Genomic DNA, 106,226 nt, shown 5'->3' with positions numbered 1-106,226 from the left:
GCGGATGCGGGTCAGGTGGTCGGCCTGGAAGCGGCGATAGGCGGCGATGTCGGCGGCGACGACGCGCAACAGCAGGTCGCAGTCGCCGAGCATGACGTAGCACTCGACCACCTCGGGCATCTTGTCGATCTCGGCGACGAAGTGCTCGACGGCGTCCTCGTTCTGCGAGTTCAGCCAGATGCGCGTAAAGAAGGTCTGGCCCCGGCCCACCTTGGCCGCGTCGATCACCGCCACGTAGCGCTCGATGATCCCAGACTCCTCCAGGATCCGCACCCGCCGCAGGCAGGGCGAGGGCGACAGGCCGACGCGCTTGGCCAGCTCGGCGTTCTGGATGCGGCCGTCCTTCTGCAGTTCGCGCAGGATGCGGCGGTCGATGTCGTCGAGCTTCATGGAATCTGCTGCCAGGATCTGGCGATCAGCATCGCCTAGATGCCAATCATTGATCATATGGGAGCATGATCGCAACCCGATTGCGCGAGGTTTGCGCTAGGCTGCCAATCCTTCCCGCAACCGCTCCTCCCCCGGTCGCCCATGACAATCGAAACCTGCGCTCCCGCCGCCATGCCTGGCGACGGGCCCTCCGAACTGCGTTCTGAACTCTGGCCCGAGTTCCGGCGGGGCGTGGTCGCCTCGCTGCCGGTGACGGCCGGCTTCGTACCCTTCGCCCTGGTGCTGGGCGCCCAGGCCGCCCAAAAGGGGCTGAGCGTCGCCGAGACGCCGCTGATGACGGGCCTGAACTTCGCCGGCGGCTCGGAGTTCGCGGCCATCGGCCTGTGGACCTCGCCGCCGCACCTGCTGCTGATCGCCGCCGTGACCCTGATGATCAACAGCCGCCACCTGCTGATGGGCGCGGCGCTGACGCCCTTTTTGAAGGAACTCCCAAAGCGCCGGGTGCTGCCGGCCCTGTTCCTGATGTGCGACGAGAGCTGGGCCATGGCCCTGGCGGATGCGAAAGCGCGCGGGACCTTCAGCCTGGCGCACTACATGGGCGTGGCCCTGCCGATGTGGCTGGCCTGGATCGTCTTCACCGCCCTGGGCGCGATGGTGGGGCCAGTGCTGGGAAACGTCGAGACCCTGGGCTTCGACATGGCCTTCCCCGCGATCTTCCTCGTGCTGCTGCGCGGCATGTGGAAGAGCTTTTCGGCCGCCCGGCCGTGGCTGGTCAGCCTGGCGGTCGCCGCCTGCGGCCACCTGCTGGCGCCGGGGGCCTGGACTGTGGCGGCCGGCGCCCTGGCCGGACTGCTGAGCGCCTGGCTGTGGGCCGGCGGCGAGCAGCGGGAAGAAGAAGGTGCGGCCGCATGATCTCCCTGCCCGTCCTTGCGACCATCCTGGCCATGGCCGGCGTCACCTACCTGACCCGGATCGGCGGCTATCTGGTGCTGCGCAACCGCACGCTTGGGCCGCGCGCCACGGCGGTGATGGAGGCCGCCCCCGGCTGCGTGCTGATCGCGGTGATCGCCCCGCACTTCGTCTCGCCCCGCCCGGCCGACCTGCTGGCCCTGGCGATCACCTTCGTCGCGGCCCTGCGCCTGCCGATGCTGGCCGTGGTGCCGATCGGCATCGTCGCGGCGGGCGGGCTACGGTGGCTGCTGGGGTAGGCGAGGTCGACATTCACCGGCCTGAGCTCATTTTTCGCCGAGTATCCCCGCGAAGGCGGGGATCCAAGCCGAGGTCGCAATCGACCCACGGCCGCGCCTCATCCTGAAATCCAGCTTGGGTCCCCGCCTTCGCGGGGATGCGCGGATTTGAAGGTCGCGAATAGCTGAATGTCGATACGCCCTAGGCGGGGATCAGGCGTCCGGACGCCAGGCGGCCTCGAACGCGGCCGCCTCGATCTGGATCAGCGACATCCGCTCGTCGCCCTCGACGGCCTCGTAGCCGGCCCGCAGGTTTTCGGTGCTCTCGTAGAAGTCGCCGTCGGTCAGGTTGTCGGCCTCGGGGCCGAAATAGTTGGCGACGCTGTCGCGCTCGCGGCGGCCGTCGCGGAAGACATCGACCATGCGCAGCACGCGGCCGTCCTCGTCGACCTCGTAGAACAGGGTGACGGGCTCGTCGGCGTGGTCGTGGGTCCAGTCGCAGCGGTAGTGGGAAAGGCTCATGGCCGCTCCTTTCCCTCGCCGCGCCGCGCGGGGCAAGGCCCGCCCTTGCCATGCCCCCTTCGCACGGCCATCTCTTTGATCATGACCACGCCCGCCGAAGACCTGCTCGACCGCGCGGCCGCCGCGGCCCTGTCGCTGGCCGCCGACCGTCCCTGGCCGCAGATCGCCCTGCGCGACATCGCCGTCGCCGCCGGCGCGCCGTTCGCCGAGCTCTATGCGCGGGCCGACAGCAAGGCCAAGGTGCTCAGCCACCTGTCGCGCCGCTTCGACCAGGCGGCGCTGAACGCCGACGCCGGCGAGGGCGCGGCCGCCCACGACCGCCTGTTCGACGCCGCCATGGCCCGCATCGAGGCCATGGAGCCCCACCGCCACGCCCTGATCGCCATCGCCAAGGCCGAAGGCCTGCCCCGCTCGGCCGCCCGCTTCCCCAAGACCGCCCGGGCGATCCTCGAGGCGGCGAGCATCGACGCCACGCCGGTGCGCCTGGCCGCCATGACCGCCGTCTGGGCCCGCGCCCTGCAGGTCTGGCGCGACGACGAAGGCGCCCTGAACCGCACCATGGCCGAACTCGACAAGCGCCTGAAACAGATGGCCGAGCAGTTGGGCAAGGTCGGCGCGGGGTTCTAGAGGCGCAATCTATGGGCGCAGCATTGCCCTACAAATCCCGCCAAGGTTAAGCTTGTTCGTCGACGAGCGGTCGTAGCGCACCGCGCTACATTCTGCTCGACATTCGTAGCGCGTTACGCTACACATGATGGCGGACATCGATGATCCAAAGCTGGAAGAGCGTTGCCGCCAAAGCCGTCTTCCTGGGACATTCGCCTAAGGGCTTTCCCGCCGATCTGGTGCGGCGAGCCCGTCGGGTGCTGACCCAGCTAAACGCGGTCACCGAGACGGCGCAGATGCGCATACCGCCCGGCAACCGCCTGCACGCCCTGGACGGGGACCGGGCCGGCGAGTGGTCGGTCAGCGTCAACGACCAGTTCCGGATCACCTTCCGGTGGGGCGACGACGGACCGGAAGACGTCTGGTTCGGCGACTATCACTGAGCGCATGAGTGCGAAGGACACGAACGATGAGCGACACCTTCCTCGATCTCGACTTCGTCTCGCCCCTGCCGCACCCCGGCGAGATCCTGCGCGAGGACTTCATGGCGCCGATGGGCCTGACCGCCGGCGCGCTGGCCAAGGCCATGGGGCTGAAGGACCGTACGCGGATCGAGCGCCTGACCCGCGAGACCCAGCCCGTGACACCCGACACGGCCCTGCGGCTGGAGCGGGTGTTTTCCATGGACGCGCGGTTCTGGATGAACCTGCAGGCCCAGCACGACCTGTCGCGGACGGTGATCGAGCGCCGCGCCGACCTGGAAGCGATCCAGCCGCTGGTCGCGGCCTAGGTCGGATCGACATTCAGCTATTTGCGATCTTCAAATCCGCGCATCCCCGCGAAGGCGGGGACCCAAGCTGGATTTCAGGATGAGGCGCGACCGTGGATCGACCGCCACCTCGGCTTGGATCCCCGCCTTCGCGGGGATGCTCGGTGAAAAATGAGCTCAGGCCGGTGAATGTCTCTCCGCCCTAAGCCTCGTTCCAGGACAGGCTGCTGTTGCGGGCCACCTTGATCGCGCGGGCGACGGGGGGCGGCACGGTGGCGGGCCAGCGGGCGGCGACGAAGCGTTCCTTGGTCAGCCAGGCCAGGGAGACGCTGTCGGACTGGTTGCCGCCGAGGATGCGATAGGCCCCGTCGTCCTCGCCGGCGTAGAAGCCGACATGGCCCTTGCCGCTGCCACGGCCGTCGCGCCAGAACACCATCACCGCGCCCGGGGTCGGGGCGGTGGGGATGCCGAAACGCTCCCAGGCGCGGGCCGACAGCAGGCCGGCCGGGGTCGGTTCGCGGTCGAGGGTGGCCGAGACGCAGTGGCCGACGAAGAGGCCGCACCAGGGCACGTCGTCGCCGGTGTAGATGCTCTTGAGCCCCTGGTCGGAAGCCCAGTCGATGATCTCGGGATTGTCGCCCCGGCCGGGCTTCTCGCGGGTGCCGATCAGGCGGCGGGCCTCCTGGAACCAGACCAGGCTCGGATCGTCGAAATCGGCCAGGGTCAGGGGCGTGGGGGCGTTGACCGCCGGGGCGCCCTGGAACAGGGCCGCCAGGGTCAGGGGGCCGACCACCCCGTCGGGCTCGAGCCCGTGCTTGAGCTGGAAGCGGCGGACGGCGGCCACCGTGGCCCGTCCCCACACCCCGTCGATCGGCCCGGGCGTATAGCCGCGCGCCGCCAGCTGCTGCTGGATGTCCTTGATTTTCATGACCGCAACTCCGTCGCGTAGCGGCGTTATCCGAACGACAAGCCGCGCCATGAGTCAATCATGGAGTGTATTTCACGGATTGCCCGTAATCCTTACATCGCCGCTGCGTCGGAAACGGTCGCGCCCCCAGCCGGATCCCCCTTCCCCAATCCGTCCTTCCCCGCGAAGGCGGGGACCCAAGCTGACTTTCAGGATGAGGCGCGTCTGCGGGCGATCCGCGGATTCGGCTTGGGTCCCCGCCTTCGCGGGGATGCTCGGTGAAGAGGGTCCCGATGGCGCCAGGACCATGCGAGGCCCCGGAAGTCCGATCCGCCCTACCCCGGCAGCCGCATCACCGCCCGCAGCCCGCCCATCGGCGAGCGCTCCAGGACAAGGTCGCCGCCGAGGCCGCGGGCCATGTCGCGGGCCAGCGCCAGGCCGAGGCCGACGCCCTTCTCGTTCTGGTTCCGCGACTCGTCGAGGCGGTTGAAGGGCTTGAAGGCCTCTTCGTAGCGGTCCTCGGGAATGCCGGGGCCGTCGTCGTCGACCATGATCAGCACCCCGCCGGTCAGGCGCGGCTCCAGGGTGACGCGGACGGCCTCGCCGTGGGCGGCGGCGTTGTCCACCAGGTTGGTCAGGGCCCGCTTGAAGGCGCTGGGGCGCAGATTGGCGCTCAGCCCCTGCTCCAGCACCGTCTCGACCCTGGCCCCGCCGCGCTCGGCCCCGGCGCAGACCCCGGCGATCAGCGGCGCCAGTTCCACGCCCTGAAGGGCCTCGCCGCCCTCCCCCCGGGCGAAGGCCAGGTACTCGTCGATCATGTGCTCCATTTCGGAGAGATCGCGCTTGATGGCCTCGACCTGCGGGCCGGGCTCGGCCAGGGCCATCTCCAGCTTCAGGCGGGTGAGCGGGGTGCGCAGGTCGTGGCTGACGCTGGCCAGCAGGGCCGTGCGCTGCTCGATATGGCGCTGGATGCGGGCCTTCATGGACAGGAAGGCCTGGGCCGCCTGGCGCACCTCGCGCGCGCCGTGCGGCTTGAACTCGTGCTCGGCCCCGCGTCCGAAGGCGTCGGCGGCGTCGGCCAGGCGCTCGATGGCCCGCACCTGGTTGCGGATGAAGAGGATGGCGATGGCCGTCAGCAGCATGGTCGCCACCACCATCCACAGGATGAAGATGTGGCCTTGGGTGGCGAAGGCGCGGTCGCGCGGGGCGAAGATCCGCAGGGTGCCTTCCTTGACCTTCACCCGGATCTCGACGTGGGCGGCGTAGCGGTTGGAGGCGTCGAACCAGAAGGGCTCGTCCAGCCGCTCCTCCAGCGCCCGCTGCATCGAGCGGTCGAGCGAGGCGAACATCGCCGGCCGCTTGCCCGTCGGCAGTTCGCGGCCCTTCAGCAGGGCGATCGACAGGTCCATGGTCTGCTCGGCCCGCTCGGCCATCGCCTTGACGGCGGCGGGGCTGGGATCGTCCTGATAGGTGGCCACGGCCCAGGCGATGTCGCCGGCCAGCCCCTCGGACAGCCGGCTGTTCACCGTCTCCCAGTGGGCGTCGAAGAAGCCCCAGGTGACGGCGATCTGCATCACCGCCACGGGCAGGACGATGATCAGCAGGGAGCGGCCGAACAGCGAGGTCGGCAGCCAGCGCTTGATCTGGCGCGGAATGAACAGGCGGGTGCGCAGGCGCATTCTAACCCCCTCTCCCCTTGCGGGAGAGGGTGGCCTCCGAAGGAGGTCGGGTGAGGGGTCGATAGACGGCGCCGCCGCGACGGCGTTGAGGCCGAGCGGAGCGTCGGGGTTCTGAGAGACCCCTCATCCGTCGGCTTTCGCCGACACCTTCTCCCGCAAGGGGAGAAGGATTTGGCTGCATCCCCATCAATCCGGCGCCAGCCGATAGCCCACCCCGCGCACGGTCTGCAGGTAGCGGGGGTTCTTGGGGTCGGGTTCGATCTTGCGGCGCAGGCGGGTGACCTGGACGTCGACGGCGCGGCCGGTGGCGTCGGCGGTGTCGCGGGCCAGTTCCAGGCGGTCGACGGGCTCGTGCAGGGCGCGGGCCAGGCGGCGCAGCAGGGCGACCTCGGCCTCGGTCAGGCGCACGGGGACGCCGGCTCTGGTCAGCTCGCCGCGATCGGGGGCGAAGGCGCAGTCGCCCATGACGATCTCGCGCGGGCCGATCGGCTTGGGCGCGGCCCGGCGCAGGATCGACTCGATGCGCAGCAGCAGTTCCTGCGGCTCGAACGGCTTGGCCAGGTAGTCGTCGGCGCCGTGGGTCAGGCCCTCGATGCGGTCGCCGGTCTGGTCGCGGGCGGTCAGCATCAGGATCGGCACCTTGCCGATCTCGCCGCCCTTGGCCCGCAGGCGCTTGGTGAACGAGAACCCGTCCTCGCCCGGCATCATCACGTCGAGCACCAGCAGGTCGAAGTCCATCACCGCCACCAGCCGGTCGGCGTGGGCGGCGTCGGCCGCGGCGCTGACCCTGAAGCCGGCGCGGCTGAGGAACTGCTTGAGCAGGTCGCGGATGCGGTCGTCGTCATCGACCACCAGGAGATGACGCTCGCGTCTTTCCTCGGGGCTCACAGGGCCTCCCTCCGATTGACGCCGACGCCCTGGCGCGGGCCGGCCAGGGCCGCCAGGATGCGCCGCGCGCCGGGCACGCCATCGAGCCCCCCCGTGCGGTACGCACGACCCAGGAGCGCCCGCAAGCGCTCGCTGACCCGGGCCTCGAAGGCCTTGCCGGCCTCGGTCAGCACGGCGGGCCGGCGACGGGCGTCGAGATCACCGGCGGCCTTCTCGGCCAGGCCCAGCTTCTGCAGGTCGCTCAGGGTCTTGCTGGCGGCCTGTTTCGACAGGCTGGTCAGCTTGGAAAGGTCCTGCACGCCGATGCCCGGACGCCGGCGCAGCAGGAAGGCCGCGCGCCAGTGCGAGCGCCCCAGGCCCGGCCCTTCGGTCTCCAGCACCCCGTCGACCGCCGCCCACAGCGCCGCCTCGGCCAGGAGAATCAACTCCAGGCCTCCATCGAGCTCCTCCTCGCGCAGGATCAGGCGGGGATCGGCGTGCGGCGTCATGCGGGCGCGTCCATTTTGTTTGACCTTCCGGCTCCTCGGGCGTCTAAGGACCGGGTTCCAAATAAGGAGGTCTTGGACCGATGTCTCTCGTTCCCTTCGATGATCGCGACGGATGGATCTGGCTGGACGGCCAGTTCGTTCCCTGGCGCGAGGCGAAGGTGCACGTATTGACGCACGGCCTGCACTACGCCTCGTCGGTGTTCGAGGGCGAACGCATGTACGGCGGCGAGATCTTCAAGCTGACCGAGCATACCGAGCGCCTGTTCAAGTCGGCCGAAATCCTCGACTTCGAAATCCCCTACACGGTGGCCGAGATCGACGAGGCCTGCAAGGCGACGGCCGCCAAGAACGGCCTGTCGGACTGCTATGTGCGCCCGATCGCCTGGCGCGGCAGCGAGATGATCGGCGTCTCGGCCCAGCAGACCAAGATCCACGTGGCCATCGCCGTGTGGGACTGGCCCAGCTATTTCGACCCGGCGCTGAAGGCCAAGGGCATCCGCCTGACCTGGGCCAAGTACAACCGCCCGGACCCGAAGACCGCCCCCGTCGCCGCCAAGGCCGCCGGCCTCTACATGATCTGCACCATCTCCAAGCACGCCGCGGAGAAGGACGGCTACACCGACGCGATGATGCTGGACTACCGCGGCTACGTGGCCGAGGCGACCGGCGCCAACGTGTTCTTCGTCAAGGACGGCGTGCTGCACACGCCCAAGCCCGACTGCTTCCTCGATGGCATCACCCGCCGCACGGTGATCGACATCGCCAAGGGCAAGGGGATCGAGGTGGTCGAGCGCCACATCGAAAAGGAAGAGCTCTCGGGCTTCACCGAGTGCTTCATCGTCGGCACCGCCGCCGAGGTGACCCCGGTCGCCGAGATCGGCGAGTTCACCTTCACCCCCGGCAAGTTGTCGCTGAGCCTGATGGACGCCTATGCGGCCCTCGTGCGCCGCGAAGAGGTCGTGCCGGCGTAAGGCTGGGTCGCGAGCTTTGAAATCGAGAACCCCGGGGCGGCGACGCCTCGGGGTTTTTCTTTGGCCGGGGAAGACCCCCTCAGTCGCTTCGCGACAGCTCCCCCAGAGGGGGAGCATCTGTCTTGCTAGATCCTCCCCCTCTGGGGGAGGTGGCCCGGAGGGCCGGAGGGGGCCCGCGAAGCGGGTCTACTCCCCCCTCGCCTCCTCGCCCAGGAACCGCACCTTGGCTCCCTTCTCCACCGCCGCCCCCAGCTGCTGCGCGTCCCAGTTGGTCAGGCGCACGCAGCCGTGCGAGGCGCGCTTGTTGACCAGTTTCGGATCGGGCGTGCCGTGGATGCCGTAGGTGTCCTTGGTCAGGTCGATCCAGGTCGAGCCGACCGGATTGTTCGGCCCGGCCTTGATGGTCAGCTTGCCCTTGGGCTTGCCGAAGGTCAGGCGCGAGGGGTCGTAGGTGTAGGTCGGGCGCGGCGCCACGGTGCGCACCGCCCACTCGCCGCTGGGGGCCGGACGCTCGGTGCTGCCCACCGTGGCCGGATAGACCGCCAGCAGGTTGTCCTGACCGTCATAGGCCCGCACCTGGCCGACGCCCTTGTCGATGTCGATCCGCGTCACCTTGGCCGGCAGCTCGCGCGGCCCCAGGGCCGCCACGGCGATGCGGGTCCCGGCCTTGCCGAAGTCGGCGCCGGGATTGAGGGCCTGCAGCAGCGCCTCGTCCATGTGGAAGCGCTCGGCCAGGGCCTCCAGCGGGCTGGTGTAGGAAAGCGCCGGCAGCCTGGCCATCGCCTCGTAGTCGTCCTTGGGGATCATCTTGGCGTACGGCCCGTCGGCGTCCTCCTGGGTGATCACGTAGTCGGTCAGCACCTGGCCGCCGTCGGCCTCGATCAGCGCCTTCCACAGGTCGGGCGTCACCTCGCCGTCGACGCTCAGGCCCTGCGCCTGCTGGAAGGCCTCGATGGCCAGCCTCAGGTTCGTGCCGGTGACCCCGTCGATGGACCCCGGCGAGAAGCGGGCGCGGTCGAGCAGCACCTGCACCCGCACCAGGGAAGGCGCGATCATCGACGGATCGGCCGGCGGCGCGGTCTGCGGGCCGGCCGCCTCGACGGCCTGAGCCAGGGGCGAACGGTCGGCCGAAGCGACCTTCGACGACTGGGGGGCCTGAGCCGTTGCGGGCGGCGGCGGCGCCTCGGCCTTCCGCTCCCCACGCGAGCAGGCCGCCGCCAGGACGCATCCGGCCAGCAGGGCCGCGAGACGAAGGGTCGAAGGCATCGCATACTCCACGCACGAGGAACGTCTTGCAGGTCTCAAGCCTTGAGCCATGGCGAAGTTCCGGAGGCGGTGCGCTTGGCGGCTCGATGGCGAAGGGGGACGAGGGAACGGCGGCGCGGCCGGCGGCTGGGCTCGATCCTGCTCGTCCTGCTGCTGGCCGGCTGCGTCGGGACGGGCGCCTGGCTGCTCTGGCCGACGGGCGCCCCGCCGGCCCCGGAGACCCCGACCGGCGACGGCGCCGACGAGCCGGTCGCGGCCGCCCCGCAATACGTGCCGTCCAACGATCCGCCGGCCGCGCCCCTGGCGCCCCTGCCGCTGGACGAGACCTGCGAAGGCTCCGCCCCGCCCGGCGCGGCCCAGGCCAACGCCGACAGCCTCAACACCATGAGCTGGGCGCCGTTCGGCCGGCAGGAGGTCGGCTGGACCATCTACGCCCCGCGCATCGGCGCCGAGCTGGCCACCGCCTGCGGCCCCGGCACGACCCGCTTCGCCGGCGCCCTGGCCGGCTGGCAGGCGGCCCATCGCCTGGCGCCCACCGGCGTGCTCGATGCGGCCACCTTCGACGTCATGAAGACCCGCTGGACCCTGGCCCGCCCCTTCGCGGCCATCAACGCCCGCGGCGAATGCCCCAACGCGCCCGCACAGTCAGGCCTCTCGGCCGCCCGTTCCGACGAGGTCTATGGGAGCAAGCCGGCCTATCTGCGGCCCGGCGCGCTGGACGCCTATCGCCGGCTGGTCGAGGCTGCCCGCAAGGACGGCGTGGTCTCGGCCCGCGACCCGCGCGTGCTGACCATCTTCTCCAGCTTCCGCGACCCGGCCGCCGACGCCGCCCGCTGCGCCCGCGACAACAACTGCCAGGGCGTCAGCCGCACCATCTGCTCGGCCCACCGCACGGGCCTCGCCGTCGACCTCTTCGTCGCCGCCGCCCCGGGCTACGGCCCCGACTCCAGCGCCGACGACAACCGCCGCTTCATGGCCCGGTCGGACGTCTATCGCTGGCTGGTGGTCAACGCCGGCCGCTTCGGCTTCGTCAACTACGTGTTCGAGCCCTGGCACTGGGAATGGACGGGCGAGCCGCCCCTGCCCGGCGTGCCGATCTCAAGCCTGCCTCAAGAAGGATCACAACCTCTCGATCAGGGGGCGCCTGCGCCTCAACCCGGCCAGAAAGCCTCCCCAAGTAAGACGCATGAAGTTCGCTGACGCTCACATGCCCGGCCGGCGCGAGATCTTGGCCGGCCTCTTCGCCCTCCCCGCCAGTTCGGTCCTGGCGGCGCCGCGCGTGGCCGCGCCGCCGCGCCCGCCGATCGTCACCGTGCTGGGCGACTCGATCACCGCCGGCCTGGGCGTGCGTCCCGGCGAGGCGATGCCGGCCCGCTTGCAGGCGGCCCTGGCGGCGCGGGGCGTCAGCGTCCAGGTGCGCGCCGCCGGCCGCAACGGCGACACCAGCGCCGGCGGTCTCTCCCGCCTCGAAGGGGCGTTGGGCGCCGACACCACCCTCTGCGTCGTGGCCCTGGGCGGCAACGACCTGCTGCAAGGCCTGCGCCCCGAGGCGACGCGGGCCAATCTCCGCGCCATCCTCACCCGCCTGCGCGAGCGGCGCATCCCCGCCGTCCTGGCCGGCGTCAACGCCCCGGCCCTGCTCGGCGCCGACTACGCCCGCCGCTTCAACGCCGTCTACACCGATCTCGCCCGCGACTTCGCCGTCCCCCTGCTGCCCAACCTCCTGGCCGGCATCGGCGGCTCGCGCCGCTACATGCAGAACGACGGCATCCACCCGAACGCGGAAGGCGCGAGGGTGATCGCGGCCAACCTGGCGCCGGTCGTGGCCCAGGCCCTGGCGCGGGGGACGGTGGTGGCGGTGCGCTGACCCCCTCAGTCGGCTTCGCCGACAGCTCCCCCAGAGGGGGAGCATCTTGGCGCTCAGATCCTCCCCCTCTGGGGGAGGTGGCCCGGAGGGCCGGAGGGGGTCGCCGTCAGGCGATCAAAGGAAGAACTCCACCGCCACCAGCACCACCCCGGCGATCCAGGCCGTCTCCACGACCATCAGCGCCACGGGCCTCCAGCCGGCGGTCATCACGTCCTTGAACGAGGTCTTCATGCCCAGGCCCGCGATCGCCGTGACCAGGCACCAGCGGCTGATCTCGGCCGCGCCGTCGACCGCGATCTTCGGCAGCCAGCCCAGGCTGTTCACCACTACCAAGGCCGCGAAGGCCACCAGGAACAGCGGCAGCTGCGGCCTGGCCCCCGTCCCGCCGCCCGGCAGCATCCGCGCCGCCAGGAAGGCGATGGCGAACACCACCGGCAGCAGCATCGAGACGCGCAGCAGCTTCACATAGGTCGCCACGTCGCCGGTGTGGGGCGAGATCATGTAGCCGGCCCCGACCACCTGGGCGACGTCGTGGATCGTGCCCCCCAGGAACACCCCGGCCTTGGTCTGGTCCAGATGCAGGGCCGCCGTCAGCAGCGGATAGGTGATCATCGCGATGGTCGACAGGGTGGTGACCACCACCACGGTCAGGATGGTGTCACGCTCGCCGTCCTTGTCGCGCGGCAAGACGGACGCGATGGCCAGCGCCGCCGAGGCCCCGCAGATGCCCACCGCCCCGCCCGACAGCACGCCGAAGCCCTGCCGCAGGCCCATCCGCTTGGACAGGAACGCCCCCAGCAGGATCGTCGAGACCACCGCCACGATCACTGTCACGATCGGGGTCAGGCCCAGGCTCAGGATCTGCCCCGCCGTGATCCGGGCGCCCAGCAGGGCAACGCCGAACCGCAGTATGGCCTTGGACGAGAACTCGATGCCCGGAACGCAGCGCCCCTCCTGGTGCAGAAAGTGGAACGTCATGCCCAGCAGCAGCGAGAACAGCATCACCGGCGCGCCGTAGTGCTGGGCCAGCCAGGTCGAGGCCAGGGCGATGGTCCCGGCCACCAGCACGCCTGGATAGAGCTTGATCAGCGCCGCCTGGCCGGGGAACCGCGCCTTGGCGGCGGTCGCGGGCTCGGGGCGCGACAGGCCCTCCATGCCTTCCAGCGATTGGAACAGCGCCCGCGCGGCGGCCGCGTCGGTGTCGAGATCGGAATTCATCGCCAGGCCCTTTGACGAGTCGCCATGCCGACGACGCCTTTCGTCTGGGCTCTGATGGCCGGGATGGCAAGATCACCCTCCAGCCCTTCTCCCCTTGCGGGAGAAGGTGTCGCCGAAAGGCGACGGATGAGGGGTCTCTCAAACGGCTGTCGCCTCGCCCAGCCTATCCGCCGTACGCGCTTTGAGTTTGGAGAGACCCCTCACCCGACCTCCCTCCGGGAGGCCACCCTCTCCCGCAAGGGGAGAGGGATCAGTTGCGCTTCACCGCCACCAGCGCCGAGATATAGGCCTCCATCAACCGCACCAGTTCGTCCTCCAGGGCCTGCGGATCCAGCGCCAGGCCCGGCTCGGCCGCCGCCGCGCGCAGCAGGCCGACGGCGGCGTGGGTCAGGACGAAGGCCGACTCCGGGGTCAGGTCGATCTGCAGCCGGGCCTTGCCGGCGATCGAGGCGAGGAAGGCCTGGTGATGCTGCTCCAGCACCGCGTCGCCGCGATGGAACATGGCCCCCAGCAGAGCCTGGCGCGTGGCCGGCGAGCCCTCGAAGCCGTTCATCAGCGCCCGCACGATCGGCCGCACGCTGCCCAGGTCCGGCCGTTCGATCAGGGTCTGCGCGATCGCGTCGCGCACCGCGCTGGTCCGCCGCTGGGCCAGGGCCGCCAGGATATCCTGCTTGTCGGCGAAGTACTGGTAGACCGTGCCGACGCTGACCCCCGCCCGTTCGGCCACGTGATTGGTGGTCAAACGCTCGGGTCCGCCGCTCTCCAGAAGCTGAAAGGCCGCGTCGAGAATGGCGTCCACCGTGGCCTGGGCGCGCCCCTGGCTGGGTGATCGGCGTTGCTTTTCAGGCACTTGCAGAGCCTCCTCACACGCGCGCCCCGCCTTCGGACAAGGCGAGTAGGAACATGAGCAATGCTTACATACGCTTGAGCCCGAGAACAGGTCCGCCGGTATCGACGGATCGGAAGGAGCCCCGATGATCCGTCCCATCGAAGACGTCCGCGCCCGCGTCGCCTCGCAGAAGACCCGCCTGCCGGGCTTCTACGGCCAGATCGATTTCGACCGCACGCCCGAGCGCTTCACCGAGGATCCGAGCTTCGCCGTCGCCCGCGACCGCAACCCGCTGGGCGTCAGCGTCACCCAGGACGACCTCGACCGCGTCCGCGCCTACACCATGCTGGGCGACATCGTCGCCGACGCCTACGCCGCCCTGATCCCGCAGTACGGCTTTCGCCGGCTGATCGACATGCTGACCACCGCCTGCGACCAGGGGATCGAGGCCGTGCCGGACGCGCCCCCCGAACTGGCCGCCTTCGTCGCCGAGATGGCCGCGACGCCCGACTGGATAGACATGGACCTGGTGCGCGAGGGCCAGCGGCTGGAGCGCACCGCCGCCGCGTTCCTCGCCCCCTTCGCCATCCGCGGGGCGTTCGTGGCCACCTTTCTCAACAAGTACTCGGCCCTGCCCATGGCCCTGACCGGAACCCTGGGCGCCGAGACCGCCGCCAAGCGGGTCAACGAGACGGCCGCCTTCTTCGCCACCACCATCCTGCCCGGCGCGCTGGAGCCGCACGGCGAGGGCTTCAAGGCCGCCGCCATGGTGCGGCTGATGCACTCGATGGTGCGCTTCAACGCCCTGCGCTCGGGCCGCTGGAACTCGGAGGTCTACGGCGTGCCGATCCCGCAGGTCGACCAGATGCCGGCCGGCCTGATCCCGGTGTTCCTGATGTCGTTCCAGATGCTGCGCAAGGGCCGCCGCCAGTTCACGCCGGCCGAGCGGGCCAAGGTGGAACTGAGCCGCTACCGCTGCTTCCTGCTGGGCCTGCCGGAAGACCTGCTGGCCGACACGCCCGAGGGCGTGGTGCGGATGATGACCGCCCGCGACAGCACCCTGCGCCAGGGCTTCGACGACGAGACCTGCGGCGCGCTGATCCGCGCCACCCTGGGCGCCTATCTGCCGCCCGACGAAAGCCCGGCCAACCGCCTGCACGACCGCATCGAGCGCCGCTTCGCCAAGGCCTTCTTCCTGCGCCACTTCCTGCGCGGCGACCGCAAGCGCGCGGCGAGCATGGGGATCGAGGTGGGTCCGGCCGACGAGGTCGTTTTCATCATCGTGGCCCTGCTGGTCACCCTGCAGATGAAGGCCTTCGAGCTGGCGGATCATGTGCCGGGGGTGAGGGAATTGGCCGACGCCGCGCTGGTCCGCCGGATGCGCAGCCTGCTCAAGCGCTACGGCCACGCCGAGTTCACCACCGATGCGGCGAACTACCGGCCGACCAATGCGCGGGCGGCGGCGGCCTGACCGCTGCGCGGCTCCCTCAGTCGCTCCGCGACAGCTCCCCCAAAGGGGGAGCATCTGCTCGGACTAGATCCTCCCCCTCTGGGGGAGGTGGCCCGAAGGGCCGGAGGGGGCTCGCCGTCAGGCGAGCTAATCCGCGTCGTCGAAGTCGCCTTCGCCCGCCGTCTCCTCATCGCCCGTCAGCGCGGTGTCCAGGCTGTCGATGATCTCGTCCATCTGCTCGGAGGTGATCGAGACGTAGATGGCGTCGCCGCCGACGGCCGAGACCAGCAGGCGGTAGCCGTCTTCGGTTTCCTGCAGGGAGAAGGTTTCCAGGGGCTGCAGCTTGGCCATCGAGGCGTCTTTCGTCGGGAGAGATCGGGAGCCCGCCGATGTAGGCCCGCACCCGCCTCAGTTCAACGGACGTCTTTCAAGGTTCCCCGCCGCAGCAGGGCGATGTGGCAGGCGATCAGCACCTCGCGCTCGACCCACGGGAAGTCGGCGCGGGCGATCAGCAGCGAAACGAGGCCGTGCAGGCCCGCCCACAGGGTCTGGGTCATGCTCTGGATGTCGTCGTCATGGGTCAGGCCCGCGTCGCGCATCTCGCCCACGATCTCAGCGAAACGCTGGAAGGCGCCGATGCCCGCCATCATCGGCCGGTCGCCGACCCGCTCCTTGTAGGAGCCGTCCAGGCCCTTCTCGACCATGAAGGCCACGCGATAGGCGTCGGGCTCCTCCAGGCCGAAATCGACATAGACCCGCAACGCCCGCTCGAAGCATTCGGCCGTGGGCTTGAAGCTGGCCCGCGCCTCCTCCATCCGCGACACCAGGGTGGCGAAGGCCCGCACGCACAGTTCGGCGGTGATGTCGTCCTTGGTGGCGAAATAGGCGTAGAGGGCCGGCTGCGAGACGCCGGTGGCCTCGGCGATCTGGCGGGTCGAGACCGCGTGCAGGCCCTTCTCGCTGAACAGCCGCAGGGCCGCGTCCAGGATCTCCTCGCGTCGTTCGGCGCCCTGTCCCTTGGGTTTGCGGGGGGAACGGATCTTCGGCGCGGTCATCGTCCCTCCTTTCCGCAGCGGGGCCGGCTTGACAACCCACAATAATCGATCAGTGATTACTTATCACCGATCGATGATAGGGGCGAGGGCATGGACGGGGCGCGTGCTGGATATGGAGGCGTCGTCCTGCTCACGGCGCTGGCGACGGCCTCGGCCCTCGCTTTGGCGGCCTGCGGCGGCAAGGCGGCCGCCCCCGAAGCCGCCCCGCCCCCGGCGGTCGAGGCCGTCAGCGTCGGCGCGCCCGGCGCGGCCTCCGACCTCACCGCGTCGGGAACCCTGGAACGCCGCCGCGAGATGGCCCTGTCGTTCCGCATCCCCGGCGTCCTGACTCGCGTGGCCGTCGAGGCCGGCGACAGCATCGCCGCCGGCCAGACCCTCGCCAGCATCGATCCGGCCGGGGTCGACGCCCGCCAGACCCAGGCCGGCGCCGACCTGGAACGCGCCCGCCGCGACGCCGATCGGGCCCGCAAGCTCTACGCCTCCGGCTTCGTCGCCAAGGCCCGGCTGGACGACGCCGAAAGCGCGCTGAAGGCGGCCCAGGCGGCCAACGCCGGCGCGGCCTTCGACCGGCGCTGGGCGCGGCTGGCCTCGCCGGTCTCGGGCGTCGTCCTGGCCCGCACCGCCCAGGCCGGCGAGGTGGTGGCGGCCGGCCAGACGGTGCTGACCGTCGCCGATCTCTCCAGCCCGCTCGTCCTGCGCCTGCCCCTCCCCGCCCGCGACGCCGCGCGGGTCAGGGTCGGCTCCAGCGCCGCCATCACCGCCGACGCCCTGCCCGGCCAAACCCTGACCGGCGTCGTCACCCGCCTGGGCCAGGCCGCCGACGCCCGCACCGGCGCGGTCACGGTCGAGATCGAAGTCCAGGCCCGCCCCGAACTGAAAAGCGGCCAGATCGCCTCGGCCCGCCTCAGCGCGCCGGCCGCCGACGCCTCGGCCCGCGCCGAATTCGCCCGCATCCCGGCCGAGGCCCTGCTGGAGGCCTCGGGCGACAAGGCCGCCGTGCTGCGCCTCGACGGAACCACCGCCCGCCGCACGCCGGTGCGCTTCGGCGGCTTCGACGGCGACGACGCCCTGGTCGCCGGCCTGCCCGCCGGCAGCCGGGTGATCACGGCCGGCGCCGGCTTCGTCTCCGACGGCGAAAAGGTCAGCGTCGTCGATCCGCGCGCCCTGGCGGCCCCGACCCGCAAGGGCGCCGCCCCCCAGAGCGCTGCACGATGAACCTCAACCTCGCCGCCTTCGCCGTACGGCGCTGGCAGTTCACCATCGTGGCCTTCGGCCTGCTGGTGATGCTGGGCGTCAACGCCCTGATGACCGTGCCCCGGTCCGAGGATCCGCACTTCCCGATCCCCATCGTGCTGATCCGCGCGGTGCTCCCCGGCGCCGAACCGGCCGAAATGGAGCAGCTGGTCGCCGACCCGATCGAGACGGCGGTCTATGGCCTGGACAGCATCGACAAGGTCGAGAGCACCAGCCTCGACGGCGCGGCCGTGGTCCGCGTCTTCTTCACCTGGGACGTCGACCCCGAGCGCAAGTTCGATCAGGTCGTGCGAGAGGTGAACGCCATCCGGGGCAGCCTGCCCGCCGGCCTGCAACGGCTGGACATCGAGCGGGTGCGCACCACCGAGGTGGCCATCGTCCAGGTGGCCCTGGTCAGCGACAGCCTGCCGATGCGTCGCCTGGAGAAGGTCGCCGACCGGCTGTCCGAACGGCTCGACCGCGTCTCCGGCGTGCGCCAGACCCGCTACTACGGCGCCCCGGCCTCGGAGGTGCGGGTGTCGCTGGACCTGGCCCGCCTGGCCGCCCTGAAGCTTCCAGCGTCGAGCGTCGCCGACGCCCTGAAGTCGGCGGGGATCGAGGCCCCGATCGGCGCGGTCCAGGCCGGCGGGCGGCGCTTCAACGTCAAGTCCGGCGGGGCCTTCCGCTCGCTGGACACCGTCAAGAACACGCCCGTCCGCTCGCTCGGCGGCCAGGTCGTGCGGGTGCGCGACGTCGCCGACGTCGCCTGGGCCCAGGAGGAGCCGACGCACCTGACCCGCTTCGACGGCAAGCGCGCCGTCTTCGTCGCCGTCACCCAGAAGGACGGCCAGGACGTCGGCCGGATCACCAAGTCGGTCGAGAAGGTGCTGGACGACTACGAGAAGGTGCTGCCGGCCGGGGTGAAGCTGGAGCGCGGCTTCGTCCAGGCCCACAATGTCGACCACCGCCTGAAGAACCTGTTCCGCGACTTCGCCGTCGCCCTCGTTTTGGTGCTGATCACCCTGCTGCCGCTGGGGCCGCGCGCGGGCCTGGTGGTGATGGTGTCAATCCCGCTGTCACTGCTGATCGGCCTGTCGCTGATCCAGGCCTTCGGCTTCACCCTCAACCAGCTGACCATCGCCGGCTTCGTGCTGGCGCTGGGCCTGCTGGTCGACGACAGTATCGTCATCACCGAGAACATCGCCCGCCGGATCCGCGAGGGCGAGGAGCGCACCTCTGCGGCGATCAACGGCTCGGGCCAGATCGCCCTGGCGGTGATCGGCTGCACCGCCACCCTGATGCTGGCCTTCCTGCCGCTGATGGCCCTGCCGGCCGGCTCGGGCGCCTATATCCGTTCCCTGCCGGTGACGGTGCTGTGCACGGTGGGCGCGTCGCTCTTCGTGTCGCTGACCATCATCCCGTTCCTGGCCAGCCGGGTGCTCGACAAGCATTCCGACCCCGAGGGCAACCGTCTGCTGCAAGCCGTCAACGGCGTGATCCACACCGTCTATCGGCCCGTGCTGCACCGCGCCCTCGCCCGGCCCTGGCTGGCTCTGGCCATCATGCTGGCCCTCTGCGCCACCGCCGTGCCGATGCTGAAGGCGGCCGGCTCCAGCCTGTTTCCGGCCGCCGAGACGCCGCAGTTCGTGGTGCGGGTGTTCACCCCCGACGGCTCGTCCCTGGCCCGCACCGACGCGGCGCTGCGCTATGTTGACCAGCGCCTCGCGCGCGAGCCCGACATCGTCTGGCGCGCCGCCAACCTGGGGCGCGGCAATCCGCAGGTATTCTACAACCAGTCCCAGCGCGAGAGCGCGGTGACCTATGGCGAGATGTTCGCCAGCCTGAAGGCCTGGGAGCCGGGCAAGAGCGAGGAACTGCTCGACCGCCTGCGCGCCGACTTCGCCCGCTATCCCGGCGCGCGGATCAGCGTCGAGGTGTTCGAGAACGGCCCGCCGATCGAGGCCCCGGTCGCCGTGCGGGTCACCGGCCGCGATCTGGGCGTGCTGAAGGCCCTGGCCGCCCGCGCCGAAGCGATCCTCAAGAGCACGCCCGGCACGCGCGACGTCGGCAACCCGGTGCGCCTGGACCGCACCGATCTCGACCTCGGCGTCGACGAGGCCAAGGCCGCCGCCCTGGGCGTGCCGGCCGGCGCCGCCCGCCGCGTGGCGCGCCTGGCGCTGTCCGGCGAGGAGACCGCCCGCTTCCGCGACGCCGACGGCGACGACTACGCCGTCAAGGTGCGCCTGCCGATGGAGGCCGTCGACGGCGCCGACCGCAACGCCTTGTCGGCCCTGTCGAGCGTCTACGTGCCCACCGCCGACGGCGAGGCGGCGCCGCTGTCGGCGATCGCCGCGCCGAACCTGAAGTCCAGCCCCGCCCGCATCGACCGCTTCGACCGCGAGCGCACGGTGACGGTCACCGCCTTCGTCCGCACCGGCTACCTGACCGACAACGTCACCAAGGACGTGCTGGCACGCCTGCAGAAGGCGCTGCCCATGCCGCCGGGCTACGCCCTGAGCCTGGGCGGCCAGGCCGAGGCGCAGTCGGAAAGCTTCGCCGGCTTGGGCGCTGCGGTCATGGTGGCGGTGTTCGGGATCCTGGCGGTGCTGGTTCTGGAGTTCCGCAAGTTCAAGACCGCCCTGGTCGTGGCCGGCATCATCCCGTTCGGGGTGTTCGGCGCAGCGGCGGCCCTGTGGCTGACCGGCAATTCCCTGTCGTTCACCGCCACCATCGGCCTGATCGCCCTCATCGGCATCGAGATCAAGAACTCGATCCTGCTGGTCGACTTCACCGAACAGCTGCGCCGCGACGGCATGAGCCTGCACGACGCCATCGAGAAGGCCGGCGAGGTGCGTTTCCTGCCCGTGCTGCTGACCTCGGCCACGGCGATCGGCGGGCTCATGCCCCTGGCGCTCGAACGCTCGGGCCTCTATTCGCCCCTGGCCATCGCCATCATCGGCGGGCTGGTGACCTCGACCGTGCTGTCGCGGGTGGCGACGCCGGTGATGTACTGGCTGACGGCGCGGGGGGAGGAGCACTGATCCTTCTCCCCTTGCGGGAGAAGGTGGCGGCCGAAGGCCGACGGATGAGGGGTCGAAAGGCCTGTCCGCGGATTTCTGAGAGACCCCTCACCCGACCCGCTTCGCGGGCCACCCTCTCCCGCAAGGGGAGAGGGATGATTTAAGGCTTGCTACCGGTGTCATGTTTCGTGCTAGCCGTTGCGGCAAGCTCGCCAGAAGCGCCGGAGGAAGACCAAGATGGATCGTCGCAGCCTGCTGCTGACCGCCGGAGCGGCGGCCGCCGCCAGCGCCCTTCCGGCTCACGCCAAGCCCACCGCCCCGGCCCGCTCGCCGATCGTGACCACCGCCGCAGGCAAGGTGCGGGGCGCGACCACCGCCGACGGCGTCCACGTGTTCAAGGGCCTGCGCTACGGCGCCGACACCGGCGGGGCCAACCGCTTTTCCCCGCCCCGCAAGCCCCAGCCCTGGACCGGCGTCGCCGACGCCCTGGCCTATGGCGCGGCCTCGATGCAGACAGGCAAGGGCGAGGACGGCGAGACCCTCTCCGAGGACTGCCTGTTCCTCAACGTCTGGACCCCCGCCAAGGCTGGCAAGGCGGGCCTCGCCGACGGCGGCAAGCGGCCGGTGATGTTCTACATCCACGGCGGCGCCTACAACGGCGGCTCGGGGGGCAGTCCCTGGTACGAGGGCGCCAAGCTGGCCAGGCGTGGCGACGTCGTGGTGGTTACCGTCAACCACCGCCTCAACGCCTTCGGCTATCTCTATCTGGCCCGCCTGTTCGACGATCCCAGCGTCGCCGACAGCGGCAATGTCGGCCAGCTCGACCTTGTTCTGGCCCTGCAATGGGTGCGGGACAACATCGCGCAGTTCGGCGGCGATCCGAACCGGGTCATGCTGTTCGGCCAATCGGGCGGCGGGGCCAAGATCGCCACCCTGTTGGCCATGCCCGCCGCCAAGGGCCTGTTCCATCGCGCCGTCACCATGAGCGGCCAGCAGGTCACCGCCGGCGGCCCGTTCAATGCGACCAAGCGCGCCAAGCTGTTCCTGGAGAAGCTGGGGATCAGCGACCTGGCGACCCTGCGCGCCCTGCCCGCCGACCAGCTGCTGAACGGCCTGAAGGCCGTGGATCCGGTCGCAGGCTCCGGCGGCGTCTACATGGGTCCCGTTCTCGACGAGCGGTCGCTGACCCGCCACCCGTTCTTCCCTGACGCCTCGCCGCTGGGTCTGGACGTGCCGCTGATCTGCGGCAACACCCACGACGAGACGCGCGGCTTCGCCGGCTGGGACCGCAAGGTGTTCGACATGACCTGGGAGCAGGTGGTCGAGAAGCTGCCCGGCCAGTTCAACGCCCGCATCGACATCGACCCGGCCACGGTGGTGGCGGCCTATCGCAAGATGTACCCGGCCTATTCGCCGTCGGACGTCTATTTCGCCGCCTCGACCGCCGGCCGTTCGTGGAAGGCGGCGATCCTGCAGGCCGAGGCCCGCGCGGTCACCGCTGCGCCGGCGTGGGTCTATCAGGTCGACTGGAAGTCGCCCAAGGACGGCGGCGTCTGGGGCGCGCCCCACACCATCGACATCGGCCTGGTCTTCGGCACGCTGGACGCCAAGGACTCGATCGTCGGAACCGGCCCGCGCAGCGAGGCGATGTCCAACACCCTGATGGACGCCTTCGTCGCCTTCGCCCGCACCGGCGATCCCAACTGCGCGGCCATTCCCAAGTGGGAGCCCTACACCCTGCCCCGCCGCCAGACCCTGGTGTTCGACGAGACGACGCGCATGCAGGACGACCCGCGCGGCGGCGAGCGCGAGCTGTTCAACAAGGTCCCGTTCACGCAGTTCGGGACCTAAAGTCCCTCTCCCCTTGCGGGAGAGGGTGGCCTCCCGGAGGGAGGTCGGGTGAGGGGTCTCTCAAACCTCAAAGCTTCGTGCAGCGGTTAGGCCGGGCGAGGTGTCTCATGTTTGAGAGACCCCTCATCCGTCGGCTTCGCCGACACCTTCTCCCACAAGGGGAGAAGGATCAGGCCGCGACCTCGCCCTCTTCGTCGCCGTCCTCGTCGTCGAACTCGTCCTCGTCGGGACCCAGGGACTCATCCCGCAGGAGCTCGATCTGGTCGGCGACGTCGGCGATGGTCTCGTCGTCGACGCCGGCCGCTTCCAGGCCGGCGGCCAGGTGCCCGATGACGAGGTCGAGCTCGTCGTCCTCGAGGCTGTTGGCGCCCAGCCAGACGAAGGCCAGGTCCTGGTCGCCGCGCGCTTCGGCGGCGTCGGGATCCAGGGCGGCGGCCACGAAGGCGCGGGCGCCGGGGGCGATCTCGCCGCCGAACAGGTCCTTCAGGCGCTCGTCGGCCTGGGCGCGGGCGAAGAAGTCGGAGATCACCGACTGGGCGGCGGCCTCGCCGCCGATGCGTTCATAGGCCGTCATGCCGTCCTCGCGGGAATTGGGGAACGGCGAAAACGTTAACACGGGCCGCGAAGGCCGTGCGTGAACCCTGGGCGATGGTTTCGTGACAACCTGGCCGTGAGCGGCCGAAACGAAAAACGCCCCGCCTTTCGGCGGGGCGTCTGTCTCTTACTTCGCGCCGTTTATTTCGCCTTGTCCATCAGGCCGGCGAAGCGCTCGAAGATGTAGAGGCTGTCGGTCGGGCCGGGCGAGGCTTCCGGGTGGTGCTGGACGCTGAACACCGGCTTGTCCTTCAGGGCGATGCCGGCGTTGGTGCCGTCGAACAGCGAGACGTGGGTCTCCTGCACCGGCTCGGGCAGGCTTTCGCTGTCCACGGTGAAGCCGTGGTTCATCGACACGATCTCGACCTTGCCCGTGGTCAGGTCCTTGACCGGGTGGTTGGCGCCGTGGTGGCCCTGTTCCATCTTCACGGTCTTGGCGCCCAGGGCCAGGGCCAGCATCTGGTGGCCAAGGCAGATGCCGAACACCGGCTTGCCGCTCTGCACCAGCTTCTGGATTTCCGGCACGGCGTATTCACCGGTCGCGGCCGGGTCGCCCGGACCGTTGGACAGCAGCACGCCGTCGGGGTTGCGGGCCAGGATGTCCTCGGCCGAGGTGCTGGCCGGCACCACCGTGGCGCGGGCGCCGACATGGGCCAGGGCGCGCAGGATGTTGCGCTTCACGCCGTAGTCGATGACGACCACTTCGTACTTGGGCTTGTCGAGCTTGGCGTAACCCGCCGGCCACGACCACAGCCCCTCGTCCCAGGTGAAGGTCTGGGTGGTGGAGGCGTCCTTGGCCAGGTCCAGGCCGACCACGCCCGACCAGTCGCGGGCCTTGGCCTTCAGGGCCTCCAGGTCGAACTTGCCTTCGGGCGAGTGGGCGATCACGCCGTGCGGCATGCCGGTCTCGCGGATCTTGCGGGTCAGGGCGCGGGTGTCGACGCCGGCCAGACCGACGACGCCGCGGCGCTGCATCCAGCCGTCGAAGTCGCTGTTGGCGCGCCAGTTGGCCGGATCGGTCGGGACGTCGCGGAAGATCGCGCCGCGGGCGGCCGTCTCGGCCACGCCGGTGACCTGCTCGACGTCTTCGGCGTTCGTGCCGACATTGCCGACGTGCGGGAAGGTGAAGGCCACGATCTGGGCCATGTAGGACGGGTCGGTCAGGATTTCCTGATAGCCGGTCATGGCGGTGTTGAAGCACACCTCGCCGACCGCATCGCCGACCGCGCCGCAGCCGACGCCTTGCAGGACGGTGCCGTCAGCCAGGACCAGAACGCCAGTAACGCCGGGGAGAAGGTCTTGGGACATCTCGAAAAGCGCCTCCAGAACGCATGGTCATTTTCGCAAAAAGGCGGGCCGGGGAGAACCCCGCCCGCCTGCGCAAACGGCGGCGTGTTTAGGGACCTTGGGAGGGGGGGTCAACCCCTTGGATCACGCGTTTCCCCGCCGCCCGCCACATTACCGTGATCGACGAAGACGCCCCCTCGCGCGCGCGGCCCTCAAGCCCTTATGGTGCGGGGCTTCAACGCATAAGAACACGGGAGGACGGCCCATGCTCGAACTGCGCCCCAATTGCGAATGCTGCGACCGCGACCTGCCGCCCCAGAGCGACCAGGCCCGTATCTGCACCTTCGAGTGCACCTTCTGCGCCGATTGCGCCGACGCCCGATTCCAGGGCGTCTGCCCCAATTGCGAGGGCGACCTGGTCGCCCGGCCAATTCGGCCCGACGGCAAGCTGCACCGCTTTCCCGCCTCGCTGCGGCGGATCAACAAGGCCCACTCGGCCTGTCCGCAGCCGCCCCCTCGCCCCGCTCCCGGACCGGCTCCGGACGGCCGGGGTGTGGCGCTTTAAGCGCACACTGGATCAATCGGTCGCACGTCTGGATCGTTCGGCGGTTCACGGTCGTTAACTCGTCAGGCCCCACAAGCTTGGGCGTAAACGAGGAGACCAGAGCCATGACCGTCGCCGTCCACGATCGCACCGTCGCCGCCCCGCGCGCGTCGAAGATCGCCTGGTCGCGCCTCCCCGGTCAGAGCCTGGCGGGTCAGGCCCTCGGCCTGGTGCTGAGCGCCGGCATCGTCGCCAGCGGCGCCCTATTCGTAATCCTCAGCTTCTGAACTTAAACGGGTCCGACCGATTGCCTTCGGGCTCTGGTCGTGCACCGTGCGGGCGCCTCTCAGTTGCGAAGGAGCCCGCGCGATGTGCGACGACGACATCCACCAAGGCCTTGTCCATAACCCCCGCGTCTCGCGCCGCACGTTCGGCCTGATGACCGCCGCCGTCGTGGGGGCCGCCGCAGGCTCGGCCCAGGCCAACATCGCCCTGACCGCCTCGGAGGACGTGACCATCAAGACGCCCGACGGCGAGGCCGATGCGGCGCTGTTCTATCCCGCCCGCAAGGGGTCCTGGCCGGCCGTGCTGATCTGGCCCGACGTCATGAGCTTGCGGCCGGTGTTCCGCGACATGGGCTTGCGCCTGGCCTCCGAGGGCTATGTGGTCTTGGTCCCCAACCTCTATTACCGGGCCAAGAAGGCGCCGGTGGTCGAGGGGGCGTTCAACTTCGCCAACCCGGACGACCGCGCCAAGCTGACCCCGCTGCGGGCCAGCGTCACGCCCGAGGGCACGGACCGCGACGCCCTGGCCTATGTGGCCTTCCTCGACGCCCATAAGGCCACCGACAAGGGTAAGAAGATCGGGGTGCAGGGCTACTGCATGGGCGGCCCGCTGGCCTTCCGCACGGCGGCCGCCGCGCCGGGCCGCATCGCCGCCGTCGCCAGCTTCCACGGCGGGGGCCTGGTCACCGACCAGCCGGCCAGCCCGCACCTGCTGATCCCCAAGACCCACGCCGAATATCTGATCGAGATCGCCGACAACGACGACCAGAAGGAGCCGGAGACCAAGGACAAGCTGAAGGCCGCCTTCGCCGCCGCCAAGCGCCCGGCCAAGGTCGAGGTCTTCGCCGGCGCCGCCCACGGTTGGACGGTCAAGGGCAGCCAGGTCTACAACGAGACCGCCGCCGAAACGGCCTGGGCCAACCTGCTGGACCTCTACAAGCGAACCCTGGGGTGATGTCGATCCTGGGGTGATGTATCAGGGGGCATGAGCCTCATCACCACGGTCGGCGTCGACGCCGACGACACCCTCTGGCACTGCGAGACGCTGTTTCGCCTCTCCCATCAGCGGTTCGTCGAACTGCTGGCGGAATTCGGCGACGAGGAGCGGATCAACGCCCAGCTGGCCGTGACCGAGAAGAAGAACCTCCGGGTCTACGGCTACGGGGCCAAGGGCTTCACCCTGTCGATGATCGAGACCGCGCTGGACCTGACGGACGGCGCGGTCTCCACCCGGGTGATCCGCGAGATTCTGGCCGTCGGCCGCGAGATGCTGACCGAGCCGGTCGAGCCCCTGCCCGGCGTCGAGAAGGCCCTGGCCGAGCTTTCCAAGCGCTACCGCCTGATCCTGATCACCAAGGGCGACTTGCTGCATCAGGAGCAGAAGCTGGCCGCCTCGGGCCTGGGCGACCTATTCGCCGCCGTCGAGATCGTCTCGGAGAAGGACGCCGGCACCTATCGCCGGGTGTTCGAGCGCTATGGCACGGGCGCGCATCAGGCCCTGATGGCCGGCAACTCGATGCGGTCCGACATCCTGCCGGCGCTCGAGGCCGGGGCCTGGGGGGCGCTGATCCCCTACCCGCTGGTCTGGGCGCACGAGGCGGCCGAAGCGCCGGTCGGGCATGAACGCTACGTCGAGCTGGCTTCGATAGCCGAACTGCCGGCCTTCGTGGATCACGTGTCCAGATCGTGACCTTCTCCCACCGTCCAACCCTTCTCCCATAGGGAGAAGGAGGGGCCCGCGCCGCAGGCGTGGGAGGATGAGGGGTTTCGGCGGTCGAGGGTGTAACCCCTCACCCTCCCACCGCTTCGCGGCGGGCCCCTCCCTCTCCCTATGGGAGAGGTTTCCTCTTCTTCCCCCACCCCGCGATCGCATCCCGCGCCGGCTTCTCGAAATACATCAGCGACGCATAGCTCACCGGGATCAGCGCCAGCCCCCAGGCCAGGCACCACAGGCGCATGACGTCGCCGGTCAGGTGCAGCATGCCAAGGCCCACCCAGTTCAGGGCGATCTTCAGCACGATCGGGTGGAGCATGTAGATCGAGTAGGAAAGCTGCCCCCACGGCGCCAACCAGCGCACGACGGGGCCGGCCTTCACCGGCGCGTTGTCGGCCGCCACGCCCAGCAGGCCGACGGCGTAGCAGACGAACAGCAGGATCCCGCGGTCGAGCTGTACGGCCGCGCCGGCCACGAAGGCGACGCAAGATCCGAAGAACCACCAGCGGGCGCCCGGCAGCCGGCCGAGCGGTCCACGGATTCCATAGGCGATCATGCCGATCATGAAGCCCGGCGCGGCGCGGGCGATCCCGAAGTCGGCGGTCCACATGTGGAAGGGCTGGCTGGCGGCGGGCACGAACAGAGGAACCGCGAACAGCGCCGCCAGGATCGCAGCGGTAACGAGCGTCAGCCAGGCCGTTCCTCGCCCGGCCAGCCACAGCAGGACCGGCAGGATCAGGTACATCGCCCACTCGGCGCTGATCGACCAGCTGACGAAGTTGAAGGTCTGGGCCCGGCAGATGCCGAAGGCCTGCAGGTTCAGCAGGTTGGGCACGACGCAGGCCGGGTCGTAGCGGCTGGGGTCGCGATCGTTGACCAGGCCCAACACCCCGGCGACGGCGATGACGACGAACACGCCCAGGGTCAGCCAGTGCAGCGGCATCAGCCGCGCCACCCGCTTCTGCAGGAACCAGCGGAAGTCCGAGACCGTGCGGATGCGGCCGGTATAGACGGCGCTGATCACATAGCCCGAGATGACGAAGAACAGGTCGACGAGCAGGCTGAAGCTCTTGACCGTGTCGTCCACCGCCTGCCAGCGGCCGTCGATATTGATGAACCGATTGAAGTGGAAGACGACGATCAGCACCGCCCCGATCGCCCGCAGGGCGTCCAGGTGCAGCATGTCGTCGGAATCGGTCTTGAGCGGCGGAAACGGTTTCACGCCGCAGTGGTGAGCGCCCCCGTAACGACGGTCAAGTTCGGACGGTCAAGCTCGGCCGGCAGGGAGCTTGCGACGGATCACGCCCACCACGCTGTAGGCATAGGCCGCCGACACCCCGCAGAAGTCGGCGATCAGGTCGCCGAACGACATGTCGCGGCCCACGAAGTGCTGCACCACCTCGATCAGCGCGCCGAAAGCCACCAGCACCGCCCCGATCCGCCAGAGCCGGCTCTTGGGCATGGCCAGGCACCCCAGCACGGCCAGGACGTAGAAGACGATGAAGTGCTTGGCCTTGTCCCACGGGATCAGTCCGACGCTGTCGTCGCCGGGCGTGACCGCCTTCCAGAAGGCGTAGGCGGCGGCCGCCGCGAACACGGCGAAGGCCAGCCAGTTGATCTTGCGCTTGAAGCTGCGGGACATCAGGGCTCCTGGAGAGACGCGAGCCCTGCCCTAGCCGCTCACCTGGGGCTTGAAAATGGCGGCGGGCGGCCTTCACGGCTTTCATTCGAAAGCTGCACGGAAACTGCTTATCCCGACGGGTCTTCCCAACCCGCGTCGATCAGGATCGCCAGCCGCTCGGCTTCGGAGAAATCCGACGCCATCCGTCCCAGGACCGGCATGCACCGGTGGATCGCGACCACGGCGAGCGCGCTGCTGACCACATCGGGATCATCGGCCGTGCGCAGGGTGTCGAGCGCGGACGAGAACAGCGTCGTCCAGGCCTGCGCATAACCAGACGCCAGCCAGTCGGAAAGCGGCGGATTGCGATCATGGCCGCGCGACTGCTCGATGGTCGCCGCCAGGGCGTAGGCGTTCCAGCCGCCCGCCTTGCCGGCCGCCGCCAGCCGGGCCAGGTGCGGCACGGCGGCGTAGGAGGCCAGGTCGACATCGCCCTGGTGGTGAAGCTCTTCCCAGAGCTCGGACCAGGCAGCTTCTACATTCAGGCCGTCCTCGATCGCCCGAAGCGCCTTTCGAGGATCGCAGGGCAGCCGATAGCCGCCAAGCAGGCCTCCCCATCGCTCGTCCGAGAAATCCATGCTCGCCCCCACGAAAAAGCCCCCGGCCTGGGCCGGGGGCTGATCGAACCCTAGAAGGTCTCCGCGAACTTTAGAAGGTCAGCGCGCGGGCTTCCTTCACGTGCGGCAGGGCCTGGATCTTGGCCAGCAGCTCTTCGCTCGGGGCCTGGTCGACGCCCACGAGGGCGATGGCGTCCTCGTCGGCCGAGACGCGGCCCAGGTTGAAGGTGGCGATGTTGACGCCCGCTTCGCCCAGCAGCATGCCCAGCGCGCCGATGAAGCCCGGCTTGTCCAGGTTGTTGATGTAGAGCATGGCCGGCGAGAAGCCCGCGTCCAGCTCCATGCCCTTGACCTCGACGACGCGCGGGGCGCCGGCGATCACCGTGCCGGCGAAGACGCGCTTGCCCTTCTCGGTGGTGATGGTCACGCGCAGCAGCGAGTCGTAGGTCGGGCTCTTTTCCTGGCGGCTCTCGGAGACGGTGATGCCGCGCTCCTTGGCCACGGCCGGAGCCGAGACCATGTTGATCTCGGCCAGCATCGGCTTCAGCACGCCGGCGAGAGCCGCCGAGGTCAGCGGCTTGACGTTCAGGGCGGCGACTTCACCTTCGAAGGCGATGTCGATGGCCTTGATGCCGAAGTCGACCATCTGGCCGGCCAGGGCGCCGATCTTCTCGGCCAGGGCCACGAACGGCTTCAGCTTCGGGGCTTCCTCGGCGCTGACCGACGGGCTGTTCAGCGCATTGGTCACGGCGCCGGTCAGCAGGTAGTCGCTGACCTGCTCGGCGACCTGCAGGGCCACGTTCTCCTGGGCTTCCGAGGTCGAGGCGCCCAGGTGCGGGGTGGCCACCACCTTGTCCGAACCGAACAGCGGGTTTTCCTTGGCCGGCTCGGTGACGAACACGTCGAAGGCCGCGCCGCCCACGTGGCCGTCGTCCAGCAGCGTGCGCAGGGCGGCTTCGTCGACCAGGCCGCCGCGGGCGCAGTTGACGATCAGCACGCCCTTCTTGGTCTTGGCCAGGTTCTCGGCCGACAGGATGTTGCGGGTCTTGTCGGTCAGCGGGGTGTGCAGGGTGATGACGTCGGCGCGGGCCAGCAGGTCTTCCAGCTCGACCTTCTCGACGCCCATTTCAATCGCGCGCTCGGGCGACAGGAAGGGGTCGTAGGCGACGACCTTCATCTTCAGGCCCAGGGCGCGGTCGGCGACGATGCCGCCGATGTTGCCGGCGCCGATCAGGCCCAGGGTCTTGGCGTACAGCTCCACGCCCATGAAGCGGTTCTTCTCCCACTTGCCGGCCTGGGTGCTGGCGTCGGCGGCCGGCAGCTGGCGGGCCAGGGCGAACATCATGGCGATGGCGTGCTCGGCCGTGGTGATCGAGTTGCCGAACGGGGTGTTCATCACCACCACGCCCTTGGCGGTGGCGGCCGGGATGTCGACGTTGTCGACGCCGATGCCGGCGCGGGCGATGACCTGCAGCTTGTTGGCGGCGGCGATGACGTCCTTGTCGAGCTTGGCGCCCGAGCGGATGGCGATGCCGTCATAGTCGCCGATGACGGCGATCAGTTCATCCTTCGAGAGACCGACCTTGATGTCGAAGTCGACGCCGCGGTTCTTGAAGATGTCGACGGCGGCGGGGCTGAGCTTGTCGGCGATGAGGACGCGAGGAGCCATGTTGCGTGTTCCTTGATCGGTGGCGGCCGGTCAGGCCGCGATGTCTGTCTTGAAAGCCGCGCTCAGCGAAGCCAGCGCAGCATGTGCGGGAAGGGAGGGACGCCGCGTTCGGCCGCCAGGCGGGGCTCGACGCAGAGGCCGTAGTACTGGAGCAGCGGCACGCCGATGGCGCCGCCCGACGCGAAGGTCTCGGCCAGCCAGGCCGCCTCGCCCTTGTAGCCTTCCGGATGGAAGACCACGGCGGGATCCAGACCCAGATGGGTCAGGGCCGCCCAGGACCAGGCCAGCGTGGCCATTTCCTCGCCGTCGGTGGGCTCGAGCCGTTCGGCCTGGCGGCTTTCGGGCTCGGTGACGGCGATGTGGCCGGCCTCGTGCAGGATGTCGCCGGGATGGGCCAGGCGCCGCTCGTCGATCACCAACCCGCCGAACCGGATGTCCAGCCCCGGCAGGAAGGTGTCGTCGGGCAGCTCGCCCGCCCTCACGTCGATGCCGAGGCCGATGACGAAATCGGCCAGGCGCTGCGTGAGGGGGTCGGCGAACACCAGCGTCAGGCCGCTTGCAGGACCGCCGCCTTGGTTTCCGAGAAGGCCCAGTCGAGCCACGGGGTCAGGGCTTCCAGGTCCGAGGCCTCGACCGTGGCGCCGCACCAGATGCGCAGGCCGGCCGGAGCGTCGCGGTAGCCGCCGATGTCGAGGGCCGCGCCCTCCTTCTCGAGCAGGCTGGCCAGCTTCTTGGCGAAGTCGGCCTGGGCGTCGGCCGGCAGGGCGGCGATCTCGGCGTCGACCACCTTCAGGCACACCGAGGTGTTGGAGCGGATTTCCGGCGAAGCGGCCAGGAAGTCGACCCAGGCGGTCTTCTCGACCCAGTCGGCCAGGACCTTGAGGTTCTGGTCGGCGCGGCCCTGCATGGCCTGCAGGCCACCGATCGAGGCGCCCCATTGCAGCGCGTCCAGGGCGTCTTCCACGCAAAGCATCGACGGGGTGTTGATCGTCGCGCCCTCGAACAGGTCGAGCGTGACCTTCCCGTTCTTGGTCATGCGGAACAGCTTCGGCATCGGCCAGGCCGGGACGTAGCTTTCCAGGCGGGCCACGGCGCGCGGCGACAGGATCAGGATCCCGTGCGCGCCCTCGCCGCCCAGCGCCTTCTGCCAGGAGAAGGTCACGACATCGAGCTTGGTCCAGTCCAGGTCCTGGGCGAAGGCGGCGCTGGTGGCGTCGCAGATGGTGATGCCTTCACGGTCGTCCGAGATGAAGTCGGCGTTGGGCACGCGCACGCCCGAGGTCGTGCCGTTCCAGGTGAAGACAAGATCCTTGGCCGGATCGACCTTGGCGGTGTCGGGCAGCTCGCCGTACGGGGCGCTCAGCACCTCGACGTCGGGCAGCTTCAGTTGCTTGGTGACGTCCGTGACCCAGTCCTTGCCGAAGGACTCGAAGGCCAGGAGTTGCACGGGGCGGGCGCCCAGCATCGACCACATCGCCATTTCGACGGCGCCGGTGTCCGAACCGGGGACGATGCCGATCAGGAAGTCGGCGGGCACTTCGAGCACGTCGCGCGTCTGGTCGATGGCGGCCTTCAGGCGCGCCTTGCCCAGCTTGGAGCGGTGCGAGCGGCCCAGGACCGCGTTCCTCAGATTTTCGGGGGACCAGCCGGGGCGCTTGGCGCAGGGGCCGGAAGAGAACTCGGGGCGAGCCGGACGGATTGCCGGCTTGGCGAGGGTAGTCATGGCGATGTCTCCCATCCTTACAGATGGACTGCGCCCCGTTGGGGGGGCGTGGCCCGCCGGCGAAAAACCCCGTTTTCGGTCGGAAGGCAAGAGCCATTTTCTGGAATTTTATTCCGCTGGGCGCGACCGATCGTCCGCGCTCGGCAATTATTTTGCGGAACGGGCCTTGCGACGCCAGGCCAGGATCGTGCCCAGCAGGATGCAGGCCAGCACCCCGATCGTGTTGATGTTGTTGACCATCTTGTAGAGGTTGTCGTGCGCCTTCTCGGCCACGAGGTAGTAGGCGTGCAGGCTGAACTGCACCGCCTGCAGCAGCATCGCCACGCCCAGCCAGGCGCTGACGAAACGCATGGCCAGGAGCAGGAACACCACCGCCAGGGCCGCATCGTCGATCAGCAGAATCACCGGCTGGATCGCCGGCGGCAGCAGCAGGTGGATGGCTGAAACGCCGACGCTGCCGATCACCACCGCCAGGGCGGCCAGCCGTTCGGCCTTACCGCCCTTCGCCCACGCGAGCGCCGCCAGCGCGATGATCGCGCCCCATATGACGACGGCGATGAGGTTTCCAAACATGCGCAAGGCCCCTAACGCAAATTAGGGGCCTTGCTAAGTTAAAGTCTTGCAACTTCGCCGTCAGGCGACGCCGCGCAGGTCCGTCGACTTCTGACCGGTGGTCGTGACGTTGTCTTCCTTGACTTCCACACCCGCGAGCTTGGTGCGGATACCCACGCGGAGTTTCACTTCGCTGAGCTCGTTGTGCATGCCGACCATGGCGCTGCGGGCTTCTCCCAGCGCAGCCAGGGCCTCGACCAGCTTCGCGCTGGCCTTGTCGCCGACGACGGCCGACAGACCAAGGTCCTTACGGGCCTTCAGCATGTCCGACATCAGTTCGGCGGCGTTCACCATCGCCGCATCGACGGCGTTTTCGGTCGCAAACAACTTGTTGGCGACACGTTGAGCAACAAACACTTTTTCCACGTACCCGACTCCTCCAGAGAACCGAGTCAAAAGGTAAACGAATCATTAATGTCGCCGCAATCGAAAATGCGCCCTAGCGTTGTTTTGTCGCGACTGCACCTGGGGCTGGAAGCGAAGCGTTAGGAACCTGCCGGCAAAATGCACGTGCTTGACCTGCCGGAAGGCCCATGGACGACACGAGGCACATCTCCGAAACTTCGGCTCACGCGCCTTTACAGGCGCGGATCGCCGGCGTTGCGCTGGGCACGACGATCGCCGCCCTGACCGCCGCATGCCTGTGCTTCATGCTCCAGCAGTGGAGCGTCGCCCGCCAGGAAGCCCGCGAGAACCATCGCGTCCTGGCCGAGATGGTCGCCGCCGGCGCCGCCTCCTCCCTCGCCGACCATAACGCCGCCGGGGCCAGCCGCGCCCTCGATGCGGTCATCAAGGCCCCGCACGTGGCCGGCGCCCGCCTCACCGACACCTCCGGCCAGATCGTGGCCCGCATCGGCGTCGAGAACGAAGACAACGTCGAGACCCTCACCCGTCCTGTGACCCTGTCGGGCCGCAAGGTCGGCGAACTGTCGCTGGTGGCGCGCCAGCCGAGCCTGGTCGAGATCCTGGCCCGCGACCTGGCCCTGACCGGCGCCCTGTTCTTCGGCGCCGCGGGCCTGGCCATCCTTCTGGCCAACAGCCTGGCCCGGCGGATGACCAAGCCGATGCAGCGGCTGTCTGACGCCATGCACGACATGGCCCAGGGGGGCCGCTACAGCCCCGTCCAGCAGGCCAGCGACGACGACGTCTTCCACAGCCTGACCGACAGCTTCAACCACCTGGTGGCCCGCCTCGAGGCCAATGACCACGACCTGCGCTCGGCCATGGGCGAACTGGTCAAGGCGCGCGACGACGCCAACGCCGCCAACGTGCTGAAGTCGCACTTCCTGGCCAATATGAGCCACGAGATCCGCACCCCCCTGAACGGGGTGCTGGCCATGACCGAAGTGATGGCCATGGACGACCTGTCGTCCAAGCAGCGCGAGCGCCTGTCGGTCATCCGCGAGTCGGGCGGCCTGCTGCTGGCAGTGCTCAACGACGTGCTCGACCTGTCGAAGATCGAGGCCGGCCGCCTGGAGCTGGTCGAGCGCGACTTCGACCTTTCCGCCCTCGCCTCCTCGCTGCGCGAGACCTTCGTCGACCAGGCCCGCGACAAGGGGCTGGACTTCGGCGTCATGGTCGCCCCCGAGGCCCTGGGCGGCTGGCACGGCGACGTGGATCGCCTGCGCCAGATCCTCAACAACCTGGTGTCCAACGCCCTGAAGTTCACGCTGGAAGGCGCGGTCTCGGTCCGCTTCGCCTCGGCCGAGGACGGCTCGGGCCTGCGCATCGACGTCACCGACACCGGCATCGGCATCGCCACCGACATCCTGCCGCGCCTGTTCGACAAGTTCGTCCAGGCCGACAGCTCGACCACCCGCCGCTTCGGCGGTTCGGGCCTGGGCCTGTCGATCTGCCGCGAACTGGCCGCCGTCATGGGCGGGGGCATTCACGTCCAGAGCCGCGAGGGCCAGGGCTCGACCTTCACCGTCGTCGTGGCCATGCCGCGCGGCGAGGGCGAGATCGCCCAGGCCGCTCCGGTCGACGAGCCGTCCGACGCCGCCGCCGGCCGCCGCCTGCGCGTGCTGGCCGCCGACGACAACCTGACCAACCAGAAGGTCATCGCCGCCGTCCTCGCCCCGCTGGGCGCCGAGGTGGCGCTGGTCGCCGACGGCGCGGCCTGCGTCGAGGCCTGGCGCGCCGGCGGTCACGACGTGATCCTGATGGACATCCACATGCCGGTGATGGACGGCGTCGAAGCCGCCCGCACCATCCGTTCGCTGGAAGCCGCCGAGGGCCGCGCCCGCACCCCGATCGTGGCGGTCACCGCCAACGCCCTGGTCCACCAGGTCGAGGGCTATCTGGCCGCCGGCATGGACGGCCACGTGGCCAAGCCGATCGAGGTCACCAAGCTCTACGCCGCCATCGAGGACGCCGTGGCCGCCGCGGCCCGCATGGCGGCCGCCGCCTGACCTCTCCCTCGTCCTGAGCTTGTCCAGGGACGCCTTCAGGTAGATGAACCCAACATAACGACGGGCTCAGAACCGCTTCAGGCGGGACGTGGTTTCTTCTCCTCAACGCCGCCGACAAGGACGGCGGATCAGATTGAGAAGGAACCGAACCGATGAAGAAGATCATTCTCCCGATCGTTGCGGTCTCGGCCCTGGCGGCCGCCACCCTCCCCGCCGCGGCCATGGCCCAGCCCATCAACCAGCGCCAGGCGCAGCTTGAGCAGCGGATCGACCGCGGCGTGCGCAACGGCGACCTGAACCGCCAGGAAGCCCGCCGCCTGAACGGCGAACTGCGCGAAGTGGCCCGCCTCGAATACCGCTACCGCGCCGGCGGCCTGAACGGCTGGGAACGCGCCGACCTCGACCGTCGCCTGGACCGCATCAGCGCCCAGATCCGCTACGAGCGTCATGACCGCGACTACGGCCAAGGCTACGGCCGCGGCGACCGCAACGACCATCGCGGTCGCTGGTAACCCCGACTAGAAGGTCGACTCCACCCGGAGCCGGCTTTCCACCACCGTAAGGCCGCGGCCGCGCAGGATCACGCGCGCGCCGCGGCTTTCGCATGACAGGTCCCCGCCCCGGCCCGGATAGGCCTGGTGGAACTCCAGCGCCGTCTTGCCCAGCTTGTCGCCATAGAGCGGCATCAGGATGCAGTGGGCCGAACCCGTGGTCGGATCCTCGGGAATGCCCGCCGCCGGCGCGAAGAAGCGGCTGACCACCGCATAGGGCCGGCCCGCATCGGCCAGGGCGACGGCGATGACCTGGCCCTTGCCGTCGGTCGCCTCGCTTTCGAGACGATTGAGGGCGGCGAAATCCGGCTCCAGCCGCCGCACGGCCGCCTCGTCCTCCAGCACCGCCACCAGATAGGCGCCGGCCCAGGCCTCGACCACCGGCGCGCCCAGAGCCTCGGCCAGACCCCCCGGGATTTCGACCCGGCGCGGCGGATTGGCCGGGAAATCCATCTCCAGCCGCTCGCCGTCGCGCCGCACGCGCAGTTCGCCCGACAGGGTGTCGAAGGCCAGCACCTCGACGTCCGCGCCCAGTTCGGCGAACAGGGCGTAGGCCGACGCCAGCGTGGCGTGGCCGCACAGCGGCGCCTCCCGGGCCGGGGTGAACCAGCGCAGGCCGTAGCGGGCCGGGTCAGCGGTCTTCAGCAGGAAGGCCGTCTCGGCCTGGTTGTTCTCGGCCGCAAGGGCCTGCATCCAGGCGTCGCTCGGCCAGCGGTCGAACGGCTCGACCACGCAGGCCGGGTTGCCCTTGAAGGGGGCGGACGCGAAGGCGTCGATGGTCCATTGGCGCATGGGGCTTCTCCCGAAAATCAGGCGGCGACGTCTTCGGCCGGCAGGAAGGGCGTGATCGCCGCCAGGGCGCGGGCGACGTAAGCATCCTTCTCGCCCACCGGCGCGACGTAGCGGATGACCTCCTCGGCCTCGGCCAGGCCCGCCAGCCGCGCGATCGTCCAGGCGGCCAGGTACTGCGAGGCCAGGCAGCCGCCGGCGGTGGCGACATTGCCGTGGGCCACGAACGGCGCGTCCAGCACCTGGACCCCGGCCTCGACCACCCAGGGCTTGGTCGTAAGATCGGTGCAGGCCGGCAGGTCGCCGACGAGGCCGAGCTTGGCCAGCAGCAGGGTCCCCGAGCATTGAGCGCCGATCAGCTGGCGTGAGGGATCCAGCTTCAGCCGCGACAGCAGGTCCGCATCGGCGGCGATCTCGCGGGTCTTCGAGCCGCTGCCGATCAGCACGGCGTCTGCCTCGGCGGCGAATTCGAGGGGCTGCTGGCGCTGCACGGTCACCCCGTTCAGCGAGGTGACCTCCGGCGTCGGCGCGGTGATGTAAGCCGCCCAACCCTTGGCCTTCATGCGGTTGAGGATCGCCGCGGCGATGAACGAGTCCAGCTCGTTGAACCCATCGAACGTCAGAACCGCGATCCGCACCGGAGCCTCCTCTTGCGTGAGGCTCAAGCGGTAACGGGCAATGATCCATGAAGCAAAAGGAGTATTGTCATCATGACAATACTCCTTTGCAGGTCGCCATGCGATTGGCATAGCCTTGCTCGTTCACCGGCGATCGAGAAGGACGACGATGCCGAAGGCCAAGAAGAAGCTGCTGCCCAAGGACTTCGACGCGCTGCTGAAGGCCGGCGATTTCGCCGCGCAGCAGGCGGTGTTCGAAACCTGCGAACTCGACGCCCGGGGCGGCTACGGCAAGCAGACCGCCCTGGGCTTCCACAGTTGCTCCGACGACCTGGCGCGCTGGCTGGTCGGCCAGGGCGCCGACATCGAGGCCAAGGACACCTACGGCCGCACGCCCCTGCACAACCGCGCCTCCAGCCTGTTCGGCAATGTCGAGACCCTGCTGGCGCTGGGCGCCGACGTGCACGTCCAGGACAACGACGGCGCCACGCCGCTGCACCACGCCGCCCAGTTCGCCAATCTCGACGCCGTGCGCCGGCTGCTCGAGCGCGGCGCGCGGGCCGACGTGCTCGACACCGCCGGGCTGACGCCCCTGGTCGCGGGCCTGCAGCGGTGCAGCAACGCCCAGATCGCGGCGATGGCGGGCGCGGCCGAGCTGCTGCTGGCGGCCGAGCCGCCGCGCAAGCAGGGCCTGGGCGATCTCTTCAAACGCTTCACGGGCAAGTCCGGCGACCGCACCGCCGTCACGCCGCGGATGCAGGCCTTCGTCCAGCGCATCGGCGAGAATTTCGAGTTCCACCGCCGGGGCTTCAATCCCGACTTTCTGGAAGAAACGAGCGCCGGGCTCGACCGGCTCTATGCGCTGTTCGAGGTTCCCCCCGTCCCGCGCCGGGTCATGCACGACGAGCGCGGGCCGATCGTCGCCAGATCGGCCCGCTGGCAGGACCAGCACCAGGAACTGTGGGAACTGCTGGTCCCCTCCCGCGGCGCGGCGTCCACCGTGCAGGGCGAGGTGATCCGCATCACGGGCAAGGTCGCCAACGAGATCGACGGCAATGGCGCCGTCAACTGGGACGCTGACTACCGCAAGATGCTGCGCGCCTTCCTGGCGCATATCGGTTCCGGCGAGCCTCTGCCCACCGCCGATCGCGACCGGGCCGCGCGGCTGGCCGCCGAGATCAAGAACGCCGAAGGCGCCGGCGCGGGCCTCTGCGAACTGGCCGTCCGCTGGGTCGCGCTCAACCCGACGCCCGCGCCCCTGCCGACGCCGGACTACACGCGGTGACGCCCGACTAGCTCTCGACCGTCTTCGGCAGGCCGGCGCGATAGACGAAGTTGTGCAGCCGCACCTCGCCCGGCCCCGCCGCGTAGATCCCGACCTTCAGGCTGATGAAGCCGCCGAACACGTTGTGGTGCAGGCCCGAGACCTCCATCCGCGTGCCGTGGCGAGTCCAGGTCGCGCCGTCGTCATAGGAATACCACCAGGTCACGACATGCTCGTCGTTGCGCACCTTCAGGCGCACGCTGCGGGCCTCGTGCTTGATCCGGGCCCAGGCCAGCTCCTCGGAATACTGGAAGGTCTTCAGCGCCGTCGGGGTGACGCCCAGGCCGACGAAGGCCTTGTGATTGTAGAACAGCAGGATCCCCGCCTCGGCCTCGCCGATCAGGTCGAGCGAGATCTCGGCCTCGTACGAACGGTCGCCGACGATGCAGGTCAGCGGTGCGCTGTCGATCGGCGAGGTTCCCGAGCCTTTCAGGCGCAGGGCCTTGGTCTCGAACGTGGTGCGCTCGCCTTCTCCCGGCTTGGGATCGTGGAACGCCCACTGCAGGCCGAAGCGATCGGCCGAGAAGTCGTCCGACAGGGAAAAGCCCGACGGCGCGGCCTTGCCGCCGCGCGGCTTCTTGATCGGCTTGGAGAGGTCGCCGCCCAGAGGCTTGAACCAGCCGTCGGCGGTCCATTCGATCGGCTCCAGCAGGGTCTGGCGGCCCAACGTGCGAAAGCCGTTCTCGTAGGCGTGATAGACCATCCACCAGTCGCCGGCCGGGCCTTCCACCAGGCTGGCGTGGCCGCGCGACCACCAGGGCTCGGCCTCGCTGCGGGTGCGCACCAGCGGATTGTGCGGGCAGTGCTCCCAGGGACCGTTCACCGAGCGCGAGCGGGCGGCGATGACCATGTGGCCGGTCACCGGCCCGGCCGTGCCGCCGACGGCGGTGATCAGGTAGAACCAGCCGTTGTGACGCAGCAGCTTGGGGCCTTCGGGCGCGAAGTTCTCGACGATCCAGTCATCGGGATAGCGCCAGGGGTCATAGGCCTTCTCCAACTGGCCGTCGGTGGCCAGGCCGTCGTCGGTCAGGCGGATCCTGCGCACGCCGTTGACGAACAGGTAGCGCTTGCCGTCCTCGCCCACGACGTGGCCGGGATCGATGCAGCCGCTGATCTTCAGATCGACCGGATCGCTCCACGGCCCCTCGATGCTGTCGGCCCAGATGGCGAAGATCGACCAGCCCTGCCCGGTCGGATCGGCCGGGATGTAGATGAAGTAGCGGCCGTCGTGCTTGACCAGGTCCACCGCCCAGATCGTGCCCAGCGGCTTGCGCAGCGCCGGGCCGACCGGGGTCCAGTTCACCAGATCCATCGACTTCCAGATCACCAGGCCCGGATAGGCCAGGAACGACGAAAACGTCATGTAGTAGACGTCGCCGTCCTTGAGGATCGTCGGATCCGGATGGTCGCCGGCGATGATCGGGTTCAGGTAGGTCCCGTCGCCCAGGTCGGCCGTGCGGCGACCGTCCGGACCCTTGCCCCAGGTCGGGACCGTAGCCTTGACGCTCGATTGGGCGACCGGCTTGGCCTCGGCGGCTTGCGCGGCCAGGGCGGGCGCGGCGGCGACGCCCGCCAGGAGGCCTTTGAACAGGGTGCGGCGCGGCAGGGCCATGGGGTCGCTCACGAAAATGATAGCGCTATCAAATTCCGTAGAGCGGCGCGGCCACGCCGTCCAGAGCGGTCACCCCTCGACGGTGATCTCCGGCCAGCGGGTCTTGGCCGAGCCGGTGGTGCGGGCCCAGCCCCCCGCCCCCTTCACCCGCAGCGGGTTGGGCCGCAGGCGCATGGAGAAGAGGTCGTCCAGGCCGAACGGCGCCCAGACGCGCAAGGCGTCATCCGCCTCCAGCCGCACGCCGACGCAGAAGGCGGTGGCCACGAACCGCTCCAGGGCCTCGGCGCTGGAGCGCAGGGCCGGATAGGGCTCGTCGGCGCCGAACTTCTTCTCGAACCAGAGATGGACCCGGGCCTGGTTGCGCACCTCGACCAGTTCGCGCAGCGGCGGCTCGAAGGCGGCGGCGACGCGCTGGATCACCACGTCCTCGGCCTCGTAGGAGGTGTCGCGATCGTCGTGATAGGCGACGTCGTAGTCCTTGATGCCGTAGTCCAGCGGCCGGCCGGTCAGGCTGTTGAACACCGGCTGGTAGACCGCGCCGGAGAAGATCATCCAGTCGGGCAAATCAAGGTCGCGGACGGTGCGCAGCACTTCCATCGTCGTCGGCGTGGCGCGGACGATCTCGATCAGGCGGGTTTCCAGGGTCTCAGGGGTCAAGGCCCACGCCTCCATCGTTCGTCACCAGCAGCCGGGAGGGCGGCGCGCAGAACCCCTGCGGGACGCCGTCCATCGGACGCTTGCCCTTGTAGATCTTGTAGACGCCGACCACCCGGCAGCCCTTCAGGCCGACGAAGACGCTTTCCTCGACCGCCAGAAAGCTGAACGGGATGTCGCGCTTGCCGATGTCGGGACAGACGGCGCGGACGGACTGGACGGCGTCGTGCGTGTTGTCGTCGGTGTAGAGCGTGCTCGCGTCGGGCGGCGACTTGATGCCGGGCGTGAACTCGCACACCGTGTCCGAGCCCGGAAAGTGTCGGGCCAACCGCTCACCCGGCGCGCCGGCGATCTCGATGCGGCTCACGCCGCCGTCCCGCACGCCGCCATGCGTGACGTAGACATAGGCCACGACGAGCACCGCCGCGGCGGCGATCCAGAAAAGCTTCGCGCCTTTCGGGCTCGACTTCATCCCCGCACCGGCCAGGCATGGTCGAGCGGACCGTGGCCCTTGCCGAGGCCCGGGGCGCGCAGCATGGCCTCGTGGACGTAGTTCCAGGCCCGGGCGACGGCCTGCGTCAGCGGCAGACCCTGAGACAGGCCGGTGGCGATGGCGCTGGCCAGGGTGCAGCCGGTGCCGTGGGTGTGGCGGGTGTCGATCCGCTCGCCCTCGAAGCTGGTCTCGCCCTGGCGGGTGATCAGCAGGTCCACGACCCGTTCGCCCGCCACATGACCGCCCTTCATCAGGACGGCGTGGGCGCCAAGTTCCAGCAGGGCCTCGCCGGCCCGGCGCTGGTCGTCGATGGTCTCGACCGGCAGGCCGGTCAGGGCCGAAGCCTCCGGCGCGTTGGGGGTCAGCAGCGTGGCGCGGGGGATCATCAGCGCCTTGACCGCGTCGATCGCCCGGTCGGCCAGCAGCGGAGCGCCGCCCTTGGCGATCATCACCGGATCGACGACGGCCGGCACGTGCGGGGCGCTGGCCAGGACGCGGGCCACGGTCTCGACCACGCCGACGTCGCCCAGCATGCCGGTCTTGAAGGCGTCGGCGCCGATGTCGTCGAGCACGGCGCGGGCCTGGGCTTCGATTACATCCAGCGGGATCGGATGCACCCCGGTGACGCCCAGGGTGTTCTGCACGGTGATGGCGGTGATCGCCGTGGCCGCGTAGCCGCCCAGGGCGGTGACGGTCTTGATATCGGCCTGGATCCCCGCCCCGCCGCCGGAATCGGATCCGGCCAGGATGAGGACGCGGCCCAGGAAGGGTCCGGCGGGAATGGCGGAATCGGGGGAAGGCGCTTGGGTCACGCGCCTGTCCTACCCCGCTTTCGAGATCAGTTGAACGGGGTCAGGCGACGCCGAAGGCGGCAGTCAGGCGGTCGAACTGGGCCTGGACGGGGCGCGGGGCCTCGTCGACGGCGGCGGCCTCGACATACATGCGGCGGTCCAGGTGGCGGACCCGCTCGTACAGGCGCTCGGAGCGCTGCAGCAGGTTCACCAGGCCGAAGGGCAGATCCTCGATCGCCGCGGCCTGCTCGCTGGTCTCGACGGCGAGGCGGTAGTTCTCGGCGCAGGCGGCCTCCGGGGCCATCTCGCCTTCCTTGACCGCGCGCTGCACCAGCAGCCACGAGGCTACCTGCATCAGACGCGTGGTCAGGCGCATGCTTTCGCTGGCGTAGGCCAGGGCGGCGTTGCGCGACAGGATCTTGCTGTCATGACGGCCGGCCCCGTCGAGATAGGCCGCGGTCTCCTCGACCAGCAGCATGCCCTCGTCGAAGGTGCGGTCGAACAGTTCGGAGCGCGCGAAGTCCTGGATGACTCCCGCCCGCCAGGGGGCCGTGGACGCGTTCGGATCGGTCATGTCTACTCAATGCCTCTAAGGCCGCGAGGACGTCTCGCTTGAGGAGGCGGACTGCAACCCCCGTGCCAAGTCTTAACGTCCCGTTTCGCGACCGCCCCGACTCACTGTGACCGACGGACGCGCCTTAAGGGTCCACGGGTAGCGTAAACCATTCGTTAGTCGAGGCGACCAAACAGCGCATCGGCCGCGGCGCGCCCGGCTTTCTTCTTGCTGAGCTGGGCTTTGGTGCGGGCGATTTCGGCTTCGAGAGCCTCGATCCGCTCTTCCAGTTCGATGACGCCGTAGGTCTCGAGATCCTCGTGCGCGGCGCTGTTCAGCGCATCGCCACGGAACGCGCGCGGCTCGACCGGCTCTTCCATCATCGGCCATCCTCCCTTTCCGATCGGCCATCAGACGCCTACCTAGGGCGCGACGCAAGCGCGACGGAGCCGCCAGCATGTCCCAGACCATGACCGCGATCGAGATCGAAGGCGGCAAGGGGGCGGCCGACGCCCTGCGCCCGGCGGAAGTTCAGCGCCCTATGCCGGGCCCCGGCGAGATCCTGATCCGGGTGCGCGCGGCGGGCGTCAATCGTCCGGACCTGTTGCAGCGCCTGGGGTTCTATCCGCCGCCGCCCGGCGCGCCGACGACGCTGGGCCTGGAGGTCGCCGGCGAGGTCGAGGTCGCCGCCGGACGCTGGAAGGTCGGCGACAAGGTCTGCGCGCTGCTGGGCGGCGGGGGCTATGCGCAATACGCCGTGGTCGACGCCCGCCAGGCCCTGCCCGTGCCCGAAGGCTTTGATTTCGTTCACGCCGCGGCCCTGCCCGAAACCGTCTTCACCGTCTTCGCCAATGTGTTCGAACACGGCGCGCTAAAGCCTGGCGAGACCATTTTGATTCATGGTGGGACGTCCGGGATCGGGACAACGGCGATCGCCATGGCCAAGGCGGCCGGCGCGATCGTCATCGCCACCGGTCGCGGGGCCGACAAGAAGGCCAAGGCGCTCGAACTCGGCGCCGACCTGGCGGTCGACGCGAAAACCGAGGACTTCGCCGAGATCGCCAAGGCCGCCGGCGGGGTCGACGTGGTGCTCGACATGGTCGGGGCCGCCTATTTCGACAAGAACCTCGACGCCCTGAAGACCGGCGGCCGCATCGTCTACATCGCCGCCCTGGCCGGCGGTACGCTGGAGGTCCCCGTGATGAAGGTGATGCAGAAACGCGCCGTGATCACCGGCTCGACCCTGCGCCCCCGTCCCGCCGACGAGAAGGCCCGCCTGGCCGCCGAGGTCGAGCGGGTGGTTTGGCCATGGATCGCGGCCGGCAAGCTAAAGCCCATCGTCGACGCGACCTTCCCCCTGGCCGAGGCGGCCAAGGCCCATGCGCACCTGGAGGCGGGCGAGCACGTGGGCAAGGTGGTGCTGACCACCTGACCCTTCTCCCCTTGCGGGAGAAGGTGGCGGCCGAAGGCCGACGGATGAGGGGTCTCTCAAACTTGAGACGCATCACCCGGCCTGACCGCCGCACGCAGCGTTGGGTTCTGAGAGACCCCTCACCCGACCCTGCTCCGCAGGGCCACCCTCTCCCGCAAGGGGAGAGGGATCAGGCACTGCCCCCCCGCTAGTTCGGCGGCGGCGGCGCGGTGCGGGGCACGCGTTTGACCAGGCGCACCGTGTCGACCAGCTGGAGGCGCCCGCCCGGCAGCTCCTTCATCTTCAGATCGGCGCTGTTGAGGTTGATGGTCTTGTAATAGGCGCCTTCGCGCGGCGCGGCGATGCAGGCCCGGTCGCCATTGCAGCCGACGACGATGGTGATGCGCGGGAACATGCCGCGCTCGTCCTTGCGCACCGCGATTTCCAGGTTGCCCTCGGTGAAGTCCACGACGTCGGGCCGCAGGACGGCGAAGGTGTCGCCGCCGTAGTCCTCGATGTTGGCGCCGTCCAGCTGCACCGTCGCGTTGATCGTCCAGAACTGCGAGCGGGAGCGGTCGATGCGGTCGTTCAGGTCGACGATGAAGGGCGCGGCGACGGCGAACAGGATCAGGTAGGCGGCGAACGCGCCGCCGGCGTTGAAGGTTATGCCCGCCAGGACCCCCGTCGCCCGCACGGGCGACTTGGGAAACAGCCGGTAGATCAGAATGCTCGGCAGCAGAGGCAGCAGAAACCACATGCAAAGAGCGACAATCGAGAGTATCACGACCACGACATGCACTCCGATCGGGCTGGAGATGGAATCATGGGATGCAAAGCCAAATCCCTGATCGCACTTTGCGCCACAACCATCCTTTTGACCACCCCGGTCAATTCCATGGCGGACAGCAACACACAATCTTGCGGCGCCGAGTTTTTCAACACGTCGAACCAGTTCCTGTACTATTTCGATCGCGGAAAATTCGATGACGCCTTCCGCTTCGTTCGATCCGAATATCGGCCGATGCGTAACCTGTCAGAATTCAAAAAGTACTTTTCCGACCGCCGCAAGAAAGTAGGCGGAAACCCCATCTATGTTGAATACAGCGAAAACGCGCTGAAGTATAAAAAATCAACTGCAGAGAGATTGAAGAACAATTTTCAACGGAAAGTCACAAAAAGCTCGCTCTATAGACTCAATGGCCGCGCAACCTGCGCCATCACCTACGAAGTCGAATACCCAACCGCTTTCGCCAGCGAATACATATACATAACCAAGGCCGGCGACACGCTGAAGGTGTTGCGCTTCGACGACGGAGCCTGGTGAGGGCGCCCCGCCCTCGCCCTCAGTTCCAGGCGCCGGCCTTCAGGGCCTTTTCGAAGGTGGCGGCGTAGCCGGCGATCTGGGCGGCCTTGTCGTTGCCGTTGATGACGTAGCGCGCCAGGCCGTAGGCCTTCTGGGTGGCCGAGCCGGCGGCCTTGTCGATGTAGCGGCCCAGGCCCTTGGCCGTGAACCAGCCCTCCTCCATGCCCAGCGCCATGATCGCGGCGGCGAGATCCGGACGCTTGGCCAGCGTCGGCTGCTGGTCGATCGGCTCGTCCAGCTCCTTGGCGGCGCGGACATAGTTGTTCTTCCAGGTCAGCTGCACGTAGCCCCGGCCGTGATAGCGCACGCCGTCGCCGGGCGCGGTGTTGCCGTTGGCCTTGGCGCGCTTGGGATTGATGCCCTCGACGTCGTAGAGCCGGCGGAAATAGGCGTCGCCGCCCTGCTCGTCGATCGGCTGCATGGTCTGGGCGGTCTCGTGATAGGCGGTGGCCAGGCCATAGGCCGTCCAGGCCGCGCCCCAGCCGTGGGCGCCGAGCGCGGTGAGGACGGCGTTGCAGCCGGCCACCTCCGTCTGACTCAGGGTCGGCCCCAGCATCTTGGAGCCGCGGATGGAATCGAAGAAAGCGTCACTGTCCTTCAGAGCCATGGCGCGCCTCCCGCTTTCGCCTTTTCGGCGAGGTTAGCAGAATGCACGCATCGCGATCAATGCGGCGCGTGACAGCCTTGTCGCGAGCCGCATCGATCCCCGTTCCCTTTCCGGGAGAACCGGATTATAGCTCTCGTTGAACAACCCCGCCCGGCCGAAAGGTCGGGCGCCGTCATTTCTGGAGGACCGCATGTCCGACATTCTGATGCCCAAGGCGACCGCCGTCTGGCTCGTGGACAACACCTCGCTGAGCTTCGAGCAGATCGCCGACTTCTGCGGCCTGCACCCGCTGGAAGTTCGCGGCATCGCCGACGGCGAAGTGGCGCGCGACATCCGCGGCGCCGATCCGATCGGCAACGGCCAGCTGACCCGTGAAGAGCTCGACAAGGCCCAGCGCGCCCCGCAGTACCGCATGAAGGCCCAGGTGAGCCGTCACGCCGAGCTGCTGAAGCCGCAGAAGAAGGCCCCGCGCTACACCCCGGTGTCGCGTCGCCAGGACCGTCCGGACGCCATCGCCTGGTTCATCCGCCACCACCCGGAAGTGACCGACGCCCAGATCTCGAAGATCCTCGGCACGACCAAGGCCACCATCGAGCAGGTGCGCAACCGCACCCACTGGAACGCGGCCAACATCAAGCCGGTCGATCCGGTGACCCTGGGCCTGGTCGGCCAGCTGGAACTCGACGCCCTCGTCAAGAAGGCGGCCGAGAAGAAGGCCAAGGACGACGCCAAGAAGGGCATCGTCGCCGAGGACCCGACCCTGCGTCCGGCGGCCGAAACGGCCTATATCTCCGAGGAAGAGCAGGAAGAGCGCGACATCCGCGCCGCCCGCGCCGAACCGAAGGCCGAGGACGTGTTCGGCTCGTTCAAGGGCAATGTCGACGACGAAGACGACGAGGACTGATCCCCCTCCCCGTCCGAGAGGACGGGGAAAACCGGACAGCAAAAAGGCCCATCCGACGCTCGGATGGGCCTTTTCCTTGCCTAAAGGCTAATGGAGCCGGGCTCGAAGTCCCTCTATCTCCTCCTTGAGCCTGAGCTTCTGCCGCTTCAGCTCTCGAAGCCTGGTGGCGTCGCTACCCGGTCGACTGGTCTCCTCCTGGATCGTGCGGTCGAGGTTCTCGTGACGGGACCCCAGCTCGCGGATACGGGATTCGATGGCCATGGGCTCGGCCTCCTTTTGGGCTGTTGACCGAGGGAGTGAACACCCGCTGGTCCGGACTGTCAGATCACATATGATTGCAATCGGCGGCGCTTGACGTGGCGACGCTTCCTCCCGTGACGGACGAAAATTCACCATGACGGACGCCGCCGCCCCTCCCCCGAAGCCGCGCCTGGTGATCGGAATCTCCGGCGCGTCGGGAGCGCTCTACGGCCTGCGCGCCCTGGCCGCCTGCCGCGACCTGGGGGTCGAGAGCCACCTCGTGATGAGCAAGTCGGCGGCCCTGACCCTGGCCCAGGAGACCGGTCTTTCGGTCGCCGAGGCCGCCGAGACGGCCGACGTCGTGCACCGGATCGGCGACGTCGGGGCCTCGATCGCCTCGGGCTCCTACCGCACCCTGGGCATGATCGTCGCGCCCTGCTCGGTGCGGACGATGAGCGAGATCGCCACCGGCGTAACCTCCTCCCTGCTGACCCGCGCCGCCGACGTGACCCTGAAGGAGCGCCGGCCGCTGGTGCTGATGGTGCGCGAGAGCCCGCTGCACCTGGGCCACCTGCGCACCCTGACGCGCCTTGCCGAAATGGGCGCGGTGATCGCCCCGCCGGTGCCGGCCTTCTATGCGAAACCCGTCTCGATCGAGGAGATGGTCGACCAGTCGGTGGGCCGGGCGCTCGACCTCTTCGGCCTGACCTGGGGGCCGGTGAAGCGCTGGGGCGAGGACCTTCCGCCGATCGGATCTACCGTCAACGAAACGGACGAAAATTAACGGCCATGCGGTTCTGGGACTGGGCGCTTTCCGTCTATGCGCGACAGCCTGTCGCAGTCGCCTGCCTGCACCTGCAGGACGCGCACGGCCAGAACGTGCCGTTCCTGCTGTGGGCGGCCTGGACGGCGCTGGAGGGACGGCCCGCCGACCTGGCGCGCGCCGCGGCCCTGGCCCGCGCCTGGGACGCCGAGATCGGCGCGCCCCTGCGCGGCGTGCGCCGGGCGCTGAAGCCTTCGCGTCCCGACGTGGCCGATCCGGCCCGGGAAGCCTTCCGCGACCAGGTCAAGGCGGCCGAGCTGACCGGCGAGAAGCTGCTGATGGAGAGCCTGGAGGCGATCTGCGGCCCGGTGGGCGCCACGGCCGACGTCTACGGCGCCCTGCTGGCGGCGGCCCGGGCCTCCGGCGAGCCGCCGCAGGACGCGGCTTTGGCGCGGTTGGCAGATGCTTTGGCCTGAAATGGCAGCTCGGCGCGCTCCAGCCTTTACCGCCCGTCAGGCTTTGCTATCTATCACCGCCTTCGGACCAGTGCTCAGAGTGGGGGAACGTCCATGAACGATGACGATCCTTCGGAAGAAACCTCCATCGCCATCGAGCGCCGCCTGGCGATCCTGCGGGAGGAGCACCAGGACCTGTCGGACGCCGTCGCGGCCCTGGAAGAACGCCCCCAGCCCGACATGCTGCAGATCGCCCGCCTCAAGCGCCGCAAGCTGGCCCTGAAGGACGAGATCGTCCGCCTGGAAGACCAGGTGACGCCGGACATCATCGCTTAAGCGCTGCGCGCACCCCCTCAGTCGCTCCGCGACAGCTCCCCCAGAGGGGGAGAATCTGAGGCCGTAGATCCTCCCCCTCTGGGGGAGGTGGCCCGGAGGGCCGGAGGGGGTCTCCCCCGCCCTACTCCAGATCCCCGGGCCCGAACGCCTCGGGCAGCAGGCTCCAGAACGGCGTGCGCTTCGTGGCCGCTCCGCCCTGCACCGAGACGATCTCGCAGGTCTTGGCCGCGAACTCGCCGATGCGCTGGCGGCAGGCGCCGCAGGGCTGGACGACGGCGTCGGAGCCGGCGGCGATGTAGACGCGTTCGATGCGGCGGCCGCCGGCCGTGACCATGGCCCCGATCGCCGTCTGCTCGGCGCAGGTGCCCGACGGATAGGCGGCGTTCTCGACATTGACGCCGAAATGCACCCCGCCCAGGTCGTCGATGACGGCGCTGGCGACGGTGAAGTTCGAATAGCGGGCGTAGGACCGCTCAAGATAGGCCGGCAGCGCGGCGGCGATGGCCGCTTCGTCGGAAGCCTGGATTTCAGAAAAAGATTTCGCGGCGCTCATGCCATCCCTCGGATCCCGGCAGGATCGCGCCGGGAACCGAGGCAATCAGTCGCGGCCCGCTTATGCAAGCGCAAAGAGGCGGGCTGCGGTCAGGTTTCGCCGGGCGCCAGGGCGACGATCGACAGGGCGTGCACGGGACCCGCCATCTCCTCGGCCAGGGCCTGGAAAATCAGCCGCTGACGGGCCACGCGGCCCTTGCCCACGAAGGCCTCGGCCTCGATCGTCAGGTTGAAGTGGCTCTCGCCGCCCTCGCGGTGGCCGGCATGGCCCTGGTGGCGGGCGCTGTCGTCCACGACCTCCAGCCGGGTGGGCGAAAAAGCGGTGGTCAACTTGGCTTCGATGGCGTCTGAGACGGCGCCCATGGTGATCTCCGGCATGTCAATCCTTGAACGGAAATAGCCTGGGCTTACTCTAAGCGCCATGAGCCGTGCGTTCGAATACCGCCCCAAGTTTTTCGACATCCGCGTCCGCCCGCCCAAGCCGGGCGAGGAGGAGGGTCCGCGCGCCGACGACGTCAACCGGCTGAAGCCGGGTCAGCGTCGGTGCGAGCATGCCGACTGCCTGCGTCCGGCCGAGGCCAAGGCGCCCAAGAGCCGCGACCTGCCGGGCCAGTACTACCATTTCTGTCAGCCGCACGCGGCCGAGTACAACAAGAACTGGAACTTCTACGCCGGCATGAACGAGGGCCAGATCCGCGCCGAGCAGGAGCGTGAGAAGGTCACCGGCGGCCGGCCGACCTGGAGCATGAAAGCCGACGCCGGCTCGCGCGAGGCCGCCGCCGCCGCCGCCCGCGACGCCCGCAACATGGCCGACCCGTTCGGCCTGTTCCGCGCCCAGCAGCGAAAGGCCGAATCGGCCGCCGCCGGCCGCGCCGTCGGCAAGCTGGAGCGCCAGGCCCTGGCCGACATGGATCTGGACGTCGACGCCGACGCCGCGGCCATCCGCGCCCGCTACAAGGACCTGCTCAAGCGCTGCCACCCCGACATGAACGGCGGCGACCGCAGCGCCGAGCACAAGCTCCAGCGGGTGATCAAGGCCTACAAGACCCTGCAGAAGTCCGGGATGGCGAAGTAGCGACGACTCAGGGCGCGAGGCGGCGGTAGCCCTTCTCGCTCCAGCCTTCGTAGAAGTCGCCCGGCTCGCCCTCCTCGGTCGCGATGGCGTCCAGCGGCTCGCGCGTGCCGTCCGGGTAGACCAGCGACCAGCCGCCGTCCGTCGCGCGCGCCAGGACCACCTCGACGCGGCGGGCCTCGCCGATCGGTCCGACGAGGCAGCTCATGCGCAGGCGAGTCGCCGACAGCCAGGCTACCGGCCGGCAGGACACGCCCTTCGAGGCCGTGGGAACCAGGTCCGCGCCGTCGGCCCGATAGACGGTCACGCCGCCGCCGTCGTCGCTCTCATTGCCGAACACCAGCCAGGCGCCGTCGGGCGAGCCTGAAGGGGTTCCGACGTCCGCGACGCGAGGGCGACCGTCGGCGCCGATCAGCAGCGACAGGAGCTCGCCCTCCCCGTGGGTGAAGGTGAGATGGGGCAGCCGTTCGCCGCCGATGGCCACGACGCCCGCCATGCGCCAGCGCGCGCACTGGTCGAAGCCGTCGCAGAAGCCGCTGTCGGAGAAGCTGGCCACGTCACCGCGGGGGCCGCGCATGAACAGGACATCGCCCTCGCGGCGGGCCAGATCGGGGAAACGGGCCAGGACCTTGGCCTCTTCGGGACGCCCCTGGTCGAGATTCTCGCGCAACAGCCGGGCGTAGGCGCGATCGTCTTCGGCTTGAGACACCGTGACGTCCGGCGAGGCGGCGGCGGAGCGGGCGGCTTCGGCGCGGTCGCGGCGGAGCGTCAGTCCGCCGGCGACGGCGAGGGTGGCCGCCATGACGGCGGCCGTGACGATCCAGGGAAAGGCGCGCTTGAAGGCCATGGCCGAGCTTTAGGCCCGGCCGGCCAGTCGCGCGAGTCTCAAAGCGGACTCGCGCTTAAATTCAGCGGATGCGGATGCGGATCGGCACGTCGATGAACGAACCGGCGCGGCTCTTGCCGTCCGGACCCAGCAGGTCGACCTGGATCTGCGAGGCCATCTGCAGGGCGGCGTCGCCGACGCCCAGATCGTTGGGGCTCTCGGCCTGGACGCTGCAAGCCGTCAGGCCGCCGTTGTTCTTGACCATGCAGCTGAGCAGGGCCACCGCTTCGCGCGGTTGCGCCACCTGGACGACACGGGCCTGCGGCTCGGCCGAGGCGGACGGAGCGGCGGCGGTCACGGCGGCGGCGAGAACGAACGAAGCGATCACTGTATCATCCCTATTATCTTGCGGAGGGCCCTGGGGGTTTCCCGGGAGCCTCCGGTGTCATTTTGGGTCAGGCGGCGTTCGCCTGCTTGAGCCGTTGCAACCCCTGGGCCGCCAGGTCGGTCAGCGACCGCAGGCCAAGCTCGGCGAAGACGTCGAACGCGACCGCAAGAGCGGTGGCCGCCCGATCGAGGCGACCGTCGTCGCGGCCGGTGATCTCGACCCGGGCTTCATAGAGACGGGCCAGGTTCATCTGGGCCACGGCCCAGCCGGCCGGATCGCGCGCGCCCGGATGGGCGGAAAGCTCGGCCTTGAAGGCCATCTCGGCGGCGTCGAGCACGGCCAGGTCCGCCGTCAGCTCGGCGCAGCGGGCGAGACTCAGGGCGCGGTTGTTGGCGACGGCGGCGCGCAGGGACAGGGCCGGCTGCACCTTCACGATGTGGGTGGCGCGGTCGTAGCAGGTGACGGCCTGCTCGAAGCAGCGGTCCGAGGTGGTGGCCTCGCCCATCATCTGCAGGGTCTCGCCCAGGCCGGCCTGGGCGCGGGCCCAGTCCAGCGGGCTGTGGCCGGGATCAAGCGGCTCGAGCGCCTGGGTGGCGGCCTCGACGCCGTCGGCGATGAGCGACAGTTCGCCGTCGAAATCGCCCAGTCGGGTCAGGGCCTCGGCGCGCAGCAGTTCCAGGCGCGACCAGGTCAGGGGTTCGAAATCGGGATCGAGGGCGGCGACGGCGACGCGGGCCTCGGCCAGGGCGACCTCGACCAGCGAGCGGTCCTTCAGGCGGACGGCGCAGGCCAGCAGCAGGTCGATGCGGGCGGCGCGCTGGTCGGCCAGTTGCAGGCGACCGCCGCCGGCCTTGGCGCCGCGATCGCTCGCCAGCACGTCCAGCGGGGCTTCGAAGGCCTGGGCGCAGGCCAGGGCGCGGTCGATATCGTTGTCGGACAGCGCCATGCGGCCGTCGACGGCGGCCATCAGGGCCGAGGCCAGGGGCGCGTGCGGGCCGTGGGCCGACTTGGCCAGGGAAAGCGTGGCGCCGGCGGCCGCGTGCAGGCCCTCGTCGCCAAACAGTTCGGCGCCCAGCATGGCCAGCACCGCCTGCTCGCAGCGGGCGGCGGCGGTCAGCTCGGGCTTGCGCTCGGTCTCGCCCAGCCGGGCGGCGGCCTCGGCCTGGGCCGCGCCTTTACGTAAAGCAGCGGCGTCGCCGGTGCGGCGGGCCACTTCGCGCCAGACCACGGCGGCTTCCAGCAGGCGCACCGCGCGGTCCTTGCAGCCGATGCGGCCGGCGGCCACGTCGGCGGCGCGGGCCTCGTTGGTCAGCAGGCGCAGGTCCATCAGTTCCAGCAGCGCGGTGTCGCCGCCGGTCAGCCCTTCGCGATGGGCGGCGGCATGGGACACGCGGCCCTGGCCGTCGACGCCCAGCAAACGCTTCAGGTCCCGTCCAACGAATTCGAACATCGCTCGCGCACTCCGCACCCGGATCGTCCCACCTCGGCACGCCCGAGATGGATTTAACGCGATATCAGCAAAACCGGAGCCAACGCTCTTAACAAGGGGTTAACAGGTGTGAATCTGCCGTTAACCACGAATATTTAGATCACATTAACTTTGATCGCCACGACGGCCTGGAAATCTGGGTTTTTGACCCATTCTGGCACGCTTTTTGCTTGATCGATCCACAACCAGCGGGCAGTGCGGTTGCACGAATTATAACTTTGTTCACCGAAGTGAAAATGACGTTAACCCTAAGATTTAGGACCTTGTTTACACTTTGTTCAGGGTCGTTACCGCGTGGAGTGGCGAATTCCGACGCAAGGCGCTAGGAAACCGCCATGACCAGCCCCTCCGTGACCCTCTGGACCGCCGCCCTCTGCAAGCAGGATCCCGGCTATGGCGGCTGGACGTTCGTCCGCCGGCAGGATGGCGAGTCGGGCGCGGCGGCGATCAAGGGCGCGGCCGGCGGCGAGCGCCGCACCAGCCTGGCGAAGATGAGTCTCACGGCGCTGATCGAGGCGCTGACCAGCCTGTCGGACCTGCCGGCCGATGCGGCCGTGACCCTGCGCTTCGCCGATCCCGCTCTGGCCGGCGAGCTGGTGGCCAGCGACGGCGCCTATGCGGCAGCCGAACCCGAAGCCTGGGCCGCCGCCCGCGCCCTGGTCGCCGCCCGGCCGGTGCTGAACCTCGTCCCGCTGGCGGCCAGCGCCCCGGCGAGCGGATTCCTCACGGCCTGGGCCGAGTTCGGTCTGGACACGTCCAAGAGCCGCGGCAGCTTCAAGGCCGCGATCCCCAAGCCGAACTTGCTGAAGTTTCCCGCCTAATTCCTTCTCCCCTTGCGGGAGAAGGTGGCGGCCGAAGGCCGACGGATGAGGGGTCTCTCAAACATGAGACACCTCACCCAGCCTGACCGCTGCACCCGGTTTTGATTTCTGAGAGACCCCTCACCCGACCTCCCTCCGGGAGGCCACCCTCTCCCGCAAGGGGAGAGGGATCAGGCGCTGAGCCCTTTCACCACCAGCGTCGCGGTCGCCGCATTACACGCGAACGGGATGTCGGCGAGCGTCGCCAGGCGGATCAGGGCCTTGACGTCGACGTCGTGCGGCTGGGGCGACAGCGGGTCGACGAAGAACACCAGAATGTCGAGCCGGCCCTCGGCGATCATCGCGCCCAACTGCTGGTCGCCGCCCAGGGGACCGCTCTTGAGGCGGGTCAGCTGCAGCTGCGGCAGGGCCTGCAGGATGCGGCCGCCGGTGGTGCCGGTGCCGTAGAGCACGTGCTTTTCCAGGAACGCCGCGTGGGCCAGGGCCCAGTCGACCAGCTCGGCCTTCTTGTCGTCGTGGGCCACGAGGCCGATGGCGAACTGGCGGGTCATGCGGGACGGCTCCGGTTGAAGGCGTCCCTCCTATAGCGGCTGTCGCGGCGACCGCCAGCCACCCCCTCCCCTCGGCGGGCCACTTCCCTTTTCACGCGCAATACCGCTAGGATACATATTGAAACGATATCTCAAATAATGAGATCGCGTGCAGCGCGCGGTCCACGGGAGCAGACGCCATGACCCTCGACCGTCGCGCCTTCGCCGCCGGCCTGACCGCCCTGCCGCTGCTGTCGGCCGCGCCTGCCGCTTTCGCTTCGCAGCCCGGCGCCCGCCCCGGCCCGTTCCTGCTGGGCGCCGACATCACCTGGATTCCGCAGGACGAGGCCGACGGCGCGACCTTCTACGCCAATGGCCAGAAGCGCGACATCCTGGCGATCCTGGGCGACGCCGGCTTCAACGCCATCAAGATCCGCATCTTCGTCAATCCCGAGAACGGCTACTCCAAGGGCCGCCAGACCGATCCCTGGGCGGGCCTTGGCCAGACGGTAGCGATGGCCAGGCGGATCAAGGCCGCCGGCATGCACCTGACGATCAGCTTCCACTACAGCGACAACTGGGCCGATCCGCAGAAGCAGGTGAAACCCGCCGCCTGGACCGACCTGCCGTTCGACGCGCTGGCCAAGGCCGTCGGCGACCACACCCGCACGGTGCTGAGCGCCCTGACCAAGGCCGGCGCCAGGCCCGACATGGTGGTGATCGGCAACGAGATCACCTTCGGCATGCTGTGGCCCGACGGCCGCGTGCCCCTGCCCGTCCCGACCGGCAACCCGGCCACCGACGCGGTGCACCTGAACGTTCCCGACGCCGGCGGTTTCGACAAGCTGGCCAAACTGCTCAGCGCGGGCCTGGACGCCTCGCGCGAGACGGTTCCGGGCGTCAAGACCAGCCTGCACAACCATCTGGGCCGGCACTGGACCATCGTCAGCCACTGGACCGACAGCCTTCTGGCGCGCGGCGTGCGCTTCGACGCCGTCGGCTTCTCCTGCTACCAGCAGGCCGCCGAGGGCGATTGGACCAACACCTTCACCCGGTTCGGCGAGCGCTACCGCGACCACGGCTTCTACGTGGCCGAATATTCCAGCCGGAAGCGCTACGTGAACGATCTCGTCTTCGACGCGCCTGGCCAGCGCGGCTGGGGCACGTTCATCTGGGAGCCGACCCGGCACCAGGAGGCGATCTTCGACCAGGACGGCCACAACGCCGGCGAGGGCCCGCGCCCCAACCTGCTGTCGCAGGGCATCAACGCCGCCGAGGCCCCCGGCGCGCAGATCGCCGGCGCCCCGCCCTCGCCGCCCGAAAAGACCGAGCACGGCGGCCGCTACGACGCCAACGCCTTCATGGAACTCTACCGGCAGATGGCGCGGGACTACGGCGTGAAGAAGGCCTGACGGCGATCGCTTGACCCGAGAGAGTTTTACGAGCGTAATCCGTAAGAGACGCTCTCGGGGGGATGTCGTGAAGCACGTACGGGCGGCCTTGCTGATCCTCGGCCTGGCCTGGGCCGGTCCGGCCCTGGCGACGAGCTATTACGAGCCGCAGCCGCCGAGCCTGGCCCAGCTGCGCAGCCCCGCCGGCGTCGCCGAGTATCGAAACGCCGCCGCCGTGGCCCTGGTGCGTCCGGCGCCCGCCTGGACGCCGCCCTGCCTGCTGGTGCGCCTGGCCGCCTGGCTGCGCGGCGACGCCCCGGGCTGGCTGGACGGCGACGTCTGCACCGCCTTCGAGCGCAGCCGACGCTACCACCTCGACCTGGTCGAAACCTTCAAGGGCCAGCCGCAAACGCGCTTCCCGGCTCTGCTGGGCGGCGCCTATCCGGTGGATCCGACCTTCCTGCACAGCCGACGCCTGGACCTTTGGAAAGCCGTCTGGGGCCAGGACCACCGCAGGGCCCAGCGTCGTCATGCCGGCTTCCTGTTCCTGCACCGCGGAAGCCTCGCCGACCGGCGAACGGACATCGAAGGCCCCATGGAGCGCCCGCGCTATGCCGACGGCGCCGAACCGCCGATGCTCGACCCCGGGCTCGACTACCTGGTCTTTCTCGACGGCGAGCGGCGCATCACGCACTGGGAGCCGGTGGTGCGCGGGCAGGCCGACCAGGACCTGCTGGTCCGGCGGCTGCGCCGGCTGCGAAGCGGCCAGGGCGAGGACCAGGTGCGCCTGACGGCCGCGCCGGCCGACGTCTTCGCCCGCTTTTCGGACGCGGCCGTCTACGAGGTCTCGCCCGTCGCCGTCGGATCGACCCTGGCCTGCCGCCCGCGCATGGTGGGCGACCACAAGATCGCGTCCATGGACCGTTCCCTCGACGTCTTCGGCTCGGAAATGCTGGGTCCGGTCCTGCCCTGCCTTCCGGGCCAGCCGCCCAGGCGCTATCTGGCGCTGAAGGCCGTGCCCAGCGACTGGTCGCCGTTCGGCTGGAGCGAGCGCGGCGCGGACGCCCGCCTGCTGCCGATCATCGACGGCAAGGTGCGCCCCGGCGACCTCGTCACCCAGCTGCGCCTGGCGCCGGATGATCCGATCCCGGTCGAGCAGGTGCTGGCCTGGATCGGCACGGGCATCGGCGAAACGGACCGCTGGCTGGGCCGGCGCGACGAAGACCCGCCGCTGAAGGTCACTGGCCCCAGTTGATGACGAAGGTCGTCCGGCGGGAAAAGCGCAGATGATTGCTGCGGGCGATGGCGGCGGCGGTCGCCTCCTTCGACGTCGGAGAGCCGCTGGGTCGGCAGCCGTGCAGCCGATTGTCCGCCGCAAGCGCGCAGTTCAGCAACACCGACTCCGACGGACCGGGCGGCAGGGCGGCCGCCTCGCCGACCGGCTCCAGTTCGTAGTCCTCCAGATCGTAGCCGAACGGCCGCCGGCTCTTGCCCTCGGGCATGATGAGGACATGCACCCTGCCCGACATCGGCGGCAGGATGGACGCGTAGGCCCGTTCGGCCAGCGCCGCGCCGGCCGCGCCGTAGCCGTCGCTGGACGGCGCCTCGGACAGCGCGCGGCAATGGGTCAGGCGGCCCTTGCCCTTCAGTGGAACCTCGCAGGACACCCGGGCCATGCCGATCGGCTCGGCCAGCGGGGGCCGGGCGGCCTCGATGGTCGCGCGCGGCGGCGGCGTCACCGAGGTCCTCGCCGGCTGGGCGCCGCCGTCCGGAACGAGGAATTCGAGATAGAAGTAGACGACATCGCCCGGCGGGGCCGGCGAGCGCAGGCGCGCCACCCGAGAAGCCTTCAACAGAGCGTCGGCGAACCCGTAGTCGGTGGGCGCTTCGCCGACGACGGCGCACTCGCCCACCACGCCGGCCTCATGGACCGCGCAGCGCAGCCGCGCCCAGCCTTCGACCGACGTACGCTGCGCCCGATCAGGATAGTAGCGGCCTTCGGGCACGAAGACCTCGGCGTCCGTGGAAAGCCGCTCGGCCAGAGCCGGCGATGCGACGACGACGGCCAGCGCCGCCAGACCCAGACACCAGAACCGCATCGCCCCTCCGCGAACGCCCGCAAAGGGCGAGCATGGAGCGAAATCTCTACCACGAGGCGGGCGTCGGGAAAGGCCGAAAGCGGGGCCTCAGCCCCGTTCCTTGGTCCGCTCGAAGCGCACCTTCGGGTAGCGTTCCGCCACGTAGTTGATCTCCCAGCCGCTCTTGCCCAGGAACACCGGCTGGTCGTCGATGTCGCGACCCATGGCCGTCTTGTGCTTGTTCTCGAAGTCCTCGACGTCGGCGCGCTCGCCGACCAGCCAGCGGGCCTCGGCGTAGGGGCTGTTCTCGAAGATCACGTCCAGCTGGTATTCGTTGGCCAGGCGGTCGGCCATGACCTCGAACTGCAGCTGACCGACGGCGCCGACGATGAAGTCGGAGCCGATCATCGGCCGGAACAGCTGGGTGACGCCTTCCTCGGCTAGGCCCTCCAGCGCCTTCTTCAGGTGCTTGGCCTTCAGCGGATCCTTGACCCGCACGCGGCGCAGGATTTCCGGAGCGAAGTTGGGCAGGCCCGCGAAGCGCAGCGACCCGGTCTCCGACAGGCTGTCGCCGACGCGCAGCACGCCGTGGTTGGGGATGCCGATCACGTCGCCGGCGAAGGCGTCTTCGGCCAGTTCACGGTCGCTGGCGAAGAACATGATCGGCGCGTTGACGCTCATGGCCTTGCCGGTGTTCTGGGCCTTCAGCTTCATGCCGCGCGTGAAGCGGCCGCTGGTCAGGCGCAGGAAGGCGATCCGGTCGCGGTGATTGGGGTCCATGTTGGCCTGGACCTTGAAGACGAAGCCCGAGACCTCGCCGTCGCCCGGCGCGACATGGGTCTCGGCCCCGGCCTTGCTGGCCTTGGCCGGCTTGGGCGCGGGCGCATAGGCGCCGATGCCGGCCAGCAGCTGGTCGACGCCGAAGTGGCGCAGGGCCGAGCCGAAGAACACCGGCGTCATGTGGCCTTCGAGGAACGACTGCACGTCGAACGGCTTGCCGGCCTCGGTGACCAGCATGGCGTTCTCCTCCAGCTCGGCGCGCTCGTCGGGCTCGAGGTACTGGACGATGGCGTTGCCGTTGAAGGCGACGGCGTCGGGGTGGCCCTCCTCGTCGGTCGAGCTCTTCTTGGCGTAGGGCAGGAACTGCTGGCTGCGCAGGTCGAGCATGCCCTTGAAGCGCCCGCCCGAACCGGCCGGCCAGTACAGCGGCGCGGGGTCGAGGGCCAGCTTGGAGGAAACCTCGTCGAGCAGCTCGAACGGGTCCTGGGCCTCGCGGTCCATCTTGTTGATGAAGGTGATGATCGGGATGTCGCGCAGGCGGCACACCTCGAACAGCTTCAGGGTCTGGGGCTCGATGCCCTTGGCGGCGTCCAGCACCATGACCGCGGCGTCGGCGGCGGTGAGGGTGCGGTAGGTGTCTTCCGAGAAGTCCTCGTGGCCCGGGGTGTCCAGCAGGTTGAACATCAGGCCATCGTGGTCGAACGTCATCACCGACGCCGAGACCGAGATGCCGCGCTCGCGCTCGATCTTCATCCAGTCCGACTGGGTGCGCCGCGCCTGGCCGCGCGCCCGCACCGCGCCGGCCGCGCGGATCGCCCCGCCGGCCAGCAGCAGGTTTTCCGTCAGCGTCGTCTTGCCGGCGTCGGGGTGGCTGATGATGGCGAAGGTGCGCCGACGGGCGGCTTCAGCGGCGGGAGAGGTGCTCATCCGGCGGAACTACCGCCCCCGCGCGTCCTTGTCACCTTTTCCGGGCCGGGAACCGGAAGCCGCCGGCTCAGCCGGCGGGCTTGGCCTCGGCCTTGGCCCCGGTCTGGGACGCCCCCTTCGACGCGCCGCCGCCGGGGGTCCTGGCCGGCGGCTTGGTCGAGGCCGGCGCGGGCGTCGGGGCCGCGGCCTGGACGGGCGGCGGCGGCCGGTCGGCCTTGCCCTCCAGCTCCTTGAGCATGTTGGCCGCCATCTTCGCCGCGCCGCCGCCGTGCGGGTTTGCCGCGATCGGCGTCAGCATGTCGCGCGCCACGCCGTACTGGCCCGCGCGCGTGAACAGGCTGGCGGCGTTCATCCGGATCGTCGGGCTCTGAGGAGCGATCTCGGCGGCGCGGAAGACGACGTTCAGCGTGTTCTGCGACGGATCGCGATCGAAGGACCGCGCCTCGGCGTAGCCGTAGAGCGTCAGATAGTTGTCGCCGTCGATCTTGTGGGCGCGCCCCAGATACTTGGCCGCCTCGGCGTAGATCGCCTTGGCGTCGTCGTAGTCGGCGTTGCGGGCGGCGGCCAGTCGGCTGTAGGCCATGACCTGCAGGGCCTCCAGGTCGGTCGGCCGCTCGTCCAGCAGGGTCTTGAGGATCTTCTCGCCGGCCGCGCGGTCGCCCAGGTCGCATTCGGCGCGGGCCAGCACCAGGCGGCTGTAGAACTCGCCGGGACGCTTGGCGGCCAGTTCTCGCACCTTCTTCAGCAGCACCGCGCCCTGCTCGTCGCTGACGCCGCGCTTCAGAAGCTGGGCCTCGAGGATCAGGTCGTCGGCGCCCGCCGGCATGCGGGTGAAAGCGATCTGCGGCGGCGGCGGCGGCGTGCGGGTGATCGCCACCCCCATCAGCGGCTTGCGCATGTAGGTCCGCAGGTTGCGCTCCAGGGTCTTGGAGTCCTCGCCGAAGACCTTGGTCCAGCTCTCCATCGGGTCGCCGCCCGCGCGGATGGCGGCGAGATAGTCCTGCAGCTTGGTCCAGCGCTGCTTGTCGGTCCAGACGTAGTGGGTCAGCAGCCAGGCCTGGGCGTAGAAGGTGGCCATGTCGTCGGAGCGCAGCTCGCCGGGCTCCTTGCCCAGCAGGTCCTCCATCGGCAGCCAGCGCTCGTTGTAGAGCGAATAGCCCCGGCCGGCGTTGGCGCTGCCGACCAGCACCTTCTTGGGCTGGAGGTCGGCGGTCATGTAGTACTCGGCCAGCCCCTCGATCATCCAGCCCGGATAGCCGTTGGGGAAGTACTGCATCATGAAGTGGTGCACGTACTCGTGCAGCACCACGTCGTCGCTGCCGTTGGACGCGCTGCCGCGCTCGGCCCGGATGGCGATGGCGAAGATGTCGTCCAGTGCGTTGAAATAGACGCCGCCCAGCTGATCGTCGGCGTCGGGATAGGCGCGGCGCAGCTGGTTGATGTTGCTCACCAGATAGACCGGCAGCTTGCGCGGGGTCTCGGCGGTCGTGCGGTTCTGCAGCACGCGCAGGACGCCGTCGAAGTCCTCCAGCATGGTCACGTAGCTGCGCAGCGTAGGCTCGCCGCGATCGGAATAGACGATGAAATGCGCGCTCTCGGCCCGCAGCCAGCGGCCGGGCGCATCGGCGCTCGGCGCCGGCTTGGCGGCGACCGCCGCCGCGGCCTGATCCTGCGCCCGCGCCACGGCCGGCGCCGCGCCAAGGCCAATAGCCAGTGCACCCGCCACGCCGGCGAGCAAGAACTCACGGAAAGCCACTGTAGTCCCCCAACCGCAACCCCACGTGGATATGGAGGAGAAGGCCGGCGCCTGACAAGTCGTCTCCGAGGCGCGAACGGCCGCCGACGCAAAAAACCCTGTGCACGCTATGGGATTGGAGTCATGCTGCTCACGTCGCCGACGTTCGGCCCCCGAGAGCCGTCGGGGCGACGGAGGAACCGACATGGCCCTGGCCGAAGACCCTCGCCGCCATATCCGTCAGCGCTCCCTGGGACAGAGCACGCTCTGCCTCGGCACGGTCGTGGCGGGACTGGTGGTTCTCGCCCTCGCCCTGAACCTGCTGGCCGGCCTGCTGATCTAGCAGGGCCAGCCGCGCCTCAGGCGGCCAGCCGACGCCAGACCTGGCGATCGGCTTCCAGATTGGTCAGTTGGCCAGCCTTCTGACGCTGGTGCAGCGCGCCCATCACCTCGATGCCGATCTGGGCGTAGCGCACCTGCACCTGCTCGATCAGGCAGCCCCGGGCCGGGGCGATGAACAGGGCCGCGTTGATCTCCGGCGCCTTGGCGATCACCAGGGCGGCCAGGCGCTTGGCCTTCTCCACCTGCTTGTGATGCAGCAGCGGCTCCTGGGCGTAGAGCTCCTTGCCCAGCTCGGCGACGAAGTTCAGCGACAGGGCCGCGAAACGGTCGCGCGTCATCGGCGGCGACAGTTCGGCGGCGTCCAGGCTGAGCACGACGTCGTTCATCAAAAAGAGCATGGGCGGTTTGCGGGGGCTGCTAGGAGACCTGCGACATCCTGCCGCGCCGGACTTTCGGTCTGGTTTAGCGGCAAGGTTAATGCTGTGGATCGTTGCAGAGAACTTTGCTCCCCCAAATCCGGCGTCGAGCGGCCGCCGTCAGGCCTCGACCGGCTCGGTCAGGAAGTGGCGGCCTTCGCGGTCCTCGATCTCCACCACCCAGACGTCCGGATCGATGCGCGCGGCGCGTTCGGCATAGGCGTCGAGGTCGGGCTCGAAGTCCGAGCGGATCGGCTGCATCCACACCCGCTCGCCGTCGCCGCGCGTGGCCTCGCTGTAGAGCCGCACGGTTCCAGCCCGGCGATCGACCACCTTGACCAGTACGGCGCCGGCCCGGACGTCCCCCTTGCGGGCGACCATGGCGAAGGCGCCGCCCAGTTCGGCGCGGCGGATCAACGCGCCCACCCAGAGATCCGTCGAAAGAAGCATCGCTAACCGAACCGCAACCAGAGGCGGATAAGGTCCGCCCGAACATCCTCTCTCGCAGAATACGAGAAAATGGCCACCAAGAAGACTGACCGCGCGCGCAAGCGGCGCTCGATGGCGACCGTGTTCGCCCTCGCGTCCCTGTGCGCGGCCCAGACGGCGGCCGCCACGCCCTCCGACCTTTTCTATGAACGCAGCCTGATGAGCGCCGCCGGCGCGCGCTGCGGCCTGTTCAGCCCGTCGCTGTCGGGCGCGCTGGACGCGGGCAAGGCCCAGGCCCGGGGCGCGGCCCTGCGCGCCGGCGCCAGCAGCGACCAGCTGGACGGCGTGCAGCAGCGCGCCCACGCCAAGGCCGCCTCGGTGCCCTGCAATTCCAAGGACCTGGGCACCGCCGCCGGCCGGGTGCGCAAGGCCTTCGAAGGCTACGCTCTCTTGCAGCGGATGAACTACCCGGGCGACCGGGCCACCTGGATAGCCGACCGCGCCAGCTCGGCGACCATCCCGTTCTGGCGACTGTCGCAGCCTTCGAGCTTCGGCGGCGACCGGCTGGTTTTCGGCCTGGCCGGCCGCAACATCGAGCTGCTGGCCGTGGCGACCTTCGCCGATGGCGCGCGCCCCTACGCCGCCCGCCTGGTGATGCGCGACCCGACCCGCACCCAGGGACCGTACCTGAAGGCCCGCAACGGCGGCGGCCTGGCCGACAACGCCGCCCCGCGCGTCGCCAGCCGGGTGTTCGGGGCCGAGACCCGCGATCCGGTCCCCGCCCCCACCCTGCTGCCGACCGGCGCCAAGACCGGCATGAGCTTCCGCTTCCCGCGCGAGGCCGGCGACGTCATCGCCCGGCTCGACCCGCGCGAGGCGATCACCATCGAGTTCGTGATCCAGGGCCGCGACGGCGGCGAGACCGTGCGCCGGGCCTATGTGGAAGTGGGCGACTTCGCCGCCGGCCGGGCCTTCCTGCGCGTCAGCTGACAGATTTGGGACCGCGCCGTTTGGCGCGGCGGCGACCGGGGGCCATATTGGCTCCATGCAGCGTGTCCGCGTCATCGACCTGGAGACCGCCGGAAACGGCCCGCACGACGTCTGCGAGATCGGCTGGCAGGACGTGGTCCAGGACGCCGGCGGCCCGTGGCGCGTCGACGACGGGGCTCGCGGGTCGCAGTTGATCAATCCGGGCCGCCCGATCTCGCCCGAGACCATGGCCGTGCACCACATCCTCGACGCCGACGTCGCCAGCGCGCCGTTCTGGAAGGACGCCGCGCCGGACGCGCTGCGGCCCGAAGGCGGCGTTCAGGCGCTGGCGGCGCACCGGGCCTCGTTCGAGCAACGCTACTGCACGCCGAAGCTGGCGGGGACCACGCCGTGGATCTGCACCTGGAAATGCGCCCTGCGCCTGTGGCCGCACCTTCAGAGCTTCTCCAACCAGATGCTGCGCTACCAGCGCATGCCGCAGGGCCTGGTCCACGAGCTGGGCCTGCCCGCCCACCGCGCCCTGCCCGACGCCTATGTCACCGCCCACCACCTGCGCGACATGCTGAACGCCGCCTCGCTGGAGCAGCTGCTGGCCTGGAGCGAGCAGCCCGGCCTGCTGCCCCGCGTGCCGACCGGCGCCCATCGTGGCAAGGCCTGGGACCAGCTCGACGGCGACGCCCTGCTGACCCTGGCCAAGGACCGCGACGTCAACCTGCGCTTCAGCGCCGAGACGGAGCTTCGCCGGCGGGGGGATGCGGTGGAGGTGGTTGAGGCGGAGCCCAAGCAAGGGACGCTGCTTTGAAGTCCCTCTCTCTTTGAGAGAGGGAGGGGCCCGCCGCGTAGCGGTGGGAGGGTGAGAGGTTTCACCGCTGACCGGCGAATCCCAACGCGTTCCGACGGGCCTCCAGGCGCCGCCGTCCAATAGCCACACGTGCAAACCGCGAGGTCGAACGACCGCACTTCATTCGGTGAGTTTGTTACCTCTCACCCTCCCACGCCTTTGGCGTGGGCCCCTCCCTCTCTCAAAGAGAGAGGGCTTCCTTGATCTACCCCGCGTCAGCCGGGGCCAGGCACTCGACCGGCTTGCCGCTGGCGACGTCCTCGCCCGGCTTGAGCTCGGAGACCAGGCCGTCGGTCATGCCCTTGGTCCACCACTGCAGGCCGTCGCCGACGTAACGCGCGCCGCTGGCCGACATGGCGATGGTGAGGGTGCGGGTCTTGCCGCCGTACTCGACGACGGCGGTCTTGTCGTCGGGATAGCGGGCCTTCAGCGCCTGGCCGTCGGCGCAGGCGTAGACGATCTCCTTGACCGCCGGGGCGGCGGGGGTCGCCGGCGCGGGGCTCTGGGCCAGGCCGTCGGGCGTCGGCGCGGGCTTGGGCGCCTCGGTTTTCCTCTCACAGGCGGCCAGGGCCAGCACGGCCAGGCCGGCGACGAACAGCGGGCGGATCATCGGCAAGCTCCCCGAAAGCGAAGGTTCCACGCCCCTATAACGTCGGCTGGCCGACCTTCGTTGCCGATCACTCGCCGTCGCGGTCGGCCTTCAGCCGGGCGCTCTCGGCCCTCAGCGGCTTGGCCACCGGGCAGACCTCCTGGACGAAGTCGTTCAGCGTGTTGACCAGGCTGTCGCGCGCCAGGCTGTAGTGCACGAACTGGCCGCGCTTCTCGCTGCTGACCAGGCCCGCGGCCTCCAGAATCGACAGGTGCTGCGACACCGCCGGCTTGGAGATCGAAAAGCGCGAGGCGATCTCGCCCGCCGTCAGGTCGGCATGGGCCAGATAGGCCAGGATCTTGCGCCGGACCGTCGACGACAGGGCTTCGAAAACACGCTGCATGGGAGGGTATTTAAGCGCTTCGCTAATCCCTTGCAAATTAGCTATGAGGTATTTAAGGAATAGCTTACATGAAAGGAACTTCTTCGTGCGGCCTTCCGAACCCGCCCCCGCCCGTTTCATCAGCGCCCTGTTCATCGGCGGCCTGACCGGCGCGGCGCTCACCGGCGCGACCCTGATCGCGATCGGCTTGATCCCCGCCCTGCTCTCCCGCGAGCTCGCCGGCCTCGGTGCGGCCCTGAACGTGGGGCTGATGGCGGCGCCGTTCGCCCTGATCGTCTGGCTGGGCGGGATACTGGTGGTCGGCGCACCCTTCTGGGCCCTGCTCCACGTTCTCAAGATCCGCTCGCCCCAGGCCGGAGCGATCCTCGGCGCGGTCCTGGTCTTCGCCGTCGTGGCCGGCCTGTCGACGTCCTTTGTGCTGCAGGACGGACGCTGGCTCTGGTTCGTCGCGACCTGGCTGGCCGCCATAGGCGCGGTCGTCGGCTGGATCATGGCGCGCGTGGCCTATGGCAAGGGAGCCCCACGATGAGCCAGCGCCCCCTGCCGGAAACCAGCTCCTTCAAGGTGGTCGTCGCCCTGCTGGCCGGGTCGGCCGTCGGCGCCGCGCTCCATGCCGGCTGGGCGCAGGTCGAGAGCCTGCTCATCGGCGAGATGACATTGGTCATGGCCAGCCCGGTCCTGCTGATCTTCGCCTTCTTCTGGGCCTTGGGCCTGCTGGTCTTCGGCCTTCCGGTCGGCGCCGTGCTGCATCGGCGCGGCGTGCGGTCACGGCGGGCGGGAGCGATCGCCGGCGCGATCCTGGTCGCGGCCGTCGTGGGTCTCTTCCGCCTCCTGGTCATGCTGTACGCGCCCAGCGGCCCGATCTCCGCCCGCCACATCGCGGACGCCATCCAGGGCGTGCTCCTGATGGGCCTGGCCGGCGCCGTCGTCGGCTGGGTCGTGGTCCGCGTCGCCTACGGAAAGGACGCCCCGCGATGAGCGAACATCACGACGATCCCTACGCCGTCCATTCCATCGCGCCGGACGCGGGCGGCGACGCGGCGAGCGGCCGCGTGGTCTGGGCGCCGGCGACCTCGCTCTGGCAGGGCGCGATGCTGGCCGGGACTCTGGCCGCGCCGTTCTTCTTCAGCTGGAGCGCCCTGGCCGTCTTCGTCCTGCTGACCGGCGCCACCCTGCTGGTCGGCCATTCGATCGGCTTTCACCGGCGGCTGATCCACGGCAGCTTCGAGAGCCCGCGCTGGCTGGACTATCCGATGATGTGGCTGGGGACCCTGGTGGGCATGAGCGGGCCGCTGGGCATGATCGCCGCCCACGACCTGCGCGACTGGGGCCAGCGGCAACAGGCCTGCCACCCCTACCTCTCCAACCGCGCCGACTTCTGGACCGACTACGCCTGGAACCTGCACGGCCGGCTGGTGCTGGACGCACCGCCCAGACAAGAGATCCCGCCCCGCATCGCCGGCGACCGGTTCTACCGCTTCCTGGAGCGCACCTGGATGCTGCAGCAGGTTCCGGTCGTGCTGGTGCTGTTCGCCCTGGGCGGCTGGCCGTGGTTGCTGTGGGGCGTGGCGGCGCGGGTCTGCGTGTCGGTGACCGGCCACTGGTACGTCGGGCGCCTGGCCCATCGCACGGGGCCGCAGAGCTGGCTGGTCGAGACCTCGGGCATCCAGGCCCACGACGTGCCCTGGGCGGCGATCCCGACCATGGGCGAGGCCTGGCACAACAACCACCACGCCTGGCCCGGCTCGGCCCGCATCGGCCTCTATCCCGGCCAGGCCGACTGGGGCTTCGCCCTGATCCGCCTGCTGGAGCGGCTGGGCTTGGCGTGGAACGTGCGGACGCCGGAGACCCTGCCGGAAAGGCCGGAGCTGGCGCGGGCGTAGGCCCCTACTCCTCCCCCGAGCAACGGGGGAGGTGGCGCGCTGCGGATACGCAGCGTGACGGAGGGGGCGACCGCCGGCACTGAGCCCAGTCTCGCCCCCTCCACCGCTTCGCGGTCCCCCTCCCCCACAAGTGGGGGAGGAGCAAGCACCTAACGCCCCGCCGCGACGATGGCCTTCCACACCGCCAGGGCCTGGCTCATCTCGCGCACGTCGTGGACGCGGACGGCCTCGACGCCGCAGTCGGCGCCGTGCAGGTGGACGGCCAGCGAGCCGCCCAGGCGGTCGCGGGCGTCCTGGGCGCGGGGGTCGATGGCGGCGATGAAGCGCTTGCGGCTGGCGCCCAGCAGCACGCGGTAGCCCAGGGCCACGAAGCGCGGCAGGGCCGACAGCAGGGCCAGATTATGCGCCGGCGTCTTGCCGAAGCCGATGCCGGGATCGAGCCAGATCTTCTCGCGCTCGACGCCGGCGGCCATGGCGGTGAGCGCCCGGGCCAGCAGGAAGGCCTCGACCTCGGCGACGACGTCGTCGTAGCGCGGCTCGTCCTGCATGGTGCCCGGCTCGCCGCGCATGTGCATCAGGATCACCTCGCATCCCAGTTCGGCGGCGACCTCGGGGGCGTCGGGCGCGAAGCGCAGGGCGGCGACGTCGTTCCAGATGTCGGCCCCGGCGGCGACGGCGGCGCGGGCGACGCCCGGCTTCATGGTGTCGATCGAGATGGCGGCGTCGCTCTCGGCCCGGATGGCGCGGATCAGCGGGACGACGCGGGCGATCTCCTCGGCCTCGGACACCGGGTCCGCGCCCGGCCGGGTGCTTTCGCCGCCGATGTCGAGGATGGTCGCGCCGTCGTCGATCAGCCGGCGGGCGTGGGAGAGGGCGGCGGCGGGATCGAAGAACCGGCCGCCGTCCGAGAAGCTGTCGGGCGTGACGTTGACCACGCCCATGACGCGCGGGACGGCATGGATCATGGCCCGGGATGTACCCCCAGGGGCGCCTCGCGTCACCAGCCGATGAAGGTGGTGAAGTCGTCGATCATCGAGGTCCAGACGCCGAAGTCGTCTTCGAGCACGGCCGTGCTGCGGCCGGCGTTGATGTTGACGTCGTACTGGACGTAGGGGTCGCCTTCGTCGTCGATATAGGCCTTCAGGTAGCGGTTCTGGCGGTTCCACTCGTTGATCTTGGCCGCCGACATCGGCTGCTTGAGGTCAAAGCTGGCGGCGAACTGCAGGGCCTTGCAGCGCGGCTTGGCGGTGCAGTCGTAGAAATAGACCGTGAAGTTCACGCCGCCGGCGGCGCTCTTGATCATCGGGTCGCCGGTCTCGTCCTTGGTCAGCTCGGCCTTGTAGCCGGCGTCCTGCAGCCACTTGGCGACCTCGGGGCCGGTCATGCCGTCGACATGGATGTCGCCCGGCGCCGCCAAAGCCGCCCCAGGGATGAGGAGAGGGGTGGTCGCGACCAGGGCTCCGGCCATCAGGCCCAGCATCGACGTCTTCATGCGCGTTCCCTTGCGTTTCAACTCCGAAGGGAAGCTGTACCACCCCCTCGCCCGGGAAGACCAGAACGGGGCCACAAGGAAGCCGTGGACGACCGGTGGAGCAAAACAAAAGCCGGACCCGACGAGCGGATCCGGCTTTCGCGGTCTCAAAAAGTTCGTTCGCGCCTTAGGCGGTGACGCCCGTGGGCGAAACCGGCACCGAAGCGACGGGACCCGTCGGCTTCTTCTCCTCGGTCTCCTCGCGGATCGGCGTGACGCCCTTGGTGACGCCGATGATCTCGTCGCCGCTCAGGGTCTCGAACTCCAGCAGGGCCTTGGCGACCGAGTGCAGGTCTTCCAGCTTCTCGGTCAGGATGCGGCGGGCGTCGTCCTCGCCGCCCTTCACCAGGCGACGGACCTCGGCGTCGATCTTGACCATGGTGTCGGGCGAGACGTTCTGGGTGCGCGCCACCGAGTGGCCCAAGAACACCTCTTCCTGGTTGTCGCCATAGGCCACGGTGCCCAGGTCGTCGGAGAAGCCCCAGCGGGTGACCATGTTGCGGGCCAGGTTGGTGGCCGCGCTGATGTCGCTCGACGCGCCCGAGGTGATCTTCTCCTTGCCGAAGATCAGCTCTTCCGCCACGCGGCCGGCCATCATGATGGCCAGACGCGAGGTCATCATGTCGTAGCTCATCGAGTAGCGGTCGCCTTCCGGCAGCTGCATGACCATGCCAAGGGCGCGGCCGCGCGGCACGATGGTGGCCTTGTGGACCGGGTCGGCGACCGGGACGTTCAGGGCCACCAGGGCGTGGCCGCCCTCGTGATAGGCCGTCAGCTTCTTCTCGTCTTCGCTCATGGCCATCGAGCGGCGCTCGGCGCCCATCATGACCTTGTCCTTGGCGTGCTCGAAGTCGTGCATGGTGACCATGCGGCGGTTCTTGCGCGCGGCGGTCAGGGCGCCTTCGTTGACCAGGTTGGCCAGGTCCGCGCCCGAGAAGCCGGGGGTGCCGCGGGCCAGGGTCTTGACGTCGACGTCGGCGGCCAGCGGCACGTTCTTCATGTGCACGCGCAGGATCTTCTCGCGGCCGGCGACGTCCGGGTTCGGAACCACGACCTGGCGGTCGAAGCGGCCCGGACGCAGCAGGGCCGGGTCCAGAACGTCGGGACGGTTGGTGGCGGCGATCAGGATGATGCCTTCGTTGGCCTCGAAGCCGTCCATCTCGACCAGCAGCTGGTTGAGGGTCTGCTCGCGCTCGTCGTTGCCGCCGCCCAGGCCGGCGCCGCGGTGGCGACCGACGGCGTCGATTTCGTCGATGAAGATGATGCAGGGGGCGTTCTTCTTGGCCTGCTCGAACATGTCGCGCACGCGGCTGGCGCCGACGCCGACGAACATCTCGACGAAGTCCGAACCGGAGATGGTGAAGAACGGCACGCCGGCTTCACCGGCCACGGCGCGGGCGATCAGGGTTTTACCCGTACCCGGAGGGCCGACCAGCAGGGCGCCCTTGGGGATCTTGCCGCCCAGGCGCTGGAACTTGGCCGGGTCCTTCAGGAAGTCGACGACCTCCTGCAGCTCTTCCTTGGCCTCGTCGACGCCGGCGACGTCGTCGAACAGCACGCGGTTCTTGTTCTCGGTCAGCAGGCGGGCCTTGGACTTGCCGAAGCCCATGGCGCCCTTGGTGCCGCCCTGCATCTGGCGCATGAAGAAGATCCACACGCCGATCAGCAGCAGGATCGGCAGCATGTTCAGGAACAGGCCGAGCACGTTGAACTTGTTCGGGTCCTGGATCTGGATGTCGGCGTTGCGCGCCTCCAGCCGCTTGATCAAGTCCTCGTTGTTCGACGGCGCGTTGACGACATAGACCGTCTTGCCGTCGGCGGCCGTGACCTTGACCTGCTGACCATTGATCTCGGCTTTCTTGACCTGGCCGTTATCGATGTTCTTCAGCAGCTGCGAATAGCTGGCGCCGCCTTCGCGGTGCACCGGGTTGCCCTGTCGCATCACGGTCCAAGCCATGATCAGGACGAACACGATGGCCAGCCAGATGCCCACGTTCCTCAGATTCATACGCGTCGTCTTCCCAAAGCTATCGCTCGTCGACCCAAGATAGGACGACTGACGGCGTTTCGCCACGCGCGCGATATCAGGTCGCGGGTTCTTGATCGATGAAGCCGCACGCGGCTTCGAACCTTTCCCGGATCAGCACGCTCGCACCGAACGCGCTATCCCTTGCAAGGATCGGGCTAGAGGCCTGTCCCGAAGCGTCGAGCGCCGCCGGCAACACCGCGCGGACGGCGGCCGGAAAATTCTTCAGAACCTGGCGCTCGGAGGCCGGCAATCGGGCCGAAAGACCGCCGAGCGCGCGGACAGTCACCGGCTCGCGCGCCGTGACGAGGTAGCGGCCGTCCCAGACGGCGGTCTCGCCGGCGGCCAGGGAAAGGCTTTCCAGGCCCCCTCGCCTGGCCTCGCCAGCCTCGCGGACGAAGAGGACGCCATCCCCGTCGGCGACGATGCGGGCGCCGGCCAGGGTGGCGGTGAAGGTCTCGCCCTCCGCCAGCCGCTCGACCAGCCGCGCCAGGCGATCGCCGCGCGGCGGCGTGGTGGAGCCGGCGGCGCACAGGCAGGCGGCGGCGACCTGGGCGGCGCAGGCCCCGCGCGGCAGGCGCAGGGCCTGCTCGCCCTCGACGGCGACCGGAGCCGGAAGGTCCTCGGCAAGGACGGGCGGCTCGTCCGCCGCCTCCTCGGCCAGGGCGGCGCGGGCCCGGGCGCGGGCGAAGCGGGGATCGGCGTTGGCGGGATCCTCCAACCAGGTCTCGCCGCGCTCGGCCAGGAAGGCGCGCAGGGCCTGGCGGCGGAGATCGAGCAGCGGCCGCAGCAGGAAGACGCCTCGCCCCTGCGGCCAGACCGGCGACGGCGCCCATTGGCGCGGATCGGGTGTGGTCGAGCCCTCGGCCCGCATGCGGGCGGCCTCGGCCCGGTCGTCGGCGGTGTGGCCCAGCAGCAGGACGCTCGCCCCGGCCTCGCGAGCGGCCTGCGCCAGCAGGGCGTGGCGGGCGGCGCGGGCGGCGGCGGGCAGGCCCGTCGAGGGCTTGTCGCCGGTCCAGTGCAAAGCGCGAGCGTCGGCTCCAAGCGCTCGGGCCTTGGCCAGGGCGTCGGCGGTCCAGGCCTGGCTGGCGGGATTGAGGCCGTGGTCGACGGTCAGGGCCAGGACCGGCCGACCATGCAAGGCGGCCCAGTCGAGCGTCAGCCGCAGCAGGGCCAGGCTGTCGCTGCCGCCCGAAAAGCCGACGGCCAGGGGCGTGGTCGCCCCCGGCCGCAGACGCCGCTCCAGAACGGCGGCGAAGACGCTGGAAAGGTCGCGCGCGCCGGTCAGGCCGCGCACTTGGCCTGGACGCGGGTGCTCTTGGCCTTGCTGACCACGTCGGCCGGAGCCTTCGGATAGCGCTTGGTCAGCTCGTCCAGGGTGCGGCAGGCGTCGGCCGGCTTCTTCAGGGCGATCAGCGAGCGCGACAGCTTCAGCACGGCGTTGGGCGCCCAGCTGGTCTGCGGCCAGCCGCGCACCGCGCCCAGATAGGAGCCGGCCGCGTCGCCATAGGCCTCGCGCACGAACTGGGTCTCGCCCAGCCAGTAGCGGGCCTCGGGCGCCTTGGCGTCGTCGGGATAGCTGGCCACGAAGCCGCCGAAGGCGTTCTCGGCGCCCGTGTAGTCGCCGTCCAGCAGCAGTTGCCGGGCCTGCTTGAAGGCGGTCGCCGGATCGGCCGGAGGCGGCGGAGGCGGCGGCGGGATCTGGGCCGCGGCGGCCGTGGCGGCGGCGGTCTCCAGCGTGGTGATCTTGCCTTCCAGCGCGGCCAGGCGCTGCTCCAGCTGGTCGGCGCGGGCCTTCTGACCGTCCGAGGCGCGGCGGGCCACGTCGATGTCGTGGGTCAGGGTCTCGTTCTGGCCGTTCATCCGCTGGATGGTCTGCTCTAGGTCGGTGATGCGGTCGTTGAGCGCGGCGATCTGGGCGTCGGTCTCGGCGGTCTGCACGACCACCGGCTTGCCGGTGTCGCGCCCCTGGAAGACGATCGCCCGCAGTTCGCGAACGACCTTCTCCATCTTCTCGATGCGCTTGGCCGAACGGTCGTCCAGCGGATCGGGCATCGGCGTCTGGGCCAGGGCCGGCGCGGCGGCGGCGAGCAGCAGGGCGGAGGCGAGGAGCGCGGATTTCAGCTTCATGTCGACGATTATGCCCTGGTTGCGGACAAAAGTGCGGCCGGATAGTGGGGCCAGACGGAAAGAAGGCCCTCCCCCGGCGTGCGGAGAAGGGCCTTCGATCGGTCAGCCGAGAGGCTTAGCGCGCGCCGTCGGTGATGGCGGTGCGGCCGTTACGGTTCTTGGCCCAGGCGTTTTCGTCCGTACCCGGATCCAGCGGACGCTCCTTGCCGAACGAGATCGTCTCGATGCGCGAGGCGGCGACGCCCTGGCCGATCAGAAACTCGCGGATGGCGTTGGCGCGACGAGCGCCCAGAGCCAGGTTGTATTCGCGGGTGCCGCGTTCGTCGGCATTGCCTTCGATGCGGACGCGGACCGACTGGTAGCGGTTCAGCCACTGGGCCTGACCGGCCAGGACCGGCTGGGCGTCGGCGCGAACCGAGTATTCGTCGGTGTCGAAGTAGACGCGGTCGCCGACATTGACGACGAAGTCCTGGATGGTGCCCGGCAGCGGACCTTGCGGGGTCGGATCCGGAACCGGAGCCGGCGGGGTGTAGGGCTGCTGCGGCGCCTGCGGCTGGGCCGGCGGCGTGGGCTCGACCGGACCCGTCGGCTTCGGCCGCGAGGTACAGGCGGCCAGCGAGGCCACGGCCAGGCCGATCAGCGCCAGTCGGGCGGCGCCCTTGGTGTCGAAGCTCATCCAGTATCTCCTCAAGTCTAGGTACGGCCTGGGTTCAAAACTCTTACCGGCGCTGCTCTTGCTCCGCCCCGCAAAAACGTTCCCTGGACCTCACAATGGCGTCAGTGTGATGCCGTTCCACCTCGTTTCACCTATCGGGTGAATGGCGGATGAACAGCCACGCTCCAACGCGTCGGGCCTGTGGAAAGTTGCGAAACCTTCGCGTTTCTCAGCTCCGAAGGGGTGAAATCAGTCCAGAAGCGGCGACCAGGCGGGGTCGGACGCCGCGCCCGGATAGGCGGCCGGCCGCAGGATTCGGCCGGTGATGTCGACGGTCCAGAGACGCGGATTGCCGGCGCTGCCCTCGCGGAAGAACATCAGCACCCGGCCGTTCGGCGCCCAGGTCGGGCCCTCGTCCAGATAGCTGGTGGTCAGCAGGCGCTCGCCGCCGCCGTCCACGGCCATGACGCCGATGTGGAACTGGCCGCCGGTCTGCTTGGTGAAGGCGATGTAGTCGCCGCGCGGGCTCCAGACAGGCGTGGTGTAGCGGCCGCCACCATAGGAGATGCGGCGCACGCCAGAACCGTCGGCGTTCATCACGTAGAGCTGGGCCTGGCCGCCGCGGTCGGAGTTGAAGACGATCTTCGTGCCGTCCGGCGAGAACGACGGCGAGGTGTCGATGGCCGGGTCGGTGGTGATGCGGGTTGACTGGCGGGTGCGCAGGTCGAGCACGTAGATGTCGCTGTTGCCGCCCTTCTCGACCGAGAAGGCCACCTTCTTGCCGTCGGGCGAGAAGCGCGGGGCGAACACCATGCCGGGGAAGCGGCCGACCGTCTCCTGGCGGTTGGTCTGCAGGTTCAGCAGGTAGATGCTCGACCCCGTCGGCCGCAGGGCCATGTAGGTCAGCTCCTGGCTGGTGGCCGAGAAGCGCGGGGTCATCACGATCGACGAGCCGTCGGTGATGTACTGCGGGTTGGCGCCGTCCTGGTCCATGATGCCCAGGCGCTTGACGCGGGCGAGCTTGGGGCCGCTCTCGGCGACGAAGGCCACGCGGGTGTCGAAATAGCCCTTCTCGCCGGTCAGCCGCTCATAGACCGCGTCGCTGATCTTGTGGGCCACCCGGCGCCAGTTCTCGGCCGTCGAAGTGAATTGCAGGCCAAGAAGCTGCTGCTGGCTGAAGGTGTCCCACAGGCGGAAGTCGACGCGCAGCGAGCCGTCGGCGCCGACCGTCACCTGGCCGTTGATCAGGGCCTGGGCGCCGGTGGCCTGCCAGTCGGGAAAGCGCGGCTGGACGTTCACATCGGCCAGCTTGTCGGTCACGCCGCCGACGTTCAGCGGCTGGAACAGGCCCGAGCGCTCGAGATTGCCGCTGATGACCTGGGCGATGTCGGCCCCGCGCTGGGCGCCGGCGAAAGCCGGGATGGCCACCGGCATCGGCTTGACCGCGCCCTTGTCGATGTCGATCTCGATCTGGGCGGCGGCGACGCCCGGCAGGGCGGCGGTCGCGGCGAAACCGGCCAGGGCCAGGCTCATGGCCAGGAGCGGCGTGGCGAGGCGATGCTTGCGCTTGGTCATCGTCGGGCTTCCTTCCATCTCGTCTCTTCGGCGTCGTTCGACGTCTAACGCGCGGCGCAGGCGTCGCGCGCCTTGAAGTTCAGGTTGAGCTGCGTGTTGTAGTACTGCGGCGCCAGGCCTTCGAACGGCGCCGACTGGTAGACGGCGCGGATCGCCCGCTCGGCCTCGGTGCGCACGATGGCGTCGCTCGAGTTCTCGGCCCCGTTGGCGGTCACCTGACCCGAGACGCGGCCGTTCGGCGTCAGCTTGAAGACCAGCTTCACCTGCATGGCGCCGCCGCCCACGACCTCGCAGTTGGGGTTCCAGCGCCGCTGGATCTCGTCCTTCATGCCGTTGAGGGCCGCCGACTGCAGGGCGGTCATCTCGCCGGCGCCCGGACGGGCCTGGGCGGCGGTCTCGGGACGGTTGGTCTGGCCCTGCTGGGCCGACGAGTTCGGCTTGCCGGCCGGCTTGGCCGTCTTCGACAGGGTCTTTTCCAGCGACGAGAAGAAGTCGGGCTCGGCCTTGGCCGGGGTCGGCTTCTGCGGCGTCGGCTTGGGCTGCGGCTGAGGCGGCTTGGGCGCGGGGCTGGGAACCGGCTTGGGCGGCGTCGGCTGCGGCTTCGGCGTGGGGGCCGGCTGCGGCTTGGGCGGCGCGGGCTGGGGCGTCGGCGCGGGCGTCGGAGCCGGCGGCTCGGGCGTGGCGTCGGGCGCGGGCTCGACGGTCTCGGCCAGCTGCTCGACGGGGTCCTCGATGGCCGGGCGCACGTTGGTTGGGCCCTCGGTGACGATGGTCACGGGCACGCTCTCGCCGATGACGATCGGCTTGGAGGTCTTCCACGGCCAGCCGATCATCACCGCCGCCACGACCAGGCCGTGGAGGACGACGGAGCCGATCAGCGCCGGCGACAGGTTGTTGCGTTCCTCGCGCATCAGCCTCGGATAGTCCTCATTGCGCCGGACGCAGGTCGTCGCCGCCCGCAGGCTGCGCGTCCCGCGGCGCGGCGCCCGAGTCGGGGCCGCCGGTGTCGGTGAGCAGGTTGATCTTGGTGAAGCCGGCCTTCGACAGGGCGGCCATCACCTGGGCGACCACCTCGTAGGGCGCCTTGCCGTCGGCGCGGACATAGATCGGCTTGTCGGTGGCGTCGCCAGCCTTGGCCGTGACCACGCTGGCGAAGTCGGCGAACGGGGCCTGGTCCTCGCCGATGAACACCGCGCCGTCATGGCGGACCGACACGGTGATCGGCTCCTGCTCGTTCTTCAGCGCGCCGGCCTCGGTCTTGGGCAGCTCCAGCTCGACTCCCGAGGTCAGCAGCGGGGCGCTGATCATGAAGATGATCAGCAGCACCAGCATCACGTCGACCAGCGGGGTGACGTTGATCTCGGACAGGGCCCCCTTGCCGCGCCGGCGGCGACGGCGGCCCCGGCCGCCGCCCGAGGTGGCGAAGGCGTCGTTCGAAGACATCGCCATGGATCAGACCCGCTCGCTCAGGCGACGCTGGATGGCGGTGGACAGGTCGTCGGCGAAGTTCTCCAGGCGGCCGGCGTACTTGCCCGCGTCGGTCGAGAACTTGTTGTAGGCGATGTAGGCCGGGATGGCGGCGATCAGGCCGATGGCCGTGGCGAACAGGGCTTCGGCGATCGACGGGGCCACGACGGTCAGCGAGGTGTTCTTGGCCGCGGCGATGCTCTGGAAGGCGTGCATGATGCCCCAGACCGTGCCGAACAGGCCGACGAACGGCGAGGCGGTGGCGACGATGGCGAGGCTCCCCAGGCCCTCTTCGGCCTTGGCGCTCTCGCGGGCGATCTGGGTGTCGAGCACGCGGTCGATGCGCTGGCTCAGCAGGGCCACCTGGCCCTCGCTCTGCACGCCTTTGGCTTTCGCTTCACGCCATTCCTTCAGCGCCGCCTGCAGCATGCGCGGCAGGGCGTGGCGCGGGTTCGATCCGGCCTCGCCGGCGACGTCCTCCAGCGAGCGGCCCGAACCGACCTGCTCCTCGAAGCGATCGGCGGCGCGGTTGAGGGCGGAAAAGCGGAACAGCTTGTCGAGAATGACGGCCCACGAACCCAGCGAGGCCAGGATCAGCCCGATCATCACCAGCTTGACCACCCAGTCGGCGTTCATGAACAGCGTGATGAAGGAGAAGCTTTGCGCGCTGGCGGCGGCGTCCATGCGGTATCCTGCGTCAGTCTAGAAGTGATTGGTCAGCGCCTTACTGCATGAAGCGGCGCAATGTTGAAACTATGACGTCGCTACAGACGGCCCATTTTTCGACGATCGGCGATCTGCATTTGCAGGGCGGGCGCCGTCAGCCTTCTTCTGGCGCGAGCCAGGGGGTCACCTTGGCGCTCATCTCGGCGGAGGGCTTGCGGGGGCGGCCGTCCAGCGTGATGCAGACGGCCTCGACATTGGCGGCGCAGACCAGGTCCTCCCCCCGCGTGATCCATTGCCGAGCCAGAAGGCGCACGCCCTTGATCCGGTTCCACACCGTGTGCACCACCAGGGCGTCGTCGACCCTTGCCGCGCGCTTGAAGTCGATCTCCATGCGGGTGATGGCGAAGGCCGTGTCGATGGCCGCCAGCTCGGTGTGCGACACCCCGATCATCCGGAAGAAGTCGCTGCGCCCCCGCTCGAAGTAGCGCAGGTAGTTGGCGTGATAGACGATCCCCGAGAAGTCGGTGTCCTCGTAGTAGATCCGGACGGGCAGCTGGTGCTCGGTCCCGACGAAGACGCCGGCGGTGGGGATCGGTTCCTGGCTCATCAGGGTCTCTTTTCAGCCGTTTCGGTCGACGGCGCGAGGCAGGTTTCGCATTATTCGCGCGCCTCCTCCACCGGACCGCCCTCGACGGCCGCGCGGGCGTGGGCGATCAGCAGGTCGCGCTCTGCTGCTATGCCCCACTTGATCAGTTGCGGCAGAAAGAGCACCGCGACGCCGAACAGCGCCAGGAAGATCAGCCCCATGAGCGGCCCGCCCGGCGGAACGCCGTCGTCGAGATCGAGAACGGCGCGAACCTCGCCCGGCGCGCCAAGCACCGCGATCAGCACCCAGCCGATGCGGAAGACCAGCGTGGCCTGCCTGCCCATCTGGCCTGCGACCCGGGTCTGACAGGTCACGAGACTGCCGTCGCCGTCCGCGACCCAATCCAGCCGGAGCGGCGTCGGCGCGCCCTCCTGGTAACGTGTGCGATAGATCTTGGCGTGGGCCGGGCCGACGACGCCGCTCACGCCCGCCCGCGCGGCCTTGCCCGGGCGGTCGAGGCTCTCGGCCAGGCGCTCGGAAACGGCCATCGGCGACAGAGGCGTGCGGAAGCGCCAGACGGATGCCCCGTCCCTCATTCCGCGATCTCCTCCACCGGCCCGCCCTTCAGCGCCTGCTGGGCGTGGGCGATCAGGAGCAGGCGCTCGTCGCGGTAGGCGTAGTTGGAAAAGACCACCGCATAGAGACCCCAGCCGCCCAGGAACAGGCACCACAGCACGAACAGGATCACATGGACGGCGGTCAGGCCGCCGGCCGCCGCCGCCATCGGGCCGAACACCAACCAGGCCGACAGGGCGGCCATGAGCGCGAGGCCGATGCTCAGCAACTGAGGGAAGCGTTTGCTTGGCGACCGCATCCGGCAGGTCAGCAGCGTTCCATCACCGTCGGCGACCCAATCGATGCGCAGCGGAATCGGCGCGTATCCCTGGCGCTCGCAGTGATAGATCCTGGCCCAGTCCAGGCCGACCTGACCAAGCACCGTTCCGATCCGGGTCTCGTCCGGACCGCCGACGCTGGCCGCCAGACGCTCCCGCACGACCTGCGGCGGGAACGGCGCGCGGAAACGCCAGGCGACGCTGTCGGTCGCCTTGGCCCTATTCATCCCCGAACAGCCCGCCCTGCGTCGACGACGGCGGGGCGGCGGGCGGGGTCAGGCCCAGGTGCAGGTAGGCCTTGCCGCAGGCCATGCGGCCGCGCGGCGTGCGCTGGATGAAGCCCTGCTGCATCAGGTAGGGCTCGATGACGTCTTCCACGGCGTCGCGGGCCTCGGCGATGGCGTAGGCGATGGTCTCAACGCCCACCGGACCGCCGCCATAGTGCTCGATCATGGCCCGCAGGTAGCGGCGGTCGAGGCTGTCGAGGCCGCTCTCGTCGACTTCGAGGCGGGCGAGCGCCATGGCCGCGGCCTTGCGGTCGATGACCTCGGCGCCGTCGGCGGTGGCGAAGTCGCGCACCCGGCGCAGCAGGCGGCCGGCGACGCGGGGGGTGCCTCGGGCGCGCTTGGCGATCTCGTCGGCCCCGTCCTCCGACAGCGGCGCGCCCATCTTGCGGGCGGCGTGCAGCAGCACGTGGCGCAGCTCGCGCGGGGTGTAGAACTCCAGCCGCACCGGAATGCCGAAACGATCGCGCAGGGGCGTGGCCAGCATCCCGGCCCGGGTCGTGGCAGCCACCAGGGTGAACGGCGCCAGGTCGATGCGGATCGAGCGGGCCGACGGCCCCTCCCCGATCACCAGGTCGAGCACGTGGTCCTCCATCGCCGGATAGAGGATCTCCTCGACGTTGGACGACAGCCGGTGGATCTCGTCGATGAACAGGACGTCGTTGGGCTCGAGATTGGTCAGGATGGCCGCCAGGTCGCCGGGCTTGTTCAGCACCGGGCCGGAGGTGGCGCGGAAGTTCACGCCCAGTTCGCGGGCGACGATCTGGGCCAGGGTGGTCTTGCCCAGGCCCGGCGGGCCGAACAGCAGCACGTGATCGAGCGACTCGCCCCGGCCCTTGGCCGCCTCGATGAAGATCCGCAGATTGGCCTTGGCCTGCTCCTGGCCGACGAACTCGGCCAGGGTCTGGGGCCGCATGGCGCGGTCGGTCGCGCCGGGGATCTGCTCGCCGTGCTGGGCTTCGCCGGAGATGATGCGGGTCATTGGGCGCAGACCCCCTCAGTCGCTCCGCGACAGCTCCCCCAGAGGGGGAGCATCTTGGCGGCGGCGCCAAACGAGATCCTCCCCCTCTGGGGGAGGTGGCCCAGAGGGCCGGAGGGGGTAGCGCAGGCGCTCATCGCCCAAGCTCCTGCAGACCCGCCTTGATCAGCGCCTGCACGGACGCCTCTTCGCCCAGCTTCGCCGCGGCGGCCTCGACCACGCGGCGGGCGTTCACCTCGGCGACGCCCAGGCCCATCAGGGCGGCGACGGCGTCGCCGGTGGCGGCGGGCTTGGCGGGGGCCGACGGCGCCGAAGCGGCCGAAGGCGCGGCCATCAGCACCGGCCCATCGGTGATCGGCTTGCCCTTCAGCTCGGTGACGATGCGCAGGGCGAGCTTGGGACCCACGCCGTTGGCGCGGCCGACAGCGGCCTTGTCTTCACGGGCGACCGCCGAGGCCAGTTCGGCCGGCGACAGCACGTCGAGCACGGCCATGGCGGCCTTGGGCCCGACGCCCTGGATCGCCTGCAGCAGCACGAAGGCGCGGCGGTCGTCGCGGGTGAGGAAGCCGTAGAGCCGCAGGCCCTGGCTTTCGCTCCACTGGCTCTCGATGTGGAGCAGCGTCTCCTCGCCCAGGGCCGGCAGGCGCTGGAGGGCGCGCTGGCCGCAGCGGACGAGGTAGCCGACGCCCATGACGTCGATCAGGGCCTCTTCCTCGCCGACCTCGGCGACGGCGCCGCGCAGGCGACCAATCATGCGACTCTCCTCGCCGTGCGAGCGTGGGCGTGGGCGATGGCGACGGCGAGCGCGTCGGCGGCGTCGGCCGTCGGCGAGCCGGCGGTCGGCAGCAGGCGGGCGATCATGAAGGCGACCTGGGCCTTGTCGGCCGCGCCGGTGCCCACAACCGCCTTCTTGACCACGGGGGCGGAATATTCGGCGACCAGCAGACCGGCGCGGGCAGGAGCGATCATCGAGGCGGCGCGGGCGTGGCCCAGCTTCAGCGTCGACTGGGCGTTGGTGTTGACGAAGGTCTCTTCCACCGCCGCCTCGTCGGGGGCGTGCTGGTCGATCACCGCGCAGACGCCCTCGAACAGGGTCAGCAGGCGGTCGGAGAAGGCGGCCTTCTCGTCGGGAACGATGACGCCGTGGGCGATGTGGGTGATGCGCGAGCCGGCCACGCCGATCACGCCCCAGCCGGTTCGGCGGAGGCCCGGATCGAGGCCGAGGATGCGCAAGGGGCGATTCGCGTTCATCATGTGTTCTCGCAGTGTCGCCGGTTCCTGTCGCCAGGAAAAGCCGCGTCATCCTTAAGCATGGGTTAACGCCAGGCCCCGGTTTTCGCGCATGTGGCTTGCGCGCGGACGCGAAGCCCGCTCCTGTTCCGGCCACGTTTTACGACACTTGAAGGTCGGACCATGCGCCTGAAGGCCCTTTTCGCCACCACCGCGGCCCTCGCCGCCCTTCCCGTCCTGGCCAACGCCCAGCCGACGCCGGGCCCGCAGGTCACGCCGCGCCCCGACCAGAGCGCCTTCCGGGCGCTCTACAAGGAGCTGGTCGAGATCGATACGACCCTCTCCAAGGGCAGTTGCACCGCCGCCGCCGAGGCCATGGGCGAGCGCCTGAAGGCGGCCGGCTATGCCGACGCCGACGTTCAGGTGGTGGTCGAGCCCAAGCATCCGCGCGAAGGCAGCCTGGTCGCCGTGCTGCGCGGGAGCGATCCGAAGTCCAAGCCGATCCTGCTGCTGGCCCACATCGACGTGGTCGAGGCCAAGCGCGAGGACTGGACGCGCGATCCGTTCACCCTGGTCGAGGAGAACGGCTACTTCTACGGACGCGGCACGTCGGACGACAAGGCCCAGGCCGCCATCTGGGCCGACACCCTGGTCCGCCTGAAGCAGAGCGGCTTCAAGCCCAAGCGCGACATCAAGATGGCCCTGACCTGCGGCGAGGAGAGCGAGGGCTATAACGGCATCGAGGACCTGGTGAAGAACCACCGCCCCCTCGTCGACGCCGAATTCGCGCTGAACGAGGGCGCCGACGGCATGCTGGACGAGACCGGCAAGGCCGTGGTGCTCGAGGTGCAGGCCGGCGAGAAGGTCTATCAGGACTTCACCCTGACCGTGACCAACCCTGGCGGCCACTCCAGCCGCCCCGGGCCGGCCAACGCCATCTACCAGCTGTCGGCGGCGCTCGACCGCATCGGCGCCTATCAGTTCCCGACCCGCTTCAATGACGCCACGCGCGGCTACTTCACCCAGATGCAGGGGCGCGTGCCGGCCGAGCAGGCCGCGGCGATGAAAGCCCTGGTGGCCGACGTCGCCGATCCCGAGGCCCTGAAGGTGATCACCAAGGACGCCGGCTGGAACTCGATGCTGCGCACCACCTGCGTGGCCACCATGGTCAGCGCCGGCCACGCGCCCAACGCCCTGCCCCAGCGCGCCACGGCCAACGTCAACTGCCGCATCCTGCCGGGCACGCCGGTCGACGAGGTGAAGGCCAAGCTGACCGAACTGGCCGCTGATCCGGCTGTCGCCGTCACCCTGGCCCACGAGGCCAAGCCCGCCTCGCCGCCCCCGGCCCTGACGCCGGCCATCATGGGCCCGATCCAGAAGGAAGCCGCCAAGCTGTGGCCCGGCGTGCCGATCGTCCCGATCCTGCTGACCGGCGCCACCGACGGCGTGCACACCAACGCCGCCGGCATCCCGACCTACGGCGTCAGCGGCCTGTTCGGAAACTCCGACGGCGACGGCGTCCACGGCCTCAACGAACGCATGCGCGTGAAGTCGCTCTATGACGGGCGGGACTTCCTCTACGCTCTGGTCAAGGACTACGCGGGCGGGAAGTAGGCCCTTCCCACATCCGTAAAACCCCCGCGAAAGCGGGGGTCCAGGTGTTTTATCGTCGAGCGCCACGCGTTTCAGAAAAAGCCTGGGTCCCCGCTTTCGCGGGGATTCTACGGGGGAGGCTTGGCCCCTTAACGCATCGGCGCGGCCTTGAAGGCCTCGATCCCCTCGGCCCGCGCCGACAGCGCCGCCAGTTTCGGGCAGGCGAGCGGATCGGCGGCGTCGGGCAGGAGGTCGCGCGCGAAGCTCCAGGCCACGGCGGCGGTGACGTCGGCCTGCATCGGCCGCGCGCCCAGCAGCCAGCCGTCCGCGACCATCTCGGCCTCCAGCAGGCGCCAGGCGTGGGCCAGTTGCCCGCGCACCCGGTCGATCCACGGCGCGTGCTGCTTGTCGGCCGGACGCAGATTGAACTCGTAGACCAGCTGCACGGTCTTCTCGCAGGCGGCCAGGGCCAAGCCGACGATGCGCAGCGACCGGACCTGCTCGGCCAGCCCCCGCGGCTCCAGGCTCCGCCCGGCCGGCGCCAGCCGCTCCAGGTGCTGCAGGATCAGGGTGGAGTCCATCAGCACCGCCCCCTCGTCCGTGACCAGGGTCGGCGCCTTGACCACCGGATTGACGGCCGCGAAGGCGTCGTAGTCGCGGAACACCGACGCAGGCTCATGCGCATAGGGCAGGCCCAGCAGTTCCAGCGACACGGCGACCCGCCGCACATAGGGCGAATCCAGCATTCCGATCAGGCGCATCCGGCGATCTCCAAGGACGATCGGCGCAGATTGCCGCCGACGGGTTCGAAAGGGCATGGCAAGTCATCGGCCAAAGCGCGATCCTGCCGATGACTTCAAGGCGAAGGAGCGATTTTCCGATGACCGCAGCGCTGGACGCCAAGGACCTGGCCATAGTCGAGGCCCTGCAGGCCGACGGCCGGGCCTCGTTGTCCGACCTAGGCCGGCGGATCGGCCTGTCGCAGCCGGCCATGTCCGAGCGGGTCCGGCGGCTGGAGGAGCGCGGCGTCATCACCGGCTACGGCGCGCGCATCGACCCGCAGGCCCTCGGCCTGGTGATGAGCGCCTTCATCCGGCTGAAGACCACGCACGAGCATATCCGCGCCTGCCTCGATCAGTTCGCCCGCCTGCCGCAGATCGTCGAGGTCCACCGCGTCACCGGCGACGACTGCTTCGTGCTGAAGGCGCTGGTCGCCGCGCCGGGCGACCTGGCCGTGATCGTCGATTCCATCGGCCGCTTCGGGCCGGTGACCACTTCGGTGGTGCTGAAGAGCGAACCGCCGCGTCCTCTGGACAGGGCGCTGATCGCCAGCGCCAGGCCCTAGGCCCCCGCCATCTCCACCCAGCCGAACAGCGCCTTGAGGATCAGGGCGCGCACGGCCGGGGCGTCCACCGAGACGCAGACCTCGGCGTTGGGTTCGCCGTCGACGCGTTCGATGCGGCCCTGGCGGTCGCCGTCGAGGATCACGCGCAGGCGGGCGGGTTCGAAGACGAAGGCTTCGGGGGCGACCAGGCTGGCGGCCGCGACGGCGTCGTGGGGGTGGCAGCCTTCCGCGCCCCAGGCCTTCTGGTGGAAGGCGATATAGGGACCGGCCGCGCGGGTCAGGCGCGCCGAAAGGGGACTGCCGCAACAGCGCGCGCCGCTGTCGAGTTCGGCGGCGGTGATCGTCACCAGGCTGGTGACGTCCAGCGGCACCAGGCGCGGCTTGACGCCGGCCTCCAGGATCCGGGCCAGGGCCTCCGGATCGCTCCAGCTGTTGAAGTCGGCGCCGCCGGCGGCCTTGCCCTGTACGGAAAAGGCCCCGGCCATGATGGTCGGCGACCAGTTCCGGAAGGCGGCCGGATCGTCCAGCAGGCCCAGGGCCAGATTGGTCAGCGGCCCCAGGAACAGGCCCTTCACCCGCCGGCGCGCCAGGAAGGCCAGCAGGCTGACGCCGTGGCCGCGATCCAGCTCGGGCAGTTTCCAGCGCTGGGAGAAGCCCGCGCCGTTCAGGCCGTCGGGGCCGTGGGCCGGACGCATCCGCTCGACCCGCCGCCGGGCCAGGCCCGCGCCGGCGCCGATATAGACCTCGGCCGGACAGCCCGCGAGGCGCAGCACCCCGCGCGCATTGGCGGCGGCCTGGTCGACATAGGTGTTGCCGAAGACGGCCGAGACCGTGCCCACCTCGACGACATCACGGGCCCGCGCCAGCAACGCCAGGGCCAGGGCGTCGTCCACGCCGCAGTCGGTGTCGATGTGCAGACGAAGCGCCATGCCGGGATCATAGCTCATACACGTGGCGCGGGAAGGCGTCGGCGAGCGCCGTTCGGCACTTTCGCGGCAGGATTTCCACCGCCGCCGTCACCCAAGGCCCTTCCGCCTCCAACGGGGGGAAGAGGCGGAAGGAACCCCGGCTCGCCCGCCTCCTGGCGGGGGACGGATCCGGCGGGCGCGCGGCTGGACGGTCCGGAGGACAGACCGTCGCCATGCGCGTAGTTACGAAGGCGATCGCGGGCCGGATGCGCGCCGCGCGTAAAACCTAGCCCAGCCCGTTGACCATCGCGCGCAAGCGGCGGGCGACGTCCTGGGGGCGGTCGGCGATCTGGTCGAACAGGGCCTGGACCTCGGCCTCCTCGAAGCCGGCGGCGCGCAGGGTGCGCCAGGCGCCGAGCAGCACGCTCAAGGCCACTTCCTGGCGGTCGGGAATGGTGACGGCGGCGGACATGGCGGAGGCCTCCTGGACAGCGGGGACGGCCACAATGTTCATTTTTTGTTCTCAATGGCAAGCCCCGGCGCCGAAGGGACGGCGCCGGGGCTGCATGAGGCTCTAGCGGCAGACGGTGCGTTCGTAGACCGAACCGCTGCGACGGTCGTATTCGCGGGTGGTCCAGCAGTCGTCGCGACGATAGCGCGGGCCGTCGTCATAGCCGTAGCCGTAGTAGCGCGGCGGCGGGGGCGGCGGATAATCGTAGCCATAGCCGTAGGCTGGGCGGCGATAGCGCGGGCGGTCGTTGTTGATCGACGAACCGATCGCCAGGCCCACGATGCCGCCGATCACGGCGGCGGCGGCCACGTCGCCGCTGTCGCGGCCGTGGTTGCGGTGGCGGCGCCAGTCGTCGGCCGAGGCCTGGGTGCTGGCGGCGATCATGGTCAGGGCGGCGAGGCCGGCTGCCACGCCTCCGACGGTCTTGAGCGGCTTGAAAGCCATGTCGGCCTCCTTCGAAAAAGCTTGTCCCAAGCCTGATCCCCCGCGCCTGAACCTCACCTGAACGCGGCTGTCAGACAGACGCAGCCGCAAGAGGTGGGCCATTTCGTCGCAGGCCCGCCATGCGGCCAGCCGCGCCGGAACGCCTTTTTTGTTCACCTTTCCGCGCGATCATGGCTTCCGAACGCGGCCAGAAGGCCGTCGACGCGACGAAGGCGGACGAAAGCGATGTCGAACAACAACACGGCCTACACCCCCGGCGAAGCCCTGCAGGTTCTGTCGTTCGAAGTGGGCGCCCAGACCTACTGCGTGCCGGTCGGCACGGTTCGCGAGATCCGCGGCGTCACGCCCCCCACCCCGCTGCCCGACGCCCCGCCGCACGTGCGCGGCGTCATCAACCTGCGCGGCCAGGTGATGCCGGTCATCGACCTGTCGGCCCGCCTCGGCAAGGGTCCGGCCCAGGACGGCCCGCGCCAGGTGATCATCGTCGTCGAGAACGGCCGCGACGTCGCCGGTCTGCTGGTCGACGCGGTGTGCGACAGCTTCATCGTCGAAGCCAGCCAGATCAGCCCCCCGCCGTCGGTCGGCGACGAGGCCTCGGCCCTGGTCTCGGCCGTGATCACCACCGACACCACCATGGTGGTGCTGCTGACCGTCGACGCCATCCTGCCCGAACGCCCGATCGCCATCGCGGCGTAGGCGACACTTCAAACAAATGTTTCGATAGCCTCTTCCGCTCGCCCCTCCGCCGGGGCTAGGGTCTCCGCAACCATAAGGCGGGAGACGAGCGGATGAAGGCGGCGGTGCTGCGCGAGGTGGGCAAGCCCCTCGTCATCGAGGACGTGGCCATCGGCAAGCCGGGCCCGCGCGAGGTGCTGATCCGCACCAAGGCCGCGGGCGTCTGCCACTCCGACCTGCACTTCGTCGAAGGCTCCTACCCCCATCCCCTGCCCGCCGTGCTGGGCCACGAGAGCGCCGGGATCGTCGAGGCGGTCGGCGACGAGGTGCGCACGGTCAAGGTCGGCGACCACGTCATCACCTGCCTGTCGGTCTATTGCGGCCACTGCGAGGTCTGCCTCACCGGCCACATGAGCCTGTGCACCAGCTCGGAGACCAAGCGGCCCAAGGGCGGCGAGCCGCGCCTCTTCAAGGAAGACCTGAACGGGGGCCGCGGCCCGATGGCCCAGTTCCTCAACCTGTCGTCCTTCGCCGAGCTGATGCTGGTGCACGAGCATGCGTGCGTCGCCATCCGCAAGGACATGCCGTTCGACCGCGCCGCCCTGATCGGCTGCTCGGTGACCACCGGCATCGGGGCGGTGATCCATACGTCCAAGGTCCAGCCGGGCGAGACCGTGGCCGTGATCGGCTGCGGCGGGGTGGGCCTGGCGACGATCAACGGCGCGGCCATCGCCGGCGCCGGCCGCATCATCGCCATCGACCGTCAGCCCTCGAAGCTGGCCCTGGCCCGCACCTTTGGGGCCACGGACGTGATCGACGCCAATGACGGCGACGTGGTCAAGCAGGTGCAGGAGCTGACCGGCGGCGGCGTGCACCACAGCTTCGAGGCCATCGGCCTGAAGGTCACCGCCGAGCAGTCGTTCAAGATGCTGCGCCGGGGCGGCACGGCCAACATCATCGGCATGATCCCCGTCGGCACGATGATCGAGCTGCACGGCCCCGACTTCCTCGGCGAGAAGAAGATCCAGGGCAGCTACATGGGCTCCAACCGCTTCCCGGTCGACATGCCGCGCTTCGTCGACTTCTACATGAACGGCAAGCTGAAGCTGGACGAACTGATCGCCCGCCGGATCCGACTGGAAGACGTCAACGACGCCTTCGAGGAGCTGAAGCGCGGCGAGCTGGCGCGATCGGTGATCGTGTTCGATTGACGCCTCAACCCTGATGACATCCAGCCATGGTCGAGCTAAGGCGCGGCCATGACTGAAACAACGAAGATATCCAAGACCCTGTCCTACTGGCTGCGGCACGCGCCGCAGGCCGGGGGTCTGACGCTGGACGCCAGCGGCTGGACGCAGGTCGACGCCCTGCTGGCGGCGCTAGCCAAGGAACGCCTGCCCGCCGACTGGGACACCCTGCTCGCCGTCGTCGAGACCAACGACAAGCAACGCTTCGAGCTGTCGGCCGACGGCGACCGCATCCGCGCCCGCCAGGGCCATTCGGTGTCGGTGGAAGGCGACTGGACCGCCGCGACGCCGCCCGACGTGCTGTGGCACGGCACGGTCGAGCGGTTCCTCGATCCCATCCTGGCCGAAGGCCTGAGGCCCATGAACCGCCACCACGTCCACCTGTCGGCCGACCAGGAGACCGCGCGACGCGTCGGGAGCCGGCGCGGCAAGCCGGTGATCCTGGAGGTCGCGGCCGGACGGTTGGCCGCCCAGGGCCAGGCCTTCTTCGTCACTGGCAACGGCGTGTGGCTGACGCAAGCCGTGCCGCCGGAGGCCCTGAAGCGGACTTAGGCCGCCGTCTTCCGCCGCGCCCGCGTCACCAGCCAGATGCCGGCGCAGACCAGGGCCAGGGCGGCGGCGTTCTTCCAGGCCAGCACCGGCTCGTGCAGGAACAGCGCCGACAGCAGCACCCCGAACACCGGGATCAGGAAGTTGAACACCGCCAGCATGCCCACCGGGTTGTGCTTGAGCAGCAGGCTCCACAGGGCGAAGGCGGCCGCCGAGAGGCCGGCCATGTAGGCCAGCAGGGCCAGGGAGCGGACGTCGAAGCCTTCCAGCCGGCCGCCGAACGCGAAGCCGATAGCCAGCAGCACCGCCCCGCCGACGCCCAGCTGCCAGCCGGTCATGACCATGGCGTCCATCTTCTGCGAGATCGACTTGCCCCAGATCGAGGCGGCGGCCAGCACGAAGGCGGCGATGACCACGAAGCCCTCGCCCAGCAGGGTGAACTCGAAGTCGAAGCCCTTTCCGCCCAGGTTCACCGCCAGCACGCCCATGAAGCCGAGCAGGCAGCCCAGGGCCTTGCGCGGGGTCAGGCGGTCGTTGCGGAACAGGAAGTGGGCCAGGATCACGCCGAAGAAGGCGCCGGTCGAGTTCATGATCGACGACTTCACGCCGGTCGCGTGGGCCAGGCCGATATAGAAGAACACGTACTGCAGGGTGGTCTGGCCGACGCCGAGCAGGGCGACCTTGGCGATCTGGTCGCGCGGCGGGACCAGCGCCTTGCGCGACAGGGCGGCCAGCACCAGCAGGATCGATCCGGCCGCCACGAACCGCCAGCCGGCGAACAGCATCTGGGTCGCCGTGTCGGTCTTGGCCACGTGCAGCAGGGCGTAGCCGGCCTTCACCGCCGGAAAGGCGCTGCCCCACAGCAGGCAGCACAGCACCGCCATGCCGATGACGAAACGCTTGTCGCGATAGAGGTCGGTGCGGGGGGACGTCACGGAACGGGCCTTGTCGAAAAAAGCATCGCCGCCCCACGGGAAGCGGGACGGCGATCGAATGCTGTGGCGCGCTTCTAGGCTTCTCATCCCCCGGCTTCAACCGCTCGCTGGTTGTCACGAGACCGCCAAGCGGCGTGTGCTATCGGCGGTGTTCCGCCAACGGGAGAGCCGCCTTGTCCGTCATCGATCGTCGCGGCCTGCTGATGGGCGCGGCCGCCCTGCCCGCGGCCCTCGCCTCGTCCCTAGCCCGCGCCGCCGCCATCGACGCCGACGTCCGCAAAGGCACGATCGAGGACGTCCAGCACGTGGTGATCCTGATGCAGGAGAACCGCAGCTTCGATCACTACTTCGGAACGATGGGCGGGGTGCGGGGTTTTGGCGACCGCTTCCCGGTTCCGGTGCGCGACGCCAAGGGCCGCAAGGACGGCTCGGTCTTCCTGCAGGCCTATGGCCAAGGCGGCGGCCCCGACGTCATCGCCCCCTTCGCGCTGAACACCACCCAGACCTTCGCCCACATGCGCGTCGAGGGCACGCCGCACAGCTGGGCCGACGCCCAGGAAGCCTGGGACGAGGGCCGCATGGACCGCTGGCCGGTCGCCAAGCATCCGCACTCGATGGGCTTCTACACGCGGGCCGACATCCCCTTCCAGCATGCGCTGGCCAGCGCCTTCACCCTTTGCGACGCCTATCACTGCTCGACCCAGACCGGCACCAACACCAACCGCCTGTTCCTGTGGACCGGAACCAACGACGGCCTGGGCAAGGCCGGCGGCCCGTCGATCTCGAACTCGCACGACGACTTCGCCGACAAGGGCGGGGCGGCTGAATCCTACGGCTGGGCGACCTATCCCGAGCGCCTGCTCGAGGCGGGGGTCAGCTGGCGCATCTACCAGGACATGGCCGACAACTTCACCGACAACCCGCTGGCCGGGTTCAAGGCCTATCGCGACGCCCGCGCCGGCGCGCCGGGTTCGGACACGCGGCTGAAGGATCTCGCCCTGACCACCTGGCATCTCGACGGCCTGCGCAAGGACGTCCTGGCCCGCCAGCTGCCCTCGGTGTCGTGGATCATCGCCCCGGCCGCCGATTCCGAGCACCCCGGGCCGTCCAGCCCCGCCCAGGGCGCGCACTACCTCGCCCGGGTGATCGACACCCTGACCATCGACCCGGAGGCCTGGGCCAGGACGGTGCTGCTGGTGATGTTCGACGAGAACGACGGCTTCTTCGACCACATGCCGCCGCCGGCCCCGCCGTCCAGGACCGCGAACGGCGCCCTGCTGGGCGGCTCGACGGTCGACACGGCCGGCGAATACCACCTGGTGCGCAACCCGACCGAGGCCAAGGCCGAGCGCGACCACCTGATGGGCCGGCCCTACGGCCTTGGGCCGCGCGTGCCGATGTACGTGATCTCGCCGTGGAGCCGGGGCGGCTTCGTCAACAGCCAGGTCTTCGACCACGGCTCGGTAATCCGCTTCCTGGAGGCGCGGTTCGGCGTGGCCGAGCCCAACATCTCGCCCTGGCGGCGGGCGGTGTGCGGCGACCTGACCTCGTGCTTCGACTTCAAGACCCCCAACACGCGACCGCAGGCGCCGCTGCCGGAGACGGCGCGGACGGCCCGGCTGGCCGCCACCCTGAAGAAGACGACCACCCCGCCGACGCCGACGACGCCCTTGGCGCCGATCCAGGAGCCGGGCTTCCGGCCCTCCCGCGCCCTGCCCTACCGCCTGGAGGTCGAGATCGCGATCCGCGACGGCGCCGCCGGCCTGGTGCTGACCAATCCCGGCGCGGCCGGGGCGGTGCTGCACGTCTATGACCGCCTGCGCCTGGACCAGCCCCCGCGCCGCTACACCCTGGGCGCCGGCGGACGGCTGGAGGACGCCTGGCCGGCGGGTCCCTACGACCTGTGGCTGCTGGGCCCGAACGGCTTCCATCGCGGCTTCGCCGGCGATCCGGCCGACGGGCTGGCGCTGCGGATCACGCCCGCGGCCCACGGCCGCTCGGTCGCGGCGACCCTGATCAACGCCGGCCCCGAACCCCGCACCGTGACCGTCGAGGCGGCCAGCATCGTCCCGACCAAGCCCTGGCGCGTAACGCTGGCGGCGGGCGAGACCCAGACCCGCGACTGGCGCACAGATTCCGACTGGTACGACCTCTCGGCCCGCTGCGACGAGGCGCCGGCGTGGTTCCGGCGCGCGGCCGGACGGGCGGAGACGGGGCGAGACTCGATCAGCGATCCGCTGATGGGCCGGGCGGCGCGGCTCTGAAGGCCCCCTCTCTCATGGAGAGAGGGAGGGGCCCGCCGCGCAGCGGTGGGAGGGTGAGAGGTTTCACCCTTGGTCGATAAATCCCAAGGCGTCCCATAAACTTCGAAGAGAAGGGGCGCGCCCAGCGACCGCGCCTCTTCCGGTGAGTTTGTTACCTCTCACCCTCCCACGCCTTTGGCGCGGGCCCCTCCCTCTCTCAAAGAGAGAGGGTTTCTGTCAGCGCAGCCGGCCGTCGCCGCCGGCCTTCAGCTCGGCCAGGGCCAGGCGGCCGTTGTCCTTGCCGGAGGCCGGGAGCACGGCCTGGGCGTAATTGCCGTCGGCGCGGCCGGCCTGGGCCAGCAGGGTGTCCAGGCGGGCGCGCTTGGCCTTGAAGGCCGCCAGCTCGCTGCCCGACAGCACCGTGCCCTGGGGCACCTTGGCGCCGATCGGGTTGATGCGCTGGCCGTTCAGCCAGACTTCATAGTGAAGGTGAGGACCGGTCGCCAGGCCCGTGGAGCCGACATAGGCCACCACCTGGCCCTGCTGCACGTGGACGCCCGGGCGGATGCCCTTGGCGTAGCGCGAGATGTGGCCGTAGCCGGTGTCCCACTGGCCCGAGTGGCGGATGCGCAGCCAGTTGCCGTAGCCCGACCAGCGGCGGGCCTCCAGCACCACGCCGTCGCCGGCCGCCAGGATCGGCGTGCCGGTGCCGGCGCCGAAGTCGATGCCCTTGTGGCCGCGGTTGTAGCCCAGCACCGGGTGGCGGCGCATGCCGAAGGTCGAGGTGATGCGGGCCCCGTCGACCGGGGTGCGCAGCAGGAAGCCTTTGATGTTCTTGCCGGTCTCGTCGAAGAACTGGGTCTTGCCGCCGCGCTCGAAGGCGTAGAAGCGCTGGCCCTTGACCTCGGCGTATTCCAGGTCGCCGGCCTCGATGGTGCGGCCGCTCTCGGTGACCTTGCGGTCGAACACCAGGCAGAACGGGTCGCCGTCCTTGATGTCGCGCGAGAAGTCGATCTTGTGCGAGAACAGCTTGGCGGCCTGGCTGACCACGGCCGGGCTGCCGCCGACGGCCGCCACGCTCTCGTAGAACGAGCCGTTCATGGCCCCGCACGAGACCTTGGTCTCGTCGCGGACCTCTTCCTCGATCTCGCGCAGCTTCAGGGCGCCGTCGAAGGTGCGCGAGACGGTGACGGTCGAGGACGGGCTGGTGCGCATCGACAGGCCGACCAGGCGGGCCGGGCCGCGGTCGTTGTCGCGGCGGCGGGCGATGGCGGCCTCGAAGGCCATGCCGGCCTTGATGTTGACGGTGTCCATGGCGCTTTGCAGCGTGCTGACCACCTGCTGGGCCTCGTCGGCGCCGACGCCGGCGCGCTCGACGGCGCCCTGCAGGGTCTCGCCGGGCTTGACCTTGACGGGAACGGTCTCGGGACGGTCGAAGCCGGGCTGGGCCTCGGCCTGGGCGAAGGCGACATGCTGCAACGCCACCATGGCGGCCGCGTCGAGCGGCGCATGGGCGGCGACCACGGTCGAGGGCTGGTCCCCCGCCGTCAGCTTCCAGCCCAGGGCCAGAGCGGCCAGGCCGGCGACGGCGGTGAAAAGCCGCGGCGCGAGACGCATGGTCGGGCGTCGCGGATCAAATTCCTGCATCGGTCCCCCGTTCGGTACAGATGCCGCGTTTGTACGAAAACGACACGGCCGGGAAGCCCCCCAGCAATCGTCGCGCCGGAACATGACGGCCCGCGCGCCTCCGGGCAAGGACTATCCGGTGCTTCGGACGTTTTGTCACGGACATGGTTAATCCCTTGAAACACAAAGAAAAACGCCCACTGCAAGCAGCGGGCGCTTTCTGTCGAATCTCGGGTTTCGCGCGGGCGAAATTTAGGCGGCGTTGACCTGCTCGTTCGGGTCGCGCAGCACGTAGCCGCGGCCCCAGACGGTTTCGATGTGGTGCTTGCCTTGAGCGGAAGCCGCCAGCTTCTTGCGCAGCTTGCAGATGAAGACGTCGATGATCTTCAGTTCCGGCTCGTCCATGCCGCCGTACAGGTGGTTCAGGAACATCTCCTTGGTCAGGGTCGTGCCCTTGCGCAGGGAGAGCAGCTCCAGCATCTGGTATTCCTTGCCGGTCAGGTGAACGCGGTTGCCGTTCACTTCCACCGTCTTGGCGTCCAGGTTGACGATGATGTCGCCCGTCTTGATGACCGACTGGGCGTGACCCTTCGAACGACGGACCACCGCATGGATGCGGGCGATCATCTCGTCCTTGTGGAAGGGCTTGGTCATGTAGTCGTCGGCGCCGCCGGCGAAGGTCTTCACCTTGGTGTCGATCTCGGCCGTGCCCGACAGGATCATGATCGGCGTGTTGACCTTGGCCACGCGCAGGGTGCGCAGCACGTCGATGCCGCTCATGTCCGGCAGGTTCAGGTCGAGCAGGATCAGGTCGTAGTCGTAGATCTTGCCCAGATCGACGCCTTCTTCGCCCAGGTCGGTCGTGTAGACGTTGAAGCCTTCCGACTTCAGCATCAGCTCGATCGTCTGCGCGGTGGCGCTGTCGTCCTCAATCAGCAGTACCCGCATGGAACCCTCCCCGCCAATCGGCGGCGCTTAATTCGACAGTGGCGGGCATGCCGCCGATGAAACCCGTCCCCCAGTCTGGCGGACAGTTAATTTAAGACTGGTTAATGGTGAACGCGTCGTCTGGCGAAATGGTTAATATGATTTGCGAATCGGGTGCAAGCGGTCGGAAATCCGTTGCGCACATTGGTCGCAGCTGGTTTTCAAGCGCTGCTTTAGACCTATGAAAATGCAGCAAACCCAAGGGTTAACAGGGCCTCGCGCACTACGGCCGCGTTAACAGGGTGCAAGCTCACGTTCTTACTTGAGGCGAGATTGCGGCGTTCTGTCGCGAGAATTCCGGGGATGTTTTTTCGCCTCGTGCGTGCGCGACCAAGCGTGGCCAGGGGCGATCCGCGTCACCCGGTCGCGGCGGCGTCTTCCTCGGCCAGCCAGCCGGCGGCGCGCAGACGGGCCACCGAGGCCCGCGCGATGGGCGCGGCCTCGCCGTCGGCCAGCCTCAGACGCAGGTTTCGGCCGTCGCGCTCGACCCCGACCACCGCCCGCCGGGCCACCCACCACGAGCGATGCACCTGCAGGCCGTCGAGTCCGGAGAGATTCGCCAGCACCCGCGCCATGGGTCCGGCCTCGAGTCGCGAGCCGGTCTCGGTGCGCACCCGGACATAGTGATCCTCCATCTTCAGATAGAGCACCGTGGCGGCGGGGATGGGCGCGAGCGACGGCGGCGCAGCCGGTCCGTCGACGACCAGCGGCGCGGCGGCGGCGCGCTGGGCCGCGAGCCTGGCCCGCAGGATCGTGAAACCCACGGCCAGCGGCCCGGAGAAGGCCAGGCACTGGCCGTACCAGTCCAGCGGCGACAGCTTGTTCAGGAACGGCCACAGCCCGGTCGCCGCCGGTGCGACCACCGCCGCCTGCAGGGCGCTGCCGACCAGGATCGCCGCGGCCACCAGGATCGGGGCCGGGATCCTCGCCCGTTCGGCGGCCACGGCCGCCAGCCGGATCAGCAGGCCGAAGATCAGGGTCCCGGCCCAGAAACAGCCGATCCAATAGATCGCGCGCACGAGGAAGGGACCGTTGAAATAGCTGCCGAAGGGCCCGACCATGCCCAGGAACGCCCCCATCGCCGTGGCGACGGAAAGGTCGATCGCCCACTCGCGGGCGGTTCCGAGCAGGGGGCGCGGGCCGGTCATGCCCGATCTATAGCGCCGTTCGCCGCTTCGCGAACCCGTTCGCCCGTTCACGCATGAGGCGTGGCGGCGCAAGGGCCGGGGTCGCATCGGGGGGTCATCGCCAACCGGAGCCTTCCATGTCGCCTCCCATATCGCCCTTGCGCCTTATTCCCCTGCTCGCCGCCCTGACGGTCGCCGGCGCGGCTCACGCCGCCGAGCCTCATGTCGGCTTCATGCGCGTCGAGGCGCCCGATCCGCAGGGCGCGCCGATCGAGGTCGGCATCTGGTACCCGACCGACGCGCCCGAGACCGGCCCGATCGGCGGCATGGAGAGCCTGCCCGTCGCCAAGGGCGCGCCGGCAGCCGGCGAGCGCCTGCCGCTGGTGGTCATGTCGCACGGTAACGGCGGCTGGTTCGGCGGCCATTACGACACCGCCGCCGCCCTGGTCAGGAAGGGCTTCGTCGTCGCCGCCCTGACCCACACCGGCGACAACTACCGCGACCAGAGCCGCGCCCTGGAGATGACCGAGCGCCCGCGCCAGCTGTCCGTCCTGATCGGCTACATGCTGGACGCCTCGCCGATGCATGCGCGGATCGACGCCGCCAAGGTCGGGGCCTTCGGCTTCTCGTCGGGCGGGTTCACGGTGCTGGCGGCGGCCGGCGGCGAGCCGCGCCTGGCGGCGACCTTCCCCGGACACTGCATCAAGCATCCCAGCAACTACGACTGCCGCCTGAGCGCCGGAAAGCCGCTGCCGGCCAGCACGCTGTCGCCGACCTGGACCCACGACGCCCGCATCAGGGCCGTGGTCTCGGCCGCGCCGGCGCTGGGCTTCACCTTCGGCCGCCAGGGCCTGAAGGGCGTGACCCAGCCGGTTCAGCTGTGGAAGGCCGGAGACGACGAGATCCTGCCCGATCCGGACTACGCGCAGGCCGTGCACCGCGCCCTGCCCCGCGCCCACGATTACCGCGTCGTTCCAGGGGCGCGACATTTCGACTTTCTCGTCCCCTGCGGCCCGCAGGCCGCCCAGCGCCTGCCCGGCCCCTTGTGCGCAAGCGCTCCGGGCTTCGATCGGGTCGCTTTCCACGCCGATTTCAACACGGCGGTTGCGACATTCTTCACCACCCAACTGGGGGTCGGAGAACGCTGAATTTCATGCGCGATTAACCATGATGGCCGAGTCTGCGCGGGTCGCTTCCAGGAGCCGTCTTGCGCAGTCTCATCGCCGCCGTCGAACGTCTTGATCCCCTGACCATCTTCGGGCGCGTCGCGGCCGTGAACGGTCTGCTGATCGAGGCCCGGGGCGGGCTGACCCGTCTGGCCGTCGGCGCGCGCGTCGAGATCGAGCGCCTGAACCTGCCGACCCTGCCGGCCGAGGTCGTCGGCTTCCGCGAAACCCGCGCCCTGCTGATGCCCTTCGGCCCCGTCGAGGGCGTGGCCCCCGGCGCCGAGATCAAGATCATGCCGGAAGGCGCCGTGGTGCGCCCGACCAAGGCGTGGCTGGGCCGCATCATCAACGCCTTCGGCGAGCCGATCGACGGTCTTGGCCCCCTGCCCCAGGGCGAGGTTCCCTATCCCCTGAAGACCCCGCCGCCGCCGGCCCACGCCCGCGGCCGGGTGGGCGAGCGCCTGGACCTGGGCGTCCGCTCGATGAACGTCTTCACCACCACCTGCCGCGGCCAGCGCCTGGGCATCTTCGCCGGCTCGGGCGTCGGCAAGTCGGTGCTGCTGTCGATGCTGGCCAAGGAAGCCACCTGCGACGCCGTCGTCGTCGGCCTGATCGGCGAACGGGGCCGCGAGGTGCGCGAGTTCATCGAGGAGACCCTCGGCGAGGAAGGCCTGCGCCGCGCCATCGTCGTGGTCGCCACCTCGGACGAGCCGGCCCTGACCCGCCGCCAGGCCGCCTACATGACCCTGGCCGTCGCCGAGTTCCTGCGCGACCAGGATCAGGAGGTCCTCTGCCTGATGGACTCGGTGACCCGCTTCGCCATGGCCCAGCGCGAAATCGGCCTGGCCGCCGGCGAGCCGCCGACCACCAAGGGCTATACGCCCACCGTCTTCACCGAACTGCCCAAGCTGCTCGAGCGCGCCGGCCCCGGCCCCATCCGCGCCGATGGCACCACCGCCGCCCCGATCACCGCCCTGTTCACCGTGCTGGTGGACGGCGACGACCACAACGAGCCGATCGCCGATGCCGCCCGAGGCATTCTCGACGGCCACATCGTCATGGAGCGCTCGATCGCCGAGCGCGGCCGCTTCCCGGCCATCAACGTCTTGAAGTCGATCAGCCGGACCATGCCGGGCTGCCAGCTGCCGCACGAACGCGACATCGTCAAATCCGCCCGCCAGGTGCTGTCGGCCTATTCCAACATGGAAGAGCTGATCAAGATCGGGGCCTACCGGGCTGGCGCCGACCCGACGGTGGACCGCGCCATCCAGCTCAATCCCGCGGTCGAGGCTTTTCTCAGCCAGAACCCCGACGAAGCCACGAGTCTTGACGATTCGTTCAACTTCCTCGGCCAGATTCTCCAAAGCGCCGCTTAGACGCTTCGTACCGAGTAACCCGACATGACCAAGTGGGCCGCCTCCCTGATCCGCATCTCGAACCACGAGGTCGAGACGCTGCAGAAGCGCCTCTCCGAGGTGGTCGACCGTCGCGAAGCCGCCGAGATGCGGGTGGTGATGATGGACGCCGAGGCCGAGGCCGAGATCAAGCGCGCCGAGGGCGACGCGTCGGCCGGCTGGTACATGATCGGCTACCGCAAGGGCGTGCAGGTGCGCCGCGCCGAGGCGATGCTCGAGATCGACCAGATCAAGATCGAGGAAACCGGCGCCCGCGACGCGCTGTCGGTGGCCTTCGAAAACCTCAAGAAATACGAACACGTCGCCGACGCCGCCAAGGCCGCCCTGGCCAAGAAGGTCGGCAAGATGGAAATGGCCGCGCTCGACGAGCTGGGCCTGCGCCGCGCGGCGATGGGCGGGCGCTAAGTTCCTTCTCCCCTTGCGGGAGAAGGTGTCAGCGAAGCTGACGGATGAGGGGTCGAAAGGCCTCTCCGCCACCTTCTGAGAGACCCCTCACCCGACCTCCCTCCGGGAGGCCACCCTCTCCCGCAAGGGGAGAGGGATCGCCCTGAACTTCACCCTTCCCAAACCTCCCCGTGCTTTCCTCGCGCCGATCGCCAGGGAGCCCGCCGCCATGTCCGACGTCTCACGCCGCGCCGTGCTCGGCTCCAGCCTGGCGCTGGCCGCCTGCGGGCAGACGGCTCAGGGCCAGCCGGTTCCGGCCAACCTGCCGCCGCTGAAGAGCGTCGCGCCGTTCCGGATCGGCTCCTCGGTGCAGGCCCTGCATCTGGATGACCCGGCGCTCTCGGCCCTGCTGCGCCGCCAGGTCAGCCAGCTGACGCCCGAGTGGCAGATGAAGATGGAATACATCGTCCAGCCGGACGGCTCGTTCCGCTTCGACGCCCCCGACAGGATCGCCGCCTTCGCCGCCGCCAACGGCATGGCGCTGCTGGGTCACACCCTGGTCTGGTACGCCCAGGCGCCGGAGGCCTTCGAGCGGCTGGACGAGAACCGGGTCAGCTTCGAGCAGGCCTATCGCAACTACATCCTGGCCGTGGCCGGACGCTATCGCGGCAAGGTCGTGGGCTGGGACGTGGTCAACGAGGCCGTCGCGGAGGATGGCGACGGCTGGCGCACGAGCCTCTGGTCCAAGCGCCTGGGCGACTTCGAGCACATCGCCCTGGCCTATCGCACCGCCCGCGAGGCCGATCCCGGCGCGACGCTGCTGCTGAACGACTACAATCTCGAATACATGCCCCGGAAGCGGGCGACGTTCCTGAAGCTGGCCGAACGCCTGCTGGCCTCCGGCGCGCCGCTGACCGGCATCGGAACCCAGATGCACGTCGCCGCCGACATCCGCCCTGGCGAGATCACCACCATGATGAAGGACCTGGCGAGTCTGGGCCTGCCGATCCACCTTTCGGAATTGGACGTCTCGCTGGTGCGCGCCCAGAACAAGTTCCTGTCGCGCGCCGAGCTGGAGCAGCGCCAGGCCCGCACCTACGGCGAGGCGGCCGAGGCCTTCATGGCCCTGCCCGCGCGCCAGCGCTTCGCTTTCACCCTGTGGGGCCTGCGAGACGGCGACTCATGGCTGAAGAAGGAAAACGCCTCCGACGCCCCCGCGCCGTTCGACGACGCGGGGCGGGCGAAGGCCGGCGCCGCGGCGCTGGTGGAGGCGTTCAGACGGGGTTAGGCGCCCGCAGGCGCCGATACACAGGCCTATTTTCTCCGAGCATCCCCGCGCAGGCGGGGATCCAAGCGGCGTCGGAGAAGACCCCTTAGACCGCGCCAGATTCTGGAAATCAGCTTGGGTCCCCGCCTTCGCGGGGATCTTACGGTTGGAAATGGCCTCGCGACTTCACGCGAGGCGCGGTCCCAGACCTCAGGCGCCCGGGCCGCGCACGCTGGTGGCCACCGCGTGGTCGGCGTCGTTGGCCTGGCGCAGGGCGCGCAGGTCCTCGCTGATGCGGAAGACGGCGACGTAGAACTCGCAGAAGGCGCGCCACAGCAGCACCATGCCGGCGGCGACCAGCAGGCCCGCGATCAGCACCGGGAAGGCCAGCAGCAGCGAGGCGACGCCGCGTTCCTTCAGCGCCAGGCCCACGGCCGCGCCGACGACGGAAAAGGCGAACAGCGCCACGACGCCCAGGCCAGCCCAGTAGATCAGGTGGATGACCGGCCCCGTCACCAGTCGGTCGAAGGTCAACAGATCCCAGAACAGCGCGCTCGAACCGCGCCCCTTGGATTTCCTGGCCGGAGCCATCCGACGCACCTCATATCAGCGGACTGGCGGAGACCGCCTAAGTTTACGCTGCATCGCTAGCAGCGTGAGGCCCGCTCGGCAATGCCGGGCGGGCCTCGTGCGTGTTCGGAAGAAGGGACGCTGTTACTTCGGCCCCGTTACTTGGGCGCGGCCGCGCCGGCCAGGGCCGCATCGATCTGGGCCTTGGTGGCCGTGGTGCTGATGCTGCCGTCGGCGCCGGCGCTCAGGCTGGCCTTGGGCAGGGCGAACTTCTTCTCGCCGCTGCTGACCACGACATTGGCCGAGCCGTCGGCGCCGGTCGCGGTGTCGCTGATCGTGCCGACCACGGCGCCCGAGGGATCCTTGATCTCGGAGCCGACCTTGAAGTCGCCCGAGACGGTGGCCGAGGACGGCGTACCGGCCGCGCCGGCGGCGGCGGCCGAGGTGTCAGCCGGAGGCGTGGTCGTGGTGGTGGTCGAGGTGGTGCTGGTCGTCGAGGACGGCGGCTGCGCGGCGGCGGCCGGATCGGCCGGAGCCGTGGTGTTGGTGTCCTGCGCGGTGCTCTGCGCATAAGCGGCGCCGGCCATCGAAAGGGTCGCGGCGGCGGCGAGATAGGCGAACTTGGTCTTCATATTTACGCTCCGTCGGAGGGCCCCTGCCCGCTCAACCAACGCAAGCTCGTTTGTAACGGTTCCGAAACAGCGCGTGATCAGCCCCTAGGAAAAACCCTAGCTTCGACCTACGGCGCGCCTCATGAGGAACCTTAGCCGCGCCTCAGGGCGCGCCTCATGGAAACCTTAGCCGCGCCTCAAGGCGCGGCGGGCGTGACCGGCGGCGCTTCCTGGATCGGGGCCTCGTCGTCCTTCAGCCCGGCCGCCTTCATCGCCGACTTGAGGGTGTAGACCGAGGTCGCGGTGTTGGTGGTGAAGGCCAGCTGGGCGGTCAGGGCCGGGTTCTCGGCCTCGTTGGCGAAACCGCCCTCGCGCACGGCGTTGAAGCTGATCGCATAGCTCTTGCCGGGCTTGGTGCGGCACAGCAGCACGAAGGTCTTGCCGTCGTTGAGCAGGCGCGGCGCGCGGACGCATTCGGGCCGCTCGCCGCCCGCCGCATCGGCGTAGTTCCAGGCCAGCGGCGTCATTTTCTGGTCGAAGGCGACCTTCAGCACCAGGACGCCCGGGGCCACGGCCTCGCCGGCCGCCGGCCAGGTGGCGGTCACCTTCGGCGGCAGGGTCGGCGGCATCACCGTCACCGGCGAGACCGGCGTCGGCTCGGGCCGCTGGGCCGACTGGGCGAGAGCGGTCCCCGAGAAGGCGACGACAGCCAGGATCGGGGCCAGGATCGGAAGGGCGGGAAGGAGCGCGCGCATGAGCTCGACAATGGCGATCAAGCGCGGCCTTCTCAAGGCGCCGCGAAAAGCCGCCGCTACGTGAATTTTCGGACATGAAAACCCAGGATGGGCGCCATTCAGGTGGCGTTCACGGCGGTTGCGGCTAGCTTGGCCTCAACGAACAACGGGCGGCGAAAGGCCGCCAGAACCGGGAGACTTCGCCATGCGCGCCGCCCTCGCCCTCATCGCCGCCGCCGGCGCCCTCGCCGCCGTGGCCGCCCCGGCCGCCGCCCAGGACCGCGGCTACGGCCGCCCCGACACGCCGCGCGGCTCCTACCAGGACAGCTGCCGCGACGTGCAGATCCGCCGCGGCGAGATCAGCGCCCAGTGCCGCGACAATCGCGGCCAGTGGGTGTGGAGCACCGCCAGCGCCGACTGCCGCGGCGACATGACCAACCAGAACGGCCGCCTGACCTGCCTGTCGGGCAGCGGCCGCCCCGGAACCCTGCCGCGCGGCTCGTACCTGGAAAGCTGCCGTGACGCCTCGGTTCGCGGCCGCGAGCTCACCGCCCAGTGCCGCGACGATCGCGGCCGCTGGAACTGGACCAGCGCCAGCGCCGAATGCCGTGGCGACATGACCAACCAGAACGGCCGCCTGGTGTGCTTCGGCGGCGCCGGTGGTCCGGGCGGCCCGGGCGGCCCGGGCGGCGGACGCGGCCAGGCCGTGCTGTTCGAGGACGCCGGCTACCGCGGCCGCGCCGTCAACGTCGACGGCGACATCGCCGACCTCGGCGCCTTCGGCTTCAACGACCGCGCCTCGGCCATCCGGGTCGGCCGCGGCGAATGGGAGCTGTGCGACGACATCAACTATCGCGGCCGCTGCTGGCGGATCTCGTCGGACATCAGCCTGTTCTCGGGCGAGATGAACGATCGCGTCAGCTCGATCCGCCGCATCCGCTGATTTCTGGGCGCTGATCCTTCGGCGCTGATCCTTCTGTCGTAAACTCGACCTTGAAGCGGCGCGCGGGGCGGCTAAGCTCCGCGCGCCTTTTTCCACCATGAGATTTTCCATGCGCAAGTTCGTCGTCCTGGCCGCCGCCGCGGCCGCCCTGCTGGTTTCGGCCTGCAACACCGTCGAGGGCGTGGGCCGCGACGTCTCGGCCGCCGGCCGCGCGGTCTCCGGCGCCGCCAGCGACGCCAAGCACTAGGCTCCGCTCACAGCAGCAGATCCGGCGCGCGTCGCTCCGAGCGACGCGCGCCACATACTGGCCGCAATGACGCGCCAGTTTTGCCATTGTCACGGCAAGTAAACTCCGGCGACCTCGTTCATCACATCAAGCTTAACCGGAAGCGGCGTTTCATTAACCCTGCCGAACAGTTCATTCGCGCGCGATGAACGCGGAGGATGAATTCTTTCGGTAGTCGCCCATTCAGGGGCGCAATATCTGCTTCCAAAGCGCACATGCGACCGAAAGTGCTATTTGCACAAAGCGGCGCCGGAGCCATATGGACGCCATGACCGACCGACCCGTCCCCAGCGTCCTGACCGGCATGAAGCGCGGCGTCCGCCACCGTTGCCCCAACTGCGGCGAGGGGCGGCTCTATTCGCGCTATCTGAAGGTCGAGTTCGACTGCGAGGTCTGCGGCCATCACCTGGCGGCCTATCCGGCCGATGACGGCCCGGCCTATTTCACGATCCTGATCATCGGCCACCTGTTCGTAGCCCCGCTGCTGCTGTTCCCGTTCATCTGGCAGGCCTCGCCGTGGCTGGTCGCGCCGCTGACCATTCTGCCGCTGGCCGGCCTGACCCTGCTGCTGCTGCCGCGCGTCAAGGGCGCGGTGATCGGAGCCCTGTGGGCCAACGGCCTGCGCAAGCCCGAGGACGCCGCCGGCGGCTGACCGTCCAGGCCGGCGCGGAACCGTCGCCGCACGGACGGCATTCCCTCCCCCTAAGCCAGGGCGCCGAACGCGGCTGGCCCGGCCATCTGGGAGACGCGAATGCTCGGCACGATCCTCATCATCATCCTGATCCTGGCGCTGGTCGGCGCCCTGCCCACCTGGGGCCACAGCCGTTCGTGGGGCTATTTCCCCAGCGGCGGCCTTGGCCTCGTCCTGGTGATCATCATCATCCTGGTGCTCATCGGCAGGATCTGACGACGCCCGCGCAAAGCCCGCCCCAAAGGGGACTTTGAGCGCGACGGCGTCTTGACCTAAGGTCTCCCTAACGGCCGCCCAACCCAGGAAGGGGGCCGACAGGGGGAACCAGGGATGACCGACGCCGTCGCGCCGCAGGACCAGCCTGCGCCCCCCTCGGCCCCATCGCTTTCGGCGGGCGCCCGCGCGCGGGCCATCCTGGGCGGCTCGGCCGGCAACCTGGTCGAATGGTACGACTGGTTCGCCTACGCCGCCTTTACCCTCTATTTCGCGCCGCACTTCTTTCCCAAGGGCGACCAGACCGTGCAGCTGCTGCAGGCGGCGGCGGTGTTCTTCCTGGGGTTCGTGGCGCGCCCCGTCGGCGCCTGGCTGATGGGCCACTACGCCGACCGGGCCGGACGGCGCGCGGCGCTGTCGGTCTCCGTGTCGCTGATGTGCGCCGGCGCCCTGATCATCGCCCTGACGCCGGACTTCAAGACCATCGGCCTCTTTGCGCCGGCCGTGCTGCTGGTCGCCCGCGTGCTGCAAGGCCTGTCGGTCGGCGGCGAGTACGGGGCCAGCGCCACCTATATGAGCGAGATGGCCGGCAAGCGGCATCGCGGCTTCTGGTCCAGCTTCCACTACGTGACCCTGATCGCCGGCCAGCTGATCGCGCTGGCGGTGCTGATCGTGCTGCAACGGACCCTGGCCAAGGAGGACCTGGCCGCCTGGGGCTGGCGCATTCCGTTCGTGATCGGCGCGGGCCTGGCCGTCGTCGTGTTCTGGATCCGCCGGGGCCTGGACGAGAGCGTCTCGTTCAAGACCGCCGACAAGCCGGCCGAGCGCATCGGCGCGGCCCAGCGTAATCTCGCTTTGCTGTTCTTCGGCCTGACCCTGGCGGCCGGCGGCTGGATCCTGGCTAGGCCGGGCCTCGTGCCGCAGGTGCTGGCGGGCGTCTTCCTGGTCGGCTTCTTCGCCACCCTGATCGCGCCGCTGATGCGCCGCCACCCGCGCGAGACCCTGATGATCATGGGTCTGACCGCCGGCGGCTCGCTGACCTTCTACGTCTACACCACCTACATGCAGAAGTTCCTGGTCAACACGGCCGGCTTCGACAAGGCCCAGGCCTCGGAGATCAGCGCCATCAGCATGATCGTCTTCATGCTGCTGCAGCCGCTGGCCGGCTGGCTGTCGGACCGGCTGGGCCGCAAGCCGATGCTGATCGCCGCCTTCGCCGGCGGGGCCCTGACCATCTGGCCGATCATGAGCGGCATCGCCGCCACCGACTCCGTGCCGGTGGCCCTGTCGCTGATCGTCGCCGGCATGACCTTCCAGTCGGCCTACACCGCCATCAGCGCCGTGGTGAAGGCCGAGCTGTTTCCCGCCCACGTGCGCGCCCTGGGCGTGGCTTTGCCCTACGCCGTGGCCAACGTGCTGTTCGGCGGCACGGCGGAGATGGTCGCCCTGGCCTTCAAGCACGCCCGCATCGAGAGCGGCTTCTACCTCTATGTCGCCGCGATCATGACCGTGGGCCTGGTGGTCTCGATCCTGCTGCGTGACACCGCAAGACATAGTCTGATCGCCGAGGATTGACCCCGGCGCTCGCCCCGATATCCCCTGTCGTAGACTCCCGTTTCCCCAACAGCGTTGCCCATGCCGATTCTCGACATCCTGGCCCTCAGCCTCTTCGTCTTCGCCTGGCTGTTCTACGAGCCGCTGCTGCGGCGACTGGGACAGGGCAAGAACCTGATCAACACCGACATGACGGTGATCCGCCGCCGGTGGATGTCCGAGATGGCGGTGCGCGAGGTCGCCCTGCTGGACGGCCAGCTCCTGGGCCACGCCATCAACTCGGCCAGCTTCTTCGCCTCGTCGAACCTGATCCTGATCGCGGCGGCGGCCGGGGTGCTGTTCGGCGGCGACGCGGCGCTCAAGAGCGTCGAGGGCCTGCAGGTGCTGGAAAAGACCGCGCCCTGGATGTTCCAGGTCAAGCTCGGCCTGGTGCTGTTCACCCTGGCCCGGGGGCTGCTCGACTTCATCTGGGCGCTGCGCCAGATGAACTACTGCCTGGCCGCGATCGGCGCGACGCCGATGTGGGCGCCGCCCAGCGTGCTGGCCGAATACGCCGAGGCCGCCGGCGGCATCCTCAACCCGGCCCTGTCGGCCTTCAACGCCGGCGTGCGCGGCTACTATTTCGCCCTGGCGGCGGCGGCCTGGCTGCTGGGCCCCTACGCCTTCCTGGCGGCCAGCCTCGGGGCCCTGGTGCTGCTGGTCTGGCGCCAGCGCCGCAGCCGCGCCTCGGTGGCGGTGCGCAAGGTGCGCCAGATCCTCGAACGCCAACCAGTGGTGCATGGCCCGCACATGCGCGGCCTGGCGGGCGATCCGCCGGAGGACCGGATTTAGTCCGGGGAGGACCCCCTCCGGCCCTCCGGGCCACCTCCCTACTCCTCCCCCGTGCAACGGGGGAGGTGGCGCGGTGCGGATACGCGCCGTGACGGAGGGGGCGACCGCCGGCACAGAGCCCAGTCTCGGGGG

The 106,226-nt window shown here is 69.6% G+C and carries 123 protein-coding genes and 2 pseudogenes (1 of these 125 running past the window's edge); 52 read left to right on the top strand and 73 right to left on the bottom strand.

The genetic code is table 11. From position 1 onward, the window contains the following. Positions 1-390, bottom strand: the 5' portion of a protein-coding gene (locus AC07NG_RS04605) for an Lrp/AsnC family transcriptional regulator (protein ID WP_110120596.1). 69 nt of this gene lie to the left of the window's left edge; only the first 390 of its 459 coding nucleotides appear in the window; the start codon lies at positions 388-390; its stop codon lies off the left edge, out of view. Positions 391-531: 141 nt separating this feature from the next. Between AC07NG_RS04605 and AC07NG_RS04600 the strand changes: the two genes are divergently transcribed. After that, positions 532-1,302, top strand: coding sequence for an AzlC family ABC transporter permease (locus AC07NG_RS04600; RefSeq protein ID WP_492853874.1), 771 nt, complete (start codon positions 532-534; stop codon positions 1,300-1,302). Next, positions 1,299-1,598, top strand: coding sequence for an AzlD family protein (locus tag AC07NG_RS04595; RefSeq protein ID WP_487290468.1), 300 nt, complete (start codon positions 1,299-1,301; stop codon positions 1,596-1,598). Before AC07NG_RS04600 ends, AC07NG_RS04595 begins: the two co-directional genes overlap by 4 nt. Positions 1,599-1,790: 192 nt before the next feature. On the opposite strand, the gene AC07NG_RS04590 is transcribed toward AC07NG_RS04595, so the two are convergent. Next, a complete protein-coding gene (locus AC07NG_RS04590) occupies positions 1,791-2,099 on the bottom strand; it encodes a DUF6881 domain-containing protein (protein WP_487290467.1) in 309 nt (102 codons plus the stop codon). A gap of 81 nt (positions 2,100-2,180) precedes the next feature. Between AC07NG_RS04590 and AC07NG_RS04585 the strand changes: the two genes are divergently transcribed. The 3 genes from AC07NG_RS04585 to AC07NG_RS04575 all read left to right on the top strand — a co-directional run bounded on the left by AC07NG_RS04585 (position 2,181) and on the right by AC07NG_RS04575 (position 3,495). After that, positions 2,181-2,726: a TetR family transcriptional regulator gene (locus AC07NG_RS04585; RefSeq protein WP_492853875.1), complete on the top strand. Its 546-nt coding sequence runs from the start codon at positions 2,181-2,183 to the stop codon at positions 2,724-2,726. 140 nt (positions 2,727-2,866) lie between these two features. Next, entirely contained in the window at positions 2,867-3,148 is a 282-nt protein-coding gene (locus AC07NG_RS04580; protein WP_494592482.1) for a type II toxin-antitoxin system RelE/ParE family toxin, read from the top strand. Between the two features lie 26 nt (positions 3,149-3,174). Continuing rightward, on the top strand, positions 3,175-3,495 hold the full coding sequence (locus AC07NG_RS04575; RefSeq protein WP_110120603.1) for a HigA family addiction module antitoxin: 321 nt from the start codon (positions 3,175-3,177) through the stop codon (positions 3,493-3,495). Positions 3,496-3,676: 181 nt separating this feature from the next. Here AC07NG_RS04575 and AC07NG_RS04570 read toward each other — a convergent pair whose 3' ends face one another. The 4 genes from AC07NG_RS04570 to AC07NG_RS04555 all read right to left on the bottom strand — a co-directional run bounded on the left by AC07NG_RS04570 (position 3,677) and on the right by AC07NG_RS04555 (position 7,436). Beyond that, positions 3,677-4,402, bottom strand: a complete 726-nt coding sequence (locus AC07NG_RS04570; RefSeq protein WP_487290465.1) for an NlpC/P60 family protein — start codon at positions 4,400-4,402, stop codon at positions 3,677-3,679. A 314-nt stretch (positions 4,403-4,716) separates the two neighbouring features. Then, complete coding sequence (locus tag AC07NG_RS04565) at positions 4,717-6,060, bottom strand: ATP-binding protein (RefSeq protein ID WP_494592480.1); 1,344 nt, start codon at positions 6,058-6,060, stop codon at positions 4,717-4,719. A gap of 186 nt (positions 6,061-6,246) precedes the next feature. Then, the gene (locus AC07NG_RS04560) at positions 6,247-6,948 is read right to left on the bottom strand and encodes a response regulator (protein ID WP_110120606.1); all 702 of its coding nucleotides are present in this window, start codon (positions 6,946-6,948) and stop codon (positions 6,247-6,249) included. Beyond that, entirely contained in the window at positions 6,945-7,436 is a 492-nt protein-coding gene (locus AC07NG_RS04555) for a MarR family winged helix-turn-helix transcriptional regulator (RefSeq protein ID WP_058349175.1), read from the bottom strand. Before AC07NG_RS04555 ends, AC07NG_RS04560 begins: the two co-directional genes overlap by 4 nt. A gap of 80 nt (positions 7,437-7,516) precedes the next feature. On the opposite strand from AC07NG_RS04555, the gene AC07NG_RS04550 reads away from it, so the two are divergent. After that, a complete protein-coding gene (locus tag AC07NG_RS04550) occupies positions 7,517-8,407 on the top strand; it encodes a branched-chain amino acid aminotransferase (protein ID WP_494592476.1) in 891 nt (296 codons plus the stop codon). A 186-nt stretch (positions 8,408-8,593) separates the two neighbouring features. Here AC07NG_RS04550 and AC07NG_RS04545 read toward each other — a convergent pair whose 3' ends face one another. Next, a complete protein-coding gene (locus AC07NG_RS04545) occupies positions 8,594-9,673 on the bottom strand; it encodes a L,D-transpeptidase family protein (protein WP_494592474.1) in 1,080 nt (359 codons plus the stop codon). Positions 9,674-9,748: 75 nt separating this feature from the next. Between AC07NG_RS04545 and AC07NG_RS04540 the strand changes: the two genes are divergently transcribed. Together AC07NG_RS04540 and AC07NG_RS04535 are read left to right on the top strand one after the other, a co-directional pair. Then, on the top strand, positions 9,749-10,873 hold the full coding sequence (locus tag AC07NG_RS04540) for a D-alanyl-D-alanine carboxypeptidase family protein (RefSeq protein WP_494592472.1): 1,125 nt from the start codon (positions 9,749-9,751) through the stop codon (positions 10,871-10,873). Next, positions 10,860-11,540, top strand: coding sequence for an arylesterase (locus AC07NG_RS04535; protein ID WP_494592470.1), 681 nt, complete (start codon positions 10,860-10,862; stop codon positions 11,538-11,540). Before AC07NG_RS04540 ends, AC07NG_RS04535 begins: the two co-directional genes overlap by 14 nt. Positions 11,541-11,654: 114 nt before the next feature. On the opposite strand, the gene AC07NG_RS04530 is transcribed toward AC07NG_RS04535, so the two are convergent. Both AC07NG_RS04530 and AC07NG_RS04525 read right to left on the bottom strand, forming a co-directional pair. Next, a complete protein-coding gene (locus tag AC07NG_RS04530) occupies positions 11,655-12,758 on the bottom strand; it encodes a YeiH family protein (RefSeq protein WP_494592468.1) in 1,104 nt (367 codons plus the stop codon). 250 nt (positions 12,759-13,008) lie between these two features. After that, entirely contained in the window at positions 13,009-13,608 is a 600-nt protein-coding gene (locus AC07NG_RS04525; protein WP_494592466.1) for a TetR/AcrR family transcriptional regulator, read from the bottom strand. 124 nt (positions 13,609-13,732) lie between these two features. Between AC07NG_RS04525 and AC07NG_RS04520 the strand changes: the two genes are divergently transcribed. Then, positions 13,733-15,058, top strand: coding sequence for an oxygenase MpaB family protein (locus AC07NG_RS04520; protein ID WP_494592464.1), 1,326 nt, complete (start codon positions 13,733-13,735; stop codon positions 15,056-15,058). 126 nt (positions 15,059-15,184) lie between these two features. Here the strand turns inward: AC07NG_RS04520 and AC07NG_RS04515 are convergent, their stop codons facing one another. Continuing rightward, positions 15,185-15,388 (bottom strand): hypothetical protein, encoded by a 204-nt coding sequence (locus AC07NG_RS04515; RefSeq protein ID WP_110117952.1) that lies wholly within the window; start codon positions 15,386-15,388, stop codon positions 15,185-15,187. Between the two features lie 62 nt (positions 15,389-15,450). Beyond that, complete coding sequence (locus AC07NG_RS04510; protein WP_494592462.1) at positions 15,451-16,092, bottom strand: TetR/AcrR family transcriptional regulator; 642 nt, start codon at positions 16,090-16,092, stop codon at positions 15,451-15,453. Positions 16,093-16,182: 90 nt separating this feature from the next. On the opposite strand from AC07NG_RS04510, the gene AC07NG_RS04505 reads away from it, so the two are divergent. The 3 genes from AC07NG_RS04505 to AC07NG_RS04495 all read left to right on the top strand — a co-directional run bounded on the left by AC07NG_RS04505 (position 16,183) and on the right by AC07NG_RS04495 (position 22,196). After that, complete coding sequence (locus AC07NG_RS04505) at positions 16,183-17,307, top strand: efflux RND transporter periplasmic adaptor subunit (protein ID WP_494592460.1); 1,125 nt, start codon at positions 16,183-16,185, stop codon at positions 17,305-17,307. Then, the gene (locus AC07NG_RS04500; RefSeq protein ID WP_494592458.1) at positions 17,304-20,366 is read left to right on the top strand and encodes an efflux RND transporter permease subunit; all 3,063 of its coding nucleotides are present in this window, start codon (positions 17,304-17,306) and stop codon (positions 20,364-20,366) included. The genes AC07NG_RS04505 and AC07NG_RS04500 overlap by 4 nt, the downstream gene beginning before the upstream one ends. 216 nt (positions 20,367-20,582) lie before the next feature. After that, positions 20,583-22,196 (top strand): carboxylesterase/lipase family protein, encoded by a 1,614-nt coding sequence (locus AC07NG_RS04495; RefSeq protein ID WP_494592456.1) that lies wholly within the window; start codon positions 20,583-20,585, stop codon positions 22,194-22,196. A gap of 169 nt (positions 22,197-22,365) precedes the next feature. On the opposite strand, the gene AC07NG_RS04490 is transcribed toward AC07NG_RS04495, so the two are convergent. Next, positions 22,366-22,770 (bottom strand): globin domain-containing protein, encoded by a 405-nt coding sequence (locus AC07NG_RS04490; protein WP_494592454.1) that lies wholly within the window; start codon positions 22,768-22,770, stop codon positions 22,366-22,368. A 161-nt stretch (positions 22,771-22,931) separates the two neighbouring features. Further along, positions 22,932-24,098, bottom strand: a complete 1,167-nt coding sequence (gene carA / locus AC07NG_RS04485; RefSeq protein ID WP_494592452.1) for a glutamine-hydrolyzing carbamoyl-phosphate synthase small subunit — start codon at positions 24,096-24,098, stop codon at positions 22,932-22,934. A 244-nt stretch (positions 24,099-24,342) separates the two neighbouring features. On the opposite strand from carA, the gene AC07NG_RS04480 reads away from it, so the two are divergent. The 5 genes and pseudogenes from AC07NG_RS04480 to AC07NG_RS04460 all read left to right on the top strand — a co-directional run. Next, the gene (locus AC07NG_RS04480; RefSeq protein WP_487289138.1) at positions 24,343-24,642 is read left to right on the top strand and encodes a DUF1272 domain-containing protein; all 300 of its coding nucleotides are present in this window, start codon (positions 24,343-24,345) and stop codon (positions 24,640-24,642) included. A gap of 104 nt (positions 24,643-24,746) precedes the next feature. Next, positions 24,747-24,908: a hypothetical protein gene (locus tag AC07NG_RS04475; protein ID WP_487289136.1), complete on the top strand. Its 162-nt coding sequence runs from the start codon at positions 24,747-24,749 to the stop codon at positions 24,906-24,908. A gap of 82 nt (positions 24,909-24,990) precedes the next feature. Continuing rightward, positions 24,991-25,860, top strand: coding sequence for a dienelactone hydrolase family protein (locus tag AC07NG_RS04470; protein ID WP_494592449.1), 870 nt, complete (start codon positions 24,991-24,993; stop codon positions 25,858-25,860). A gap of 30 nt (positions 25,861-25,890) precedes the next feature. Further along, positions 25,891-26,595: an HAD family hydrolase gene (locus AC07NG_RS04465; RefSeq protein WP_494592447.1), complete on the top strand. Its 705-nt coding sequence runs from the start codon at positions 25,891-25,893 to the stop codon at positions 26,593-26,595. A 92-nt stretch (positions 26,596-26,687) separates the two neighbouring features. Beyond that, positions 26,688-26,756, top strand: a pseudogene (locus AC07NG_RS04460) (hypothetical protein); the annotation flags it as partial. Here the strand turns inward: AC07NG_RS04460 and AC07NG_RS04455 are convergent. The 8 genes from AC07NG_RS04455 to AC07NG_RS04420 all read right to left on the bottom strand — a co-directional run bounded on the left by AC07NG_RS04455 (position 26,735) and on the right by AC07NG_RS04420 (position 33,227). Further along, positions 26,735-27,841, bottom strand: coding sequence for an acyltransferase family protein (locus AC07NG_RS04455; RefSeq protein ID WP_494592445.1), 1,107 nt, complete (start codon positions 27,839-27,841; stop codon positions 26,735-26,737). The pseudogene AC07NG_RS04460 and the gene AC07NG_RS04455 overlap by 22 nt on opposite strands. Before the next feature lie 45 nt (positions 27,842-27,886). Then, positions 27,887-28,261: a VanZ family protein gene (locus AC07NG_RS04450; RefSeq protein WP_110121608.1), complete on the bottom strand. Its 375-nt coding sequence runs from the start codon at positions 28,259-28,261 to the stop codon at positions 27,887-27,889. Positions 28,262-28,368: 107 nt separating this feature from the next. Then, the gene (locus AC07NG_RS04445; RefSeq protein ID WP_492856471.1) at positions 28,369-28,878 is read right to left on the bottom strand and encodes a hypothetical protein; all 510 of its coding nucleotides are present in this window, start codon (positions 28,876-28,878) and stop codon (positions 28,369-28,371) included. Positions 28,879-28,948: 70 nt separating this feature from the next. Further along, positions 28,949-30,526 carry a phosphoglycerate dehydrogenase gene (gene serA, locus AC07NG_RS04440; protein ID WP_494592442.1) on the bottom strand — a complete coding sequence of 526 codons (1,578 nt, stop codon included), beginning with the start codon at positions 30,524-30,526 and terminating at the stop codon, positions 28,949-28,951. Positions 30,527-30,588: 62 nt separating this feature from the next. Continuing rightward, on the bottom strand, positions 30,589-31,068 hold the full coding sequence (locus AC07NG_RS04435) for a hypothetical protein (protein ID WP_487289130.1): 480 nt from the start codon (positions 31,066-31,068) through the stop codon (positions 30,589-30,591). Positions 31,069-31,073: 5 nt separating this feature from the next. After that, complete coding sequence (locus AC07NG_RS04430; RefSeq protein ID WP_110121611.1) at positions 31,074-32,249, bottom strand: phosphoserine transaminase; 1,176 nt, start codon at positions 32,247-32,249, stop codon at positions 31,074-31,076. A 147-nt stretch (positions 32,250-32,396) separates the two neighbouring features. Then, positions 32,397-32,822 carry a hypothetical protein gene (locus tag AC07NG_RS04425; RefSeq protein WP_487289129.1) on the bottom strand — a complete coding sequence of 142 codons (426 nt, stop codon included), beginning with the start codon at positions 32,820-32,822 and terminating at the stop codon, positions 32,397-32,399. A 60-nt stretch (positions 32,823-32,882) separates the two neighbouring features. After that, complete coding sequence (locus AC07NG_RS04420; protein ID WP_110121613.1) at positions 32,883-33,227, bottom strand: hypothetical protein; 345 nt, start codon at positions 33,225-33,227, stop codon at positions 32,883-32,885. Positions 33,228-33,394: 167 nt separating this feature from the next. Between AC07NG_RS04420 and AC07NG_RS04415 the strand changes: the two genes are divergently transcribed. Together AC07NG_RS04415 and AC07NG_RS04410 are read left to right on the top strand one after the other, a co-directional pair. Continuing rightward, on the top strand, positions 33,395-35,272 hold the full coding sequence (locus tag AC07NG_RS04415) for an ATP-binding protein (protein ID WP_492856475.1): 1,878 nt from the start codon (positions 33,395-33,397) through the stop codon (positions 35,270-35,272). A 152-nt stretch (positions 35,273-35,424) separates the two neighbouring features. Further along, positions 35,425-35,784: a hypothetical protein gene (locus tag AC07NG_RS04410; RefSeq protein WP_492856477.1), complete on the top strand. Its 360-nt coding sequence runs from the start codon at positions 35,425-35,427 to the stop codon at positions 35,782-35,784. 6 nt (positions 35,785-35,790) lie between these two features. Here the strand turns inward: AC07NG_RS04410 and AC07NG_RS04405 are convergent, their stop codons facing one another. Both AC07NG_RS04405 and AC07NG_RS04400 read right to left on the bottom strand, forming a co-directional pair. Further along, on the bottom strand, positions 35,791-36,615 hold the full coding sequence (locus tag AC07NG_RS04405; protein ID WP_494592438.1) for a PhzF family phenazine biosynthesis protein: 825 nt from the start codon (positions 36,613-36,615) through the stop codon (positions 35,791-35,793). A gap of 17 nt (positions 36,616-36,632) precedes the next feature. After that, positions 36,633-37,250 carry a DJ-1/PfpI family protein gene (locus AC07NG_RS04400; RefSeq protein WP_494592436.1) on the bottom strand — a complete coding sequence of 206 codons (618 nt, stop codon included), beginning with the start codon at positions 37,248-37,250 and terminating at the stop codon, positions 36,633-36,635. A 148-nt stretch (positions 37,251-37,398) separates the two neighbouring features. On the opposite strand from AC07NG_RS04400, the gene AC07NG_RS04395 reads away from it, so the two are divergent. Further along, on the top strand, positions 37,399-38,514 hold the full coding sequence (locus tag AC07NG_RS04395; protein ID WP_494592434.1) for an ankyrin repeat domain-containing protein: 1,116 nt from the start codon (positions 37,399-37,401) through the stop codon (positions 38,512-38,514). Between the two features lie 7 nt (positions 38,515-38,521). Here the strand turns inward: AC07NG_RS04395 and AC07NG_RS04390 are convergent, their stop codons facing one another. From AC07NG_RS04390 to AC07NG_RS04365, 6 genes are all read right to left on the bottom strand, one after another. After that, positions 38,522-40,165, bottom strand: a complete 1,644-nt coding sequence (locus AC07NG_RS04390; protein WP_494592701.1) for a family 43 glycosylhydrolase — start codon at positions 40,163-40,165, stop codon at positions 38,522-38,524. Positions 40,166-40,234: 69 nt separating this feature from the next. Beyond that, positions 40,235-40,762: a nucleotidyltransferase family protein gene (locus AC07NG_RS04385; RefSeq protein WP_494592700.1), complete on the bottom strand. Its 528-nt coding sequence runs from the start codon at positions 40,760-40,762 to the stop codon at positions 40,235-40,237. A gap of 49 nt (positions 40,763-40,811) precedes the next feature. Further along, positions 40,812-41,291: a hypothetical protein gene (locus AC07NG_RS04380; protein WP_494592432.1), complete on the bottom strand. Its 480-nt coding sequence runs from the start codon at positions 41,289-41,291 to the stop codon at positions 40,812-40,814. Further along, positions 41,288-42,076: a bifunctional hydroxymethylpyrimidine kinase/phosphomethylpyrimidine kinase gene (gene thiD, locus AC07NG_RS04375; RefSeq protein WP_494592699.1), complete on the bottom strand. Its 789-nt coding sequence runs from the start codon at positions 42,074-42,076 to the stop codon at positions 41,288-41,290. Before thiD ends, AC07NG_RS04380 begins: the two co-directional genes overlap by 4 nt. 88 nt (positions 42,077-42,164) lie before the next feature. Further along, positions 42,165-42,677 carry a protease adaptor protein RcdA gene (rcdA, locus tag AC07NG_RS04370; RefSeq protein ID WP_487289119.1) on the bottom strand — a complete coding sequence of 171 codons (513 nt, stop codon included), beginning with the start codon at positions 42,675-42,677 and terminating at the stop codon, positions 42,165-42,167. Between the two features lie 155 nt (positions 42,678-42,832). After that, positions 42,833-43,039, bottom strand: a complete 207-nt coding sequence (locus AC07NG_RS04365; RefSeq protein ID WP_487289117.1) for a DUF1192 domain-containing protein — start codon at positions 43,037-43,039, stop codon at positions 42,833-42,835. 74 nt (positions 43,040-43,113) lie between these two features. Between AC07NG_RS04365 and AC07NG_RS04360 the strand changes: the two genes are divergently transcribed. Next, on the top strand, positions 43,114-44,088 hold the full coding sequence (locus AC07NG_RS04360; protein ID WP_494592430.1) for an NAD(P)H-quinone oxidoreductase: 975 nt from the start codon (positions 43,114-43,116) through the stop codon (positions 44,086-44,088). A 187-nt stretch (positions 44,089-44,275) separates the two neighbouring features. Here the strand turns inward: AC07NG_RS04360 and AC07NG_RS04355 are convergent, their stop codons facing one another. Beyond that, positions 44,276-44,824, bottom strand: coding sequence for a hypothetical protein (locus tag AC07NG_RS04355; RefSeq protein WP_494592427.1), 549 nt, complete (start codon positions 44,822-44,824; stop codon positions 44,276-44,278). 66 nt (positions 44,825-44,890) lie between these two features. Between AC07NG_RS04355 and AC07NG_RS04350 the strand changes: the two genes are divergently transcribed. After that, positions 44,891-45,391 (top strand): hypothetical protein, encoded by a 501-nt coding sequence (locus AC07NG_RS04350; protein WP_494592425.1) that lies wholly within the window; start codon positions 44,891-44,893, stop codon positions 45,389-45,391. 19 nt (positions 45,392-45,410) lie between these two features. On the opposite strand, the gene AC07NG_RS04345 is transcribed toward AC07NG_RS04350, so the two are convergent. Continuing rightward, entirely contained in the window at positions 45,411-46,037 is a 627-nt protein-coding gene (locus AC07NG_RS04345) for a hypothetical protein (RefSeq protein WP_487289112.1), read from the bottom strand. Between the two features lie 190 nt (positions 46,038-46,227). Between AC07NG_RS04345 and AC07NG_RS04340 the strand changes: the two genes are divergently transcribed. Then, complete coding sequence (locus tag AC07NG_RS04340) at positions 46,228-46,941, top strand: DUF1013 domain-containing protein (protein ID WP_110117943.1); 714 nt, start codon at positions 46,228-46,230, stop codon at positions 46,939-46,941. 87 nt (positions 46,942-47,028) lie between these two features. On the opposite strand, the gene AC07NG_RS04335 is transcribed toward AC07NG_RS04340, so the two are convergent. Next, positions 47,029-47,202 (bottom strand): YdcH family protein, encoded by a 174-nt coding sequence (locus tag AC07NG_RS04335; protein WP_110117944.1) that lies wholly within the window; start codon positions 47,200-47,202, stop codon positions 47,029-47,031. A gap of 133 nt (positions 47,203-47,335) precedes the next feature. Here AC07NG_RS04335 and AC07NG_RS04330 point away from each other — a divergent pair, with 133 nt between their 5' ends. The 3 genes from AC07NG_RS04330 to AC07NG_RS04320 all read left to right on the top strand — a co-directional run bounded on the left by AC07NG_RS04330 (position 47,336) and on the right by AC07NG_RS04320 (position 48,735). Then, positions 47,336-47,965, top strand: coding sequence for a UbiX family flavin prenyltransferase (locus tag AC07NG_RS04330; protein WP_110117945.1), 630 nt, complete (start codon positions 47,336-47,338; stop codon positions 47,963-47,965). A 5-nt stretch (positions 47,966-47,970) separates the two neighbouring features. Further along, positions 47,971-48,420, top strand: a complete 450-nt coding sequence (locus AC07NG_RS04325) for a TIGR02444 family protein (protein ID WP_494592422.1) — start codon at positions 47,971-47,973, stop codon at positions 48,418-48,420. A gap of 93 nt (positions 48,421-48,513) precedes the next feature. Continuing rightward, entirely contained in the window at positions 48,514-48,735 is a 222-nt protein-coding gene (locus AC07NG_RS04320; RefSeq protein ID WP_110133432.1) for a YdcH family protein, read from the top strand. A 121-nt stretch (positions 48,736-48,856) separates the two neighbouring features. Here the strand turns inward: AC07NG_RS04320 and cdd are convergent, their stop codons facing one another. Both cdd and AC07NG_RS04310 read right to left on the bottom strand, forming a co-directional pair. Further along, positions 48,857-49,288 carry a cytidine deaminase gene (gene cdd / locus AC07NG_RS04315; protein ID WP_494592420.1) on the bottom strand — a complete coding sequence of 144 codons (432 nt, stop codon included), beginning with the start codon at positions 49,286-49,288 and terminating at the stop codon, positions 48,857-48,859. Between the two features lie 89 nt (positions 49,289-49,377). Further along, entirely contained in the window at positions 49,378-49,650 is a 273-nt protein-coding gene (locus AC07NG_RS04310; RefSeq protein ID WP_492856494.1) for a BolA family protein, read from the bottom strand. Between the two features lie 58 nt (positions 49,651-49,708). Here AC07NG_RS04310 and AC07NG_RS04305 point away from each other — a divergent pair, with 58 nt between their 5' ends. After that, complete coding sequence (locus tag AC07NG_RS04305) at positions 49,709-50,362, top strand: J domain-containing protein (RefSeq protein WP_487289103.1); 654 nt, start codon at positions 49,709-49,711, stop codon at positions 50,360-50,362. A 7-nt stretch (positions 50,363-50,369) separates the two neighbouring features. Here the strand turns inward: AC07NG_RS04305 and AC07NG_RS04300 are convergent, their stop codons facing one another. The 3 genes from AC07NG_RS04300 to AC07NG_RS04290 form a co-directional block, all read right to left on the bottom strand. Then, positions 50,370-51,206, bottom strand: coding sequence for a hypothetical protein (locus AC07NG_RS04300; RefSeq protein WP_494592418.1), 837 nt, complete (start codon positions 51,204-51,206; stop codon positions 50,370-50,372). 61 nt (positions 51,207-51,267) lie between these two features. After that, positions 51,268-51,573 (bottom strand): hypothetical protein, encoded by a 306-nt coding sequence (locus tag AC07NG_RS04295; RefSeq protein WP_110121324.1) that lies wholly within the window; start codon positions 51,571-51,573, stop codon positions 51,268-51,270. Between the two features lie 67 nt (positions 51,574-51,640). Next, a complete protein-coding gene (locus AC07NG_RS04290) occupies positions 51,641-53,023 on the bottom strand; it encodes a hypothetical protein (protein ID WP_494592416.1) in 1,383 nt (460 codons plus the stop codon). Between the two features lie 374 nt (positions 53,024-53,397). Between AC07NG_RS04290 and AC07NG_RS04285 the strand changes: the two genes are divergently transcribed. Next, the gene (locus AC07NG_RS04285; protein ID WP_494592414.1) at positions 53,398-53,883 is read left to right on the top strand and encodes a ribonuclease H family protein; all 486 of its coding nucleotides are present in this window, start codon (positions 53,398-53,400) and stop codon (positions 53,881-53,883) included. Between the two features lie 170 nt (positions 53,884-54,053). On the opposite strand, the gene AC07NG_RS04280 is transcribed toward AC07NG_RS04285, so the two are convergent. Next, the gene (locus tag AC07NG_RS04280) at positions 54,054-54,434 is read right to left on the bottom strand and encodes a methylglyoxal synthase (RefSeq protein WP_494592411.1); all 381 of its coding nucleotides are present in this window, start codon (positions 54,432-54,434) and stop codon (positions 54,054-54,056) included. A 179-nt stretch (positions 54,435-54,613) separates the two neighbouring features. On the opposite strand from AC07NG_RS04280, the gene AC07NG_RS04275 reads away from it, so the two are divergent. Both AC07NG_RS04275 and AC07NG_RS04270 read left to right on the top strand, forming a co-directional pair. Continuing rightward, the gene (locus AC07NG_RS04275; protein ID WP_494592409.1) at positions 54,614-55,825 is read left to right on the top strand and encodes a glycosyl hydrolase 53 family protein; all 1,212 of its coding nucleotides are present in this window, start codon (positions 54,614-54,616) and stop codon (positions 55,823-55,825) included. A 67-nt stretch (positions 55,826-55,892) separates the two neighbouring features. Next, entirely contained in the window at positions 55,893-57,059 is a 1,167-nt protein-coding gene (locus AC07NG_RS04270; RefSeq protein ID WP_494592407.1) for a hypothetical protein, read from the top strand. On the opposite strand, the gene AC07NG_RS04265 is transcribed toward AC07NG_RS04270, so the two are convergent. From AC07NG_RS04265 to AC07NG_RS04255, 3 genes are all read right to left on the bottom strand, one after another. Continuing rightward, positions 57,043-57,903, bottom strand: a complete 861-nt coding sequence (locus AC07NG_RS04265) for a TonB family protein (protein WP_494592405.1) — start codon at positions 57,901-57,903, stop codon at positions 57,043-57,045. The two genes, AC07NG_RS04270 and AC07NG_RS04265, sit on opposite strands and share 17 nt — an antisense overlap. 87 nt (positions 57,904-57,990) lie before the next feature. Next, positions 57,991-59,589 carry a peptide chain release factor 3 gene (locus AC07NG_RS04260; RefSeq protein WP_492856505.1) on the bottom strand — a complete coding sequence of 533 codons (1,599 nt, stop codon included), beginning with the start codon at positions 59,587-59,589 and terminating at the stop codon, positions 57,991-57,993. Positions 59,590-59,656: 67 nt separating this feature from the next. Next, the gene (locus AC07NG_RS04255) at positions 59,657-61,345 is read right to left on the bottom strand and encodes a DUF1570 domain-containing protein (protein WP_494592403.1); all 1,689 of its coding nucleotides are present in this window, start codon (positions 61,343-61,345) and stop codon (positions 59,657-59,659) included. 184 nt (positions 61,346-61,529) lie between these two features. Between AC07NG_RS04255 and AC07NG_RS04250 the strand changes: the two genes are divergently transcribed. After that, positions 61,530-61,667, top strand: coding sequence for a hypothetical protein (locus tag AC07NG_RS04250; RefSeq protein WP_492856508.1), 138 nt, complete (start codon positions 61,530-61,532; stop codon positions 61,665-61,667). A 16-nt stretch (positions 61,668-61,683) separates the two neighbouring features. Here the strand turns inward: AC07NG_RS04250 and AC07NG_RS04245 are convergent, their stop codons facing one another. Both AC07NG_RS04245 and AC07NG_RS04240 read right to left on the bottom strand, forming a co-directional pair. Then, positions 61,684-62,064, bottom strand: coding sequence for a hypothetical protein (locus AC07NG_RS04245; RefSeq protein ID WP_487289090.1), 381 nt, complete (start codon positions 62,062-62,064; stop codon positions 61,684-61,686). Positions 62,065-62,202: 138 nt separating this feature from the next. Then, positions 62,203-62,532, bottom strand: coding sequence for a DUF1491 family protein (locus AC07NG_RS04240; protein ID WP_110118447.1), 330 nt, complete (start codon positions 62,530-62,532; stop codon positions 62,203-62,205). A gap of 69 nt (positions 62,533-62,601) precedes the next feature. On the opposite strand from AC07NG_RS04240, the gene AC07NG_RS04235 reads away from it, so the two are divergent. Continuing rightward, entirely contained in the window at positions 62,602-63,501 is a 900-nt protein-coding gene (locus tag AC07NG_RS04235; RefSeq protein WP_494592401.1) for a hypothetical protein, read from the top strand. Between the two features lie 55 nt (positions 63,502-63,556). Next, the gene (locus tag AC07NG_RS04230) at positions 63,557-64,303 is read left to right on the top strand and encodes an exonuclease domain-containing protein (RefSeq protein WP_494592399.1); all 747 of its coding nucleotides are present in this window, start codon (positions 63,557-63,559) and stop codon (positions 64,301-64,303) included. A 244-nt stretch (positions 64,304-64,547) separates the two neighbouring features. On the opposite strand, the gene AC07NG_RS04225 is transcribed toward AC07NG_RS04230, so the two are convergent. Both AC07NG_RS04225 and AC07NG_RS04220 read right to left on the bottom strand, forming a co-directional pair. After that, positions 64,548-64,952, bottom strand: coding sequence for an MliC family protein (locus AC07NG_RS04225; protein ID WP_494592397.1), 405 nt, complete (start codon positions 64,950-64,952; stop codon positions 64,548-64,550). A gap of 67 nt (positions 64,953-65,019) precedes the next feature. Beyond that, the gene (locus tag AC07NG_RS04220) at positions 65,020-65,334 is read right to left on the bottom strand and encodes a metalloregulator ArsR/SmtB family transcription factor (RefSeq protein ID WP_492856515.1); all 315 of its coding nucleotides are present in this window, start codon (positions 65,332-65,334) and stop codon (positions 65,020-65,022) included. An 85-nt stretch (positions 65,335-65,419) separates the two neighbouring features. Between AC07NG_RS04220 and AC07NG_RS04215 the strand changes: the two genes are divergently transcribed. Genes AC07NG_RS04215 through AC07NG_RS04205 form a run of 3 tightly spaced genes read left to right on the top strand, consistent with a single transcriptional unit; the run spans position 65,420 to position 67,217 of the window. Further along, positions 65,420-65,863 (top strand): hypothetical protein, encoded by a 444-nt coding sequence (locus AC07NG_RS04215; RefSeq protein WP_494592395.1) that lies wholly within the window; start codon positions 65,420-65,422, stop codon positions 65,861-65,863. Beyond that, positions 65,860-66,312 carry a hypothetical protein gene (locus AC07NG_RS04210; protein ID WP_494592393.1) on the top strand — a complete coding sequence of 151 codons (453 nt, stop codon included), beginning with the start codon at positions 65,860-65,862 and terminating at the stop codon, positions 66,310-66,312. The genes AC07NG_RS04215 and AC07NG_RS04210 overlap by 4 nt, the downstream gene beginning before the upstream one ends. After that, positions 66,309-67,217, top strand: coding sequence for an acyl-CoA desaturase (locus AC07NG_RS04205; RefSeq protein ID WP_494592391.1), 909 nt, complete (start codon positions 66,309-66,311; stop codon positions 67,215-67,217). Before AC07NG_RS04210 ends, AC07NG_RS04205 begins: the two co-directional genes overlap by 4 nt. 149 nt (positions 67,218-67,366) lie before the next feature. Here the strand turns inward: AC07NG_RS04205 and folP are convergent, their stop codons facing one another. The 16 genes from folP to ruvC all read right to left on the bottom strand — a co-directional run bounded on the left by folP (position 67,367) and on the right by ruvC (position 81,275). Next, positions 67,367-68,182 (bottom strand): dihydropteroate synthase, encoded by an 816-nt coding sequence (gene folP, locus AC07NG_RS04200; protein WP_494592390.1) that lies wholly within the window; start codon positions 68,180-68,182, stop codon positions 67,367-67,369. A 32-nt stretch (positions 68,183-68,214) separates the two neighbouring features. Continuing rightward, entirely contained in the window at positions 68,215-68,709 is a 495-nt protein-coding gene (locus AC07NG_RS04195) for a YbjN domain-containing protein (RefSeq protein WP_487289074.1), read from the bottom strand. 166 nt (positions 68,710-68,875) lie between these two features. Further along, complete coding sequence (ftsH, locus tag AC07NG_RS04190) at positions 68,876-70,756, bottom strand: ATP-dependent zinc metalloprotease FtsH (protein WP_487289072.1); 1,881 nt, start codon at positions 70,754-70,756, stop codon at positions 68,876-68,878. Between the two features lie 76 nt (positions 70,757-70,832). Next, positions 70,833-72,062: a tRNA lysidine(34) synthetase TilS gene (gene tilS / locus AC07NG_RS04185; RefSeq protein WP_494592698.1), complete on the bottom strand. Its 1,230-nt coding sequence runs from the start codon at positions 72,060-72,062 to the stop codon at positions 70,833-70,835. After that, a complete protein-coding gene (gene ybgF, locus AC07NG_RS04180; protein WP_492856523.1) occupies positions 72,059-72,904 on the bottom strand; it encodes a tol-pal system protein YbgF in 846 nt (281 codons plus the stop codon). The genes tilS and ybgF overlap by 4 nt, the downstream gene beginning before the upstream one ends. A gap of 115 nt (positions 72,905-73,019) precedes the next feature. Continuing rightward, complete coding sequence (gene pal / locus AC07NG_RS04175; RefSeq protein ID WP_487289069.1) at positions 73,020-73,595, bottom strand: peptidoglycan-associated lipoprotein Pal; 576 nt, start codon at positions 73,593-73,595, stop codon at positions 73,020-73,022. Positions 73,596-73,808: 213 nt separating this feature from the next. Then, positions 73,809-75,134, bottom strand: a complete 1,326-nt coding sequence (gene tolB / locus AC07NG_RS04170) for a Tol-Pal system beta propeller repeat protein TolB (protein ID WP_487289068.1) — start codon at positions 75,132-75,134, stop codon at positions 73,809-73,811. A gap of 44 nt (positions 75,135-75,178) precedes the next feature. Then, entirely contained in the window at positions 75,179-76,045 is an 867-nt protein-coding gene (gene tolA / locus AC07NG_RS04165) for a cell envelope integrity protein TolA (RefSeq protein ID WP_494592386.1), read from the bottom strand. A 16-nt stretch (positions 76,046-76,061) separates the two neighbouring features. Further along, positions 76,062-76,583 carry an ExbD/TolR family protein gene (locus AC07NG_RS04160; protein ID WP_494592384.1) on the bottom strand — a complete coding sequence of 174 codons (522 nt, stop codon included), beginning with the start codon at positions 76,581-76,583 and terminating at the stop codon, positions 76,062-76,064. 3 nt (positions 76,584-76,586) lie between these two features. Beyond that, positions 76,587-77,285, bottom strand: coding sequence for a protein TolQ (gene tolQ / locus AC07NG_RS04155; RefSeq protein ID WP_487289065.1), 699 nt, complete (start codon positions 77,283-77,285; stop codon positions 76,587-76,589). Between the two features lie 136 nt (positions 77,286-77,421). Then, positions 77,422-77,874, bottom strand: coding sequence for a YbgC/FadM family acyl-CoA thioesterase (locus tag AC07NG_RS04150; protein WP_492856527.1), 453 nt, complete (start codon positions 77,872-77,874; stop codon positions 77,422-77,424). Positions 77,875-77,924: 50 nt separating this feature from the next. Continuing rightward, on the bottom strand, positions 77,925-78,449 hold the full coding sequence (locus AC07NG_RS04145; protein ID WP_494592382.1) for a hypothetical protein: 525 nt from the start codon (positions 78,447-78,449) through the stop codon (positions 77,925-77,927). Further along, a complete protein-coding gene (locus AC07NG_RS04140) occupies positions 78,446-78,973 on the bottom strand; it encodes a hypothetical protein (RefSeq protein ID WP_494592380.1) in 528 nt (175 codons plus the stop codon). The genes AC07NG_RS04145 and AC07NG_RS04140 overlap by 4 nt, the downstream gene beginning before the upstream one ends. Next, positions 78,966-80,012 (bottom strand): Holliday junction branch migration DNA helicase RuvB, encoded by a 1,047-nt coding sequence (gene ruvB, locus AC07NG_RS04135; RefSeq protein WP_494592378.1) that lies wholly within the window; start codon positions 80,010-80,012, stop codon positions 78,966-78,968. Before ruvB ends, AC07NG_RS04140 begins: the two co-directional genes overlap by 8 nt. Positions 80,013-80,142: 130 nt before the next feature. Continuing rightward, the gene (ruvA, locus tag AC07NG_RS04130) at positions 80,143-80,763 is read right to left on the bottom strand and encodes a Holliday junction branch migration protein RuvA (protein ID WP_494592377.1); all 621 of its coding nucleotides are present in this window, start codon (positions 80,761-80,763) and stop codon (positions 80,143-80,145) included. Continuing rightward, the gene (gene ruvC / locus AC07NG_RS04125) at positions 80,760-81,275 is read right to left on the bottom strand and encodes a crossover junction endodeoxyribonuclease RuvC (RefSeq protein WP_199228340.1); all 516 of its coding nucleotides are present in this window, start codon (positions 81,273-81,275) and stop codon (positions 80,760-80,762) included. The genes ruvA and ruvC overlap by 4 nt, the downstream gene beginning before the upstream one ends. Positions 81,276-81,422: 147 nt before the next feature. Here ruvC and AC07NG_RS04120 point away from each other — a divergent pair, with 147 nt between their 5' ends. Next, positions 81,423-82,853, top strand: coding sequence for a M20/M25/M40 family metallo-hydrolase (locus tag AC07NG_RS04120; RefSeq protein WP_494592375.1), 1,431 nt, complete (start codon positions 81,423-81,425; stop codon positions 82,851-82,853). Positions 82,854-82,981: 128 nt separating this feature from the next. Here the strand turns inward: AC07NG_RS04120 and AC07NG_RS04115 are convergent, their stop codons facing one another. Continuing rightward, positions 82,982-83,593 (bottom strand): glutathione S-transferase family protein, encoded by a 612-nt coding sequence (locus AC07NG_RS04115; RefSeq protein WP_494592373.1) that lies wholly within the window; start codon positions 83,591-83,593, stop codon positions 82,982-82,984. A 119-nt stretch (positions 83,594-83,712) separates the two neighbouring features. Here AC07NG_RS04115 and AC07NG_RS04110 point away from each other — a divergent pair, with 119 nt between their 5' ends. Beyond that, positions 83,713-84,177: an Lrp/AsnC family transcriptional regulator gene (locus AC07NG_RS04110; protein WP_494592371.1), complete on the top strand. Its 465-nt coding sequence runs from the start codon at positions 83,713-83,715 to the stop codon at positions 84,175-84,177. Here the strand turns inward: AC07NG_RS04110 and AC07NG_RS04105 are convergent. From AC07NG_RS04105 to AC07NG_RS04095, 3 genes are all read right to left on the bottom strand, one after another. Continuing rightward, positions 84,174-85,106: a nucleoside hydrolase gene (locus tag AC07NG_RS04105; RefSeq protein WP_494592369.1), complete on the bottom strand. Its 933-nt coding sequence runs from the start codon at positions 85,104-85,106 to the stop codon at positions 84,174-84,176. The two genes, AC07NG_RS04110 and AC07NG_RS04105, sit on opposite strands and share 4 nt — an antisense overlap. Positions 85,107-85,371: 265 nt before the next feature. After that, positions 85,372-85,557 carry a hypothetical protein gene (locus AC07NG_RS04100; protein WP_146218110.1) on the bottom strand — a complete coding sequence of 62 codons (186 nt, stop codon included), beginning with the start codon at positions 85,555-85,557 and terminating at the stop codon, positions 85,372-85,374. Positions 85,558-85,659: 102 nt separating this feature from the next. Beyond that, positions 85,660-86,040: a hypothetical protein gene (locus AC07NG_RS04095; RefSeq protein WP_487289054.1), complete on the bottom strand. Its 381-nt coding sequence runs from the start codon at positions 86,038-86,040 to the stop codon at positions 85,660-85,662. A gap of 225 nt (positions 86,041-86,265) precedes the next feature. Here AC07NG_RS04095 and AC07NG_RS04090 point away from each other — a divergent pair, with 225 nt between their 5' ends. The 3 genes from AC07NG_RS04090 to AC07NG_RS04080 all read left to right on the top strand — a co-directional run bounded on the left by AC07NG_RS04090 (position 86,266) and on the right by AC07NG_RS04080 (position 88,514). Next, positions 86,266-86,736 carry a chemotaxis protein CheW gene (locus AC07NG_RS04090; RefSeq protein WP_110118471.1) on the top strand — a complete coding sequence of 157 codons (471 nt, stop codon included), beginning with the start codon at positions 86,266-86,268 and terminating at the stop codon, positions 86,734-86,736. Between the two features lie 92 nt (positions 86,737-86,828). Further along, a complete protein-coding gene (locus AC07NG_RS04085; RefSeq protein ID WP_110118472.1) occupies positions 86,829-87,926 on the top strand; it encodes a Zn-dependent alcohol dehydrogenase in 1,098 nt (365 codons plus the stop codon). A gap of 48 nt (positions 87,927-87,974) precedes the next feature. Next, positions 87,975-88,514 carry an RNA 2'-phosphotransferase gene (locus tag AC07NG_RS04080; RefSeq protein WP_494592366.1) on the top strand — a complete coding sequence of 180 codons (540 nt, stop codon included), beginning with the start codon at positions 87,975-87,977 and terminating at the stop codon, positions 88,512-88,514. Here the strand turns inward: AC07NG_RS04080 and AC07NG_RS04075 are convergent. Next, a complete protein-coding gene (locus tag AC07NG_RS04075; protein WP_494592697.1) occupies positions 88,511-89,395 on the bottom strand; it encodes a DMT family transporter in 885 nt (294 codons plus the stop codon). The two genes, AC07NG_RS04080 and AC07NG_RS04075, sit on opposite strands and share 4 nt — an antisense overlap. 224 nt (positions 89,396-89,619) lie before the next feature. On the opposite strand from AC07NG_RS04075, the gene AC07NG_RS04070 reads away from it, so the two are divergent. Then, the gene (locus AC07NG_RS04070) at positions 89,620-91,710 is read left to right on the top strand and encodes a phosphocholine-specific phospholipase C (RefSeq protein WP_494592364.1); all 2,091 of its coding nucleotides are present in this window, start codon (positions 89,620-89,622) and stop codon (positions 91,708-91,710) included. 216 nt (positions 91,711-91,926) lie between these two features. On the opposite strand, the gene AC07NG_RS04065 is transcribed toward AC07NG_RS04070, so the two are convergent. The 3 genes from AC07NG_RS04065 to AC07NG_RS04055 form a co-directional block, all read right to left on the bottom strand. Then, positions 91,927-93,336: a M23 family metallopeptidase gene (locus AC07NG_RS04065; protein WP_494592362.1), complete on the bottom strand. Its 1,410-nt coding sequence runs from the start codon at positions 93,334-93,336 to the stop codon at positions 91,927-91,929. 231 nt (positions 93,337-93,567) lie between these two features. Next, positions 93,568-94,263 (bottom strand): response regulator transcription factor CtrA, encoded by a 696-nt coding sequence (ctrA, locus tag AC07NG_RS04060; RefSeq protein WP_109100859.1) that lies wholly within the window; start codon positions 94,261-94,263, stop codon positions 93,568-93,570. Between the two features lie 395 nt (positions 94,264-94,658). Continuing rightward, positions 94,659-95,450 carry a LytTR family DNA-binding domain-containing protein gene (locus tag AC07NG_RS04055; RefSeq protein ID WP_494592360.1) on the bottom strand — a complete coding sequence of 264 codons (792 nt, stop codon included), beginning with the start codon at positions 95,448-95,450 and terminating at the stop codon, positions 94,659-94,661. 116 nt (positions 95,451-95,566) lie between these two features. Here AC07NG_RS04055 and AC07NG_RS04050 point away from each other — a divergent pair, with 116 nt between their 5' ends. The 4 genes from AC07NG_RS04050 to AC07NG_RS04035 all read left to right on the top strand — a co-directional run bounded on the left by AC07NG_RS04050 (position 95,567) and on the right by AC07NG_RS04035 (position 99,682). Further along, positions 95,567-96,577 (top strand): alpha/beta hydrolase family protein, encoded by a 1,011-nt coding sequence (locus AC07NG_RS04050; RefSeq protein WP_494592358.1) that lies wholly within the window; start codon positions 95,567-95,569, stop codon positions 96,575-96,577. A 59-nt stretch (positions 96,578-96,636) separates the two neighbouring features. After that, positions 96,637-97,971 carry a flagellar protein export ATPase FliI gene (fliI, locus tag AC07NG_RS04045; protein WP_487289047.1) on the top strand — a complete coding sequence of 445 codons (1,335 nt, stop codon included), beginning with the start codon at positions 96,637-96,639 and terminating at the stop codon, positions 97,969-97,971. Positions 97,972-97,995: 24 nt separating this feature from the next. After that, positions 97,996-98,415 carry a flagellar export protein FliJ gene (locus tag AC07NG_RS04040; RefSeq protein ID WP_487289046.1) on the top strand — a complete coding sequence of 140 codons (420 nt, stop codon included), beginning with the start codon at positions 97,996-97,998 and terminating at the stop codon, positions 98,413-98,415. 208 nt (positions 98,416-98,623) lie between these two features. Then, positions 98,624-99,682, top strand: coding sequence for an endo-1,4-beta-xylanase (locus AC07NG_RS04035; protein ID WP_494592355.1), 1,059 nt, complete (start codon positions 98,624-98,626; stop codon positions 99,680-99,682). A 189-nt stretch (positions 99,683-99,871) separates the two neighbouring features. Here the strand turns inward: AC07NG_RS04035 and AC07NG_RS04030 are convergent, their stop codons facing one another. From AC07NG_RS04030 to AC07NG_RS04020, 3 genes are all read right to left on the bottom strand, one after another. Beyond that, positions 99,872-100,252, bottom strand: coding sequence for a DUF4282 domain-containing protein (locus tag AC07NG_RS04030; protein ID WP_110118484.1), 381 nt, complete (start codon positions 100,250-100,252; stop codon positions 99,872-99,874). 137 nt (positions 100,253-100,389) lie between these two features. Then, positions 100,390-100,863, bottom strand: coding sequence for a hypothetical protein (locus tag AC07NG_RS04025; protein WP_492856552.1), 474 nt, complete (start codon positions 100,861-100,863; stop codon positions 100,390-100,392). 176 nt (positions 100,864-101,039) lie between these two features. Further along, positions 101,040-101,597 carry a hypothetical protein gene (locus tag AC07NG_RS04020; protein WP_494592353.1) on the bottom strand — a complete coding sequence of 186 codons (558 nt, stop codon included), beginning with the start codon at positions 101,595-101,597 and terminating at the stop codon, positions 101,040-101,042. A 184-nt stretch (positions 101,598-101,781) separates the two neighbouring features. Between AC07NG_RS04020 and AC07NG_RS04015 the strand changes: the two genes are divergently transcribed. The 6 genes from AC07NG_RS04015 (at position 101,782) to AC07NG_RS03990 (ending at position 106,094) form a co-directional block, all read left to right on the top strand. Then, positions 101,782-102,519: a beta/gamma crystallin-related protein gene (locus tag AC07NG_RS04015; RefSeq protein ID WP_494592351.1), complete on the top strand. Its 738-nt coding sequence runs from the start codon at positions 101,782-101,784 to the stop codon at positions 102,517-102,519. A 109-nt stretch (positions 102,520-102,628) separates the two neighbouring features. Next, the gene (locus AC07NG_RS04010; RefSeq protein WP_494592349.1) at positions 102,629-102,766 is read left to right on the top strand and encodes an entericidin A/B family lipoprotein; all 138 of its coding nucleotides are present in this window, start codon (positions 102,629-102,631) and stop codon (positions 102,764-102,766) included. Between the two features lie 298 nt (positions 102,767-103,064). After that, entirely contained in the window at positions 103,065-103,457 is a 393-nt protein-coding gene (locus AC07NG_RS04005) for a DUF983 domain-containing protein (protein ID WP_110118488.1), read from the top strand. Positions 103,458-103,556: 99 nt separating this feature from the next. Beyond that, on the top strand, positions 103,557-103,712 hold the full coding sequence (locus AC07NG_RS04000) for a DUF3309 family protein (protein WP_110118489.1): 156 nt from the start codon (positions 103,557-103,559) through the stop codon (positions 103,710-103,712). Between the two features lie 114 nt (positions 103,713-103,826). Then, positions 103,827-105,284: an MFS transporter gene (locus tag AC07NG_RS03995; protein ID WP_487289035.1), complete on the top strand. Its 1,458-nt coding sequence runs from the start codon at positions 103,827-103,829 to the stop codon at positions 105,282-105,284. A 60-nt stretch (positions 105,285-105,344) separates the two neighbouring features. Beyond that, the gene (locus tag AC07NG_RS03990) at positions 105,345-106,094 is read left to right on the top strand and encodes a DUF599 domain-containing protein (protein ID WP_487289034.1); all 750 of its coding nucleotides are present in this window, start codon (positions 105,345-105,347) and stop codon (positions 106,092-106,094) included. Between the two features lie 22 nt (positions 106,095-106,116). Here AC07NG_RS03990 and AC07NG_RS03985 read toward each other — a convergent pair. Continuing rightward, positions 106,117-106,226: pseudogene (locus AC07NG_RS03985) on the bottom strand (hypothetical protein); the annotation flags it as partial.

The sequence above is a fragment of the Caulobacter sp. GW821-FHT10C03 genome (assembly GCF_059415485.1).
The sequence above is the reverse complement of the archived record's forward strand: the minus strand, read 5'-3'. Positions and strand labels throughout refer to the sequence as shown.

Coding starts and splice junctions, on each gene's coding strand:
- AC07NG_RS04600 (WP_492853874.1), top strand. CDS start 532: ATGACAATCGAAACCTGCGCTCCCGCCGCCATGCCTGGCGACGGGCCC.
- AC07NG_RS04595 (WP_487290468.1), top strand. CDS start 1,299: ATGATCTCCCTGCCCGTCCTTGCGACCATCCTGGCCATGGCCGGCGTC.
- AC07NG_RS04590 (WP_487290467.1), bottom strand. CDS start 2,099: ATGAGCCTTTCCCACTACCGCTGCGACTGGACCCACGACCACGCCGAC.
- AC07NG_RS04585 (WP_492853875.1), top strand. CDS start 2,181: ATGACCACGCCCGCCGAAGACCTGCTCGACCGCGCGGCCGCCGCGGCC.
- AC07NG_RS04580 (WP_494592482.1), top strand. CDS start 2,867: ATGATCCAAAGCTGGAAGAGCGTTGCCGCCAAAGCCGTCTTCCTGGGA.
- AC07NG_RS04575 (WP_110120603.1), top strand. CDS start 3,175: ATGAGCGACACCTTCCTCGATCTCGACTTCGTCTCGCCCCTGCCGCAC.
- AC07NG_RS04570 (WP_487290465.1), bottom strand. CDS start 4,402: ATGAAAATCAAGGACATCCAGCAGCAGCTGGCGGCGCGCGGCTATACG.
- AC07NG_RS04565 (WP_494592480.1), bottom strand. CDS start 6,060: ATGCGCCTGCGCACCCGCCTGTTCATTCCGCGCCAGATCAAGCGCTGG.
- AC07NG_RS04555 (WP_058349175.1), bottom strand. CDS start 7,436: ATGACGCCGCACGCCGATCCCCGCCTGATCCTGCGCGAGGAGGAGCTC.
- AC07NG_RS04550 (WP_494592476.1), top strand. CDS start 7,517: ATGTCTCTCGTTCCCTTCGATGATCGCGACGGATGGATCTGGCTGGAC.
- AC07NG_RS04545 (WP_494592474.1), bottom strand. CDS start 9,673: ATGCCTTCGACCCTTCGTCTCGCGGCCCTGCTGGCCGGATGCGTCCTG.
- AC07NG_RS04535 (WP_494592470.1), top strand. CDS start 10,860: ATGAAGTTCGCTGACGCTCACATGCCCGGCCGGCGCGAGATCTTGGCC.
- AC07NG_RS04530 (WP_494592468.1), bottom strand. CDS start 12,758: ATGAATTCCGATCTCGACACCGACGCGGCCGCCGCGCGGGCGCTGTTC.
- AC07NG_RS04520 (WP_494592464.1), top strand. CDS start 13,733: ATGATCCGTCCCATCGAAGACGTCCGCGCCCGCGTCGCCTCGCAGAAG.
- AC07NG_RS04515 (WP_110117952.1), bottom strand. CDS start 15,388: ATGGCCAAGCTGCAGCCCCTGGAAACCTTCTCCCTGCAGGAAACCGAA.
- AC07NG_RS04510 (WP_494592462.1), bottom strand. CDS start 16,092: ATGACCGCGCCGAAGATCCGTTCCCCCCGCAAACCCAAGGGACAGGGC.
- AC07NG_RS04505 (WP_494592460.1), top strand. CDS start 16,183: ATGGACGGGGCGCGTGCTGGATATGGAGGCGTCGTCCTGCTCACGGCG.
- AC07NG_RS04500 (WP_494592458.1), top strand. CDS start 17,304: ATGAACCTCAACCTCGCCGCCTTCGCCGTACGGCGCTGGCAGTTCACC.
- AC07NG_RS04495 (WP_494592456.1), top strand. CDS start 20,583: ATGGATCGTCGCAGCCTGCTGCTGACCGCCGGAGCGGCGGCCGCCGCC.
- AC07NG_RS04490 (WP_494592454.1), bottom strand. CDS start 22,770: ATGACGGCCTATGAACGCATCGGCGGCGAGGCCGCCGCCCAGTCGGTG.
- carA (WP_494592452.1), bottom strand. CDS start 24,098: ATGTCCCAAGACCTTCTCCCCGGCGTTACTGGCGTTCTGGTCCTGGCT.
- AC07NG_RS04480 (WP_487289138.1), top strand. CDS start 24,343: ATGCTCGAACTGCGCCCCAATTGCGAATGCTGCGACCGCGACCTGCCG.
- AC07NG_RS04475 (WP_487289136.1), top strand. CDS start 24,747: ATGACCGTCGCCGTCCACGATCGCACCGTCGCCGCCCCGCGCGCGTCG.
- AC07NG_RS04470 (WP_494592449.1), top strand. CDS start 24,991: ATGTGCGACGACGACATCCACCAAGGCCTTGTCCATAACCCCCGCGTC.
- AC07NG_RS04465 (WP_494592447.1), top strand. CDS start 25,891: ATGAGCCTCATCACCACGGTCGGCGTCGACGCCGACGACACCCTCTGG.
- AC07NG_RS04450 (WP_110121608.1), bottom strand. CDS start 28,261: ATGTCCCGCAGCTTCAAGCGCAAGATCAACTGGCTGGCCTTCGCCGTG.
- AC07NG_RS04445 (WP_492856471.1), bottom strand. CDS start 28,878: ATGGATTTCTCGGACGAGCGATGGGGAGGCCTGCTTGGCGGCTATCGG.
- serA (WP_494592442.1), bottom strand. CDS start 30,526: ATGGCTCCTCGCGTCCTCATCGCCGACAAGCTCAGCCCCGCCGCCGTC.
- AC07NG_RS04430 (WP_110121611.1), bottom strand. CDS start 32,249: ATGACTACCCTCGCCAAGCCGGCAATCCGTCCGGCTCGCCCCGAGTTC.
- AC07NG_RS04425 (WP_487289129.1), bottom strand. CDS start 32,822: ATGTTTGGAAACCTCATCGCCGTCGTCATATGGGGCGCGATCATCGCG.
- AC07NG_RS04415 (WP_492856475.1), top strand. CDS start 33,395: ATGGACGACACGAGGCACATCTCCGAAACTTCGGCTCACGCGCCTTTA.
- AC07NG_RS04410 (WP_492856477.1), top strand. CDS start 35,425: ATGAAGAAGATCATTCTCCCGATCGTTGCGGTCTCGGCCCTGGCGGCC.
- AC07NG_RS04405 (WP_494592438.1), bottom strand. CDS start 36,615: ATGCGCCAATGGACCATCGACGCCTTCGCGTCCGCCCCCTTCAAGGGC.
- AC07NG_RS04395 (WP_494592434.1), top strand. CDS start 37,399: ATGCCGAAGGCCAAGAAGAAGCTGCTGCCCAAGGACTTCGACGCGCTG.
- AC07NG_RS04390 (WP_494592701.1), bottom strand. CDS start 40,165: ATGGCCCTGCCGCGCCGCACCCTGTTCAAAGGCCTCCTGGCGGGCGTC.
- AC07NG_RS04385 (WP_494592700.1), bottom strand. CDS start 40,762: ATGGAAGTGCTGCGCACCGTCCGCGACCTTGATTTGCCCGACTGGATG.
- AC07NG_RS04380 (WP_494592432.1), bottom strand. CDS start 41,291: ATGAAGTCGAGCCCGAAAGGCGCGAAGCTTTTCTGGATCGCCGCCGCG.
- rcdA (WP_487289119.1), bottom strand. CDS start 42,677: ATGACCGATCCGAACGCGTCCACGGCCCCCTGGCGGGCGGGAGTCATC.
- AC07NG_RS04365 (WP_487289117.1), bottom strand. CDS start 43,039: ATGATGGAAGAGCCGGTCGAGCCGCGCGCGTTCCGTGGCGATGCGCTG.
- AC07NG_RS04360 (WP_494592430.1), top strand. CDS start 43,114: ATGTCCCAGACCATGACCGCGATCGAGATCGAAGGCGGCAAGGGGGCG.
- AC07NG_RS04355 (WP_494592427.1), bottom strand. CDS start 44,824: ATGTGGTTTCTGCTGCCTCTGCTGCCGAGCATTCTGATCTACCGGCTG.
- AC07NG_RS04350 (WP_494592425.1), top strand. CDS start 44,891: ATGGGATGCAAAGCCAAATCCCTGATCGCACTTTGCGCCACAACCATC.
- AC07NG_RS04345 (WP_487289112.1), bottom strand. CDS start 46,037: ATGGCTCTGAAGGACAGTGACGCTTTCTTCGATTCCATCCGCGGCTCC.
- AC07NG_RS04340 (WP_110117943.1), top strand. CDS start 46,228: ATGTCCGACATTCTGATGCCCAAGGCGACCGCCGTCTGGCTCGTGGAC.
- AC07NG_RS04335 (WP_110117944.1), bottom strand. CDS start 47,202: ATGGCCATCGAATCCCGTATCCGCGAGCTGGGGTCCCGTCACGAGAAC.
- AC07NG_RS04330 (WP_110117945.1), top strand. CDS start 47,336: ATGACGGACGCCGCCGCCCCTCCCCCGAAGCCGCGCCTGGTGATCGGA.
- AC07NG_RS04325 (WP_494592422.1), top strand. CDS start 47,971: ATGCGGTTCTGGGACTGGGCGCTTTCCGTCTATGCGCGACAGCCTGTC.
- AC07NG_RS04320 (WP_110133432.1), top strand. CDS start 48,514: ATGAACGATGACGATCCTTCGGAAGAAACCTCCATCGCCATCGAGCGC.
- cdd (WP_494592420.1), bottom strand. CDS start 49,288: ATGAGCGCCGCGAAATCTTTTTCTGAAATCCAGGCTTCCGACGAAGCG.
- AC07NG_RS04310 (WP_492856494.1), bottom strand. CDS start 49,650: ATGGGCGCCGTCTCAGACGCCATCGAAGCCAAGTTGACCACCGCTTTT.
- AC07NG_RS04305 (WP_487289103.1), top strand. CDS start 49,709: ATGAGCCGTGCGTTCGAATACCGCCCCAAGTTTTTCGACATCCGCGTC.
- AC07NG_RS04300 (WP_494592418.1), bottom strand. CDS start 51,206: ATGGCCTTCAAGCGCGCCTTTCCCTGGATCGTCACGGCCGCCGTCATG.
- AC07NG_RS04290 (WP_494592416.1), bottom strand. CDS start 53,023: ATGTTCGAATTCGTTGGACGGGACCTGAAGCGTTTGCTGGGCGTCGAC.
- AC07NG_RS04285 (WP_494592414.1), top strand. CDS start 53,398: ATGACCAGCCCCTCCGTGACCCTCTGGACCGCCGCCCTCTGCAAGCAG.
- AC07NG_RS04280 (WP_494592411.1), bottom strand. CDS start 54,434: ATGACCCGCCAGTTCGCCATCGGCCTCGTGGCCCACGACGACAAGAAG.
- AC07NG_RS04275 (WP_494592409.1), top strand. CDS start 54,614: ATGACCCTCGACCGTCGCGCCTTCGCCGCCGGCCTGACCGCCCTGCCG.
- AC07NG_RS04265 (WP_494592405.1), bottom strand. CDS start 57,903: ATGCGGTTCTGGTGTCTGGGTCTGGCGGCGCTGGCCGTCGTCGTCGCA.
- AC07NG_RS04260 (WP_492856505.1), bottom strand. CDS start 59,589: ATGAGCACCTCTCCCGCCGCTGAAGCCGCCCGTCGGCGCACCTTCGCC.
- AC07NG_RS04250 (WP_492856508.1), top strand. CDS start 61,530: ATGGCCCTGGCCGAAGACCCTCGCCGCCATATCCGTCAGCGCTCCCTG.
- AC07NG_RS04245 (WP_487289090.1), bottom strand. CDS start 62,064: ATGCTCTTTTTGATGAACGACGTCGTGCTCAGCCTGGACGCCGCCGAA.
- AC07NG_RS04240 (WP_110118447.1), bottom strand. CDS start 62,532: ATGCTTCTTTCGACGGATCTCTGGGTGGGCGCGTTGATCCGCCGCGCC.
- AC07NG_RS04235 (WP_494592401.1), top strand. CDS start 62,602: ATGGCCACCAAGAAGACTGACCGCGCGCGCAAGCGGCGCTCGATGGCG.
- AC07NG_RS04230 (WP_494592399.1), top strand. CDS start 63,557: ATGCAGCGTGTCCGCGTCATCGACCTGGAGACCGCCGGAAACGGCCCG.
- AC07NG_RS04225 (WP_494592397.1), bottom strand. CDS start 64,952: ATGATCCGCCCGCTGTTCGTCGCCGGCCTGGCCGTGCTGGCCCTGGCC.
- AC07NG_RS04220 (WP_492856515.1), bottom strand. CDS start 65,334: ATGCAGCGTGTTTTCGAAGCCCTGTCGTCGACGGTCCGGCGCAAGATC.
- AC07NG_RS04210 (WP_494592393.1), top strand. CDS start 65,860: ATGAGCCAGCGCCCCCTGCCGGAAACCAGCTCCTTCAAGGTGGTCGTC.
- AC07NG_RS04205 (WP_494592391.1), top strand. CDS start 66,309: ATGAGCGAACATCACGACGATCCCTACGCCGTCCATTCCATCGCGCCG.
- folP (WP_494592390.1), bottom strand. CDS start 68,182: ATGATCCATGCCGTCCCGCGCGTCATGGGCGTGGTCAACGTCACGCCC.
- AC07NG_RS04195 (WP_487289074.1), bottom strand. CDS start 68,709: ATGAAGACGTCGATGCTGGGCCTGATGGCCGGAGCCCTGGTCGCGACC.
- ftsH (WP_487289072.1), bottom strand. CDS start 70,756: ATGAATCTGAGGAACGTGGGCATCTGGCTGGCCATCGTGTTCGTCCTG.
- ybgF (WP_492856523.1), bottom strand. CDS start 72,904: ATGAAGCTGAAATCCGCGCTCCTCGCCTCCGCCCTGCTGCTCGCCGCC.
- tolB (WP_487289068.1), bottom strand. CDS start 75,134: ATGACCAAGCGCAAGCATCGCCTCGCCACGCCGCTCCTGGCCATGAGC.
- tolA (WP_494592386.1), bottom strand. CDS start 76,045: ATGCGCGAGGAACGCAACAACCTGTCGCCGGCGCTGATCGGCTCCGTC.
- AC07NG_RS04160 (WP_494592384.1), bottom strand. CDS start 76,583: ATGGCGATGTCTTCGAACGACGCCTTCGCCACCTCGGGCGGCGGCCGG.
- tolQ (WP_487289065.1), bottom strand. CDS start 77,285: ATGGACGCCGCCGCCAGCGCGCAAAGCTTCTCCTTCATCACGCTGTTC.
- AC07NG_RS04150 (WP_492856527.1), bottom strand. CDS start 77,874: ATGAGCCAGGAACCGATCCCCACCGCCGGCGTCTTCGTCGGGACCGAG.
- AC07NG_RS04145 (WP_494592382.1), bottom strand. CDS start 78,449: ATGAGGGACGGGGCATCCGTCTGGCGCTTCCGCACGCCTCTGTCGCCG.
- AC07NG_RS04140 (WP_494592380.1), bottom strand. CDS start 78,973: ATGAATAGGGCCAAGGCGACCGACAGCGTCGCCTGGCGTTTCCGCGCG.
- ruvB (WP_494592378.1), bottom strand. CDS start 80,012: ATGACCCGCATCATCTCCGGCGAAGCCCAGCACGGCGAGCAGATCCCC.
- ruvA (WP_494592377.1), bottom strand. CDS start 80,763: ATGATTGGTCGCCTGCGCGGCGCCGTCGCCGAGGTCGGCGAGGAAGAG.
- AC07NG_RS04120 (WP_494592375.1), top strand. CDS start 81,423: ATGCGCCTGAAGGCCCTTTTCGCCACCACCGCGGCCCTCGCCGCCCTT.
- AC07NG_RS04115 (WP_494592373.1), bottom strand. CDS start 83,593: ATGCGCCTGATCGGAATGCTGGATTCGCCCTATGTGCGGCGGGTCGCC.
- AC07NG_RS04110 (WP_494592371.1), top strand. CDS start 83,713: ATGACCGCAGCGCTGGACGCCAAGGACCTGGCCATAGTCGAGGCCCTG.
- AC07NG_RS04105 (WP_494592369.1), bottom strand. CDS start 85,106: ATGGCGCTTCGTCTGCACATCGACACCGACTGCGGCGTGGACGACGCC.
- AC07NG_RS04100 (WP_146218110.1), bottom strand. CDS start 85,557: ATGTCCGCCGCCGTCACCATTCCCGACCGCCAGGAAGTGGCCTTGAGC.
- AC07NG_RS04095 (WP_487289054.1), bottom strand. CDS start 86,040: ATGGCTTTCAAGCCGCTCAAGACCGTCGGAGGCGTGGCAGCCGGCCTC.
- AC07NG_RS04090 (WP_110118471.1), top strand. CDS start 86,266: ATGTCGAACAACAACACGGCCTACACCCCCGGCGAAGCCCTGCAGGTT.
- AC07NG_RS04085 (WP_110118472.1), top strand. CDS start 86,829: ATGAAGGCGGCGGTGCTGCGCGAGGTGGGCAAGCCCCTCGTCATCGAG.
- AC07NG_RS04080 (WP_494592366.1), top strand. CDS start 87,975: ATGACTGAAACAACGAAGATATCCAAGACCCTGTCCTACTGGCTGCGG.
- AC07NG_RS04075 (WP_494592697.1), bottom strand. CDS start 89,395: ATGGCGGTGCTGTGCTGCCTGCTGTGGGGCAGCGCCTTTCCGGCGGTG.
- AC07NG_RS04065 (WP_494592362.1), bottom strand. CDS start 93,336: ATGCAGGAATTTGATCCGCGACGCCCGACCATGCGTCTCGCGCCGCGG.
- ctrA (WP_109100859.1), bottom strand. CDS start 94,263: ATGCGGGTACTGCTGATTGAGGACGACAGCGCCACCGCGCAGACGATC.
- AC07NG_RS04055 (WP_494592360.1), bottom strand. CDS start 95,450: ATGACCGGCCCGCGCCCCCTGCTCGGAACCGCCCGCGAGTGGGCGATC.
- AC07NG_RS04050 (WP_494592358.1), top strand. CDS start 95,567: ATGTCGCCTCCCATATCGCCCTTGCGCCTTATTCCCCTGCTCGCCGCC.
- AC07NG_RS04040 (WP_487289046.1), top strand. CDS start 97,996: ATGACCAAGTGGGCCGCCTCCCTGATCCGCATCTCGAACCACGAGGTC.
- AC07NG_RS04035 (WP_494592355.1), top strand. CDS start 98,624: ATGTCCGACGTCTCACGCCGCGCCGTGCTCGGCTCCAGCCTGGCGCTG.
- AC07NG_RS04030 (WP_110118484.1), bottom strand. CDS start 100,252: ATGGCTCCGGCCAGGAAATCCAAGGGGCGCGGTTCGAGCGCGCTGTTC.
- AC07NG_RS04025 (WP_492856552.1), bottom strand. CDS start 100,863: ATGAAGACCAAGTTCGCCTATCTCGCCGCCGCCGCGACCCTTTCGATG.
- AC07NG_RS04020 (WP_494592353.1), bottom strand. CDS start 101,597: ATGCGCGCGCTCCTTCCCGCCCTTCCGATCCTGGCCCCGATCCTGGCT.
- AC07NG_RS04015 (WP_494592351.1), top strand. CDS start 101,782: ATGCGCGCCGCCCTCGCCCTCATCGCCGCCGCCGGCGCCCTCGCCGCC.
- AC07NG_RS04010 (WP_494592349.1), top strand. CDS start 102,629: ATGCGCAAGTTCGTCGTCCTGGCCGCCGCCGCGGCCGCCCTGCTGGTT.
- AC07NG_RS04005 (WP_110118488.1), top strand. CDS start 103,065: ATGGACGCCATGACCGACCGACCCGTCCCCAGCGTCCTGACCGGCATG.
- AC07NG_RS04000 (WP_110118489.1), top strand. CDS start 103,557: ATGCTCGGCACGATCCTCATCATCATCCTGATCCTGGCGCTGGTCGGC.
- AC07NG_RS03995 (WP_487289035.1), top strand. CDS start 103,827: ATGACCGACGCCGTCGCGCCGCAGGACCAGCCTGCGCCCCCCTCGGCC.
- AC07NG_RS03990 (WP_487289034.1), top strand. CDS start 105,345: ATGCCGATTCTCGACATCCTGGCCCTCAGCCTCTTCGTCTTCGCCTGG.